Annotated in this window: 110 protein-coding genes, 4 tRNA genes, 1 pseudogene and 1 riboswitch (2 of these 116 only partly in view); of the genes and pseudogenes, 59 read left to right on the forward strand and 56 right to left on the reverse strand. The window is 62.0% G+C overall.

Translation table 11 applies throughout. The features are described from left to right. From U873_RS0103960 to U873_RS0103970, 3 genes are all read right to left on the reverse strand, one after another. On the reverse strand, nt 1-97 hold the 5' end (the start) of the coding sequence (locus tag U873_RS0103960) for a hypothetical protein (RefSeq protein ID WP_025126998.1). The gene continues 341 nt to the left of window position 1, outside the view; only the first 97 of its 438 coding nucleotides appear in the window; it begins with the start codon at nt 95-97; its stop codon lies off the left edge, out of view. Between the two features lie 90 nt (nt 98-187). After that, nucleotides 188-1177, reverse strand: a complete 990-nt coding sequence (locus U873_RS0103965) for a 2-hydroxyacid dehydrogenase (protein ID WP_025126999.1) — start codon at nt 1175-1177, stop codon at nt 188-190. A gap of 63 nt (nt 1178-1240) precedes the next feature. Then, the gene (locus tag U873_RS0103970) at nt 1241-3994 is read right to left on the reverse strand and encodes a response regulator (RefSeq protein ID WP_025127000.1); all 2754 of its coding nucleotides are present in this window, start codon (nt 3992-3994) and stop codon (nt 1241-1243) included. A 219-nt stretch (nt 3995-4213) separates the two neighbouring features. On the opposite strand from U873_RS0103970, the gene U873_RS0103975 reads away from it, so the two are divergent. The 7 genes from U873_RS0103975 to U873_RS0104005 all read left to right on the forward strand — a co-directional run bounded on the left by U873_RS0103975 (nt 4214) and on the right by U873_RS0104005 (nt 12440). After that, nucleotides 4214-4936 (forward strand): response regulator transcription factor, encoded by a 723-nt coding sequence (locus U873_RS0103975; RefSeq protein WP_025127001.1) that lies wholly within the window; start codon nt 4214-4216, stop codon nt 4934-4936. After that, complete coding sequence (locus U873_RS0103980) at nt 4923-6278, forward strand: sensor histidine kinase (protein WP_025127002.1); 1356 nt, start codon at nt 4923-4925, stop codon at nt 6276-6278. Before U873_RS0103975 ends, U873_RS0103980 begins: the two co-directional genes overlap by 14 nt. A gap of 117 nt (nt 6279-6395) precedes the next feature. Beyond that, nucleotides 6396-7298 (forward strand): cysteine synthase CysM, encoded by a 903-nt coding sequence (cysM, locus tag U873_RS0103985; RefSeq protein WP_025127003.1) that lies wholly within the window; start codon nt 6396-6398, stop codon nt 7296-7298. Next, on the forward strand, nt 7298-8650 hold the full coding sequence (rlmD, locus tag U873_RS0103990; protein ID WP_025127004.1) for a 23S rRNA (uracil(1939)-C(5))-methyltransferase RlmD: 1353 nt from the start codon (nt 7298-7300) through the stop codon (nt 8648-8650). The genes cysM and rlmD overlap by 1 nt, the downstream gene beginning before the upstream one ends. 122 nt (nt 8651-8772) lie before the next feature. After that, complete coding sequence (gene relA / locus U873_RS0103995) at nt 8773-11016, forward strand: GTP diphosphokinase (RefSeq protein WP_025127005.1); 2244 nt, start codon at nt 8773-8775, stop codon at nt 11014-11016. 24 nt (nt 11017-11040) lie between these two features. Further along, on the forward strand, nt 11041-11874 hold the full coding sequence (mazG, locus tag U873_RS0104000; protein WP_025127006.1) for a nucleoside triphosphate pyrophosphohydrolase: 834 nt from the start codon (nt 11041-11043) through the stop codon (nt 11872-11874). A 26-nt stretch (nt 11875-11900) separates the two neighbouring features. Further along, nucleotides 11901-12440: a DUF2058 domain-containing protein gene (locus U873_RS0104005; RefSeq protein WP_025127007.1), complete on the forward strand. Its 540-nt coding sequence runs from the start codon at nt 11901-11903 to the stop codon at nt 12438-12440. Nucleotides 12441-12542: 102 nt separating this feature from the next. On the opposite strand, the gene U873_RS0104010 is transcribed toward U873_RS0104005, so the two are convergent. From U873_RS0104010 to purM, 4 genes are all read right to left on the reverse strand, one after another. Continuing rightward, nucleotides 12543-12731, reverse strand: a complete 189-nt coding sequence (locus tag U873_RS0104010; protein ID WP_025127008.1) for a hypothetical protein — start codon at nt 12729-12731, stop codon at nt 12543-12545. A 283-nt stretch (nt 12732-13014) separates the two neighbouring features. Then, a complete protein-coding gene (locus U873_RS0104015) occupies nt 13015-13728 on the reverse strand; it encodes a DUF3108 domain-containing protein (protein WP_025127009.1) in 714 nt (237 codons plus the stop codon). An 8-nt stretch (nt 13729-13736) separates the two neighbouring features. Further along, entirely contained in the window at nt 13737-14387 is a 651-nt protein-coding gene (gene purN / locus U873_RS0104020) for a phosphoribosylglycinamide formyltransferase (protein ID WP_025127010.1), read from the reverse strand. A gap of 11 nt (nt 14388-14398) precedes the next feature. Next, the gene (gene purM / locus U873_RS0104025) at nt 14399-15457 is read right to left on the reverse strand and encodes a phosphoribosylformylglycinamidine cyclo-ligase (protein ID WP_025127011.1); all 1059 of its coding nucleotides are present in this window, start codon (nt 15455-15457) and stop codon (nt 14399-14401) included. 369 nt (nt 15458-15826) lie between these two features. Here purM and U873_RS0104030 point away from each other — a divergent pair, with 369 nt between their 5' ends. The 6 genes from U873_RS0104030 to U873_RS0104055 all read left to right on the forward strand — a co-directional run bounded on the left by U873_RS0104030 (nt 15827) and on the right by U873_RS0104055 (nt 21143). Then, nucleotides 15827-16873: a DUF2066 domain-containing protein gene (locus U873_RS0104030; protein ID WP_025127012.1), complete on the forward strand. Its 1047-nt coding sequence runs from the start codon at nt 15827-15829 to the stop codon at nt 16871-16873. A 37-nt stretch (nt 16874-16910) separates the two neighbouring features. Next, nucleotides 16911-17984, forward strand: coding sequence for an AI-2E family transporter (locus tag U873_RS0104035; RefSeq protein ID WP_025127013.1), 1074 nt, complete (start codon nt 16911-16913; stop codon nt 17982-17984). A 228-nt stretch (nt 17985-18212) separates the two neighbouring features. After that, nucleotides 18213-18917, forward strand: a complete 705-nt coding sequence (hda, locus tag U873_RS0104040; RefSeq protein WP_025127014.1) for a DnaA regulatory inactivator Hda — start codon at nt 18213-18215, stop codon at nt 18915-18917. A gap of 223 nt (nt 18918-19140) precedes the next feature. Beyond that, nucleotides 19141-19761, forward strand: a complete 621-nt coding sequence (locus tag U873_RS0104045) for a C40 family peptidase (protein ID WP_025127015.1) — start codon at nt 19141-19143, stop codon at nt 19759-19761. 164 nt (nt 19762-19925) lie between these two features. Beyond that, on the forward strand, nt 19926-20459 hold the full coding sequence (locus U873_RS0104050; protein ID WP_025127016.1) for a C40 family peptidase: 534 nt from the start codon (nt 19926-19928) through the stop codon (nt 20457-20459). A 21-nt stretch (nt 20460-20480) separates the two neighbouring features. Then, nucleotides 20481-21143 (forward strand): class I SAM-dependent methyltransferase, encoded by a 663-nt coding sequence (locus tag U873_RS0104055; RefSeq protein ID WP_025127017.1) that lies wholly within the window; start codon nt 20481-20483, stop codon nt 21141-21143. Nucleotides 21144-21145: 2 nt separating this feature from the next. On the opposite strand, the gene U873_RS0104060 is transcribed toward U873_RS0104055, so the two are convergent. After that, nucleotides 21146-22465, reverse strand: coding sequence for a sorbosone dehydrogenase family protein (locus tag U873_RS0104060; RefSeq protein WP_025127018.1), 1320 nt, complete (start codon nt 22463-22465; stop codon nt 21146-21148). 70 nt (nt 22466-22535) lie between these two features. Continuing rightward, a complete protein-coding gene (locus U873_RS0104065; RefSeq protein ID WP_025127019.1) occupies nt 22536-23117 on the reverse strand; it encodes a hypothetical protein in 582 nt (193 codons plus the stop codon). Nucleotides 23118-23287: 170 nt separating this feature from the next. Beyond that, nucleotides 23288-23521: riboswitch (cobalamin riboswitch) on the forward strand. 79 nt (nt 23522-23600) lie between these two features. Between U873_RS0104065 and cobO the strand changes: the two genes are divergently transcribed. The 14 genes from cobO to U873_RS0104135 all read left to right on the forward strand — a co-directional run bounded on the left by cobO (nt 23601) and on the right by U873_RS0104135 (nt 34903). Then, the gene (gene cobO, locus U873_RS0104070) at nt 23601-24212 is read left to right on the forward strand and encodes a cob(I)yrinic acid a,c-diamide adenosyltransferase (RefSeq protein ID WP_025127020.1); all 612 of its coding nucleotides are present in this window, start codon (nt 23601-23603) and stop codon (nt 24210-24212) included. A gap of 10 nt (nt 24213-24222) precedes the next feature. Then, nucleotides 24223-25554, forward strand: a complete 1332-nt coding sequence (locus tag U873_RS0104075) for a cobyrinate a,c-diamide synthase (protein ID WP_025127021.1) — start codon at nt 24223-24225, stop codon at nt 25552-25554. Then, complete coding sequence (bluB, locus tag U873_RS0104080) at nt 25547-26197, forward strand: 5,6-dimethylbenzimidazole synthase (protein ID WP_025127022.1); 651 nt, start codon at nt 25547-25549, stop codon at nt 26195-26197. Before U873_RS0104075 ends, bluB begins: the two co-directional genes overlap by 8 nt. Beyond that, nucleotides 26194-27102 (forward strand): adenosylcobinamide-phosphate synthase CbiB, encoded by a 909-nt coding sequence (gene cbiB / locus U873_RS0104085; RefSeq protein ID WP_025127023.1) that lies wholly within the window; start codon nt 26194-26196, stop codon nt 27100-27102. Before bluB ends, cbiB begins: the two co-directional genes overlap by 4 nt. Then, nucleotides 27095-28087: a threonine-phosphate decarboxylase CobD gene (gene cobD, locus U873_RS0104090; protein ID WP_025127024.1), complete on the forward strand. Its 993-nt coding sequence runs from the start codon at nt 27095-27097 to the stop codon at nt 28085-28087. Before cbiB ends, cobD begins: the two co-directional genes overlap by 8 nt. Further along, nucleotides 28084-29535 (forward strand): cobyric acid synthase, encoded by a 1452-nt coding sequence (locus U873_RS0104095; RefSeq protein ID WP_025127025.1) that lies wholly within the window; start codon nt 28084-28086, stop codon nt 29533-29535. The genes cobD and U873_RS0104095 overlap by 4 nt, the downstream gene beginning before the upstream one ends. 34 nt (nt 29536-29569) lie before the next feature. Continuing rightward, entirely contained in the window at nt 29570-30091 is a 522-nt protein-coding gene (gene cobU, locus U873_RS0104100) for a bifunctional adenosylcobinamide kinase/adenosylcobinamide-phosphate guanylyltransferase (RefSeq protein WP_025127026.1), read from the forward strand. Continuing rightward, nucleotides 30088-31143, forward strand: a complete 1056-nt coding sequence (cobT, locus tag U873_RS0104105) for a nicotinate-nucleotide--dimethylbenzimidazole phosphoribosyltransferase (protein ID WP_025127027.1) — start codon at nt 30088-30090, stop codon at nt 31141-31143. The genes cobU and cobT overlap by 4 nt, the downstream gene beginning before the upstream one ends. Further along, entirely contained in the window at nt 31140-31715 is a 576-nt protein-coding gene (gene cobC, locus U873_RS0104110; RefSeq protein ID WP_025127028.1) for an alpha-ribazole phosphatase family protein, read from the forward strand. The genes cobT and cobC overlap by 4 nt, the downstream gene beginning before the upstream one ends. 1 nt (nt 31716) lies before the next feature. Then, nucleotides 31717-32448 carry an adenosylcobinamide-GDP ribazoletransferase gene (locus U873_RS0104115; protein WP_025127029.1) on the forward strand — a complete coding sequence of 244 codons (732 nt, stop codon included), beginning with the start codon at nt 31717-31719 and terminating at the stop codon, nt 32446-32448. 70 nt (nt 32449-32518) lie between these two features. Next, nucleotides 32519-32923, forward strand: coding sequence for a MarR family winged helix-turn-helix transcriptional regulator (locus U873_RS0104120; RefSeq protein WP_025127030.1), 405 nt, complete (start codon nt 32519-32521; stop codon nt 32921-32923). 51 nt (nt 32924-32974) lie between these two features. After that, nucleotides 32975-34177: an MFS transporter gene (locus U873_RS0104125; protein ID WP_025127031.1), complete on the forward strand. Its 1203-nt coding sequence runs from the start codon at nt 32975-32977 to the stop codon at nt 34175-34177. Further along, nucleotides 34174-34296 (forward strand): hypothetical protein, encoded by a 123-nt coding sequence (locus tag U873_RS37140; RefSeq protein ID WP_256244284.1) that lies wholly within the window; start codon nt 34174-34176, stop codon nt 34294-34296. The genes U873_RS0104125 and U873_RS37140 overlap by 4 nt, the downstream gene beginning before the upstream one ends. Before the next feature lie 55 nt (nt 34297-34351). Then, nucleotides 34352-34903, forward strand: a complete 552-nt coding sequence (locus tag U873_RS0104135) for a glutathione peroxidase (protein WP_025127032.1) — start codon at nt 34352-34354, stop codon at nt 34901-34903. 80 nt (nt 34904-34983) lie between these two features. Here U873_RS0104135 and U873_RS0104140 read toward each other — a convergent pair whose 3' ends face one another. The 3 genes from U873_RS0104140 to U873_RS0104150 form a co-directional block, all read right to left on the reverse strand. After that, nucleotides 34984-36264 (reverse strand): OmpP1/FadL family transporter, encoded by a 1281-nt coding sequence (locus tag U873_RS0104140; RefSeq protein WP_025127033.1) that lies wholly within the window; start codon nt 36262-36264, stop codon nt 34984-34986. Nucleotides 36265-36408: 144 nt separating this feature from the next. Continuing rightward, entirely contained in the window at nt 36409-36891 is a 483-nt protein-coding gene (locus U873_RS0104145) for a hypothetical protein (RefSeq protein ID WP_025127034.1), read from the reverse strand. Nucleotides 36892-37163: 272 nt separating this feature from the next. Next, the gene (locus tag U873_RS0104150) at nt 37164-37388 is read right to left on the reverse strand and encodes a hypothetical protein (RefSeq protein ID WP_025127035.1); all 225 of its coding nucleotides are present in this window, start codon (nt 37386-37388) and stop codon (nt 37164-37166) included. Nucleotides 37389-38261: 873 nt separating this feature from the next. Between U873_RS0104150 and U873_RS34980 the strand changes: the two genes are divergently transcribed. Continuing rightward, a complete protein-coding gene (locus tag U873_RS34980) occupies nt 38262-38585 on the forward strand; it encodes a hypothetical protein (RefSeq protein WP_081818603.1) in 324 nt (107 codons plus the stop codon). 175 nt (nt 38586-38760) lie between these two features. Further along, nucleotides 38761-40128, forward strand: a complete 1368-nt coding sequence (gene rmuC, locus U873_RS0104160) for a DNA recombination protein RmuC (protein ID WP_177330236.1) — start codon at nt 38761-38763, stop codon at nt 40126-40128. A gap of 15 nt (nt 40129-40143) precedes the next feature. On the opposite strand, the gene U873_RS0104165 is transcribed toward rmuC, so the two are convergent. After that, complete coding sequence (locus U873_RS0104165; protein ID WP_025127038.1) at nt 40144-43617, reverse strand: PAS domain-containing hybrid sensor histidine kinase/response regulator; 3474 nt, start codon at nt 43615-43617, stop codon at nt 40144-40146. Between the two features lie 124 nt (nt 43618-43741). Beyond that, nucleotides 43742-44293, reverse strand: coding sequence for a TetR/AcrR family transcriptional regulator (locus tag U873_RS0104170; RefSeq protein WP_025127039.1), 552 nt, complete (start codon nt 44291-44293; stop codon nt 43742-43744). Between the two features lie 92 nt (nt 44294-44385). Between U873_RS0104170 and U873_RS0104175 the strand changes: the two genes are divergently transcribed. Next, nucleotides 44386-45594 carry an MFS transporter gene (locus U873_RS0104175; protein WP_025127040.1) on the forward strand — a complete coding sequence of 403 codons (1209 nt, stop codon included), beginning with the start codon at nt 44386-44388 and terminating at the stop codon, nt 45592-45594. Here the strand turns inward: U873_RS0104175 and U873_RS0104180 are convergent. Further along, nucleotides 45523-46575, reverse strand: a complete 1053-nt coding sequence (locus U873_RS0104180) for a GlxA family transcriptional regulator (RefSeq protein ID WP_025127041.1) — start codon at nt 46573-46575, stop codon at nt 45523-45525. The two genes, U873_RS0104175 and U873_RS0104180, sit on opposite strands and share 72 nt — an antisense overlap. A gap of 245 nt (nt 46576-46820) precedes the next feature. Here U873_RS0104180 and U873_RS0104185 point away from each other — a divergent pair, with 245 nt between their 5' ends. The 3 genes from U873_RS0104185 to U873_RS0104195 all read left to right on the forward strand — a co-directional run bounded on the left by U873_RS0104185 (nt 46821) and on the right by U873_RS0104195 (nt 50350). After that, nucleotides 46821-47132 carry a cupin gene (locus tag U873_RS0104185; protein WP_025127042.1) on the forward strand — a complete coding sequence of 104 codons (312 nt, stop codon included), beginning with the start codon at nt 46821-46823 and terminating at the stop codon, nt 47130-47132. A 108-nt stretch (nt 47133-47240) separates the two neighbouring features. Further along, on the forward strand, nt 47241-48392 hold the full coding sequence (locus U873_RS0104190) for a TDT family transporter (RefSeq protein WP_025127043.1): 1152 nt from the start codon (nt 47241-47243) through the stop codon (nt 48390-48392). Between the two features lie 83 nt (nt 48393-48475). Further along, nucleotides 48476-50350, forward strand: a complete 1875-nt coding sequence (locus U873_RS0104195) for an MFS transporter (protein ID WP_025127044.1) — start codon at nt 48476-48478, stop codon at nt 50348-50350. 63 nt (nt 50351-50413) lie between these two features. Here U873_RS0104195 and sugE read toward each other — a convergent pair whose 3' ends face one another. From sugE to rdgC, 3 genes are all read right to left on the reverse strand, one after another. Continuing rightward, on the reverse strand, nt 50414-50731 hold the full coding sequence (gene sugE, locus U873_RS0104200; protein WP_025127045.1) for a quaternary ammonium compound efflux SMR transporter SugE: 318 nt from the start codon (nt 50729-50731) through the stop codon (nt 50414-50416). Between the two features lie 116 nt (nt 50732-50847). Continuing rightward, entirely contained in the window at nt 50848-51813 is a 966-nt protein-coding gene (locus U873_RS0104205; protein ID WP_025127046.1) for a bile acid:sodium symporter family protein, read from the reverse strand. Nucleotides 51814-51928: 115 nt separating this feature from the next. Next, nucleotides 51929-52849, reverse strand: a complete 921-nt coding sequence (gene rdgC / locus U873_RS0104210; protein WP_025127047.1) for a recombination-associated protein RdgC — start codon at nt 52847-52849, stop codon at nt 51929-51931. A 159-nt stretch (nt 52850-53008) separates the two neighbouring features. Between rdgC and U873_RS0104215 the strand changes: the two genes are divergently transcribed. From U873_RS0104215 to U873_RS0104230, 4 genes are all read left to right on the forward strand, one after another. Next, nucleotides 53009-53084 (forward strand) — tRNA-Val (locus U873_RS0104215). A 19-nt stretch (nt 53085-53103) separates the two neighbouring features. Further along, nucleotides 53104-53180: transfer RNA gene (locus U873_RS0104220), tRNA-Asp, on the forward strand. A 187-nt stretch (nt 53181-53367) separates the two neighbouring features. Beyond that, nucleotides 53368-53443 (forward strand) — tRNA-Val (locus tag U873_RS0104225). Nucleotides 53444-53462: 19 nt separating this feature from the next. Continuing rightward, nucleotides 53463-53539 (forward strand) — tRNA-Asp (locus U873_RS0104230). Between the two features lie 142 nt (nt 53540-53681). Here the strand turns inward: U873_RS0104230 and U873_RS0104235 are convergent. Continuing rightward, nucleotides 53682-54818: a catalase family protein gene (locus U873_RS0104235; protein WP_025127048.1), complete on the reverse strand. Its 1137-nt coding sequence runs from the start codon at nt 54816-54818 to the stop codon at nt 53682-53684. A gap of 29 nt (nt 54819-54847) precedes the next feature. After that, nucleotides 54848-56656 (reverse strand): di-heme-cytochrome C peroxidase, encoded by a 1809-nt coding sequence (locus U873_RS0104240; protein WP_025127049.1) that lies wholly within the window; start codon nt 56654-56656, stop codon nt 54848-54850. Between the two features lie 267 nt (nt 56657-56923). On the opposite strand from U873_RS0104240, the gene U873_RS0104245 reads away from it, so the two are divergent. The 5 genes from U873_RS0104245 (at nt 56924) to U873_RS0104260 (ending at nt 59634) form a co-directional block, all read left to right on the forward strand. Further along, nucleotides 56924-57637: an FKBP-type peptidyl-prolyl cis-trans isomerase gene (locus U873_RS0104245; protein WP_025127050.1), complete on the forward strand. Its 714-nt coding sequence runs from the start codon at nt 56924-56926 to the stop codon at nt 57635-57637. 294 nt (nt 57638-57931) lie between these two features. Beyond that, entirely contained in the window at nt 57932-58387 is a 456-nt protein-coding gene (locus U873_RS0104250) for a YkvA family protein (RefSeq protein WP_025127051.1), read from the forward strand. 114 nt (nt 58388-58501) lie between these two features. Continuing rightward, nucleotides 58502-58843 (forward strand): helix-turn-helix transcriptional regulator, encoded by a 342-nt coding sequence (locus U873_RS34985; RefSeq protein WP_081818604.1) that lies wholly within the window; start codon nt 58502-58504, stop codon nt 58841-58843. Beyond that, nucleotides 58840-59211, forward strand: coding sequence for a hypothetical protein (locus tag U873_RS0104255; protein ID WP_007898892.1), 372 nt, complete (start codon nt 58840-58842; stop codon nt 59209-59211). Before U873_RS34985 ends, U873_RS0104255 begins: the two co-directional genes overlap by 4 nt. Next, nucleotides 59212-59634, forward strand: a complete 423-nt coding sequence (locus U873_RS0104260; protein ID WP_025127052.1) for a sel1 repeat family protein — start codon at nt 59212-59214, stop codon at nt 59632-59634. It abuts the gene before it with no gap. Here U873_RS0104260 and U873_RS0104265 read toward each other — a convergent pair. Further along, nucleotides 59579-61411 (reverse strand): bifunctional diguanylate cyclase/phosphodiesterase, encoded by a 1833-nt coding sequence (locus U873_RS0104265; RefSeq protein WP_025127053.1) that lies wholly within the window; start codon nt 61409-61411, stop codon nt 59579-59581. The two genes, U873_RS0104260 and U873_RS0104265, sit on opposite strands and share 56 nt — an antisense overlap. Before the next feature lie 134 nt (nt 61412-61545). Beyond that, nucleotides 61546-63630, reverse strand: a complete 2085-nt coding sequence (locus U873_RS0104270; protein ID WP_177330228.1) for a carboxy terminal-processing peptidase — start codon at nt 63628-63630, stop codon at nt 61546-61548. Nucleotides 63631-63768: 138 nt separating this feature from the next. Between U873_RS0104270 and U873_RS0104275 the strand changes: the two genes are divergently transcribed. Next, complete coding sequence (locus tag U873_RS0104275; protein ID WP_025127055.1) at nt 63769-64731, forward strand: zinc-binding dehydrogenase; 963 nt, start codon at nt 63769-63771, stop codon at nt 64729-64731. A gap of 36 nt (nt 64732-64767) precedes the next feature. Here the strand turns inward: U873_RS0104275 and U873_RS0104280 are convergent, their stop codons facing one another. The 6 genes from U873_RS0104280 to U873_RS0104305 form a co-directional block, all read right to left on the reverse strand. Continuing rightward, nucleotides 64768-65421 (reverse strand): HAD family phosphatase, encoded by a 654-nt coding sequence (locus tag U873_RS0104280; RefSeq protein WP_025127056.1) that lies wholly within the window; start codon nt 65419-65421, stop codon nt 64768-64770. A 40-nt stretch (nt 65422-65461) separates the two neighbouring features. Continuing rightward, entirely contained in the window at nt 65462-66451 is a 990-nt protein-coding gene (locus U873_RS0104285) for an ABC transporter ATP-binding protein (RefSeq protein WP_025127057.1), read from the reverse strand. Next, nucleotides 66448-67248: an ABC transporter permease gene (locus tag U873_RS0104290; protein WP_025127058.1), complete on the reverse strand. Its 801-nt coding sequence runs from the start codon at nt 67246-67248 to the stop codon at nt 66448-66450. Before U873_RS0104290 ends, U873_RS0104285 begins: the two co-directional genes overlap by 4 nt. Further along, nucleotides 67235-68080 (reverse strand): ABC transporter permease subunit, encoded by an 846-nt coding sequence (locus U873_RS0104295; protein ID WP_025127059.1) that lies wholly within the window; start codon nt 68078-68080, stop codon nt 67235-67237. Before U873_RS0104295 ends, U873_RS0104290 begins: the two co-directional genes overlap by 14 nt. Continuing rightward, nucleotides 68077-68883, reverse strand: coding sequence for an alkaline phosphatase family protein (locus U873_RS0104300; protein WP_025127060.1), 807 nt, complete (start codon nt 68881-68883; stop codon nt 68077-68079). The genes U873_RS0104295 and U873_RS0104300 overlap by 4 nt, the downstream gene beginning before the upstream one ends. A 124-nt stretch (nt 68884-69007) precedes the next feature. After that, nucleotides 69008-70075, reverse strand: coding sequence for an ABC transporter substrate-binding protein (locus tag U873_RS0104305; protein WP_025127061.1), 1068 nt, complete (start codon nt 70073-70075; stop codon nt 69008-69010). Between the two features lie 364 nt (nt 70076-70439). Here U873_RS0104305 and U873_RS0104310 point away from each other — a divergent pair, with 364 nt between their 5' ends. After that, complete coding sequence (locus U873_RS0104310; protein WP_025127062.1) at nt 70440-71153, forward strand: UTRA domain-containing protein; 714 nt, start codon at nt 70440-70442, stop codon at nt 71151-71153. Here the strand turns inward: U873_RS0104310 and U873_RS0104315 are convergent. From U873_RS0104315 to minC, 8 genes are all read right to left on the reverse strand, one after another. Continuing rightward, nucleotides 71150-73327: a mechanosensitive ion channel family protein gene (locus tag U873_RS0104315; protein WP_025127063.1), complete on the reverse strand. Its 2178-nt coding sequence runs from the start codon at nt 73325-73327 to the stop codon at nt 71150-71152. The two genes, U873_RS0104310 and U873_RS0104315, sit on opposite strands and share 4 nt — an antisense overlap. 79 nt (nt 73328-73406) lie before the next feature. Then, complete coding sequence (locus U873_RS36570) at nt 73407-73613, reverse strand: hypothetical protein (protein ID WP_157838058.1); 207 nt, start codon at nt 73611-73613, stop codon at nt 73407-73409. 156 nt (nt 73614-73769) lie between these two features. Beyond that, nucleotides 73770-75059 (reverse strand): M18 family aminopeptidase, encoded by a 1290-nt coding sequence (locus tag U873_RS0104325; protein ID WP_025127064.1) that lies wholly within the window; start codon nt 75057-75059, stop codon nt 73770-73772. 98 nt (nt 75060-75157) lie between these two features. Further along, a complete protein-coding gene (locus U873_RS0104330) occupies nt 75158-76279 on the reverse strand; it encodes a hypothetical protein (protein WP_025127065.1) in 1122 nt (373 codons plus the stop codon). Between the two features lie 49 nt (nt 76280-76328). After that, on the reverse strand, nt 76329-76964 hold the full coding sequence (locus U873_RS0104335) for an RluA family pseudouridine synthase (RefSeq protein ID WP_025127066.1): 636 nt from the start codon (nt 76962-76964) through the stop codon (nt 76329-76331). A 91-nt stretch (nt 76965-77055) separates the two neighbouring features. Further along, nucleotides 77056-77310 (reverse strand): cell division topological specificity factor MinE, encoded by a 255-nt coding sequence (minE, locus tag U873_RS0104340; protein WP_007898843.1) that lies wholly within the window; start codon nt 77308-77310, stop codon nt 77056-77058. After that, on the reverse strand, nt 77310-78122 hold the full coding sequence (gene minD, locus U873_RS0104345) for a septum site-determining protein MinD (protein ID WP_011062650.1): 813 nt from the start codon (nt 78120-78122) through the stop codon (nt 77310-77312). Before minD ends, minE begins: the two co-directional genes overlap by 1 nt. Before the next feature lie 200 nt (nt 78123-78322). After that, the gene (gene minC, locus U873_RS0104350) at nt 78323-79060 is read right to left on the reverse strand and encodes a septum site-determining protein MinC (RefSeq protein WP_025127067.1); all 738 of its coding nucleotides are present in this window, start codon (nt 79058-79060) and stop codon (nt 78323-78325) included. 122 nt (nt 79061-79182) lie between these two features. Here minC and U873_RS0104355 point away from each other — a divergent pair, with 122 nt between their 5' ends. Together U873_RS0104355 and U873_RS0104360 are read left to right on the forward strand one after the other, a co-directional pair. Then, nucleotides 79183-80115 carry a lipid A biosynthesis lauroyl acyltransferase gene (locus U873_RS0104355; protein WP_025127068.1) on the forward strand — a complete coding sequence of 311 codons (933 nt, stop codon included), beginning with the start codon at nt 79183-79185 and terminating at the stop codon, nt 80113-80115. 51 nt (nt 80116-80166) lie between these two features. Then, a complete protein-coding gene (locus U873_RS0104360; protein ID WP_025127069.1) occupies nt 80167-81339 on the forward strand; it encodes a patatin-like phospholipase family protein in 1173 nt (390 codons plus the stop codon). 69 nt (nt 81340-81408) lie between these two features. Here the strand turns inward: U873_RS0104360 and U873_RS0104365 are convergent, their stop codons facing one another. The 3 genes from U873_RS0104365 to U873_RS0104375 all read right to left on the reverse strand — a co-directional run bounded on the left by U873_RS0104365 (nt 81409) and on the right by U873_RS0104375 (nt 84710). Then, nucleotides 81409-82263 (reverse strand): pirin family protein, encoded by an 855-nt coding sequence (locus U873_RS0104365; RefSeq protein WP_025127070.1) that lies wholly within the window; start codon nt 82261-82263, stop codon nt 81409-81411. Nucleotides 82264-82408: 145 nt separating this feature from the next. Further along, complete coding sequence (denD, locus tag U873_RS0104370; RefSeq protein WP_025127071.1) at nt 82409-83383, reverse strand: D-erythronate dehydrogenase; 975 nt, start codon at nt 83381-83383, stop codon at nt 82409-82411. 16 nt (nt 83384-83399) lie between these two features. Next, nucleotides 83400-84710 carry an MFS transporter gene (locus U873_RS0104375; protein ID WP_025127072.1) on the reverse strand — a complete coding sequence of 437 codons (1311 nt, stop codon included), beginning with the start codon at nt 84708-84710 and terminating at the stop codon, nt 83400-83402. A gap of 161 nt (nt 84711-84871) precedes the next feature. On the opposite strand from U873_RS0104375, the gene U873_RS0104380 reads away from it, so the two are divergent. After that, nucleotides 84872-85657: a FadR/GntR family transcriptional regulator gene (locus tag U873_RS0104380; protein WP_025127073.1), complete on the forward strand. Its 786-nt coding sequence runs from the start codon at nt 84872-84874 to the stop codon at nt 85655-85657. A 79-nt stretch (nt 85658-85736) separates the two neighbouring features. On the opposite strand, the gene U873_RS0104385 is transcribed toward U873_RS0104380, so the two are convergent. The 7 genes and pseudogenes from U873_RS0104385 to puuE form a co-directional block, all read right to left on the reverse strand. After that, entirely contained in the window at nt 85737-86522 is a 786-nt protein-coding gene (locus tag U873_RS0104385) for an outer membrane protein OmpK (RefSeq protein WP_025127074.1), read from the reverse strand. 628 nt (nt 86523-87150) lie between these two features. After that, nucleotides 87151-88496, reverse strand: a pseudogene (locus U873_RS34200) (nucleobase:cation symporter-2 family protein). Nucleotides 88497-88667: 171 nt separating this feature from the next. Next, nucleotides 88668-89993 (reverse strand): urate hydroxylase PuuD, encoded by a 1326-nt coding sequence (locus tag U873_RS0104395; RefSeq protein WP_025127075.1) that lies wholly within the window; start codon nt 89991-89993, stop codon nt 88668-88670. Between the two features lie 50 nt (nt 89994-90043). Next, a complete protein-coding gene (locus tag U873_RS0104400; RefSeq protein WP_025127076.1) occupies nt 90044-90547 on the reverse strand; it encodes an ureidoglycolate lyase in 504 nt (167 codons plus the stop codon). Nucleotides 90548-90646: 99 nt separating this feature from the next. Further along, nucleotides 90647-90922, reverse strand: a complete 276-nt coding sequence (locus tag U873_RS36575) for a hypothetical protein (RefSeq protein ID WP_157838059.1) — start codon at nt 90920-90922, stop codon at nt 90647-90649. An 87-nt stretch (nt 90923-91009) separates the two neighbouring features. Next, the gene (uraD, locus tag U873_RS0104405; protein ID WP_025127077.1) at nt 91010-91525 is read right to left on the reverse strand and encodes a 2-oxo-4-hydroxy-4-carboxy-5-ureidoimidazoline decarboxylase; all 516 of its coding nucleotides are present in this window, start codon (nt 91523-91525) and stop codon (nt 91010-91012) included. Continuing rightward, the gene (puuE, locus tag U873_RS0104410; RefSeq protein ID WP_025127078.1) at nt 91522-92448 is read right to left on the reverse strand and encodes an allantoinase PuuE; all 927 of its coding nucleotides are present in this window, start codon (nt 92446-92448) and stop codon (nt 91522-91524) included. Before puuE ends, uraD begins: the two co-directional genes overlap by 4 nt. 426 nt (nt 92449-92874) lie before the next feature. Between puuE and uraH the strand changes: the two genes are divergently transcribed. Then, nucleotides 92875-93228 carry a hydroxyisourate hydrolase gene (gene uraH, locus U873_RS0104415; RefSeq protein ID WP_011062635.1) on the forward strand — a complete coding sequence of 118 codons (354 nt, stop codon included), beginning with the start codon at nt 92875-92877 and terminating at the stop codon, nt 93226-93228. A gap of 323 nt (nt 93229-93551) precedes the next feature. Here uraH and U873_RS0104420 read toward each other — a convergent pair whose 3' ends face one another. After that, nucleotides 93552-94901 carry an NCS2 family permease gene (locus U873_RS0104420; RefSeq protein ID WP_025127079.1) on the reverse strand — a complete coding sequence of 450 codons (1350 nt, stop codon included), beginning with the start codon at nt 94899-94901 and terminating at the stop codon, nt 93552-93554. Between the two features lie 291 nt (nt 94902-95192). Then, nucleotides 95193-95636, reverse strand: a complete 444-nt coding sequence (locus U873_RS0104425; protein ID WP_025127080.1) for a MarR family transcriptional regulator — start codon at nt 95634-95636, stop codon at nt 95193-95195. An 82-nt stretch (nt 95637-95718) separates the two neighbouring features. Between U873_RS0104425 and U873_RS0104430 the strand changes: the two genes are divergently transcribed. Next, nucleotides 95719-96885, forward strand: a complete 1167-nt coding sequence (locus tag U873_RS0104430) for a PLP-dependent aminotransferase family protein (protein WP_025127081.1) — start codon at nt 95719-95721, stop codon at nt 96883-96885. A 10-nt stretch (nt 96886-96895) separates the two neighbouring features. Beyond that, on the forward strand, nt 96896-97498 hold the full coding sequence (locus U873_RS0104435) for a glutathione S-transferase family protein (protein ID WP_025127082.1): 603 nt from the start codon (nt 96896-96898) through the stop codon (nt 97496-97498). A gap of 297 nt (nt 97499-97795) precedes the next feature. Here the strand turns inward: U873_RS0104435 and U873_RS0104440 are convergent, their stop codons facing one another. The 5 genes from U873_RS0104440 to U873_RS0104460 form a co-directional block, all read right to left on the reverse strand. Then, nucleotides 97796-98167: a glutathione S-transferase N-terminal domain-containing protein gene (locus tag U873_RS0104440; protein WP_025127083.1), complete on the reverse strand. Its 372-nt coding sequence runs from the start codon at nt 98165-98167 to the stop codon at nt 97796-97798. A 103-nt stretch (nt 98168-98270) separates the two neighbouring features. Continuing rightward, a complete protein-coding gene (gene folE / locus U873_RS0104445; RefSeq protein ID WP_011062625.1) occupies nt 98271-98816 on the reverse strand; it encodes a GTP cyclohydrolase I FolE in 546 nt (181 codons plus the stop codon). A gap of 77 nt (nt 98817-98893) precedes the next feature. After that, nucleotides 98894-99451, reverse strand: coding sequence for a Smr/MutS family protein (locus U873_RS0104450; protein WP_025127084.1), 558 nt, complete (start codon nt 99449-99451; stop codon nt 98894-98896). Nucleotides 99452-99525: 74 nt separating this feature from the next. Further along, nucleotides 99526-99846: a hypothetical protein gene (locus U873_RS0104455; protein ID WP_025127085.1), complete on the reverse strand. Its 321-nt coding sequence runs from the start codon at nt 99844-99846 to the stop codon at nt 99526-99528. Between the two features lie 129 nt (nt 99847-99975). Beyond that, a complete protein-coding gene (locus U873_RS0104460) occupies nt 99976-100566 on the reverse strand; it encodes a cysteine hydrolase family protein (protein WP_025127086.1) in 591 nt (196 codons plus the stop codon). A 240-nt stretch (nt 100567-100806) separates the two neighbouring features. On the opposite strand from U873_RS0104460, the gene prmB reads away from it, so the two are divergent. Further along, entirely contained in the window at nt 100807-101715 is a 909-nt protein-coding gene (prmB, locus tag U873_RS0104465) for a 50S ribosomal protein L3 N(5)-glutamine methyltransferase (RefSeq protein ID WP_025127087.1), read from the forward strand. A 50-nt stretch (nt 101716-101765) separates the two neighbouring features. Here the strand turns inward: prmB and U873_RS0104470 are convergent, their stop codons facing one another. Next, nucleotides 101766-102557 (reverse strand): hypothetical protein, encoded by a 792-nt coding sequence (locus U873_RS0104470; RefSeq protein ID WP_025127088.1) that lies wholly within the window; start codon nt 102555-102557, stop codon nt 101766-101768. 99 nt (nt 102558-102656) lie between these two features. Then, on the reverse strand, nt 102657-103610 hold the full coding sequence (locus tag U873_RS0104475; RefSeq protein ID WP_025127089.1) for an alpha/beta fold hydrolase: 954 nt from the start codon (nt 103608-103610) through the stop codon (nt 102657-102659). Nucleotides 103611-103753: 143 nt separating this feature from the next. On the opposite strand from U873_RS0104475, the gene aroC reads away from it, so the two are divergent. From aroC to U873_RS0104490, 3 genes are all read left to right on the forward strand, one after another. After that, the gene (aroC, locus tag U873_RS0104480; RefSeq protein ID WP_025127090.1) at nt 103754-104845 is read left to right on the forward strand and encodes a chorismate synthase; all 1092 of its coding nucleotides are present in this window, start codon (nt 103754-103756) and stop codon (nt 104843-104845) included. 28 nt (nt 104846-104873) lie between these two features. Then, nucleotides 104874-106028: an MFS transporter gene (locus U873_RS0104485; protein WP_177330229.1), complete on the forward strand. Its 1155-nt coding sequence runs from the start codon at nt 104874-104876 to the stop codon at nt 106026-106028. Between the two features lie 174 nt (nt 106029-106202). Further along, complete coding sequence (locus tag U873_RS0104490) at nt 106203-106748, forward strand: acireductone dioxygenase (RefSeq protein WP_025127092.1); 546 nt, start codon at nt 106203-106205, stop codon at nt 106746-106748. A 136-nt stretch (nt 106749-106884) separates the two neighbouring features. Here the strand turns inward: U873_RS0104490 and U873_RS0104495 are convergent, their stop codons facing one another. Beyond that, nucleotides 106885-107163 carry a DUF3509 domain-containing protein gene (locus U873_RS0104495; protein ID WP_025127093.1) on the reverse strand — a complete coding sequence of 93 codons (279 nt, stop codon included), beginning with the start codon at nt 107161-107163 and terminating at the stop codon, nt 106885-106887. A gap of 682 nt (nt 107164-107845) precedes the next feature. On the opposite strand from U873_RS0104495, the gene U873_RS0104500 reads away from it, so the two are divergent. The 5 genes from U873_RS0104500 to U873_RS0104520 all read left to right on the forward strand — a co-directional run. Continuing rightward, entirely contained in the window at nt 107846-109684 is a 1839-nt protein-coding gene (locus U873_RS0104500; RefSeq protein WP_025127094.1) for a long-chain-acyl-CoA synthetase, read from the forward strand. 97 nt (nt 109685-109781) lie between these two features. Continuing rightward, the gene (locus tag U873_RS0104505) at nt 109782-110300 is read left to right on the forward strand and encodes an ankyrin repeat domain-containing protein (RefSeq protein ID WP_025127095.1); all 519 of its coding nucleotides are present in this window, start codon (nt 109782-109784) and stop codon (nt 110298-110300) included. A gap of 115 nt (nt 110301-110415) precedes the next feature. Next, nucleotides 110416-110946: a hypothetical protein gene (locus U873_RS0104510; RefSeq protein WP_025127096.1), complete on the forward strand. Its 531-nt coding sequence runs from the start codon at nt 110416-110418 to the stop codon at nt 110944-110946. Between the two features lie 79 nt (nt 110947-111025). Next, nucleotides 111026-111217, forward strand: a complete 192-nt coding sequence (locus U873_RS0104515) for a PLDc N-terminal domain-containing protein (RefSeq protein ID WP_025127097.1) — start codon at nt 111026-111028, stop codon at nt 111215-111217. Nucleotides 111218-111685: 468 nt separating this feature from the next. Beyond that, nucleotides 111686-112635, forward strand: partial view of an LTA synthase family protein gene (locus U873_RS0104520; protein WP_025127098.1) — the 5' portion only. Its footprint extends 1138 nt past the window's final position; only the first 950 of its 2088 coding nucleotides appear in the window; it begins with the start codon at nt 111686-111688; the stop codon falls past the right edge of the window.

Consider the following 112635-nt stretch of genomic DNA (forward strand, 5'->3'; position numbering starts at 1 on the left):
TGCCGGTGACCTGATAGCGTCCCGGTACCAGGGCGCGGCATTCGATCAGGGTGTGTTGCGGGCTCATCAGGGTGTAGCGGAAATCGTGTTCGACCATGGGTCCTCCAAATATGCCGCGTATGCTAGCACGGGCCCTGGCCCCGCAGGTTGCAGGCGGGTGACCTTCGATCAGCCCGCGGCGCGGGGTTCAGCCCTGGACCTGATTCTGCGGCTGGCCCGCAGCCCAGCAGGCAATGTTGTGCAAGGTGGTGTCGGCGATGGCTGCCAGGGCTTCATGGGTCAGGAAGGCCTGGTGTGCGGTGACTATCACGTTGGGAAAGGTCAGCAGCCGGGCCAGTACATCATCCTGCAGTGGCAGGTCGGAGCGGTCTTCGAAGAACAGCTGGGCTTCCTCTTCGTAGACGTCCAGGCCCAGGTAACCCAACTGGCCGCTCTTCAGGGCTTCGATCAGCGCCGGTGTATCCACCAGGCCGCCGCGTCCGGTGTTGATCAGCATCGCCCCGGGCTGCATGTGCGCCAGGCTGTCCTGGTTGATCAGGTAGCGGCTGTCTTCGGTCAGTGGGCAGTGCAGGCTGATGATCTGTGCCTGGGCCAGCAGTTGCGGCAGGCTCAGGTAGCGGGCGCCCAAGGCCTCGACGGCGGGATTGGGGTAGGGGTCGTAGGCCAGCAGTTGGCAGCCGAAGCCGGCCATGATCCGGGCGAAGGTGGCACCAATCTGCCCGGTGCCAACGATCCCCACAGTCTTGCCCACCAGGTCGAACCCGGTCAGTCCGTGCAGGGTGAAGTCCCCTTCACGGGTGCGGTTGTAGGCCCGGTGCAGGCGCCGGTTCAACGCCAGGATCAGGGCCACGGCGTGTTCGGCCACTGCATGCGGAGAGTAGGCCGGCACTCGCACCACATCCAGGCCCAGGCGCTTGGCGGCTGGCAGGTCGACATGGTTGTAGCCGGCCGAGCGCAGGGCGATCAGGCGAGTGCCGCCGGCAGCCAGCTGTTCCAGCACCGGGGCACTGAGGTCGTCATTGATGAAGGGGCAGACCACTTCATGGTGTTCGGCCAGAGCGGCAGTGTCCAGGCTCAGCCGGGCGGCCTGGAATTGCAGTTCGATGCCCGCGGGCAGCGAGGTGCCGAGAAAACTCTCGCGGTCATAGTTCTGGCTGCTGAAAAGAATCGTGCGCATGGCTGCATCCTTGTTCGGGGCGCCCAGCATGATGGCTGGACGCCGGGCACGTGTTGCCCTGGGTCAGGCGTTGATCCGCGCCTCGCTGGCCAGGCGGCCAATGGCATGGTCGAGTTCATCCAGGGCGGCAAAGGCCTTGGCATCTTCCTGCTTGAGCAGGGTTTCGCTGCGCTGGCAGGCCGCCCGCAACTGTGGCACCCCGCAATAGCGGGTGGCGCCGTGGAGACGATGGACCCGCTCGATCAGCGCACTGTGATCGTTGGCCGCGCGGGCGGCGTTGATGGCTTCGCGATCGGCTTCCAGGGACGCCAGCAGCATGGCCAGCATGTCTGCCGCCAGATCGGCCTTGCCAGCGGCCAGGCGCAAGCCTTCTTCCTGATCCAGAACCTGCAGTTCCAGACCCAGCTCCGGGCGCTCGCTGGCCCGCTCCGGTCCTTGGTTGCGCAATGCCAGCCCGGTCCATTTCAGCACCACCTGGGCCAGTTGCCGTTCACTGATGGGCTTGGTCAGGTAGTCGTCCATGCCACTTTGCAACAGGGCGCGCTTTTCGTTGGCCATGGCGTGGGCGGTCAGGGCGACTATGGGCAGCGGCGTGCCGTGGCGTTCGCTTTCCCACTGGCGGATTGCCTCGGTACTTTGTCGGCCGTCCATGCCGGGCATCTGCACGTCCATCATCACCAGGTCGAAGGGCTCGTTCTGGATCGCATTCAGCGCCGCGTAACCGTTATCCACCGCCAGCACCTTGGCACCCATGTCCTCGAGCAGGGTCTGGATCAGCAGCAGGTTGGCCGGGTTGTCATCGACACACAGGACTCGCGGTGCACGGCTGGAAAGGCTTTCCTCCGGTTCGCTGCGGGCCCGGCGCGGGGTGACCAGGTCGGACAGGGCACGGCGCAGTTTGCGGGTGCAGGCCGGCTTGGCCTGCAACTGGCTGTGGGGGTTGGGCACTGACAGATGGAACAGCGTCTGCTCGGTGGTGGGGCACAACACCAGGACCTTGCAACCCAGGTGCTCCAAGTCCCAGATATGCTGGCTCAGGCGTTCGGGAGACATGTCGTTGGTGGTGATGCCGAGCACCGCCAGGTCGATCGCCTGATCGCTCTGGTGGACGCCGGTGATGCCATTGGTCAGGGCTTCCAGGGTGTTGAATGGAGTCACTTCCAGGCCACAGTCTTCCAACTGGTGTTGCAGGGCCTGACGCGCCAGTTCGTGATTCTCCAGCACCGCGACCCGTCGCCCCAGCAACGGCGGGCCGGGCAGGTCCTCGGCATCGTCGCGGGTTTTCGGCAGGCTCAGGCTGATCCAGAACTCCGATCCTTCGCCGGGGGTACTGTCGACGCCGATTTCACCGCCCATCTGCTCGATCAGGCGCTTGGAAATCACCAGCCCCAGACCCGTGCCACCAGGCTGGCGGGACAGCGAGTTGTCGGCCTGGCTGAAGGCCTGGAACAGGGCGCGCACGTCCTGGTTCGACAGGCCGATGCCGGTGTCCTGAATGCTGATGCGCAGCTGCACGCTGTCTTCGTGTTCTTCTTCCAGCATGGCCCGGGCGACGATGGTGCCTTCGCGGGTGAACTTGATGGCATTGCTCACCAGGTTGGTGAGGATCTGCTTGAGCCGCAGCGGATCGCCTACCAGGGACAGGGGCGTATCGCGATAGACCAGGCTCACCAGTTCCAGCTGCTTGGCGTGGGCCGCCGGGGCGAGGATGGTCAGGGTGTCCTGCAGCAAGTCCCGCAGGTTGAAGGGAATGCTGTCGAGCACCAGCTTGCCGGCTTCGATTTTCGAGAAGTCGAGGATCTCGTTGATGATTCCCAGCAGGCTGTCGGCGGATTTCTCGATGGTGCCCAGGTAATCCAGCTGGCGCGGCGTCAGCTCGCTTTTTTGCAGCAGATGGGTAAAGCCGAGGATGCCGTTGAGCGGCGTGCGGATTTCATGGCTCATGTTGGCCAGGAACTCCGACTTGATCCGGCTGGCTTCCAGGGCCTCCTTGCGGGCCAGGTCCAGCTCGATGTTCTGGATCTCGATGGTTTCCAGATTCTGGCGCACGTCCTCGGTGGCCTGGTCGATGCTGTGCTGCAGTTCTTCCTGGGCATTCTGCAAGGTACTGGCCATGCGGTTGATGCCCGAGGCCAGCTCGTCCAGCTCCTGGCTGCCCAGAGGCGGCAGGCGGGTTTCCAGGTTGCCGTCCTTGAGTTGTCCCACGGCCTGCTTGATCTGCCCCAGGGGATTGTTGATGGTGCGCCCCATGCGTACGGCCAGCAGAGCGGTGACGGCCAGGCCCGCGGCGATCAGCAGCAGGCTGGCGAACAGGCTGCGGTAGCCGCGCAGCAACATGCCGCTGTGGGACAGCTCCAGTTCCACCCAGCCCAACAGACGGTCGGACTCATCGGGGATCAGGTCGCCGGCGAGGTTGCGATGCCGGCCGAAGACCGGCAACTGATAGCGGGTCGCGTCATTGCCGGTACGCTGCATCATGTGGGTGCTGTTGCCCGAGGGTGCCGGGTTGAGCATGCTCGGCCCGGCGTGGGCCAGGAGAGTGCGGTCGGGGGCGAGCAGGGACACCGCGCGCACGTCCTGTTGTTCCAGGGCCTGGGTGGCGATGCGCTCGAGCATCGGCGCGTTGTGATTGCCCATGGCCGGAGCCACCAGGGAGGCCAGTTGCTCGGCGATCATTTCGCCGCGCTGCAGGAGCTGGGTCTGCAGGTCCGAGAGCTGCATCCAGGTGAAGTAGCCACCCAGCACCAGGGCCATCAGGCTGGTGGGCAACAAGGTCAGCAACAGTACGCGGCCTTTGATTCCCAGTTTCTTGAGCACGCAACTCTCCTGCTTCCACGCTGTTTTGAAAGGTCGACGGGCACGTCCGTGATGCGCCACCTGCGCAGTGTAACGATTTGCCCGGGGCTGATCTCGGCAAATTGTGGCGGGGCAAGCGACGGCCGGGCAGTTGAGCAGGAGGCTGCGACCAAGGCATTGGTTGCCGTGATCCGGGCAATCTTGAATAATCGCCCAACTGAGAATGACTTGCAGAAGCTAATGACTCCCGTAGCTGTTGAGCCGCCCCGCATCCTGACCATTGAAGACGACCCGGTGCTCGGTGCCTATGTGCACGAGCAACTGGGGCGTTGCGGCTTTGCCGTGACCTGGTGCCAGAACGGCCAAGAAGGCCTGGGGATCGCCCGCCGTGAAAGCTTCGATGTGGTGCTGATGGACATCCTGCTGCCGGGGATGGACGGCCTGGCGCTGTTGACCCACTTTCGCCAGAGCCACTCCACGCCGGTGCTGCTGATGTCGGCCCTGGGGGCAGAGGCCGATCGCATCAGCGGCTTTCGCCTGGGCGCCGATGATTACCTGCCCAAGCCGTTCAGCATGGCCGAGTTGCGGGTACGCATCGAAGCCATTCTGCGCCGGGTGGCGCTGGATCGGCGACCGATGCCGCCGGTGCCCAGCAGCTCTGTGCAGAGCCTGCGTTTTGACGATGAACTGTGCGATGTGTTCTTTGCCGAGCAATGGGCCGGCCTGACCCGCAGCGAGTACCGTCTGCTCGAGACCTTGCACCGCAATGGCGATGAGGTGCTGAGCAAGGCCTTCCTTTATCAGCATGTGTTGCAGCGAGGCTATGCGGCCCACGATCGCAGCCTGGACATGCACGTCAGCCAGATTCGCCGCAAGCTCAAGGCACTTGGCTACAGCGAGCGGGAGCTGCGCACGGTGTGGGGCAAGGGTTACGTGCTGGGCGCCTTTGATGAGCTGGCCTGATCTGCCCGGGCGGCACTCGTTGTTCTGGAAGCTGGCCTGCCTGCTGGTCGCCTTCTGCCTGTTGATGATCTGGCTGAGCTGGTCCTGGGGCCGCTATGTGGAGCAGAAGAACCTCTACCTCTCCGATGAGGCACGAGCCACCCTCGGCAATTATGCGCGGGAGGCCGAGCAGGCCTGGAAAAATGGCCAGAATGCCGGCGTCGATGCCTGGATCCAGCAGGTGGCCAGCCGCGAGAGCAGCTGGATCGGGGTCATCGGCAGTGACCTGCAATCGCTGAGCAGCTACCCGCTGACCTCGCGGGAGGCCCAGCACCTGACCTTCCTGCGGGGCGCCGACTGGCCGGTCAGTCGCCATGCCCAGGGTTTGCCGTGGCTGAAGATTGCGTTTCCCGATGATCCGTCCCTCGGCAGCCTGGTCATCGAGTTGCCGCAACGTTTCATGCCCGGGCGCTACCGGGCGTTCTGGCGGGTGATCACCAACGGTGTGATCCCCGGTCTGTTCACCTTGCTGCTGTGCGTCGGTCTGTACCGCTTGCTGGTGGTGCCGCTGAACCAGTTGCGTGAACAGGCCAATGCCTGGCGGGCGGAGCAGTTGAACGCTCGCCTGTCTTCGCAGACCACTCAACGCAAGGATGAACTGGGAGAGCTGGGACGGGCCTTCGACCAGATGTCCGAGCGCCTGCAGAGCACTGTGGCGGTGCAGCAGCAGTTGCTGCGGGACCTGTCCCACGAGTTGCGCACGCCCCTGAGTCGCCTGCGGGTGGCTTGTGACAGTGAACAGGACCTGCCAGCGTTGCGTGACCGCCTGGCCCGGGAGGTCGACGGCATGCAGCGGCTGGTGGAGGACACGCTGCAATTGGCCTGGTTGGACACGGAAAGAGCGCCCTTGCCCGATGAGCAGATCCAGCTCCAGGCACTGTGGGAAATGCTCTGCGAAAACGCCTGTTTCGAAAGCGGCTGGCCCTCCGAACAGCTGCGCTGCGAGCTAGGAGGGGAGTGCTGGGTGCGTGGTCATCTCAATACCCTGGCCCAGGCCCTGGAAAACATCCTGCGCAACGCCATTCGACATTCGCCCCCCGGGGCCCTGGTTACGCTCGATGGGCGGCGCGACGGCGAATACTGGCATCTGTGGCTGGATGATCAAGGCCCGGGTGTGGCCGAAGAAGAGCTGGAACGGATCTTCGATCCTTTCATCCGTCTGGACGGTTCGCGGCCGGGGGATGGGGGGTTCGGCCTGGGCCTGAGCATCGCGCGCAATGCGGTGTGGCGCCAGGGCGGGCAGTTGTGGGCACAGAACACCGGCCGCGGGCTGCGCATTCATCTGCGTCTGTTGGGCGCTTGAGCTCCGGGATTGGTGGCCTTATATCAATAAGCCATAAGCCCCGCACTTTGCGTGATATGGCGCTCGGACGTTTGCCGGTATGATAGGCGCCCCCGCAGTCTGGATTGCGAATACGCCATGACCTTGCAGTACCCAACCATCGCCGATTGCGTCGGCAACACCCCGCTGGTTCGTTTGCAGCGCCTGCCTGGCGTCACCAGCAATACCCTGCTGCTCAAGCTTGAGGGCAATAACCCGGCGGGCTCGGTCAAGGACCGTCCGGCACTGTCGATGATCACCCGCGCCGAGTTGCGCGGGCAGATCCAGGCCGGCGATACGCTGATCGAAGCGACCTCGGGCAACACCGGGATTGCCCTGGCGATGGCGGCGGCGATCAAGGGTTACAAGATGATCCTGATCATGCCCGACAACTCCAGCGCCGAGCGCAAGGCGGCGATGACCGCCTACGGTGCCGAACTGATTCTGGTCAGCCAGGAAGAGGGCATGGAAGGTGCCCGTGACCTGGCGGAGCGGATGCAGGCGGAAGGTCGCGGCAAGGTGCTCGACCAGTTCGCCAATGGCGACAACCCGGAGGCCCACTACACGGGAACCGGTCCGGAAATCTGGCGCCAGACCCAGGGCAGCATCACCCATTTCATCAGCTCGATGGGCACCACCGGCACCATCATGGGCACCTCGCGCTACTTGAAAGAACAGAATCCTGGGGTGCAGATCATCGGCCTGCAGCCCATGGAAGGCTCGGCCATTCCCGGCATCCGCCGCTGGCCCGAGGAGTACCTGCCGAAGATCTACCAGGCCAGTCGGGTCGATCGGATTGTCGACATGGCCCAGAGCGAAGCCGAGGACGTGACCCGGCGCCTGGCCCGTGAAGAGGGCATCTTCTGTGGCGTGTCTTCCGGCGGTGCGGTGGCAGCGATGCTGCGCCTGTCCCGGGAAGTGGAAAACGCGGTCATGGTCGCGATCATCTGTGACCGTGGCGATCGTTACCTGTCGACCGGCATTTTCGATGCGCCCAACTGATGGCTAAGCACGAGAGAGGCCTGCGCTTCCAGCCGGCGGGTGGCAGTCGCGCCCCGCAGGTTCCGGTTGGCAAGAAGCAGCGCCTGAACATTCAGCGCCTGGCCAATGATGGTCGCGGCATTGCCTTCATCGACGGACGCACCTGGTTTGTCAGTGGTGCCCTGGCCGGTGAAGACGTCGAGGCTCGGGTGCTGGGGGCTCACGGCAAGGTCGTGGAGGCCCGTGCCGAGCGCATCTTCAACGCCAGTGACTTGCGCCGTCCGGCGGCCTGCGCCCATGCCGGGCGCTGTGGCGGTTGCAGCGTCCAGCATCTGCCCCATGAAGAACAACTTGCCCTGAAACAGCGCATGCTCGCCGAGCAGTTGTCCAGGGTCGCCGGTGTCGAGCCCGAGGCCTGGGCCGCCCCCTTGAGTGGCCCGGAGTTCGGTTACCGGCGTCGTGCCCGCGTGGCGGTACGCTGGGACATGAAGGGCAAGCAACTGCAAGTGGGCTTTCGCGCCGCGGGCAGCCAGGACATCGTCGCCATCGATGATTGCCCGGTGCTGGTACAAGCCTTGCAACCGATCATGAGCCGCTTGCCGGCGATGCTCCGACGCTTGAGCAAACCCCAGGCGCTGGGGCATGTGGAGTTGTTCAGCGGTTCGTCCCTGGCCGTGCTGCTGCGGCACATGGCGCCGTTGTCTGAAGCCGACCTGGGCATCCTCAAGGATTTCTGCGATTTCCATCAGGCGCAATTGTGGCTGCACGGTGAAGGCGAGCCGCAGCCCTTCGATCCATCGAAGACCCTGGGCTACCGCCTGGAGTCGTGGGATTTGCACCTGGCGTATCGACCGGGGGATTTTGTCCAGGTCAACGCCGGAGTCAACGAGGCGATGGTGGCCCAGGCACTGGAGTGGCTCGCGCCGCAAGCCCATGAACGGGTCCTGGATCTGTTCTGCGGCCTTGGCAACTTTGCCTTGCCCTTGGCCCGGCAAGTGCGCGAAGTGGTGGCGGTGGAAGGCGTGGCAACCATGGTGGCTCGGGCGGCGGAAAATGCTGCCAGCAACAATTTGCATAACACCCGCTTTTTTCAAGCCGATTTATCCCAACCCCTGAGCACTGCCGAGTGGGCCGGTGAAGGCTTTTCTGCGGTACTCTTGGACCCACCCCGCGACGGTGCTTTCGAGGTGGTCCGCACGCTGGCGACCCTGGGTGCCAAACGGTTGGTGTACGTGTCATGCAATCCGGCAACACTGGCGCGTGACACGGTCGAACTGATCAAGCAGGGCTATCGGTTAAAACGTGCCGGGATTCTCGATATGTTTCCTCAGACGGCGCATGTCGAAGCCATGGCGTTATTCGAAGCGAGCTAGGATGGCTTGTCTAATCCGACTGGCCTTTCAGGCATCGCTCGCTGGCCCTGCGAGTCTTGCCTGGGGATTGAAGGTCAGCGATTTGACGCACTGAATGTGCGTCGTAGGGAAGGTAAAGCAAGATGGTACAGGTGAGAGCGCACCAGCCGATCAACACCGACGGCAGTATCAATCTCGAGGCGTGGCTCGATCATACGGTCAGCGTCGACATGGCACTGGACCGTGAAGCCTTGAAGGAAGCCTGCGAGTTCGCTCGCGAGGCAGAGCTGAAACACAGTGCGGCGAAGAGCCTGGGTGCCGAGGACGTGTCGAGTTTCAGCACGGGCCTTGAGATCGCCGAGATCCTCGCCGATCTCAAGCTGGACCAGGATTCCCTGGTCGCCGCCGTGCTCTACCGCGGCGTCCGCGAGGGGCAGATCCAGCTGCCGGCGGTCAGTCAGCGTTTTGGTCCGGTGGTGGCCAAGCTGATCGATGGCGTGCTGCGCATGGCCGCGATCACTGCCAGCCTCAGCCCTCGTCAATCTTTGGTACTGGGTACTCAGGCGCAGGTGGAAAACCTGCGCAAGATGCTGGTGGCCATGGTCGACGACGTGCGGGTGGCACTGATCAAGCTGGCCGAGCGGACCTGCGCCATTCGTGCGGTAAAAAGTGCCGATGAAGAGAAGCGCAACCGGGTCGCCCGGGAAGTCTTCGACATCTACGCGCCCCTGGCTCATCGCCTGGGGATCGGGCATATCAAGTGGGAACTGGAGGACCTGTCCTTCCGTTACCTGGAGCCCGAGCAGTACAAGCAGATCGCCAAGTTGCTGCATGAGCGGCGCCTGGATCGCGAGCGGTTCATTTCCGATGTGATGAACCAGTTGCAGAACGAACTGCAGGCCACCGGGGTCAACGCCGATATCAGCGGGCGGGCCAAGCACATCTATTCGATCTGGCGCAAAATGCAGCGCAAGGGCCTGGAGTTCAGCCAGATCTACGATGTGCGCGCAGTGCGGGTGCTGGTGCCGGAGATGCGCGATTGCTACACCGCGCTGGGCATCGTGCACACCCTGTGGCGGCACATCCCCAAAGAGTTCGATGACTACATCGCCAACCCGAAGGAGAACGGCTACCGCTCGCTGCACACCGCGGTGATCGGCCCCGAGGGCAAGGTGCTGGAAGTGCAGATCCGCACCCACGCCATGCACGAAGAGGCCGAGCTGGGGGTTTGTGCCCACTGGAAGTACAAGGGCACCGACGTCAAGTCCGGCTCCAACCATTACGAAGAGAAAATCTCCTGGTTGCGCCAAGTGCTGGAATGGCACGAGGAGCTGGGGGATATCGGCGGCCTGGCCGAACAGCTGCGGGTGGATATCGAGCCGGACCGGGTGTACATCTTCACCCCGGATGGCCACGCCATCGACCTGCCCAAGGGCGCCACGCCGCTGGACTTCGCCTACCGGGTGCACACCGAGATCGGACACAACTGCCGTGGCGCGAAGATCAACGGGCGCATCGTGCCCCTCAACTACAGCCTGCAGACCGGCGAGCAGGTGGAAATCATCACCAGCAAGCACGGCACGCCGAGCCGCGACTGGCTGAACCCCAACCTGGGCTATGTCACCACGTCCCGCGCGCGGGCGAAGATCGTCCACTGGTTCAAGCTGCAGGCCCGCGACCAGAACGTCGCGGCCGGCAAGACCCTGCTGGAGCGCGAGCTCAACCGTCTGGACCTGCCCCAGGTGGACTTCGACAATCTGGCCGACAAGGCCAACATGAAGACCGCCGAGGACCTGTTCGCCGCCCTGGGCGCAGGCGACCTGCGCCTGGCGCAACTGGTCAACCTGGCCCAGCAGCTGGTGGAGCCGGAACGTGGCAACGAGCAGCTGGAACTGATTCCGCGCAAGGCGACGGGCTACAAGCCGGGCAAGCGTGGCGATATCCAGATCCAGGGCGTAGGCAACCTGATGACCCAGATGGCCGGCTGCTGCCAGCCACTGCCTGGGGATGCGATCGTTGGCTACATCACCCAGGGGCGGGGCGTTAGCATTCACCGCCAGGATTGCGCTTCGGTGCTGCAATTGGCCGGTCGTGAGCCAGAGCGGATCATCCAGGTCAGCTGGGGCCCGGTGCCGGTGCTGACCTACCCGGTGGACATCATCATTCGCGCCTACGACCGTTCCGGTCTGCTGCGTGACGTGTCCCAGGTCCTGCTCAACGAGCGGATCAACGTGCTGGCGGTCAACACTCGCTCGAACAAGGAGGACAACACCGCGCTGATGTCCCTGACCATCGAGATTCCGGGGTTGGACGCATTGGGGCGGCTGCTGGGGCGGATTTCCCAGTTGCCGAACATCATCGAGACCCGGCGCAATCGCACCCCGTGATGCCGGTATGAAATGGATGAACTGATGTACAGCCTTGAAGACCTGCTCCACCTGATGGCGCGCCTGCGGGACCCGCAATACGGTTGCCCCTGGGACATCAAGCAGAACTACGCCAGCATCGTCCCCCACACCCTGGAAGAAGCTTATGAAGTAGCCGACGCCATCGAGCGCGGCGACTTCGACCACTTGCAGGGCGAGCTGGGGGACCTGCTGTTCCAGGTGGTGTACTACAGCCAGCTGGCCCGGGAAGAGGGACGTTTCGAGTTCGACGGGGTGGTGGACAGCATCACGCGCAAGCTGATCCGCCGCCATCCCCACGTGTTTCCCACCGGGGACCTGTATGCGCCGCTGGACATCCCGCGGCTGGATGAAGAGCAGGTCAAGGAGCGCTGGGAGCAGATCAAGGCCGAGGAGCGTGCGGAGAAGTCCGACGCCCCCCAGCAGTTGTCCCTGCTCGACGATGTGCCGGCGGCATTGCCGGCCTTGTCCCGTGCGGCCAAGTTGCAGAAGCGTGCGGCCCAGGTCGGTTTTGACTGGCCCGAAGCCCTGCCGGTGGTGGACAAGGTCCGTGAAGAGCTGGATGAAGTGCTGGAAGCCATGGCAGATAACGACGCGGCAGCGATCACTGATGAAATCGGTGACCTGCTGTTCGTGGTGGTCAACCTGGCCAGGCACCTCAAGGTCGACCCGGAAACCGCGTTGCGCGGTGCCAATGCCAAGTTTGACCGGCGCTTTCGATTTATCGAGCAGGCATTGCGCGACACTCGCCGTCCCATGGAAGATTGCACCCTCGAAGAGTTGGACGCCCTGTGGGGCGAAGCCAAACGCCAGGAAAAGAATTTGCCCAGCTGCGGCTGAGGCCGTTGCCTAAGTGAGTAAGCACCATGAGCCTTTCCCTTCGCGACCAGTTGCTCAAAGCAGGGCTGGTCAACCAAAAGCAGGCCAAGCAGGTCAGCAAAGACAAGCAGAAGCAGCAGCGTCTGGCCCACAAGGGCCAGATCGAGCTCGATGACTCTCAGCAGCGTGCCGCCCAGGAGGCCATGGCCGAAAAGGTCAAGCGCGACCAGGAGCTCAACCGCCAGCAACAGGAGAAGGCTGAGCAGAAGGCCCGCGCCGCGCAGGTCAAGCAGTTGATCGAAGTCTCGCGCCTGCCGAAGCTGACCACCGAGGACTACTACAACTTCGTCGACGACAAGAAGGTCAAGCGTCTGTCGGTGAACACCCTGATGCGCAACAAGCTGAGCAGCGGCTCCCTGGCCATCGTCCATCACGGCGGTGGTTATGAGGTGATCCCTCGCGAGGCGGCGCTGAAGATCCAGGAGCGTGATCCGCGCCGGATCGTGCAGCTCAATACCCCCACCGAAGCGCCGGACGAGGATGATCCGTACGCGGCCTACCAGATCCCTGACGATCTGATGTGGTAAGCCTGCACTGACGACAAACCCCGCTCATGGCGGGGTTTGTCGTTTATGGGGGGAGGCCGGTGATCCGCGTTGAGATCCCGGTGCTCCGGCGCTGGCCTGGAGTCAGGAACTCTGGGGGGCGCGGTTCTGTTCGAGGATTTCCAGTTCGGCCTTGTAGCTGTGGGCGTCGCTTTCGGAGTGGAACATGCCCACCAGCATGTCTTGTTGATGTACATCCCAGATCCGTACACCCGCGGCTACGCCTTCATGGGACATGTGTGAATCGTCGCGTTCAGTTACTTTTACAGTCATCTGCTAGCTCCAATCTCTGTTGATCTGCAGCAAGGCGTGTGCAGGACTCTTTTATATATTTTGTTAGCTTGCTAAGTAAATTGCCTGAGTCTGCAACAGACCTTTGCAGGATTGAAGACAATCCTGCAGCCCGCGAAAACCGTGACATTTCGCCGCAGGGCGGGATGTTTCATGACAAAAGTTTCATCTTCGCGGCCTTGCACTGGCCGTTGCAAAGAGACCGGGTGCATGAATTGCGAGCCAAAAAAAGCCCCGCATTGCGGGGCTTCGTTCGGCTGCTGGCTTAGCTGCCTTTGACCGTCTTGCCGGCGACGGTGCCGTTGAGGAGCATGATGTTGTACTCCTTGCCGTCGGTTTCCACCTGTTGCAGGCGGACCAGCAGGTAGTCCCAGTCCTTGGCGAACCACATCACCGTGGTGCGCTTGCTTTGTGTCGGGTCGCGCACGCGCTCGACCTTGATCGCATCGATCTGGCCGGCCTTGGTGTCGACTTTTTCGGCGCCCAGCACGCGGAAGTCGTAGGTGTCGACTTCACCGCCATCGACCACCTGGTAGCTCATGGTTTTCTTGCCGGCGGCCACGTCATGCTGCAAGGCGAGCTGGTAGGTGGATTTGTCCACCATGCCGGTGTTCAGCTGCAGCTTGACCGCATCACCACGGTCGGTGCCGGTGACCATCTTGGCGGACCAGTCGAAATCCAGGTCGGCTTTCTTGGCCTTGCCCAGACCGCCACGCTCGAAGTGATAGGACTGGGGCACCAGGGTGTCCTTGTCCAGGGTCAGGGTGCTTTCTTCCGTCAGGCTGGCAATCATCATCGAGGCCTTGAAGCTGAGCTTCCAGGCACCATTGGCGGTTTTTTCCAGGCTGCGTTCAGCAGTGCCGCTCATGGGCAGCTGCTTCCAATCGGCGGTGTAGCTGGCGGAGAACGGTTGAAGGTCTGCCGCCTGCACAGCCGGCAGGGCGAACAGAGCACAAGCGAAGAGCAGGGCGCGACGCATAAAATCTCCTAGGTTCGAATCAAATAGCCGCTGGCGGCCAGCAATTGACCATCCAGTAAAGCACCCTGGTCGCCAAGCGTCAGTCGATCTTCGGCAAACCAGCGTACGGCCATGGGGTAAATCCGGTGTTCCTGAACGTGCACTCGCTGCGCAAGGCTTTGCGGCGAGTCGTGCAACTCTACCGGGATCACAGCCTGTACGACCAGAGGCCCGCCATCGAGTTCCTCGGTGACGAAGTGCACACTGCAGCCGTGTTCCGTATCTCCGGCCTCCAGCGCCCGCTGATGAGTGTGTAACCCTTTGTATTTGGGCAGCAGCGACGGGTGGATATTCAGCAGGCGACCCTGATAGTGGCGGACGAAGCCGCCGCTGAGGATGCGCATGAACCCCGCCAGGACTACCAGTTTGGGCTGGAAGGTATCGATCAGCTCGATCAGCCCGCGGTCGAAGGCCTCGCGGCCCTCGAAGGTGGTGTGATCGAGGAAGCGGGTGGGGATTCCCGCGTCCTTGGCGCGCTGCAGGCCGTAGGCATCAGCACGGTTGGAAATCACGGCAGCGATGCGGACCGGGCTGTCGCCGGTCTGCACGCTGTCGATCAGGGCTTGCAGGTTACTGCCGGTGCCGGACAGCAGCACCACAACATCACAGGTCGGCGACATCCGCTCTTGCATCAGTGAGCCTTGAGGTTCTTCAGCTCGACCTGGGCTGCGCCTTCGGCAGCGGTGGCGATCTGGCCAATGACCCATGGCTGTTCGCCAGCGGCGCGCAGGGCATTCAGGGCGGTTTCAACCTGATCCTGAGCCACGCAGATGACCATGCCCACGCCGCAGTTCAGGACGCGGTGCATTTCGTGCTCGTCGACGTTGCCTTTCTCCTGCAGCCAGTCGAATACCGCCGGGCGCTGCCAGCTCGCCACGTCGACCACTGCCTGGGCGCCTTTTGGCAGCACGCGCGGGATGTTGTCCAGCAGGCCGCCGCCGGTGATGTGGGCCATGGCCTTGACCGCGCCGGTGTCCTTGATCAGCTTGAGCAGCGGCTTGACATAGATGCGGGTCGGGGCCATCAGCAGGTCGGTCAGGGGTTTGCCGTCCAGCTGGATGTTCTCGATATCGGCGCCCGAAACTTCGATGATCTTGCGGATCAGCGAGTAGCCGTTGGAGTGCGGGCCGGAAGAGGGCAGGGCCAGCAGGGCGTCGCCGGCAGCCACTTTCGAGCCGTCGATGATTTCCGATTTCTCCACCACGCCAACGCAGAAGCCGGCCAGGTCGTAGTCTTCGCCTTCGTACATGCCGGGCATTTCAGCGGTCTCGCCACCCACCAGGGAGCAGCCGGACAGTTCGCAGCCCGCACCGATGCCGGTCACGACCTGGGCCGCGGTATCGACGTTGAGCTTGCCGGTGGCGTAGTAGTCGAGGAAGAACAGTGGCTCGGCACCGCAGACCACCAGGTCGTTGACGCACATGGCCACCAGGTCGATGCCGATGCTGTCGTGCTTGTTCAGGTTCAGGGCCAGGCGCAGCTTGGTGCCGACGCCGTCGGTGCCGGAAACCAGAACAGGTTGCTTGTAGCCGGCCGGGATTTCGCAGAGGGCGCCGAAACCGCCCAGGCCGCCCATGACTTCCGGGCGCGCAGTGCGCTTGGCGACGCTCTTGATGCGTTCGACCAATGCTTCACCGGCGTCGATGTCTACACCGGCGTCTTTGTAGCTCAGGGAGGGTTGCTTGCTCATGATCCAGGCCTTTAGGGGGGATTCAGGGGTATCGACCGATCCAGTGAGACTGCCCAGGCACTGTGAAAGTGTTTCAGGGTGCCCAGCTGATGCCGGTCTGCGAAGGCGCGCGATTTTATCAGGCTTGAGGGGCAGCGGCCATCCTCGGGCCGACGGGTAGAGGCATATCCGCTTAAAAAAACCGCCATTGGCCGTGTTGGTGGTCCTGCTCATGTCTGTATAAGGTATAGCGTTCAAGTGGCTATCGTTATGACAGTGCGAAAACAATCGGGCGCGAGGTGAATGTTTTGCCGGGGCTTGTGGTCACAGCCTTGCTCGCCGTGATGGATGCGTGCTGTTTCAATCTTTTTTTGTCGTCGGGAATCTTCCATGCGTCTGGGTAAATTTCTGTTTGTGGGCTGTCTGTCATTGATCAGCCTGGCGAGTCATGCCGAAACCCTCAATGGCCTCTATCAAGTACGTGAACCGGTCAGCAGCCAGTCGCCTGAAGAGCGCGACCAGGCGACCCAGCGCGCGCTGGAAATCCTGGTGCTGCGTCTCACCGGTGACGCCAAGGCTGCTCAAGGTCCCGGGCTGGCGGCGATCCGCAAGGACCCGCAGCAGATCATCAGCCAGTACGGCTATGACGCCGGCCCGCCGGAAAGCCTGCAAGTGGACTTCGATCCGGTCAGTACCGATCGCGCCTTGCGCCAGGCGGGATTGTCGCTGTGGGGCAACAACCGGCCTTCGATCCTGAGCTGGTGGCTGAACGACTCCACCGAAGGCTCGAGCCTGGTGGGAGATGGCCAAGCCAGTGCGGCTCCGCTGCGGCGTGCGGCCCAGCACCGTGGGCTGCCCTTGCGTTTGCCCCTGGGGGACCTGAATGAGCAGATCGTCGCTACGGCGCCGAATCTTGAGGGCTCCGACCCGGCGCCGCTGCGCGAGGCTTCGGAGCGCTATGGCGCTGACGCGCTGCTGGCGGTGCATGCCCGGGAGGAGGGTGGCCAGTGGCAGGCCAAGTGGCGGCTGTGGCTCGGCGATCAGAAAGAGCAGGGTTCGGTTCAGGGCGCGGACACCGCAGCCTTGGCCGATGCCGTGCTGTTGGCGGTGAGCCAGCGCCTGGCGCCGCGCTTCGCCACCCGTCCAGGCACCTCCAGCGAGCAGTTGCTGGAAGTCCAGGGCATGAATCTTGAGCACTATGCGGCGCTGGGGCATCTGCTGGAGCCGTTCGGTGCGCAGTTGCAGAGTGTCGAAGGGGATCGGATCGTTTATCGGGTCAACGGCAGTGCCGAGCAGTTGCGGGCGCAGTTGTCCCTGGCCAGGTTGCAGGAGATTCCTGCCGGTGAGGCGCAGGCGCCGGTGCAGGCGCCGGTGCAGGCTGGCGAAGGTGCGGTTCCGGCAGTGGCGCCGGCAGCGCAGCTGCGTTTTCGTTGGTAGCAGGTTGTTTCCTTCTATATAGAAGCTGGAGTGGTGTATGGCTGACACGCGTCGTTGGGTCTGGTTGGGTGGGGTCTTGCTGGCCTGTGGGTTTGTCTACCTGCTGCACCCGATCCTCAGTCCGTTCCTGGTGGCGCTGTTGCTGGCCTACCTGTTCGATCCGCTGGTGGATCGCCTGGAGAAGTGGGGCTTGTCGCGAACCTGGGGGGTGGTCACGGTGTTCGCACTGTTCACCCTGATCGTGATGACGCTGTTGCTGGTACTGGTGCCGATGCTGGCCAAACAATTGGTCAGGCTCTATGAGCTGGCGCCGCAGATGCTCGACTGGGTGCAGCACACCGCCATGCCCTGGGTGCAGTCCCGCCTGGGGCTGGCAGACGGATTCTGGAAGTTCGACAAGGTCAAGGCGGCCATCAGCGAGCATATGGGCCAGACCACCGATATCGTCGGCGTGGTGCTGAGCCAGGCCACTGCCTCGGGTTTGGCGCTGATCGGCTGGCTGGCCAACCTGGTGTTGATCCCGGTGGTGAGCTTCTACCTGCTGCGGGACTGGGACCTGATGATGGCCAAGATCCGCAGCCTGCTGCCGCGCAACCGCGAAGAGCGGGTAGTGGCGCTGGCGGGTGAGTGTCATGAGGTGCTGGGAGCGTTCGTGCGCGGGCAGTTGCTGGTGATGCTGGCCCTTGGCGTGATCTATGCGGCAGGCCTGATGCTGGTGGGGCTCGAGCTGGGGCTGTTGATCGGCTTGATAGCGGGGCTGGCGGCGATAGTGCCGTACATGGGCTTCGTCATCGGCATCGGTGCGGCATTGGTTGCCGGGCTGTTCCAGTTCGGTGGTGATCTGTACCCCATGATTGGCATCGTCGCAGTGTTCATGGTCGGGCAGGCGCTTGAGGGAATGGTGCTGACGCCATTGTTGGTGGGGGATCGCATCGGCCTGCACCCGGTGGCGGTGATTTTCGCGATTCTTGCCGGCGGCGAGCTGTTTGGTTTCACTGGGGTTCTGCTGGCGTTGCCGGTCGCCGCGGTGATCATGGTGCTGGTGCGTCATGTGCATGACCTGTACAAGGACTCGGATCTTTACAGCGGTGCTGAAGACCCCGATCTGTAAGGGCGGCGCAGGGGGCGAGGCGCCATGCACTCTGAGTGGATGTTCAGTCGTGAGCTTTGGCCTTCGCTCCCCCAGGCTGTCAAAGATCCCCCCTGGCTGGCTCTCGGCTGACGCAAACCTTTGATTTTGCTTGTGGTCTGCTGCATTGTGCGCTCGGCGTCACGGGTATAAACTTTGCAAACTTTACACAGAGGCCACTAACGGTTCCTTTGGAACTGTTCAGTCAGCATGAAACCGATTCAGCTGCCCCTAGGTGTGCGTCTGCGTGATGACGCCACCTTCATCAACTACTACCCAGGCGCCAACGCCGCTGCACTCGGCTATGTCGAGCGCCTATGCGAAGCCGACGCCGGCTGGACCGAGAGCCTGATCTATCTCTGGGGCAAGGATGGTGTGGGGCGCACGCACTTGCTGCAGGCGGCCTGCCTGCGTTTCGAGCAGATGGGCGAGCCGGCGGTGTACCTGCCTCTGGCGGAGTTGCTGGATCGCGGGATCGAGATTCTCGACAACCTGGAGCAGTACGAACTGGTTTGCCTGGATGATCTGCAGGCGGTGGCCGGCAAGGCCGACTGGGAAGAGGCGCTGTTCCACCTGTTCAATCGCTTGCGTGACAGTGGCCGGCGCCTGCTGATTGCGGCGTCGACGTCGCCCCGTGAATTGCCGGTGAAGCTGGCGGACCTGAAATCGCGCCTGACCCTGGCGCTGATCTTCCAGATGCGCCCGCTGTCCGATGAGGACAAGCTGCGTGCCCTGCAGTTGCGTGCATCCCGTCGCGGGTTGCACCTGACCGACGAAGTTGGACATTTTATTCTGACCCGCGGTACGCGCAGCATGAGTGCCTTGTTCGATCTCCTTGAGCAGCTCGATCAGGCGTCACTGCAAGCCCAGCGCAAGCTGACCATCCCGTTCCTGAAAGAAACCCTGGGTTGGTAAAATCAAGGCCTGCAGGGCTTTTGCGAGCGGCTCTCGGCATATTTCAGGCGCCAGAAATCGTACCTTTGGAAGGCTTTCCAGAGGCAGGTGGACTTAAAATGGGCTTAAAGCCTTAGATGTACTCAAGAAACTCATAAGTCACATTCTGATCGATTGAATTTGCAAATGAGGGCGATAGAAGGCATAGTCGCGTCTTCTTTTATTTCAAGCCACGGTCGTGCCCATGCTAAATCGCTTCGCACCCCTCGTGCCTCTCGCACTCGTCACCCTGTTGTTTGGTTGCGCTTCACACACTCCGGTGTCCCAGCAGCAGCCCGTGCAACAGACTCAAGTCTCGGTAAAAAACCAATCTTCCGCTGTTGATCAGGAAGAGCTGGCAACTGAAAAGGAACTGGCAGAGTTTTCTGACAGCAAGCCTTACCAGTTGCCAGTTCTGGCCGACAGCATCCTCGAGCGCGGCATGTCCCTGATCGGTACCCGTTACCGTTTCGGCGGTACCTCGGAAGCCGGCTTCGATTGCAGTGGTTTCATCGGTTACCTGTTTCGTGAAGAGGCGGGCATGAACCTGCCACGCTCCACTCGCGAAATGATCAACGTCAAGGCCCCTCTGGTGGCGCGTAACAACCTCAAGCCGGGTGATCTGCTGTTCTTCAGCACCAACGGCCGCGGGCGCGTCAGCCACGCTGGGATCTACCTGGGGGATGATCAGTTCATCCATTCCAGCAGCCGTCGCAGTGGCGGTGTGCGGGTCGATAGCCTGGGCGACAGCTACTGGAGCAAGACCTTCATTGAGGCCAAGCGTGCACTCGCCATGGCTCCAACCGTGGTCACCGCGCGCAAATAAGCGGACTATTTGTAGGGCGAAGTTAAAGTCTTACTTGAAGTTTGGCGTGTAGACGCTAGAATCCTGATCTATTGTTGAAACTAACCGCGTGAGCCCTGCTTACGCGGTTTTGTTTTCAGTGTCACGGCAGAGAAAGCCGCATCCCGATCAGGATTGTTCAGCTTATGTCGACCTCAGCCCGCATCATCCTCATTGCCTTCGCAGCGCTGCTCAGCGCTTGTGCCAGCCGTACCCCGCCACCTGCGCCTGTGGTACGTGCTCCGGTATTCAACGCCCCTCAAGCCTTTTCTCCGGTTGCCGAAGACGTGCTGTTTCGTGCATTGGGTCTGGTGGGAACGCCTTATCGCTGGGGTGGCAATACCCCGGATTCAGGGTTCGATTGCAGCGGCCTGATCGGTTATGTCTACCGTGATGCGGCAGGCATCTCGCTACCGCGTTCGACCCGGGAAATGATCGGTATGCAGGCGCCTGACGTGGGCAAGGGCTCACTGCAGACCGGCGACCTGATCTTCTTTGCCACCAATGGCGGCTCCCAGGTCAGCCATGCCGGGATCTACGTCGGTGAAGGGCGTTTCGTGCATGCGCCGGCCACCGGTGGCACGGTGAAGCTCGATAGCCTGTCCAAGGCCTATTGGCAAAAAGCCTACCTGAGCGCCAAGCGCGTGCTGCAGCCGGAACACCTGGCGCACAATCCGTAAGCCAACCTGATCGAGGTGCCCGTGACAGCCCGTACGCTCAACCTCGATGACACCCTTTACCAATACCTGCTGGACGTCTCCCTGCGCGAGACGCCCTTGCTGCGCCGTCTTCGGGATGAAACCCAGGCCTTGCCCACCGCTCGCTGGCAGGTGGCGCCCGAGCAGGGGCAGTTTTTGGCGTTGCTGGTCAAGCTGATCGGGGCTCGTCGTGTGCTCGAAGTGGGGACGTTCACGGGCTACAGCGCCTTGTGCATGGCCCAGGCACTGCCTGAGGATGGTTCGCTGACCTGCTGTGATCTTCCTGGCGATTACAACGCGACGGCCCGTCGTTACTGGCAGGAGGCCGGTCTCGATCAGCGTATAGAGCTGCGCTTGGCGCCTGCGCTGGAGACGCTCGTCAAGCTGGAGCGAGCGGGGCAGGGCGAGAGCTTCGACTTGATCTTTATCGACGCCGACAAGGCCAATTACCCGGTCTATCTGGAGTACGCATTGCGCTTGCTGCGGGTCGGAGGGTTGGCAGTGTTCGATAACACCTTGTGGAGCGGTCGAGTGCTGGAGGTCGATGCGCAAAGCGAAGACACCCGAGCCATCCAGGCGCTCAATCGCGCCTTGAAGGATGACTCGCGCATCGACCTGTCGTTGCTGCCTTTGGGGGACGGCTTGAGCCTGTGCCGCAAGCGCTGAATCTATTGTGTCTTGGCAGCGGAAACTCGCCAGATCTTGTTGCCGACGTCATCGGCGACCAATAGATCGCCTTGCTGATCGATCACCACACCCACCGGGCGGCCCATGGCGTTCTCGTCGCTGTCGAGGAAGCCGCTGAGCACGTCGATCGGCTGTCCCTGGGGTTTGCCTGCACTGAAGGGGACGAAAATCACTTTGTAGCCGCTGTGGGGCTTGCGGTTCCAGGAGCCGTGCTGGCCGATGAAGACGCCCTCGGTGAACGGTGCTGGCAGCTTGCTGCCTTCGGCGAAGGCCAGCCCCAGCGACGCCGTGTGCGGGCCGACGGCGTAGTCCGGAGCGATCGCCTTGGCCACCAGGTCGAGGTTCTGGGGTTTGACCCGCACATCCACATGTTGCCCGTAGTAACTGAAGGGCCAGCCATAGAAGGCGCCGTCCTTGACCGAGGTGATGTAGTCCGGCACCAGGTCACTGCCGATCTCGTCCCGCTCGTTGACTGCGGTCCACAGTGCGCCGCTGGTGGGTTCCCAGGCCAGGCCGTTGGGGTTGCGCAGGCCGGTGGCAAACAGGCGGTGCTTGCCGCTGGCGCGATCCAGTTCCCAGATCGCCGCCCGACCCTGTTCCTTGTCCAGACCATTTTCGCCGACGTTGCTGTTGGAGCCCACGGTGACGTACAGCTTGCTCCCGTCCTTGCTGGCGATGACGTTCTTGGTCCAGTGATGGTTGAGGGGGCCGCCGGGCAGTTCGGCCACTGTGCTGGCAGCTGCGCTGATCCGGGTGTCGCCGCTCTGGTAGGGGAAGCGCAGCAGCTTGTCGGTATCCGCTATGTACAGGTCATTGCCCACCAGGGTCATGCCAAAGGGCGAGTTGAGGTTCTCCAGGAGTACCGTGCGGGTTTCCGCCACGCCATCGTGGTCCTGATCCCGCAGCAGGGTAATGCGGTTGGCGCTGGGTACTGCGGCGCCGGCCCGGCCCATCACCTTGCCGGCGATCCAGCCGCGAATACCCTGGCTGTCATCCGGCTTGGGCGGCGCATTGGTTTCTGCCACCAGTACGTCGCCATTGGGCAGCACATAGAGCCAGCGCGGATGGTCAAGGTTTTCGGCGAAGGCATTGACCTGGGTGCCGGGCGCGGCCACGGGTTTCGCCCCCTGAGGCCATCCAACGGCCGGGGCAATGTTGACCGTCGGAATCAGCGTCGGATTGGGCTCCGGCAGTTTGGGGGTCGGTCCGGTGCCGTCCGAAACCTGCAGGCTGGAGGTTTCGCCGCAGGCCGTGAGGCTGGCGGCAATGGCGATAAGCAAGGCGTGGCGAGCGTTGAGCATGCGAATTTCCCTATGAGTGCACGGGCGTCGTAGTCATAGAGGAGCATAGCCAGTGGATGGTTCCGCCCGATCAGCGTGCTTCCTTGAACAGTACGGCGACCCCGGGGTGATAGTTGCCGGCGTCGTTGCGCAGCTTGCGATAGGCGTAGGGGAAGTACCAGGCCACTGCGCAGCAGTGTTCCTTCTGCAATTCATCCAGCATGTCCTGGAGTTCTTCGGGAGTGGCGCTGTGCTGGGCCTTTTGTGGGGCCACGAACAGGCAGCCGAGCTTCAAGTCGCTGGCGTAGCTGATCTTTTTCGCGTCGCTGGCGATGTCCAGCAGTGCTTGGGTCAGGTGCAGGCTGTTGACCCGTGGCCAGCGTTGGGTGACCTGGAGATAGGCGCGCTCCTCCTTGGTGGCCAGGTACAGGTCGGTGCGGGCATTGCGAGCGCCTTCTTCCTGCTGCTTTTTGCTCGGGCTGTGTTCCAGGCTGACCATCTCGGCCATCCAGGCTGCTGCGGAGAGCAGTCCCAGGTTGGCCTGTTCGTCGAACCAGTACGGGGTTTCGTTATCACCGCGAATCGCGTTGTAGCGGTCAATGCAATCGAACCAGCGTTCCAGCATCGGGCGCATAAATTCCAGTTTTGGATTGCTGATGATCATGCCTTGCATCGAACTCACCCCTTATTGTTGTGTGGCTGGACTTCATGTCCGGGAATGTGGCTATTTGATATCACCGCTCTGAGTGTGGCACAAGATTGGCGTCAGTTTGTTGATGCAGTGCAGTTTTGTGCGGTGAGCGACAGCCGGCTTTAATTGACGCTCCACCCCCAACCCTCTAACCTTCGCGACTTGTTTCAGGTGCTCTGTGGCCGGTGGCCGACAGAGTGAAACAGGGAAGCCGGTCAGGGCCTGTTCCAGCGATGGAATGGGCGACGATTCCGGCGCTGCCCCCGCAACGGTAGATGAGTCAAGACTGCGTTGGATGCCACTGTGTCGATCACACGGGAAGGCGCGCAGTCCGGCAGCCATGCCCCTCATGAGCCCGGAGACCGGCCTGATCCATCCAACGGCATCACGGTGGGCGATGCCAGGCTGACGCCATCTGTTTGTTTTCCTGCCCGCCGTTCCCCAGCCCCAACGGAGAGCTGCCCCATGAGTGAATCCCCCGATCGTGACGAGCGCCATCTGGCGCGCATGTTGCGCAAAAAAGCCGTGATCGATGAGCGCATTGCCAACGCGCCGAATGAATGCGGGCTACTGCTGGTGCTGACCGGCAATGGCAAAGGCAAGAGCAGTTCGGCCTTCGGCATGCTGGCGCGTTCCATGGGGCATGGCATGCAGTGCGGCGTGGTGCAGTTCATCAAGGGCCGCAACAGCACGGGCGAGGAGTTGTTCTTCCGCCGTTTTCCAGAGCAGGTGCGGTTTCATGTGATGGGCGAAGGCTTTACCTGGGAAACCCAGGATCGCCAGCGGGATATCGCTGCTGCCGAGGCCGCCTGGGCGGTTTCCAGGGAGCTGTTGAGCGACCCGGCCATTGGTCTGGTGGTGCTCGATGAGCTGAACATCGCCCTCAAGCACGGCTATCTGGACCTGGATCAGGTGCTCAGTGACCTGCAAGCCCGTCCGCCCATGCAGCACGTGGTGGTAACCGGGCGCGGCGCCAAGCCGGAAATGATCGAGCTGGCCGATACGGTCACCGAAATGGGGGTGGTCAAGCACGCCTTCCAGGCTGGCATCAAGGCGCAGAAAGGTGTCGAGCTGTGAGTGTGAATTCATGACCGACATTCGTCATTGCCCCGCGGTATTGATTGCCGCACCGGCCTCCGGCCAGGGCAAGACCACGGTGACCGCAGCCCTGGCTCGCTTGCACCGTAATCAGGGGCGCAAGGTGCGGGTGTTCAAGTGCGGCCCGGACTTTCTCGATCCGATGATCCTAGAGCGCGCCAGCGGCGCTGCGGTGTACCAGCTGGACATGTGGATGGTTGGCGAGCAGGAAAGCCGGCGCCTGCTCTGGGAGGCTGCAGGCGAGGCCGACCTGATCCTGATCGAAGGCGTCATGGGACTGTTCGACGGCAGCCCCTCCAGCGCCGACCTGGCACGGCATTTCGGCGTGCCGGTGCTGGGGGTGATCGACGGCACGGCCATGGCCCAGACCTTTGGCGCCTTGGCCCTGGGATTGGCGCGCTACCAGCCGGACTTGCCGTTCGCCGGAGTGCTGGCCAATCGGGTCGGCACCTTGCGCCACGCACAGTTGCTTGAGGGCAGTCTCACCGAAGGCTTGCGTTGGTACGGCGCCTTGTCCCGGGAAACCGGGATCGAGCTGCCGAGTCGTCACCTGGGGCTGGTGCAGGCCAGTGAGCTGAATGACCTGGACCTGCGCCTGGATGCTGCCGCCGAGGCCCTGGCTGGCAGCTGCGAAGTGGCGCTGCCGCCGGCGGTGGCGTTTGCCCCGCCGCAGCCTGCAGCCTGCGAGCCGTTGCTTGAAGGCGTGCGCATCGCTGTGGCGCGGGATGAGGCGTTTGCCTTTACCTACGGCGCGAGCCTGGACCTGTTGCGGGCCATGGGCGCGCAATTGAGCTTTTTCTCGCCGATCCACGATCGGCAATTGCCCGAGGCAGACAGTTTGTACCTGCCGGGTGGCTACCCCGAGCTGCACCATCTGGCGCTGGCGCAGAACACTCCGATGCTGGAGGCCATCCGCGCTCACCATGGCGCTGGCAAGCCATTGCTCGCCGAGTGTGGCGGCATGCTGTACCTGCTGGATGGCCTGACCGACGTCGAGGGCCAGCGTGCGCAGTTGCTCGGCTTGCTGCCCGGTGAGGCGGTGATGCAGAAGCGCCTGGCTGCCCTGGCCCTGCAGGCAGTGGAGCTGCCGGAGGGTAGCTTGCGTGGTCACACCTATCACCATTCACTGACCAGTACCGAGCTTGAGCCCATAGCCCGGGGCCTGAGCCCCAACGGTGGCCGCGGCGCGGAAGCGGTGTACCGCAACGGGCGGATGACCGCCTCTTATGTGCACTTCTACTTCCCGTCCAATCCGGCGGCGGTGGCGGCGCTGTTCCTGCCCGACGGGGCTGTCGGTGCTGAGGGTGTCGCGGGTGACTGATCAGGCTTTTTCTGCGGCCGAGCGCGACGCGGTCTACCGCGCCATTGCCGAGCGGCGCGACATGCGTCACTTCGCCGGCGGCAGTGTCGAGCCGGCGCTGTTGCAGCGCCTGCTGGAAGCGGCGCACCAGGCACCGAGTGTTGGCCTGATGCAGCCCTGGCGCTTTATCCGTATCACTGACCCTGAGCTGCGAGGGCGGATCCAGCGGCTGGTGGAGGAGGAGCGGGTGCGCACCGCCGAGGCGCTGGGCGAGCGTTCCGACGAGTTCATGAAGCTCAAGGTCGAGGGCATCAATGACTGCGCCGAGGTCCTGGTAGCGGCATTGATGGACGGGCGTGAACGGCATGTGTTCGGCCGCCGGACCCTGCCGGAAATGGATCTGGCCTCATTGTCCTGCGCCATTCAGAACCTCTGGCTGGCTGCGCGCAGCGAAGGCCTAGGCATGGGCTGGGTGTCGCTGTTCGAGCCCCAGGCCCTGGCCGAGCTGCTGGGGTTGCCGGCCGGTGCCAAGCCTGTGGCGGTATTGTGCCTGGGGCCGGTCACCGAGTTTTACCCGGCACCGATGCTGGCGCTGCAAGGCTGGGCGCAGCCACGGCCGTTGACTGAGTTGTTGTATGAGAATTACTGGGGAGTGAGTCAATGAGTGTGGCGTTGCTGAGTGTCGCCGGGGTGGCGCTGGATGCGCTGCTGGGCGAACCCAAGCGCTGGCATCCGCTGGTGGCGTTCGGCCGAGTGGCGGATCGTATCGAGCAACGTTTCAACGCTGCCGGCCGTGGCTGGCGCAGCCACGGAGTGACCGCCTGGGTCCTCGCGGTGCTGCCCTTGACCCTGCTGGCGACGGCACTCTCCTGGCTGCCCTACATCGGTTGGCTGGTCGAGGTCCTGGCGCTGTACTGCGCCCTGGGATTGCGCAGTCTCGGCGAGCACGTCGAGCCTGTGGCCCAGGCCTTGCGCAGTGACGATCTGGATGAGGCTCGGCGGCGAGTGGGGTTTCTGGTGAGCCGCCAGACCAGTGAACTGGACAGCACTGAGGTGGCCCGTGCGGCCACCGAGTCGGTGCTGGAAAACGGCAGCGACGCTGTGTTTGCCGCCTTGTTCTGGTTTGCCGTGGCCGGTGCGCCAGGAGTGGTGCTCTATCGTCTGAGCAACACCCTGGATGCGATGTGGGGCTATCGCAACGAGCGTTTCGAGCGCTTCGGCTGGGCGGCGGCGAAGATCGACGACCTGCTCAACTTCATTCCGGCGCGCCTGGTGGCCCTGACCTACGCCCTGCTGGGCAAGACCCGCCTGGCATTCAAGTGCTGGCGCCGCCAGGGGCCGACCTGGGACAGCCCGAATGCCGGTCCGGTGATGGCCGCCGGCGCGGGCGCCCTGGGCGTGGAACTGGGTGGCGCGGCGATCTATCACGGTGAGCTGCATCAGCGTCCGCCCTTGGGCGAAGGCGAGCCGGCAAGTGCCGGTTCCATCGATCGCGGTTGGCAATTGGTGCAACGGGGTGTGTGGCTGTGGCTGCTGATTCTTTGCCTGGGGGCTGAGCTTTATGCTTGAACACGGTGGAAGGTTGCGCAAGGCGGCCCGGGAGTACGGGATCGCCGAAGAGGCCTGGCTGGACCTGTCCAGCGGACTGGCGCCCTGGCCCTTTCCGCTGCCGGCCATTCCCTTGCGTGCCTGGGCGCGCCTGCCGGAAACCGATGACGGGCTCGAGCAGGCGGCTTGTGCCTATTACGGTGCCAGCGAAGTCTTGCCGGTGGCCGGTTCCCAGGCGGCCATCCAATTGCTGCCGCGCCTGCGGCGCACGGGCAAGGTCGGGGTGCTGTCGCCCTGTTACGCCGAGCATGCCGAGGCCTGGCGCCGCAGCGGTTATCGGGTGCGCGAAGTACTGGAACAGGAAGTGGACTTCTTTCTCGACAGCCTCGATGTGCTGGTGGTGGTCAACCCCAACAATCCCACGGGCCTGAGCCTGACGCCGGAACGCCTGCTGGACTGGCATGCCCGGCTGGCCCAGCGCGGTGGCTGGCTGGTGGTGGATGAAGCCTTTATGGACAACACGCGGGACCTGAGCCTGGCCCGGCACGCCCATCAGGTGGGGCTGATCGTGCTGCGCTCGTTCGGCAAGTTCTTTGGCCTGGCCGGTGTGCGCCTGGGGTTTGTCCTGGCTGAGCGTCGACTGCTCAAGTTGCTGGCCGAGCAGGTCGGGCCCTGGGCGGTCAGCGGGCCCACCCGGGTGGTGGGACAGGCCTGCCTGCGGGACGTCGAAGGGCATGCCCGGCAACGGCTGCGCAGCGAGGCGGCGAGTCAGCGGCTGGTGGAAGTCCTCGACCGTCATGGGTTCAAGCCCCAGGGCGGTTGCGCACTGTTCCAATGGCTGATCACGGCCGAGGCCGAAGGCCTATACCAATTCATGGCGCGGCGCGGCATTCTCCTGCGGCTGTTCCCCCACAACAGCAGCCTGCGTTTCGGCCTGCCCGCCGACGAGGCTGACTGGGCGCGCCTGGAGCAGGCATTGCAGGCCTATCGCAAGGACCACCCATGACTACGCTGATGGTGCAGGGCACCACTTCGGATGCGGGCAAGAGCACGCTGGTCACCGCGCTGTGTCGCTGGCTGCTGCGCCAGGGCGTAAGAGTGGTGCCGTTCAAGCCGCAGAACATGGCGCTCAACAGCGCCGTGACGGCAGATGGCGGCGAGATCGGCCGGGCCCAGGCGGTCCAGGCCCAGGCGGCCAACCTGGCCCCGCACACCGATATGAACCCGGTGCTGCTCAAGCCCAATAGCGACACCGGTTCCCAGGTCATCATCCATGGACGTGCGGTTACCAGCATGAACGCGGTGGCCTATCACGACTACAAAGCCATTGCCATGCAGGCCGTGCTGGCCTCCCACGAGCGCTTGCGGGACGCTTATCAGGTGGTGATGGTGGAAGGCGCCGGTTCGCCGGCGGAGATCAATCTGCGGGCCGGTGATATCGCCAACATGGGCTTTGCCGAGGCGGTGGATTGCCCGGTACTGCTGATCGCCGATATCAATCGCGGTGGCGTGTTCGCCCATCTGGTGGGCACCCTGGAACTGCTGTCCGCCAGTGAGCAGGCTCGGGTCAAGGGCTTCATCATCAACCGCTTTCGTGGCGACCTGGCCCTGCTGCAACCGGGGCTGGACTGGCTGGAAGCGCGCACCGGCAAGCCGGTGATCGGTGTGCTGCCCTATGTCATGGACTTGCACCTGGAGGCCGAGGACGGCATCGACCAGCGCCAGGCCGACAAGGTCGAGCAACTGCTCAAGGTGGTGGTGCCAGTGCTGCCGCGGATCAGCAACCACACGGACTTCGACCCACTGCGCCTGCATCCCCAGGTCGACCTGCAGTTCATCGGTCCCGGGCAGCCAATCCCCTCTGCGGACCTGATCATTCTGCCCGGTTCGAAAAGCGTGCGTGCCGACCTCGACTACCTGCGGGCCAACGGCTGGGACCGGGCGATTGCCCGGCACTTGCGCTATGGCGGCAAGCTGTTGGGGATCTGTGGTGGCCTGCAGATGCTCGGTGAGCAATTGCACGATCCTTTGGGGTTGGAAGGTGCCGCTGGCTCCAGCCCCGGCCTGGGCTTGCTGGCTTTCGAAACCGTGCTCGAAGAACAGAAGCAACTGCGCAATGTCAGTGGGCGCCTGAGCTTGGAGAATGCCGCGATCAGCGGTTATGAAATCCATGCCGGTGTGACCCGGGGGGCGGCCCTGGAACGGGCCGCCGTGCAGTTGGACGATGGTCGCAGCGACGGCGCCTGCAGTCTCGATGGGCAGATTCTCGGCACCTACCTGCACGGTCTGTTCGAGACGCCGGCCGCCTGTGGCGCGCTGTTGCGCTGGGCTGGTCTGCAGCAGGTGCAGGAAGTGGATTACCACGCCTTGCGTGAACGTGACATCGAACGGCTGGCGGACCTGGTGGAGCGTCACCTGGACACCGGCGCGCTGCGTCAGCTCTGCGGCCTGTAGGTCCGGTCGACCATTTTTTCAAAGGTGCCCAAGCATGTTGCAACTGATTCTCGGCGGTGCCCGTTCCGGGAAAAGCCGCCTGGCTGAAAAGCTCGCCGGCGACAGTGCTCTGGCGGTGACCTACATCGCCACTAGCCAGCCGCTGGATGGCGAGATGAATCAACGTATCGTTCATCACCGTGAGCGTCGCCCGGCACACTGGGGGTTGATCGAAGAACCGTTGGAACTGGCCCGGGTGCTGCAGCAGGCGGCCAGCGTCGAACGTTGCCTGCTGGTGGATTGCCTGACCCTGTGGCTGACCAACCTGCTGATGCTCGAAGACGAAGCTCGTCTGGCGGCGGAACGCCAAGCCTTGTTGCAGTGCCTGGAAACCTTGCCGGGCGAGATCATTTTTGTCAGCAATGAAACCGGAATGGGCGTTGTGCCCCTGGGCGAATTGACTCGCCGCTATGTGGATGAAGCCGGCTGGCTGCATCAAGCCCTGGCCGAGCGCTGTCAGCGAGTGGTGCTGACGGTGGCGGGCCTGCCCCTGACTTTGAAAGGAACCGCGTTATGAGTAACTCCTGGTGGCTGAACCCGTGCAAGGCGATCGACACCCAGGTGGTCGAGCAGGCGCTGGCCCGGCAGCAGCAATTGACCAAGCCGGCCGGTTCCCTGGGGCGACTGGAGCCACTGGCGGTGCAACTGGCGGGCTTGCAAGGGCGACTCAAGCCCAGTCTCGATTCCGTGTGGATCGGGATTTTTGCCGGTGATCATGGCGTGGTGGCCGAAGGTGTTTCCGCCTACCCGCAAGAAGTGACCGGGCAGATGCTGCTGAACTTTGTCAGTGGCGGTGCGGCGATCAGCGTGTTGGCCCGGCAATTGGGGGCAGCGTTGGAGGTGGTGGACCTGGGAACGGTGACGCCTGGGTTGAGCTTGCCCGGTGTGCGGCACTTGGACCTGGGAGCCGGCACGCAGAATTTTGTCCAGGGTCCGGCCATGACCCGGGCCCAGGGAGAGCTGGCATTGCAGGCCGGTCGCGACAGCGTGCTACGGGCTCGCGCGCAGGGGGCACAATTGTTTATCGGCGGTGAAATGGGCATCGGCAACACCACGGCTGCCAGTGCCATCGCCTGTGCCTTGCTGGATATCCCCGTGGTGCAACTGGCCGGGCCCGGCACCGGGTTGAATGCCGAAGGGGTCAGTCGCAAGGCCCAGGTGATCGAGCGCGCCCTGGCAGTGCATGCCGCTTCCCGTGGCGATGCCTTGCAGACCCTGTTCAGCCTCGGCGGTTTTGAAGTGGCCGCATTGGCGGGGGCTTATCTGGCCTGCGCCCAGGAGGGGATCGCGGTACTGGTGGATGGTTTTATCTGCAGCGTCGCGGCGCTGGTGGCGGTACGCCTGAATCCGGCCTGTCGTCCATGGCTGCTGTTCGCCCACCAAGGCGCCGAGCCCGGGCATCGGCATGTGCTGCAGACGCTGCAAGCCGAGCCGCTGCTGGATCTCGGCCTGCGCCTGGGCGAAGGCAGTGGCGCCGCGTTGGCGGTGCCGTTGCTGCGGCTGGCCTGTGACCTGCACGGGCAGATGGCAACCTTTGCCGAGGCGGCCGTGGCTGATCGCCCGGCATGACCTTGCACCTGGACCTTTTGCGCCACGGTGAAACCGAGTTGGGCGGTGGTCTGCGTGGGAGCCTGGACGACAGGCTGACCGAGTTGGGTTGGCAGCAGATGCACGAAGGCGTTCGCGAGCGCGGGCCTTGGGATCTTGTGGTCAGTTCGCCGTTGCAGCGTTGTGCGCGTTTTGCCGAGGTGCTGGCGGCGCAGCTTCAGCTGCCCCTGGCCCTGGAGCGCAATCTGCAAGAGCTGCATTTTGGTGCCTGGGAAGGGCAAAGCGCGGCGGCCTTGATGGAAACCGATGCCGAGGGGCTGGGGCGTTTCTGGTCCGACCCCTATGGGTTCACGCCGCCTGAAGGTGAGCCGGTGGCCGCGTTTTCCCAGCGGGTGCTGGCGGCGATTGACGGGTTGCTGCAGGCCCATGTCGGTCGGCGTGTGCTGCTGATCAGCCATGGAGGGGTGATGCGCCTGCTGCTCGCCCGGGCTCGCGGCTTGCCCAGGGAGCAGTTGCTGAATGTCGAGGTCAGGCATGGCGCCTTGTTCAGCCTGAGCGTGGCCGCCGATGGTCAATTGAGCGAAGAGGGCTGAGATGCTGCCGTTCTGGATTGCCCTGCAATTTCTCAGCAGCCTGCCGATCCGCCTGCCGGGGATGCCGCAGCCTGAAGAGCTGGGGCGCTCGCTGTTGTTCTATCCGCTGGTGGGGCTGTTGTTCGGCCTGCTGCTGTGGGGCTGCCATGCGCTGCTCGGTGGTACGCCTTTGCTGGTGCACGCGGCGCTGTTGCTGACGGTCTGGGTTCTACTCAGTGGCGGCCTGCACCTGGATGGGCTGGCGGACAGCGCCGATGCCTGGCTGGGCGGCTTCGGCGATCGGGAGCGGACCTTGAGCATCATGAAGGACCCCCGTAGCGGACCGATCGCCGTAGTGACCCTGGTGCTGCTGTTGCTGCTCAAGTTCACCGCCCTGGTGGCAGTGATCCAGCAGCAGCAAGGCTGGGCCTTGCTGTTGCCACCGTTGATCGGGCGAGCAGCCTTGCTGGGGCTGTTCCTCTGCACGCCGTATGTGCGTGCCGGAGGGTTGGGGCAGGCCTTGGCCGATCATCTACCCCGGCTTGCGGGGCGCCAGGTGCTGGGTTTGAGTGTGCTGGCCTGTTTGCTCTTGGGTGGCTACAGCGGGCTGTGGGCGGTGCTCCTGGCAGTGGTGGTGTTCTTCTGGTTGCGGCACTTGATGATGAAGCGTTTGGGCGGCACTACTGGAGACACCGCGGGCGCCTTGCTGGAGTTGTTGGAGACCGTCGTCTTGTTGGGGCTGGTGGTGTTTTGAGCAGTGTCTGGGTTTGGCGAATTTTCTGAAAAATCTTGCCTTGGGTTAATCACGGGTATATACACGCATCATGCTTCCCTCTCAGTGTTTGTGCACCAACCTGCGACGCGCCGCCCGCGGCGTCAGCCGCTACTACGACGGCGCCCTCGACGGCTTCGGAATCAACGTCGCCCAGTATTCCTTGCTGAACAACCTGCTGCGTCTTGATCAGCCGAGCATTTCCAGCCTGGCTGAAGCCATGGGCCTGGACCGCAGTACGCTGGGGCGCAATGTACGGGTGCTGGAGGGCGCTGGGCTGGTCAGGCTGATGGAAGGTGATGATCAGCGTAATCGTCTGGTGCAGTTGACCGAGGCCGGACACGAGCGGCTGGTTGCGGCCTTGCCGGCCTGGGAAGCGGCCCAGCAGCGGTTGATCGATCGCCTGGGTGTGGAAAAGCGTGAAACCTTGTTGGCCTTGCTGAACGAACTGGCTTGAAGCCATTTCGTTCGACTATAAGCGGGTATATACCCGTAGCTGGAGAATAAAATGTCATCGATGTGGCGTACCAGCGGCTGGGTACTTCTGGGCAGTGCACTGATTCTGGCGTTGTCATTGGGCATCAGGCACGGTTTCGGACTGTTCCTGCCGCCCATGAGCGCTCAGTTTGGCTGGGGGCGTGAAGTTTTCGCTTTCGCTATCGGCCTGCAGAACCTGATCTGGGGCCTGGCCCAGCCGTTCACGGGGGCTTTGGCCGACCGCTTCGGTGCTGCCAAGGTGGTGCTGGTTGGTGCAGTGCTGTACGCCGTCGGGCTGGTGTTCATGGGGCTGTCGGATTCGGCCTTGTCACTGTCCCTGAGTGCCGGCTTGCTGATCGGAATCGGTTTGTCCGGTACTTCGTTCTCGGTGATTCTCGGCGTCGTTGGCCGGGCGCTGCCACCAGAGAAACGCAGCATGGGCATGGGGCTTGCGAGCGCTGCGGGCTCTTTTGGTCAATTCGCCATGCTCCCTGGGACCCTGGGGCTGATCGGCTGGCTGGGCTGGTCGACGGCGTTGCTGGTGCTGGGGCTGTTGGTGGCGCTGATCGTGCCGCTGGTGAGCATGCTCAAGGACAAGCCGTTGCCGGTATTGGGCCATGAGCAGAGCCTGTCGCAGGCACTGCACGAGGCTTGTTCTCACTCCGGATTCTGGTTGCTGGCGTTCGGCTTCTTCGTCTGTGGCTTCCAAGTGGTGTTCATCGGCGTGCACCTGCCGGCTTACCTGGTGGATCAGCATCTGCCCGCCACTGTCGGGACCACGGTGCTGGCACTGATCGGCCTGTTCAATATCTTCGGTACCTACACGGCCGGATGGCTGGGGGGGCGGATGTCCAAGCCGCGCCTGCTGACCGGTCTGTACCTGTTGCGGGCGGTGGTGATCGCGCTGTTCCTGTGGCTGCCCGTGACCCAGACCAGTGCCTATCTGTTCGGCATGGCCATGGGCTTCTTGTGGCTGTCCACAGTCCCTTTGACCAACGGCACAGTGGCGACCTTGTTCGGAGTAAGAAACCTCTCCATGCTCGGCGGGATTGTCTTCCTGTTCCACCAGCTGGGATCTTTCCTTGGTGGCTGGCTCGGGGGCGTGGTGTATGACCGTACCGGGAGTTACGACTTGATCTGGCAAGTGGCGATTCTTCTCAGCCTGTTGGCTGCGGCCCTCAACTGGCCGGTACGCGAGCGCCCGGTGGCGCGCTTGCAGGCGAGTGCGGCGTGAAGCCATTGATCGGTTGGGCAGCCGGCCTGAGTGTCGGCATCCTGTTGTTGCTGTTGGCCTGGTGGGGCTGGCACCGCGGTGGGCTGGCCCTGATGCAACTGGGCATGGGTGCTTGCTAGGGCGGGGTGCAGACGAGTAACGTCGGTGCCTGACGACTTTTCAAGGACGCTGGGCATGGTTATGCGCTGGTTTGCTGTTCCTGCTTTACTCGTGGCGTTTACAGGTTCTGTCTGGGCGGCGGACTGTCCATCACTGCTGCAGGGCTCGCTGCCAAAGCTGCACGCCAAGGAATCCATCGACCTGTGCCAGCGTTTTGCCGGCAAGCCGCTGGTGGTGGTCAACACGGCCAGCTTCTGCGGCTTCGCTCCTCAATTCAAAGGCCTCGAGGAGTTGTACCAGCGCTACAAGGACCAAGAGCTGGAGGTGCTGGGTGTGCCGTCCAATGACTTCAAGCAGGAGTCCAAGGATGCTGCACAAACCGCCAAGGTCTGCTACGTCAATTACGGTGTGACCTTCACCATGATCGAGCCGCAGAAGGTTAGGGGAGCGGATGCGGTGCATCTGTTCAGGGTGCTGGCCGAGCAGAGCAGTGCGCCGAAGTGGAACTTCTACAAGTATGTGGTGGATCGCCAAGGCAATGTGATTGCCAACTTTTCCAGCCTGACCAAGCCGGATAATCCGGAGTTCATTGAAGCGGTGGAGAAGGCGTTGGCGTCGAAGCCCTGACTCGGTTCATTCAATGGCCAATAAAAAAACCCGCATGTGCGGGTTTTTTATTGGCTTGAAACTGCGCGATCTACCGTTCGTTAGAACTTGTAGGTAGCGCCCAGGCCATAGCCCCATGCGCTGTTCTGGTAGGTAGCGCTGTAGGCGTTGCCTTTGCCGGTTCTGTTGACGTTGACGTCTTCTTCCTTCAGGTAGGAAACCGCCAGGTCCAGGGTCAGGTCATCAGTCGGGCTGTAGCCGGCACCGAAGCTGATTGCCTTACGGTCACCGGTAGGGATACGTACGGAACGGTCGGTGTTGTTGGTTGGCGCCTGGTCAACCGAGAGGCCGCTGCGCAGAACCCACTCTTTGTTGACCTTGTAGGAGACACCTACAGCCGAGGCCCAGGTATCGTGCCAGTTCTGTGGCTCGGTGATGGTACCGACCGGGCCCCTGGAGCCGCCGAGCAGCGCAGGAACGCCTTCGTTGTTCACGGTGATGTCTTTCAGGCGGCTCCAGCGAGTCCAGGTGCTACCTGCGTAGACGGTCCACTGGTCATCCAGCTTCTGGGTGACCGAGAAGTCGACGACTTCCGGGGTGGTGATGTCCAGCGAAGCATCGTAACGGCCGCCGTTGAACGGACCAAAGCCCGGGCCGGCAATGTTGGTGTGGCCTTCGAGCTTGTACTTGACCTTCGAGTGGTAAGTCAGACCCAGACGAGTGGTCTCGGTAGGCTGCACGATAATACCGACGTTGTAGCCGATGGCGGTATCGTCACCCTTGATCTTCACGCTGCCGTCATTGCGGCCGAAGAGCGCAGGGTTTGGAAATGGGGTAGCAGAAGTCAGTTCACCGCTCAGGCGGTTGATGGTCGGACCAAAGCCGATCGACACCATGTCATTGAAGGCATAGCTGACAGTCGGTTGCAGAGTGACAACCTTGACTACGCTCTTGTCGCCGTAATAACGGCTGGCAGAGCTGGACTCATAGTTGGTAACCAGACCGAAGGGTGCATAGGCCCCCAGACCCAATGCCCAGCCGTTACCCAGTTGCTTGACGAAGAAGCCCATTGGAACCGTGGTGAACGGGACCATGTCGCCATCGCTGGTGCCGCCGGGTGGGCCGCCCTTGACGTTTTTCAGGTTGGTCTTGGCATCGATTGCTGCCACGCCGACAGTTACCTGGTCGCGTTTGAGCAGGGACATACCGGCAGGGTTGCCGTATACAGTGCTGGCATCTTCGGCAGAAGAAGAACGACCCGCGAAGCCGGTACCCATGCCGCTGATGCTTTGTTCGTTAAGAGCAAAGCCGCTGGCGAAAAGTTGGGTGGAAGCAAGTGCAACCGCGAGACTTATGGTGGATTTGAGCATTACTTTTTTCATTATTAGAACTCCTGATGATCACCGAGGCGAAAATTACCAACATTTCGGTCTCGGCGCTATAGGCTGCAACAGTTGATTTAGAGCGGTTTTGTAGGACAATCCGACCAGAATCGGCTTCTTTCTCCGATTTTGTAAAAGTCGTGGTCAGCAGGCGACCTGGCTTAACGGGGCAATACAGGTTTGCCAGGCGCAGGCGAAATCTCTTAAACGTCCTTGTGGTTGAAAGGTCTTCCTCCAGATACGGGCCATGCCGAGCAGATCGTCGGCAGCAGGGAGCGGGGTGTGTTGTTCTTCCACCAGCAACCAGGCGATTGCGGTGGCGTAGCGCAGATTGACGGTCAGTTCCAGGTGTGGACCGCTGAGGAAGGCGTGCTGGCTGGCCAGCCCGCGAACCAGGCTGGCCCGTTCGGGATCCAGTGCCAGGTATTGATCCCAGAGGGCTTGGTGTCGTATTTCGGTGATGCGATACAGGCCGTGACCGCGGCGATCGTGCAGGGCCGAGCCCAGCCCGGACTGGCTGGCGGCAATGCCCAGTAACAAGGCTTCAGCGGTTTTGCTATGGCTGCCCAGGTACATCAATGTCGGGCGGATGACATAGCGGCACAACTCGCTGGCGGCGATACCCATAAAGCCCTCGAGGATTGAAATGGCCGGCGAAACCTGAAGGGAGCTTGGCAGCGAGGAGAGGATCAGGTTTGCCGGAAGCGGCTCAGGCCGCTTGAGTTGAAGTGTAGTGTCATATCTGTGCTGTAAAGGATTGTTTTTAAAATATTTCTGTTCCCTTGTTATAAGCCTTATACCGATTGGTACTTTGGCCCGGGTGGCCGGCTGGCAAATAACGGGCAATAAAAAGCCCCGCGATCAAGCGAGGCTTTTGAGGTTTTCAACGCTTTGGCGTATCAGGCCACCAGGGCCTGGCGCGTGCGCTCGATCACCGCCTGCAGCGGTTCAGCGCTGGAGTACTGGTCGGGGTACAGGCGTTCGCTGTGACGAGCGATGCCGTGTTCGTTGACCAGGGTGAAGCTGAAGCAGCCTTTGCGAGTGGCCATGATCAGGCAGTTCAACGGAGCAAAGGCGTGGGTTAGGGTGCGAATGGCATCCTGAGTCTGGATTTGAGTAGACATAATTATTAGGTGTTCCTACAAATGACACGGTTAAGAACCGTGCAACGTTAAAACGTTCCAGTAACGTCGACCACCATTGGTCAAACGAAGAACCCGACTGGAACAAAGCAGCCAGTTGCAGCGCTTTAATTAGGTTGCGCTAGGGCTGGCAGGTAGGTACTTAGGAGGGCAGGCAGCACAGCAAGGGCAAAGGTTCTGGGCCCAGGGTGGAGATCCTGATCAATTTGCAGGTTGGTTCGGTCAGAGTAAGTCATCACACTGCCTTTGAATTCGTTTCAAGGGCGGGATTGCGTTGAGTTTTACCTGGAAACCATCGAGGTGGTCGGTCCTTTAGGTTCGGCGTTATTCTCGATTCGAGTAACTGCCGATGGGACTTTTTCGACCAGAATTGACTTTCAGCTTGGTACTAACGGCGAGGATTCTATTGAGTTGAACGGAAGAATGCAAGTGTGCTAGGAAAAAATTGTCAGAGGGAGGAACCCGCTCGTGTCGAGTATGTAACCTGCACTGCTGTAGCGTGTACGAAAACGGTGCGTTACCGACGTTTGTTTCCGCGTGTTTGTGCACACTTGTTGCGCAGCGTGTCACCGCCTTGTCACCTTCCTTCCTGCAGTCCCTCTAGCCTGTCTCGAGAATTTAAGTCAATGATAAACATCGCTTTTTTTACTGGTGAAAAAATCGTCAGTTTGACTGAAAGGCCCGTCTCATGGGCCTTTGGGAGGGTTGTGGAGGGGTTGTCCACTGAGTTATCCACAGCTTCTGTGGATTGTCCCAAGCGCTTGCTCTAGGACGGGCGTGCTGGCTCTTTTGGGCTTTACCCGTGCGAAAAAAGGAGTAGAGTGGCGCGCCTTCCGATCTGCCCCACAGTGCTTTATGAAGTTTCGCTCAGTATCACCTTCTGTTACCGCTCCCCCTGCCAGTGTTACCGAACCCAAGCGCTTTTCCCTGCGAGTCGCCCTGTGGCTGCTGGACAGTCCGCGTCTCGGAGATAACCCCAACGTCAAGCACTTTGCCGGACGCTTGCTCAAGCAGCCGGCCCGGGAAGGCGTGGTCGCGGCGCAAAGTCGCCTGGGCCAGTTGATGTGCCGTGAGTGTGGCAACGCCCGGGACCGGCGCATCGGCCATGATCTGCTGCGCCAGGCCGCCCGTGCCGGCGATCGTCGCGCTCAGCAGGAGCTGGGCCGGATCGAAGACTGAGCTGTCCAACACTCGGTGGCTTGGTTAACCTTCATTTCTTCTTTCGATGACAGGAATCGCTATGGCTATGGACTTGACCAGCATGCTGCTTGGCCTGGCGGGAGCGGCATTGCCGCTACTGGTACTGGCCTGGCAACTGCAGCGTCGTGCCAATTCCTACCAGAATGAACTGTCTTTGCTGGAAGAGCGCCTGGCCACGGCTCAACTGGCCCAGGAAGGGCTGGCAGCGCAATTGGACGCCAGTCGCGATGAAGTCAGCGACCTGAGCCAGGCCAATGCCCTCAAGCAAGCGGACCTGGCGGCCTTGGGCCGGGAAGTCGAGTTGCTGCAGGTCGAGCGGGACAATGCTCGCGATGCCGCCCATGCCTGGAACCTGGAACGCGCGGCCAAAGAAAACGAGTTGCGCCGCCTGGATGCCCTGGCTGCTTCACTGCATGCCGAACTGCGCGAACAGCAGGAAAGCCACCAGCAGCGCCTGGCGGATTTGCAGGGTTCCCGGGATGAATTGCGTGCGCAGTTCGCCGAGTTGGCGGGCAAGATCTTCGATGAACGCGAGCAGCGCTTCGCCGAAACCAGCCAGCAGCGCCTCGGGCAGTTGCTCGACCCGCTCAAGGAACGCATCCAGTCCTTCGAGAAACGTGTCGAGGAAAGCTATCAGGCCGAGGCTCGGGAGCGTTTTTCCCTGGCCAAGGAACTGGAGCGCCTACAGCAGTTGAACCTGCGCCTGAGCGATGAGGCCACCAACCTGACCCGCGCCCTCAAGGGGCAGAAGACCCAGGGCAACTGGGGGGAACTGATTCTCGAGCGGGTGCTGGAACATGCGGGCCTGGAGAAGGGCCGCGAATACCAGACCCAGGTCAGCCTCAAGGGGCCGGATGGCGAGCGCTTCCAGCCCGATGTGCTGATCATGCTGCCCGGCGACAAGCAGGTGGTGGTGGACTCCAAGGTCAGCCTCACGGCCTATCAGCAATATGTCGGCAGCGACGATCCGCAAATCGCCCAGGCGGCCTTGAAACAGCATGTGCTGTCCCTGCGCAATCACGTCAAGGGCCTGTCCGATAAGGACTACAAGCGCCTCGAAGGTTTGCACAGTCTCGACTTCGTCCTGCTGTTCGTGCCGATCGAGGCCGCGTTCTCTTGCGCCCTGCAGGCTGAGCCCAACCTGTTCCAGGAAGCCTTTGATCGGCATATCGTGATTGTCAGCCCCACTACCTTGCTTGCGACCCTGCGGGTGATCGACAGCCTGTGGAAGCAGGAGCGGCAGAGCCAGAATGCCCGGGAAATCGCCGAGCGTGCGGGCTGGCTCTATGACAAGTTCGTGCTGTTCATCCAGGACCTGGATGAAGTCGGCAACCGCTTGCAGCAACTGGACAAGGCCTATTGCGCGGCACGCAATAAACTGACCGACGGACGCGGCAACCTGGTCAGCCGCAGCGAGCAGCTGCGGTTGCTCGGTGCGCGTGCCAGCAAGAGCTTGCCGGCGGACTTGCTGGAACGTGCCATGACCGATGCTGAAGGGCGGGAGCTGGAGCTGCCGGAGTAGGCGGTTGCCTGGCCATCATCCCAAAGGCAAGTGCCGACTGAGCAGGGCGCGCAACGCCGCGGGCTTCACCGGCTTGGCCAGGTAGTCCAGGCCCGCGGCATGTACCTGGGCCACCATCTCGGGACGCCCATCGGCGCTGATCACCACCCCGGGCACCGGTTCGCCCAGCTGTGTGCGTAACCAGGCCATGACCTGGGTGCCGGTTTCACCGTCATCCAGGTGATAGTCCACCAGCGCCAGCTGCGGACGGATGCCTTCCTTGAGCAGCGCGGCACATTCCTCGCGGTTGCGCGCGGTCCATACCTGGCAGCCCCAGCGGGTGAGCAGGCTGTTCATGCCGATCAGAATGCTGTCTTCATTGTCCACGCAGAGCACTTGCCCACCGTTGAGCGACTGGCCGTTGGCTTCGGCGCTCTTGCCGGGAGCGACCACGCTGGTACGGGCGAGAGGAATGCTGACGCTGAACACGCTGCCTTTACCGGGCCAGGAGCGCACCTGCAGGGGGTGGCCGAGCACGCGACAGAGGCCATCGGCGATCGCCAGGCCCAGCCCCAGGCCTTTTTCGGCGCGGGTCTGGTGGCTGTCCAGGCGCTTGAACTCTTCGAATATCACCTGCTGCTTGTCCAGGGGAATGCCCGGGCCTCGATCCCAGACCTCCAGGCTCAACGAGTCGCCTCGACGGCGCACCCCCAGCAGCACCGGGCCTTTGGCGTAGCGGAAAGCGTTGGTCAGGAAGTTCTGCAAGACCCGTCGCAGCAGCTTGCTGTCGCTGTCCACGCGCAGGCGGCTGCCCCGTACGCGAAATTGCAGGCCCTGCTCCTGGGCCAGGGCCTTGAATTCGGCGCCCAAGGTGTCGAACAGCTCATTGAGGGCAAAGGGCTTGCGGTCAGGGGTGATCTTGCCGTTTTCCAGGCGCGAAATGTCCAGCAGGTCGCTGATCAGGTCTTCCGCTGAGCGCAGCGAACTGTCCAGGTGCTGCACCAGTTGCTGGGCTTCGGCGGACAGGCCGTCGTCCTGGTGGGACAGGGCAGCGGAGAACAGGCGTGCGGCGTTCAAGGGCTGCATCAGGTCGTGGCTGACCGCGGCCAGAAAGCGCGTCTTCGACTGGTTGGCGGCTTCCGCCGTACCCTTGGCTTCGGTCAACGCCGCGTTGAGTTGGGACAGCTCGTGGGTGCGTTCTGCCACCCGTTGTTCCAGGCCTTCATTGGCCTCGGTGAGGGCTTGTTCGGCTTCGCGGAATGGGGTGATGTCGGTGAAGCTCATGACGAAGCCGCCACCGGGCATCGGGTTGCCGATGAGTTCGATGACCCGGCCGTTGGGGAACAGTCGCTCAGAGGTGTGGGCGCGGCCCTGGCGCATCCAGTGCAGGCGCCGGGCTACATGGACTTCGGCCTCGCCGGGACCGCACAGGCCGCGTTCGGCATTGTGGCGGATGATGTCGGCTATCGGCCGGCCGACGCTGATCAGGCCTTCGGGGTAGTTGAACAGTTCCAGGTAGCGTCGGTTCCAGGCCACCAGTTTCAGCGACTGGTCGACCACGCTGATGCCCTGGGTGATGTTTTCGATCGCCCCTTGCAGCAGGGCACGGTTGAACTGCAGCACTTCGGAAGCTTCATCGGCGATGCGCACCACGTCTTCGAGCTGCATTTCCCGGCCTTCGATGGCCGCCTTGACTACTGCGCGGGTCGAAGAGGCGCCGAGGACGCCGGCCAGCAAGCGTTCGGTGTGGGCGATCCATTCGCCGTCGGCGTTCTGGTTCGGGTTGAAGCCTTTGCCCTGGCGGTAGGCGAAGCGGATGAAGCTCTGGCGCGCGCGTTCTTCACCGACAAAGCGCGCGGCGAGCTTCAGCAGGTCGTCGATCTGCACCGAGAGCATCGAGCGGGAGCTAAGGCGGCTGCTGATTTCCTGGCCGATAAAGCGTCCGGCCTGCCAGTGTTCCGAGACCCGGGTGCGTGACAGCACCGAGACCCAGGCAAACAGGGTGAAGTTGCCGGCCAGGGACAACACCACGCCTTGGGTCAATGGGGTGATCGGCAGGCCCAATGGGTTGCCGTGCAGCCAGGCCAGGCCCGGGAAACTGCTCAGGGACCAACCCAGGCTGTGGGCCGCGATCGGCAGGACCAGGGTGTAGAACCAGATGAATGTGCCGGCCGCGAGTCCGGCGAATACACCACGGCGGTTGGCCTGTTTCCAGTACAGCGCGCCGAGCATGGCGGGGGCTAGCTGGGTCACGGCAGCGAAGGCGATCTGGCCAATCGTGGCCAGGCTTGCGGTAGAGCCCAGCAGGCGATAACTGACATAGGCCAGCAGCAAAATGACCACGATGCTGACCCGGCGCACCGAGAGCATCCAGTGGCGGAACACTTCGAAGGGCCGCTCGGCATTCTTGTGCCGCAACAGCCACGGCAGCAGCATGTCGTTGGAGACCATGGTCGACAGCGCCACGCTGGCGACGATCACCATGCCAGTGGCGGCCGAAGCGCCGCCGATGAAGGCCAGCAGGGCCAGGGCCGGATGGGACTGGGCCAGGGGCAGGCTGATGACGAAGGAGTCCGGCAGTACGCTGCTGGGCAGGAGCATCTGCCCGGCCAGGGCAATAGGCACGACGAACAGTGCGGCCAGGGCCAGGTAGGCGGGAAACACCCATTTGGCCAGGCGCAGGTCCTGGGGTTCGATGTTCTCCACCACGGTGACGTGGAACTGCCGGGGCAGGCAGATGATCGCCATCATGGCCACGCCGGTCTGGACCACCATCGACGGCCAATTGATGGTTTCCTTCCAGTACTGCTCCAGACGGGGAGCGAGCATGGCCTGGTTGAACAGGTCGTCGAAACCGTCGTACAGGCCAAAGGTCACGAAGGCGCCGACGGCGAGGAAGGCAAACAGCTTGACCAGGGATTCGAAGGCGATTGCCAGCACCATGCCCCGGTGGTGTTCGGTGGCATCGAGGTTGCGGGTGCCGAAGACGATGGTGAACAGCGCCAGGATCAGTGACACGATCAGTGCAGTGTCCTGGGCCCGCGTACCCATGGCGTCGGCGCCGGCGCCGATCAGCAGGTTGACCCCGAGCACGATGCCCTTGAGCTGCAGGGCTATATAGGGCAGTACCCCCACCAGGCAGATCAAGGCCACCACTACGGCCAGGGACTGGGACTTGCCATAGCGGGCAGCAATGAAGTCGGCGATGGAGGTGATGTTCTCCTGCTTGCTGATCATCACCATTTTCTGCAGCACCCAGGGGGCGAGTACCAGCAGGAGGATGGGGCCGAGGTAGATCGGCAGGAAGGCCCAGAGTTGTTCGGCGGCCTGGCCGACCGCGCCAAAGAAGGTCCAGCTGGTGCAATAGACCGCCAGCGACAGGCTGTATACCCAGGCACGCACTCGTGGCGGCAGTGGCGTGCTGCGACGGTCGCCGTAGAAGGCGATGGCGAACATGATGGCCATATAGGCTAGGGCAACGGCGGCAATCAGCCCGCTGGACAACGACATGGCAACTCCGAAACAAAGACACCGGGCACCTCAGCCCGGCCAGACAGTCTGGCACGATGTCGAGTTGGCGTCAGTGTCGACCAAGGTATCAGCGCGGCCTGATGTCGCAGGTCGAGGCGTGGCCTCAGGGTGATGGCTGCAGGGCCAGTTCGATCAACTCATGTAGCTCTTGCACCGGAAGGGGCGTGGCGGCAAACAGGATCCGGAACACGGAAGGGGCCACCAGCAGGTTGAGCAGGCGGTCGATACTCGGTAGTGCGGTTTCGGTGCCCTGATACCGCTCAACAATGACCTGGAGCTGTTCGCTGAGAATGCTCACGCAATAACCCGGTGTGGCACTGCACTGCACATCACGCATCATGTTGCGCCCAGGCTCCGAGCTCATCTCGTCCAGGTATTGCTCGGCCCAGGCCTGCAGGTCGCCGCGCAGGCTGCCGGTGTTGAGCGGCTCGCTGTCGGGGCGCATGCGCGCCAGGGCAACATCGGCCAACAGCGCCGACAGATCACCCCAGCGACGATAGATGGTGGAGGGCGTGACGCCGGCCCGGGCAGCAATCTGCGGCACCGTCAGGGTCGAGCGATCCTGCTCTTCGAGGAGCTCGCGGATTGCCGAGTGAATGGATTCCTGGACCCGGGCGCTGCGGCCGCCTGGGCGTAAACCTTCTTTAATAGCCATGGGATCGAACCTTAACACAAAGAATTTGCTTTAAGCGCTTGGCGGTAGCACACTCCGCAAAAGCAAAATATTAGCTTTAGCGGAGCGTGCTTATGCCTGGTGCCATCGACACTTGCGTGTCCAAACGTCGCAGTCTGGTGTTTCTGGCCGTGACCCTGCTCAGTTTTCTGGCCGCCTCCAGCGTGCCGACTCCCTTGTATCACCTGTATCAGGAGTCCCTGCATTTCTCTGCGGCGGTCCTGACCCTGGTATTCGGAGTCTATGCCCTGAGCCTGCTGGCAGCCTTGCTGACGGTGGGGTCGCTGTCGGACCACCTGGGGCGGCGTCCGGTGATCTTCGTTGCCTTGGTGCTCAACATTCTGGCGATGTTGCTGTTTATCAATGAAAGTGGCGTGCAGTGGCTGTTGGCGGCGCGGGTGATGCAGGGGTTTGCCACGGGCATGGCCACCAGCGTGCTCGGTGCTGCGTTGCTGGACACCGATCGTCAGCAAGGGCCGCTGGTCAACAGTGTTGCGCCGCTGCTGGGCATGGCATGCGGTGCCATGGGAGCGAGCCTGCTGGTGGAGTTTGCACCGCTGCCGCTGCAACTGAGTTACTGGCTGCTGCTGGGGGTGTTTGTGGTCCAGGCCCTGTATGTCTGGCGCCTGCCCGAGAGCGTGAGCCGGCAACCCGGTGCCTGGACGTCGTTGCGGCCCACGCTGCATGTGCCGCCGCAAGCACGGCGAGCCTTGTGGTTGGCCTTGCCGGTGGATGTGGCGGTCTGGGCGGTGGGTGGTTTCTACCTGTCCCTGGCACCTTCCCTGGTGCGCGCGGCCACCGGCTCCACGTCGAACCTGATCGGGGGAGGGCTAGTGGCCGTGCTGACGCTTAGTGGCGCACTGATGATCTTCACCTTGCGCCAGCGTCCAGCGGACAAGGTCTTGCGCCTGGGGGCCGGACTGCTGGCCTTGGGGGTGATGTTGATTCTCGGTGCGGTGCACAGTGCCAGCCTGACGCTGTTCTTTTTCGGCACTCTGGTCCTGGGCAGCGGTTTTGGTGGCGGTTTTCTCGGTGCGTTGCGCAGCGTGGTGCCCCTGGCCTTGCCCCACGAGCGTGCGGGCTTGATGTCGGCATTTTATGTGTTGAGTTACCTGGCTTTTTGCCTGCCGGCGTTGTTGGCAGGCAGCCTGACCCGCAGTTTCGGCCTTATTGCCACGACTGATGGTTATGGGGTGGTGCTGATCCTGTTGTCATTGGGGGCTCTGCTGGTCCTGATGCGTCGGCGTCCGGCTGCGGCCTGTGGCGCAGCGCCGGGGCTCTGAGCCAGGGCACTGGAGAGGGGGGAATTGTGCTCGATAGGCCGAAGGGGAGAGGCGCAGTGTGGCGTTGAAACACTGGCGCATGGACAGGGCACTGGCAAAGCCTGATTCCGCGGCAATGGTTTCGATGCTCAGTGGGCTGGTTTCCAGCAGTCGCTGGGCCTGGCTCAAGCGCCGGTCCTGTAGCCACTGGCCGACGGTGGTGCCGGTCAGTTGGCGAAAGTGGCGGGTGAAGGAGCGCCGGCTCATGGTCACGCGTTCCGCGAGCGCATCCAGTGAGTGATCGCGGGTGAAGTTCTGTCCCAGCCATTGCAGGAGCTGCCCCATGCGATCCTGTTCGCCCGCTTGGGGCATGGGGCGTTCGATGAACTGTGCTTGACCGCCGCTACGGTGGGGAGCGATGACCAGGCGGCGAGCCAGCTTGTGGGTGCTTTGGGCGCCGCACAGTTGTTGCAGCAGGTAGAGGCAGCAGTCGAGCCCGGCGACTGTGCCGGCGGACGTCAGCAAGGTCCCCGCTTCGGCATACAGCACTGTGGCATCCAGGGCTACCCGCGGGTATTTCTCGGTAAATGCCTGGGCCCAGTGCCAGTGAGTGGTGGCCTTGTGGTCGTCCAGCAGCCCGGTCTCGGCCAGGACAAACGCCCCCAGGCACAGTCCCACCAGACGAGCGCCCCGTTGATGGGCATTGCACAGTTCGTCGAGCAGCGCCTGGGGCGGGCGCTCCAGGCTGTCGCGCCAGGAGGGCATGATGATCACGTCGGCGTCGCGCAGCTCACTCAAGTCGTGATGCACAGTGATATCGAAGCCGGCGGAGGTTCGTAGCGGGGGCTGCTCGAATGCGCAGACTCGCACCTGAAAGGATGGCAAGCCGAGATCCTGGCGTTGTTCATCGAATACCAGCAACGGCACCGACAGATGAAAGGGGCTGATGCCATCGAAGGCGATCACCGCAATGCGCAAGGGCGGATCGGCTGGGTTGTGCATGGCTGTATCTGCTTGAGGATCTGGCCCGATTTTATCGAAACATGGCTATCGGGCCACTTATTAAAATCACCGACTCTGTCCACCATGCGGGCTCATTCTCGGTGCTCAAGGAGCCTTCCATGTCCTCGCTATTTCATCGCCTTCTGATCGGCCTTGGCCTGTGCCAGAGGGAGGGACATTCTGCCCCGTTACGGGATTGTCAGTCCGGTGCTTGTGTCGAGCGGCCAGACATTACGGAGTCAGGCATTGAGGTGGTTCGCAGTGCAGATTTTGTCGCTGAGCGAGCCTGGGCGGCTCTGGATATCGCCAGCATGAACGGTATCACTACGCGCCTGCACTGGACCGACCAGCCCTATCAATGGCACATCAACGACGGCCAGGAAGTGTTCGTGGTGCTCAGTGGCCAAGTGCGGATGGGCTATCGCCACGCGGGGCGGGAGCAGGCAGTGTTGCTGGAGGCTGGAGATATTTTCCATGCCGGCATCGGCGCCGAGCATATGGCCTGTCCTCTCGGCGTCGCCAGGGTGTTGGTGATCGAGTCCGAGGGCAGTGTGTAACTTTAATATTGGTGAAATAGATAACAGATAGAGAAATTACCCGTTATATAGATATTCGATCAGCTTCTATCATGGGCTCTACCTCAACAGAGGACAGGAGACACGACCATGACATGCCCCAACAGCGTTAAAACCGGCTATCGGCCCTTGAGTCATTTGCAGCATCCGCGCGAGGCCATTCGCCAATTCACTCCCAACTGGTTTGCCGCCACCATGGGCACCGGGGTCTTGGCCCTGGCCCTGGCCCAGTGGCCGGCCGAGGTGCCTGGCCTGCGCCTGGTGGCCGAAGGGTTCTGGTGGCTGACCATCGTCCTGTTCCTGCTGTTCACCGCGATGTATGCCGCACGCTGGGTGCTGTTCTTCGACGAGGCGCGGCGGATCTTCGGCCACTCCACGGTCTCGATGTTCTTTGGCACCATTCCCATGGGCCTGGCGACCCTCATCAATGGCCTGTTGCTGTTTGGCATTCCTCACTGGGGCGACGCAGCGGTGCAGGTTGCGCAGGTGCTGTGGTGGCTGGACGTGGCCATGTCCCTGGCGTGTGGGGTCCTGATTCCCTACATGATGTTCACCCGTCAGGAGCACAGCATCGATCAGATGACGGCCGTCTGGCTGCTGCCGGTGGTGGCGGCCGAGGTGGCCGCGGCCAGCGGCGGCTTGCTGGCGCCTCATCTGCAAGACGCACATGGGCAACTGGTGATGCTCAGCACCAGCTACGTGCTGTGGGCCTTTTCGTTGCCGGTGGCCTTCAGCATCCTGACCATCCTCCTGTTGCGCATGGCGCTGCACAAACTGCCCCATGAAAGCATGGCCGCCTCGAGCTGGCTGGCCCTTGGGCCCATTGGCACTGGCGCCCTGGGCATGCTGGTACTGGGCGCCGATGCGCCGGCGATCTTCGCTGCCAACGGCCTGCCGGGCATGGGTGAAATCGCGGCCGGCCTGGGCCTGGTGGCCGGGCTCACGCTCTGGGGCTTCGGTTTGTGGTGGATGCTGATGGCGGTGCTGATCACCCTGCGCTACCTGCGCGAAGGCATTCCATTCAACCTCGGCTGGTGGGGCTTTACCTTTCCCTTGGGCGTCTATTCCCTGGCCACCCTGAAATTGGGCAGCATCCTGCACTTGGGCTTCTTCAGTGTGTTCGGTGCGGTGCTGGTCGCGGCACTGGCGGTGCTCTGGCTGATCGTGGCCAAGCGCACGGTACAGGGCGCTTATAAAGGTGAGCTGTTTGTTTCGCCGTGCATTGCGGGCTTAGGGAAATAATCGCTAAAGATAGGTAAGGTTGTGGCCTGGATCGATATTCGACATTCCAATAACAGTATCCACGCCACTCAGGGACATGGACGATGAGTCATCCTTCGCAGTTCACCTTGCTTCGCAAGCGGCGGTTTCTGCCGTTTTTCATCACGCAGTCCCTCGGTGCCTTCAACGACAACATCTTCAAGCAGTCGCTGATCCTGGCCATCCTCTACAAGTTGAGCATCGAGGGCGACCGTTCGATCTGGGTCAATCTTTGTGCCTTGCTGTTCATCCTGCCGTTCTTCCTGTTTTCGGCCCTGGCCGGGCAGTTTGGCGAGAAGTTCGCCAAGGACTCGCTGATCCGGCTGATCAAGCTGGGGGAGATCGTGATCATGGTCGTGGGGGCGGTGGGGTTCGCCTTCGATCACCTGTCGCTGATGCTGGTGGCGTTGTTCGCCATGGGCACCCACTCGGCCCTGTTCGGTCCGGTGAAGTATTCGATCCTGCCCCAGGCCCTGCATGAAGAAGAGTTGGTGGGAGGCAACGGCCTGGTGGAAATGGGTACCTTCCTGGCGATCCTGGCGGGCACCATTGGTGCCGGGATCATGATGTCCTCGGCGCATTACGCACCTATCGTCTCGACCGCCATCATTGGTGTCGCGGTACTGGGCTATCTGGCCAGTCGGGCGATCCCCCGGGCTGCCGCGGCGACTCCGCAAATGCGCCTGAACTGGAACATCTTCAGTCAGTCCTGGGCCACCTTGCGCCTGGGCCTGGGGCAGACTCCGGCAGTGTCGCGCTCGATTGTCGGCAACTCCTGGTTCTGGTTTGTCGGAGCGATCTACCTGACCCAGATTCCGGCCTATGCCAAGGAGTGGATGCACGGCGACGAGACGGTGGTGACCCTGATCCTCACGGTGTTCTCGGTGGGGATCGCGCTGGGCTCGATGCTGTGCGAGAAGCTTTCGGGGCGCAAGGTGGAGATCGGTCTGGTGCCGTTCGGTTCCTTTGGCTTGACGGTGTTCGGCTTGCTGTTGTGGTGGCATTCCGGCGGTATTCCAGAGAGTGCCACGGGACACGGCTGGCTGCAGGTGCTGGGTTTTGCACATGCCTGGTGGGTGCTGTTTGATGTGCTGGGTTTGGGAGTCTTCGGTGGCTTCTATATCGTGCCGCTGTACGCCCTGATCCAGTCCCGCACTCCGGAAAACGAACGGGCTCGGGTCATTGCTGCCAACAACATCCTCAATGCGCTGTTCATGGTGGTGTCGGCGATCGTCTCCATCGTGATGCTGAGCATGGTCGAGTTGACCATTCCCCATCTGTTCCTGGTGGTGTCGCTGCTCAATATCGCGGTCAACGTCTACATCTTCAAGGTGGTGCCCGAGTTCAGCATGCGCTTCATGATCTGGCTGCTGAGCCATTCCATGTACCGCGTCGAGCATCGCAATCTGCAACTGATCCCTGACGAGGGGGCAGCCTTGCTGGTGTGCAACCATGTGTCTTTCGTCGACGCCTTGCTGATCGGTGGCGCGGTGCGTCGGCCCATTCGCTTCGTGATGTACTACAAGATCTACAACCTGCCGGTATTGAACTTCATCTTTCGCACCGCTGGGACCATTCCCATTGCCGGCCGGCATGAAGACCTGGAAATCTACGAAAGGGCGTTCAAGAAAATTGCCGAGTACCTGCGAGATGGCGAACTGGTATGCATCTTTCCAGAGGGCAAGCTGACTGCCGATGGCGAGATCAACGAATTCAAGGGCGGCCTGACGCGGATTCTGGAAGAAACCCCGGTGCCGGTGATTCCCTTGGCCTTGCAGGGGTTGTGGGGCAGTTTCTTCAGTCGCGATCCGAGCAAGGGCTTCTTCCATCGCATCTGGTCGCGGGTGACGCTGGTGGCTGGGCCGTCGATCGCTGTGGAGGCGGCGCAACCCGGACATTTGCAGGCTGTAGTGAGTCAGTTGCGAGGAGATGCTCGCTGACTCCGAGTGCAAATGAAAACGCCCGCAATGCTGCGGGCGTTTTTGTTTTTGCCAGGAAGTGGTTCAGCTGGCACTGACCTTCAGGCCCACAAGGCCGGCAATGATCAGTGCCACGCTGGCCAGGCGCACCAATGCCATGGATTCGCCGAACAGAATGATGCCGGCAATCACGGTGCCGATTGCGCCAACCCCGGTCCAGATCGCGTAGGCGGTGCCCAGGGGCAGCTCCTTCATCGCCAGGCCCAGCAGGCCGAGACTGATGGCCATGGCGATGACCGTCAGGGCGGTGGGTAGCGGGCGGCTGAAGCCATCGGTGTATTTCAGGCCGACGGCCCAACCCACTTCGAACAAACCGGCAAAAAACAAAATGATCCAGGACATGCTGACCTCATCGGTTGATGGGGTCGTCCCCAGGATTGGTCACTCTAATGAGTGCGAGGTCGTCCTCGCATTGCGCAGTATACTGCCCAAAATATCCGGTGCACGGGATTTTTTGTTCAGTGATGCGGGGGCAATGTTTCCAGTTTTTGCTCGGGCTGATCCTGCATGCGCCGGAAATAAGTCGAGAGCAGGGCTCCGGAAATATTGTGCCAGACGCTGAACAAGGCGCTTGGCACCGCCGCCAACGGCGAGAAGTGGGCGCTGGCCAGGGCGGCGCCCAAGCCGGAGTTCTGCATGCCGACTTCCAGGGCCAGGGATTTGCGCTGGGCCAGGGGCAGCTTGAACAGGCGGCCGGTGAAATAGCCCAGCAGGTAGCCGAAGCTGTTGTGCAGCATCACCACGGCCATGATCAGCAAGCCGGACTCGGCGATTTTTACCTGGCTGGCGGCCACCACGGCCGTCACGATAATGACGATGCTTACTACTGATACCAGCGGCAGTACATCCACCGCATGGTGTACTCGTTCGCCCAGCAGGCGCTGGGCAACCACTCCCAGCACGATCGGCAGCAGCACCACCTGCAGGATCGACCAGAACAGCTCCATGAAGGACACCGGCAGCCAGGCCGAAGCCAGCAACCAGATCAGTGCCGGGGTCAGCAGGGGGGCGAGCAGGGTAGTCACCGCGGCAATGGCCACTGACAGCGCCAGGTCACCCTTGGCCAGCCAGGTCATCACATTGGACGAAGTCCCGCTGGGGCAGCAGCCGACCAGGATTACCCCGACGGCGATTTCCGGCGGCAGCTGGAAGGCTTGGCACAGCACCCAGGCCACGCCGGGCATGATCACGAAGTGGGCAACCACACCCAGGGCCACGCGCCAGGGGTGGCGGGCGACTGCGGCGAAGTCCTCGAGCTTGAGGGTCAGGCCCATGCCGAACATTACCAGGCCCAGCAACGGCACGATGGCGCCCTTGAGCCCGACGAACCAGGCGGGCTGGAAGAATGCCAGCACGGCAAAGATCAATACCCAGTAAGCGAAGGTGTTACCGACGAAACGACTCAGTGCAGCCAGTGCGCGCATGATCTGTTCCCGATTATGTGAAAACGCCACCTGTTGCGGTGGCGTCTAGTTGCAGGAGGCGGCCCGCCGGCGGTGATTGTGCGGGGCCCTGCAGGTACTCTCTGGAGCGGGTGGATCAGATCCCCTGGGGGATTTCCTCGCCGCCCAGGGCTTCGAACAGCGCCGGCAGGAAATCGCCGAAGGTCAGCATCATCAGAGTGAAGCTGGCGTCGAGCTGGCCCAGGGCCTCATCCCCACCGTCCTGTTCGGCCTGATCCTGCAGCAGGTCTTCGAACTTCAGGCGCTTGACCGTCATCTTGTCGTCGAGCATGAAAGACAGTTTGTCCTGCCAGGCCAGGGACAGTTGGGTGACCACTTTGCCGGTGCTCAGGTGCAGCTGGATTTCTTCACTGGTCAGGTCCTGGCGCTTGCAGCGCACGATACCGCCGTCTTCGTGGGTATCGCGCAGTTCGCATTCGTCGAGGACAAAGAAGTCGTCGGCGGCTTTCTGGGTCTTGACCCAGTCGGTCATGATCGCGGTCGGTGCGATCTTCACGGTCAGCGGGCGTACTGGCAGGGTGCCGAGGACTTCGCGCAGGGTGGAGAGCAGGTCTTCGGCGCGTTTTGGGCTGGCCGAGTTGACCAGGATCAGGCCCTGTTTCGGGGCGATGGCGGCGAAGGTCGAGGAGCGGCGGATAAAGGCTCGGGGCAGGAACGCCTGGATGATTTCATCCTTGATCTGATCGCGTTCCTTTTTATAGACCTTGCGCATTTGCTCGGCCTCGATCTCTTCGACCTTTTCCTTGACCGCGTCGCGTACCACGCTACCGGGTAGGATACGTTCTTCTTTGCGCGCGGCCACCAGCAGGAAGTCCTGGCTGACGTGGACCAATGGCGCGTCTTCACCTTTGCCGAAAGGGGCGACGAAGCCGTAAGTGGTCAACTCCTGGCTTGCACAGGGGCGCGCCAGTTTGGTCGCCAGTGCAGTTTCCAGCGCCTCAGCATCAAAAGGCAGATCTTGGGTCAGGCGATAGATCAGCAGGTTTTTGAACCACATGGGGTGAATCTCTCCTTTATACAAAGGAGAGCATTATTCTCCGCGCAGCTGCTCAGGCCAACCCTTCCTAAGCCTTTGGAAGGCCTGAAAAAATTATTATAAAAAGTGCTTGCCAGAGTAGAGACTGCTCCGTAGAATGCGCGCCACACCGAACGTGAAGGGTGATTAGCTCAGCTGGGAGAGCGTCTGCCTTACAAGCAGAATGTCGGCGGTTCGATCCCGTCATCACCCACCATTCGCATTCAGTGTTACGCGCAGCGGTAGTTCAGTCGGTTAGAATACCGGCCTGTCACGCCGGGGGTCGCGGGTTCGAGTCCCGTCCGCTGCGCCATATTCGGTAACCTGGAACACTGAACGCCAGGTCACCACGGAAAGCCCGCTAACGCGGGCTTTTTGCTGTAAAGAGTTACGTGGGTTGTGTTGATGTTCATGGAAATTTGGTTTTTTTAATAAAATTATTAATTAAATCAACACTTTAAGAATTTCTGTGGCATAATGCGCCCCGCAACGAAGGTAAAGGGTGATTAGCTCAGCTGGGAGAGCGTCTGCCTTACAAGCAGAATGTCGGCGGTTCGATCCCGTCATCACCCACCACTTACTTTCAACGCTACGCGCAGCGGTAGTTCAGTCGGTTAGAATACCGGCCTGTCACGCCGGGGGTCGCGGGTTCGAGTCCCGTCCGCTGCGCCATATTCGGTAACCTGGAACACTGAACGCCAGGTCACCACAAAAAGCCCGCTAACGCGGGCTTTTTGCTGTCCGGGGTTTGGTACTGTCCATACCTTGCACCCAAAGAGAAAGCGGCCATCAGGCCGCTTTTTTCGTTTCTGGATTACTGTTCGGCGTTACGGCTGTGCCGGTAGTCGCTGACCGCTTCGTACACCGCCTTGCGCAGGCGGTTGATGCCGCCGATGGGGCGGTGTGCTTCCAGGCCGAACCAGGGATTGAAGGACTGGTTGTCGCAGGCCAGGTTCTGTGCCGGCGTGTCGAAGTCCTGGGCGGGAATGGTCATGCGGGCGACGGTCTCGAAGGGCGCGTCGCTTTCTTTCCATTCGATGCTGGTGTCTTCGATCGGCATGAACCGGCTTGGGTCCTGACGCTGGATCTGCAGCACAAAGCAGGCCGCTATCCGGTCGGTGGACAGCTGCTGGGTCAAGGCGCTGCGCAGGAAGTTGGGCAGGTCCCGGTTCTGCGTCGGCAGGTTGTAGGACGGGCAGCTGTCCGGGTCCGGCATGACGCGGAACTTGGCGTTGGCGTTGCCGAATTTGTAGGGTGAGACCGAGAAGTAGGTGGTCTGGGTCGGGCTGGCCGGTGCCGGGGACAAGGTCGCCAGGGCAATGAACAGGTGCCGCACTTGCCAGCTGCGTGGATCCCAGCCGGGGAAGAAGGCAGTGACTTTCTTGCCGTCGGCCTGGGCCGCGATGTTCTGCTGATACTCGGCTACATCACTGACGAAGAAGTTCGGATGATTGAACATCACGAAGTCCTGTTCCTGCCGTGCTGATTCGGATGGCAGCAGTTGCTGCCCGGGAACATCCAGCAGCTTGATCGCCATGCCCCGGGCATCGCGAATGCTGTCGAACTGCGGGTAGGCATTGCCGTTGGACAGGCGCACGGTCGCCTGCCAGGTCTGGCCGGGGCTGGCGAACACTCCCTGGCGCAGTTCCGGGCTCAAGTCCTTCAATACCTGAACTTGCGCCTTCACGCAGCCGTGAGCCTTGGCGTGGGCATCGCGCAGGTAGCGAGTGCCCTCGCGGTGCTGATCGACAATGCGCACTGCGGTCTGAATGATGTCCTGGGTGCGTTCGGCTTCACCGGCGGGGATCTGCTCCTGCACGGCCACCGGGCCGCGGTGTTGCCAGGCGAACCAGGCGCTGGCCAGGGCCCAGCCCACCAGGCCGAGTAACAGCAGCACCAACAGAGTATTGCCCAGCAACGCGCCGAGGCGCAGCCAGAGTCTGCCCAGCAGGGACGGTCGTTTTCTTGCGAGATCGAGTTTCATGGCAGTTGCGACTCCAGCGGTCCGCCCAGCACTTTCAAGTATTCCAGCAACGCCCAGCGCTCTTCAGGTTGCAGCAGCGGACCGATGACGCCGTTGCCACGCTGGCCGGCGCGGAATTCGTGGCCACTGTTGTGGTTGCCGCTGATGCGAGTGTCGAATTCGAAGCCGTTCTTGAAGGCTTCCGGTCGATAACCCAGGTGCTTGGGGTCGTACTCGAAGGTGCCGCGATAAAAGGTGATGGCACGTTCTGATTGCGGGGACAGCAGTTGATACAGGTTGGGTACCGAGCCGTTGTGCAGGTAGGGCGGGGTCGCCCAGACGCCGGCCAGGGGACGGGCTTTGTAGGCCCGCAGTTCACGTACGCCGATCGGTAGCCCGTAGCCGTCCAGGCGCGGTTGCTCTTCGGGGGTGACCTTGGCGTCGCGGTAGGCACGCTCCTCGACGAAGGCCGTGATGTAGGCAAGACCCTTGGCGGCCGAGAGTTGGCGCAGATCCAGCGGCTCGGTGGGCGTTGGGTGCAATTCCACATTGGACTTGGCGAGTTCCGCGGTGTCCCACTGCAGGGGGCTCAGGTCGTAGCGCAGGTCGGCGATATTGTTCGCCGAGTTCGGGTCGGTGCCAATCACCGAGACCGGCAGCATCTTCAGTTGCTGCACCGGCCGGCCGTTGCTTTCGCTCACGGTAGGGACGTGGCAACCGGCGCAATGTTCGGTGAACAGCGTGCGTCCCTTGGCGGCGAGGGGTTTGTCGATGCTGCCCAAGAGTGTTTCCGGCCAGGTCGGCGGCTTGAGCCGCTGCAGGGTTTCCTCGATGTGATTGAGGTCGCGAACCCGAACGCTGGAAGGGTAGCGGGCGTCGCCGGTCAGTGGCTGGCCGTTGGCGTCGAACAGGTTCAGGGTGGCGCCAACTCCCAGGGCTTCGCCGATATTGCGCGCCATGGGTTGCTGCGCCGAGCCGTTCCACTGCACCCAGTCGAAGGTCCAGATGTCCCACAGCTGCGGATAGTCCACCGGAGCGTTGGCGATGCGGTAGTTGTCCGGGGAAATGGCGTCGCCGAAACTGGCGTTGGCAATGCGCCCGAAGGCATCGGTGCGCCCTGGGCCTTCCAGAGTGGGGTAGAGACCACGGTGAGTGTCGTTCCAGGCCACCTGCAGGAAGGTGTCCAGCGAGGCCTTGAAGTCCTTGCGTAGCTGTTCATGTTGCGCGTCGTAGTCCGCTCCCAGCACCTTGCGGGCGAAGCGCTCGAATTTCCACGGGTTGTAATAGGTTGCAGCCAGGCTGGCCACCAGGGCCTGGCCAAAGCTGCCGCCGCGCAAGGTCGGCACGCTGGAGGGCAGCACGTGTTGTGCAGAGCCACCGTCGATGCGCAGCGCCTGATGGTTGAAGCGCAGTTCCCCGGTGTGACAGGCGGCGCAGGTGATGTCCAGGTACTGCTCGGAGCTGCCAGGGTTCTGATGGCGGGCGAATCCGACCGGCAGGTTGCCGGGGTTCTGGGTAGTGGCCTTTTGTCCGGGTTCTACCAGGAAGCCGAAGCGTGCCAGGTATTCGGGCGCGGCGAAGGGCTGCTCGGAGAAGGGCAGTTCCAGAGCGCCGAACCATTCATAGCGCAGGCCTTTGACCTGGGTCCCCTGGGGGGTGAAATAGTAGGTCTGGCGGTCGGCGGCGTCCCACTGATCCAGGTAGTGCACCTGCTCGGCAGGTACATAGTCGGGAAGTTTCGGGTTGGCGATGTAGTACAGGACCACGGCCAGGACAATGCCGATCAACACGGCAATCAACAGCAATACACGGTAGATGAGGCGCAAGATGTACTTCCTTGTCGAATTTCGCTTCCTTATGCCTGAGCCCATCTGGCGCGGCAAGTAGCCATTACTTGCGCTATGGTTATTTGCGCTCTTTCAAGCGCCTCGGCCATTTGCCTGAACGGGGCGTATCCCAGACACAAAATGCGTTTAAAGACGTGAACTTATCAGCGGTTTACTGCTCTTATGCCGGTAGCCATTGGTCGTGGCCGCCTGATAAGCTCGCGACTTTATTCGATTGCCCTTTAGGCGCATGAACAAGGAAATAGCATGAAACAGCATCGGTTGGCGGCGGCGGTGGCCCTGGTTAGCCTGGTACTTGCGGGTTGTGACTCGCAGACCAGCGTAGAGCTGAAAACCCCGGCGCAAAAAGCTTCCTACGGTATCGGCCTGAACATGGGCAAGAGTCTTGCTCAGGAAGGCATGGATGACCTGGATTCCAAAGCGGTAGCCCAGGGCATCGAAGATGCCGTCGGCAAGAAAGAACAGAAGCTGAAGGATGACGAATTGGTCGAAGCCTTTGCCGCGCTGCAAAAGCGTGCTGAAGAGCGCATGGCCAAGATGAGCGAAGAGTCGGCTGCGGCCGGCAAGAAGTTCCTCGAGGAAAACGGCAAGAAAGCCGGTGTAACCACCACTGCTTCCGGCCTGCAGTATGAAGTGGAGAAGAAGGCCGACGGCCCTCAGCCCAAGCCGACTGATGTGGTCACCGTTCACTACACCGGTACTTTGACCAACGGCACCGTATTCGACAGCTCGGTTGAGCGTGGCAGCCCGATTGACCTGCCGGTCAGCGGCGTGATCCCGGGCTGGGTTGAAGGCCTGCAGTTGATGCATGTGGGTGAGAAGTACAAGCTGTTCATTCCTAGCGATCTGGCCTACGGCGCCCAAAGCCCAAGCCCGTCGATTCCAGCCAACTCGGTGCTGGTATTCGAACTGGAACTGCTGGGTATCAAGGATCCAGCCAAGCAGGACGCCGCCAAGTAACCTGCGTCAGCGCCTGAAGCGACAACGCCCCGTTCTTACGGGGCGTTGTCGTTTCTGCAGGGTAGGGCGGGTAAAAAATCCGAACTGACGGCACCGTAGGCAGTCTGAACAGAGTATCGGTGGTAGGTAGTCGTTGAAGGCTGCCAAGTCAATGAAATTATGGGTTTTTTTATGTGAGTAAAAAACGCCCGATCTGAGCTCAGCCCTTATGAAACGGGGCTTTCAGCCGTGAAAAATAGCTCTGTTCACAAGGTTATCCACAATTTGTGTGGATAACATTTCAGTGGGGTGATGATGAAAGCACCGTGGAACTTTGCCCGCTTCCTGCCCCTGGCGGGGCGGTTGCTGAGTCGAGGTCGCTTGCCGACGCTGCTGTTCGCGGTGGCCAGCAAGGGCGCCAGCCAGGGCGGCCGCCTGGGCCAGGTCAAAGACGACCTGCGCCTGCTGCAGGCGTTGTGCCTGGCCTATTGGCGAGGAGAGTACCGGGCCATTAGTCCCAAGGCGCTGCTATCGGTGGTGGCGGGCTTGATGTATTTTCTCAGCCCGGTGGATGCGATCCCCGATTTCATCCCGCTGTTCGGCATGCTCGACGACATTGCCGTGTTGGCCTGGTTGATGAAAGTCCTGGATGACGAACTCAGTGCATTTCGCGCCTGGCGCGACCGCCAGGTGCCGGAAAAGCTCGCGGTGGTCGAACGCCTGCCCGAGACCGCGGAGCAACTGCAATTGGAAGCTCCCCGGAAAAACTGAGGTGATTCACCGTCTGCCTTAACAATCATGCTCCCCGCGACCGTTGCCGCTGTTAGGATTACACTTCAAGGGAAAAGTCCGACTCGCTAAGTGTCGTTGTCCTACGGGGTAGTAATGGATATTCAGATTATTGAACGCAATGGCGAACCCGAATATGCGGTTCTGCCGTGGGCTCAGTATCAAGCTTTATTGTCAGCCGCAGGCCTCACCGATCAATCACCGCAAGCTGCCGCAACGCCTCAGGCAGCTACACCGGCCCAGAATCTTCCAGGGCTGGATCAATTACGCAATCTGCGCGAAGGGAAGGGCATCGCCATCGAGGCGCTGGCTCGCAAAGTAGGTATCAGTCCGTCTTACCTGGCCCTGATTGAAAGTGGCGAGCGTCAACCCGACGCTGCAATTCGCCGCAGCCTGGCCTGGGAATTGACGGTGCCGGGGTGGAGGGAACAATCGTGAGTGTACGGATCAGTCGTCAGCACTGGGATGGGCTGTTGGGTGAGCTGGATCAGGCCCGTCGTCAACGTCATCTTTTAACCTATCGGGCGCTGCTTGAGCGATTGCAGCTGCCCACGCCGGCCATGCAGACCCTGACCGCCGCGCTGGAGCATCTGGCGGCCCTGGATGCACGGGCCGAGCAGCCGTTGCGCAGCTCCCTGGTGATCAGCCAGGGAGCCAGTCGCCTGCCGCGCACTGGCTTCTTTGAATGCGTGGAGCGCCTGGGGCGTTTCTCCGGGCCTTCCGATGGTGTGGCGGCGGCTTCATGGCACGCCTCGGAAGTGGTGCGTGTGTTCGAATACGAGTACCCCGAATCAGCGGAGGCTTGAATGTTCCTGCGACTCAAGGCAAGGGTCAGTTACTGGCTGGCGCGACGGTTGTTTCATTGGCCGTGGTTTGTCCGCGAACCCCGCAGCTGGCGCTGGATGGAAGGGCAGTTCGCGCGAATGGCCAACCTGGGCGATGTCGACGCGCAAAGTTTCTACGGGCACATCCTGACCTTTCGCGGCCAGGGGCTCGGCGCGCGGGAAGAAGGTATTCGCCTGCTGCGCCTGGCCGCGTTGGCGGGAGATGGCAAGGCCGCCTATCAACTGGGGGTGATCAGCCTTGCAGGCTCTGCCAGCAAGGCTCCAGACGTCGCTGAAGCGGCTCGTTGGTGGACGCTTTCGGCCAAGGCCGGGCATCCTCTGGCGGACCTCAAGCTGACGCAGTTAAATCAGTCGGCGGATCCCGATCCCGCACCGGTTCATTGAGGGGGGCGTCCCCCAGGCGGGCTGCCGCTTCCAGGCTGTCGATCACATGGATGCTGTAGCCCTGCACATTCTTGGCGTGGTGCTTGGCTTGAGAGGCCAACTCCGCCAACTGGCTGGAGTCCAGTTGCCCACAGGCCTGTGGATGTAAATGCACCACACCGATGGACAACGACAGCAGGGGGAATTCCTGGCGCTGGCCTTGTCGGTTGAGTGCGATGAAACACCCCGCCTCCAGGTGTTCGCTGCGATAGAAGCGTCGGCACTGGCTATGGAAGTCATCCAATAGTTGATTCAGGCGCTTGCGCCAGTCGTGCGGCCCGAGCACCAGCAGAAAATCATCACCGCCGATATGCCCGACGAAGTCGCGGCTCGGGTCCACCCGATCGTTCAGGCATTGCGCCAGACACAGCAGTACTTCGTCGCCACGGCCATAACCGTAGATATCGTTGAAGGGCTTGAAGCTGTCGATGTCCACGTAGCAGATCACCGATTCCCGTCCTTGCTGCAGCAGGCGGGTCAGGCACTGCTGGATGGGCACGTTGCCCGGTAGCAGGGTCAGCGGGTTGGCGTAGCGGGCCTGCTGGATCTTCAGCTCGGTAATCAGCTTGAGCACGTCGATTACCCGGCCCAGCCCCAGGTAATGGCCGTCGAGGGTGATGATGAAGTCTTCCTCGATGCGCTGCCGGGCGCGGCTGGTGATCAGGCGACTGACCTGCTGCAGGGATTGGCTGAGTTCGACGGCGAGAAAATCATCGTTCATCAGGCGGCTGATGGGCTTGCGGGCGAACAGGTCGGTGGCGAAAGGCTTGAGCAGGGCATCGGAAAGTGAATGCCGATGAACGATCCCGCAGGGCTGGCCCCGCTCGTCGAGGACCGCCAGGGAATTGAGGTTGGCCTGTCGACGGAAGGCTTCCAATACATTGGCCGTCGGCGTGTTGCGGGCCACGGCCGGCTGCTCGTTGAGCAATGCGCTGAGGTCGCTGCCCTCATCGTTGAGTACCACGCAAGTGCTGTCATGTTTGGGCATCATCGCCCGGGCATCCCGGGGCGGTTGTTCCTGGGGGCGGCACAGCAGGTAGCCCTGCATCAGATCGACCCCCATCTCGGTGAGTACCGCCAGTTCCTCGACCCTCTCGATTCCTTCGGCGATCACCTGGGCGCGGGAGGCCTTGGCGATCTGCAGGATCGAGCCGACGAACTCGCGCTTGAGCGCGTCCTGGTGGATGCCGTCGATAAAGTGCCGGTCGATCTTCACATAGTCCGGGCGCAGCTCGGACCACAGGCGCAGGCTGGAATAGCCGGCGCCCAGATCATCCAGAGCGATGGAGAAGCCCATGTCGCGGTAGTGATGCAAGGCATTCTGCAGCAGTTGGAAATCATCGATCGGTGTCTGCTCGGTGAGTTCGATCACTACCTGGCTGGGCGGAATACCGAAGTCTTGAAGCAGTTGCAGGGTGCGTCCGGGCTGGTGAGTCGCCTCCAGCAGCGACTCTGGAGAGACGTTGAGGAAGAGCTTGCCGGGCAGTTGCTGCTCATTGAAGCGTTTGCAGGCGCTATGGCGGCAGGCAATCTCCAGCTCGCTCAGGCGACCGGCCTGGCGGGCCACGGCGAACAGCGCCACGGGTGAGTGCAGCGGGCTGTTGGAGGGGCCCCGGCTCAAGGCCTCGTACCCCAGGATGCGCCGCTCGGAGACAGAGATGATGGGCTGGAACAGGCTGTGCAAACCGCTTTGAGCCAGGATTGAACTCAATGCACTCAGCTGTTCGGTCGTGGTCATGGCAATCTCTGTCGATAAAAAAAGGACCGGGCGCGGCTCTGGTGAGAGAGCGGCGCCCGGTCCTTTATTTCACGACAGAATGATGACTGTTTAATGACGATCCGAGGAGCGATCGAATTAAATTGCCATCATCTTCAGTGCTTGGCCACCGAGGTGTTGAGCTTCAGATAGTCCAGCAGGATACGCCCGGTTTCGCTCAGGTAGGCGTCGTCTTCCGGCTTGGTCTTGTCCGGTTCGGCAGCGGCCAGTGCATCCTCGTCTTCTTTCTTCAGCTCTTTGAGCGGCTCTTCGCCCTTGGCCTTGCGACGGGCGTTTTCCAGGGCCAGTTGCTTGGCTTCGATATCGGCATGCTGGGCACGGCGGTCGGCTTCGTTGAGGCTGACGGTTTTTTCCGCCATCAGCTTCTGCGCCAGGGCCAGCTTGTCGCGGATGAACACGAACTCCGGATCTTTCGCCGAGCGGCTTTCATGTTCGGCCTTGAGCTGGGCCAGGAACGGCTTGAACGGATCCACCGCCGGCTTGATGGCCGGGCGGATGGTGTCCCAGGGCATGGCTTCAGGCAGCGCGCTTTCGCCGATTTCCTTGGTGTCGATGATCGACGGGTAGCCGATATCCGGCAGCACGCCCTGATGCTGGGTGCTCTGCCCGGAAACCCGGTAGAACTTGGCCAGGGTCAGTTTCAGCTCGCCATGATTGAGCGGTTGAATGGTCTGCACGGTGCCTTTGCCGAAGGTCTGGCCGCCGATGATCAGCGCACGATGGTAGTCCTGCATGGCGCCTGCGAAGATTTCCGAGGCTGAAGCCGAGAGACGATTGACCAGGAGGGCCATCGGGCCCTTGTAGAAGGCGCCGGGGTTTTCGTCTTCCAGCACGTCCACGCGACCGTCGGCGTTGCGCACCAGCACGGTGGGGCCCTTGTCGATGAACAGGCTGGTCAGCTCGGTGGCTTCCTGGAGGGAACCGCCGCCGTTGTTGCGCAGGTCGATGACCACGCCGTCGACCTTGTCTTTCTGCAGCTCGGTCAGCAGCTTCTTCACATCGCGAGTGGTGCTCTTGTAGTCCGGGTCACCGGCACGGAAGGCCTTGAAGTCCAGGTAGAAGGCCGGGATCTCGATCACCCCGAGCTTGTAGTCCTTGCCGTCCTGCTTGAGGTTGAGGATCGACTTCTTCACCGCCTGATCTTCAAGCTTCACCGCTTCGCGGGTGATCGGCACGATCTTGCTGGTCTGGTCGTTCGGCGCATTGCTGGCCGGAATCACTTCCAGGCGCACCAGGGTGCCTTTCGGACCGCGGATCAGCTTGACCACTTCGTCCAGGCGCCAGCCCACCACGTCGACCATTTCCTTGTTGCCCTGGGCAACACCGATGATCTTGTCTGCCGGGGCCACTTGCTTGGTCTTGTCCGCCGGGCCTGCCGGCACCAGGCGCACGACCTTGACCTGGTCGTTGTCGCTCTGCAACACGGCGCCAATGCCTTCCAGCGACAGGCTCATGTTGATGTCGAAGTTTTCCGCGTTATCCGGTGACAGATAATTGGTGTGCGGGTCGTAGGACATGGCGAAGGTGTTGATGTAGGCCTGGAAGATGTCTTCGGCACGGGTCTGGTCCAGGCGCGCCAGCTGGTTCTTGTAGCGCTTGGTCAGGGTTTCCTGGATCTGCTTGGGATCCTTGCCGGCGATCTTCATCCGCAGCACTTCGTCCTTGACGCGCTTGCGCCACAGGTCGTCGAGTTCAGCGGTGGTCTTGAGCCAAGGTGCGTCCTTGCGATCGATCAGCAAGGTTTCCTTGGTGGTGAAGTCGATCTTGTCGACACCCTTGTTGAGCTCGGCCAGGGCGAAATCCAGGCGGGATTTGACCCGGTCCAGATAACGTTTGTAGATGGTGAAGCCGGCGTTCAGGTCGCCGCTTTTCAGGAAGTCGTCAAACTGGGTTTTCCATTTGTCGAACTCCGCGATATCGCTGGCCATGAAGTAGCTGCGCGATGGATCCAGCAGCTTCAGGTAGCTGTCGTAGATGATCACCGAGCGTGCATCATCCAGCGGCGGCTTGCTGTAATGGTGACGTTTGAGCAGTTCAACAACATTGAGGCTGGCAATTACCTCATCGCGATCGGGCTGAAGATTGTCCCAGCTATTGGCTGCGAACGTATTGGTCGACATCGGCAGGAGGCCGAGACCAATGAAAAGAGCGAGGGCGGTGCTGGGGAACAAATGCTTCATGCTGATTCGACGCGGGGGCAATTGATAACGCATATTAGGCCGTCTTTGAAGTCGCCGGTTCCATAAGGACCGGTCGCATAATGCAAAAAGCCCGGTGCTACCGCTCCGGGCTCAGTCCAGACTCACTATGGAGGCACTGTGAAAGCATTGCAAGGCGTTGAAGGTCATGTGGAGTGGGTTGAAGAGCCAAGTCCTGCCTGTGATGTAGGGCAGGTTCGTATCCGCGTGGCGGCTGCGGGCCTCAATCGGGCCGATCTGTTGCAACGCGCAGGGCTCTATCCTCCACCTCCGGGAGCCAGCCAGGTACTGGGCCTGGAATGCTCGGGGGTGATCAGCGAAGTGGGCCCGGGTTCGTCCTGGCAAGTCGGTGACCGGGTCTGCGCGTTGCTGGCTGGTGGCGGCATGGCCGAAGAAGTGGTGGTGGATGCGCGTCATGTGCTGCCGGTGCCCGAGGGGCTGTCCCTGGCGCAGGCGGCGGCATTGCCTGAGGTCTACGCCACGGCCTGGCTGAACCTGTTCCAGCTGGCGGCGCTCAAGCCAGGGGAAAAGGTGTTGCTGCATGCCGGGGCCAGTGGTGTCGGTTCCGCCGCCATCCAACTGTGCAAGGCCTTTGGCAACCCGTGTTGGGTCAGCGTTGGTTCGGCCGAGCGGCTGGCCTATTGTGAAAGTCTCGGCGCGCAGGGCGGCGTGATTCGCGGCGATGGCCTGGAGGCCCTGCGGGACTTCGGTCCTTTTGATGTGATTCTCGATCCGGTGGGAGCCAGCTACGCCGCCGATAACCTGAAGGTGTCGGCCCTGGACGGGCGTTGGGTGCTGATTGGCCTGATGGGCGGGCGTACCGCACAACTGGATCTCGCGCAGGTGCTGGCCAAGCGCATCCAGTTGCTGGGCTCGACCTTGCGCAGCCGCAACGAGCAGTTCAAGGCCGACCTGCTCAGCGACCTTGGACAGAATGTCTGGCCGCTGTTCAGTGAAGGGCGCTTGAGCCCGCAACTGGCCAAGACCTTCCCGATCCTGGAGGCCGAAGCGGCTTTTGCAGAACTGGCGACCAATCAGGTCTCGGGCAAGCTGGTTCTGGTGATCGACGCCAGTCTGGCGTAACCCCTGGCGGAGCCGGCATGCCGGCTCCTGCCGTGCTCATTTCCAGTGATGGATCGGCCAGCCGGCCTTTTGCGCGTGCTCGCGCAGGACCGGGTCCGGGTTTACCACCTGGGGGTGATCCACCCGCAACAGCAGCGGCAAGTCATTGCGCGAATCGGAATAGAAGGTTGCGCCCTCCAGGTTCTCTTCCTCGGCATCCAGCCACTCCAGCAGGCGGGTGATCTTGCCTTCGCGATAGGTCAGGGTGCCCAGGGTCTGGCCGGTGTAGACCCCGTGCCGGACTTCCAGCTCGATCCCCAGCACTTCGTCGATGCCCAGGCGCGCGGCAATCGGCTTGACCAAATGGGTGCCCGAGGCAGAGATCACCAGGATCCGGTCGCCGGCCTGGCGATGGGCGGCGATGGCTTTGCAGGCGTCGCTGAAGATGATCGGCTCGATCACGTCCTCGACCCAGGGCTCCACCAGGTGCGCGACTTCCTCCGGGGTGCGGCCGGCCATGGGTTCCAGGCTGAAGGCCATGAACTCTTCCATGGCCAGCTTGCCGTGGCTATAGGCGTCCATCAGTTCGTGGTTGCGGCGCATGAACGACTCGCGGTCGACCCAGCCCAGGCGGCCCATCTGCTCGCTCCAGAGGGTGGCGCAGTCGCCGTGGATCAGGGTCTCGTCCAGATCAAAGATTGCCAGGGCCATCAGTGCAACTCTCTCTTCAAGTTCAATCGTGTCAAAGGCATCAGGCTACCTCACACAGGGCCGTCGGATCGATGGAAAGTGCCAGGCGTTGACCGTCGGCGTGCAGATCGCCGGCGGAGCGGTTCAGCACATCGACCACCAGTTCCACGCCGCGGGCCTCGACCCGGTAGCGAATCACGTTGCCCAGCAGGCTGTGGCTGCGGACAAGGGCGTCGAGCTGGCCTTCCTTGCTCAGTTCGATGGCTTCCGGGCGAATGGCGATTCGACCGCTGACCGGTCGCTGCAGCAGCTTGCTGGCGCTCTCGGCATCGAGCAGGTTGTAGTTGCCGATAAAGCCTGCGGCAAACACATCCACCGGTGCGGTGTAGAGGGTCTCGGCGTCGCCGCTCTGGACGATCTTGCCCTGGTTCATCAGGAAGATCCGGTCGGACATGGTCAGGGCCTCTTCCTGATCATGGGTAACGAAAATGGTGGTCAGCCCCAGCTCCCGCTGGATATTGCGGATCTGCTCGCGCAGGTGCTTGCGGATTCGCGCATCCAGGGCCGACAGCGGTTCGTCCAGCAACAACAGGCGTGGCCGGGTCACCAGGGAGCGGGCCAGGGCTACCCGCTGACATTGGCCACCGGACAGTTGGTGCGGGTAGCGGCTGGCGAAGTCATTGAGCTCCACCAACTGCAGGGCTTCCAGCACTCGTTTGTGGCTGTCGTCGGTGTTGACCTTCTGCATGCGCAGGCCAAAGGCGACGTTCTGCTCCACGGTCATGTTGGGGAACAGTGCATAGCTCTGGAACACCATGCCGATCCCGCGTTTCTGCGGGCTCAGGGGCACGATGTCCTGGCCATCGAGGAGGATCTTGCCGGCATCCACCGGGGTCAGCCCGGCGATGCAGCGCAGCAGGGTCGACTTGCCGCAGCCGGAAGGGCCGAGCAGGGTAACGAACTCGCCCTTGTGGATCTCGCAGTTGATGTCGCTGAACACCGCAGTGCCCGCGTAGTGCTTTTGCAAGTGTTGGACGCTGACGAAGCTCATTGGCTTTTGTCCTTGTTCAAGATGTTGGCGGCCCAGGTCAGTAGCAGCACGAAGAAGAAGTAGGAAATCACCAGGGCGCTGGTGAAATGGCCGCTGCTGTTGCGCATGTTGTTCAGGTAGACCTGCAGGGTTTCATAGCGGGTGCCCACCAGGATGTTGGCGAACACGAACTCGCCGAACAGGAACGAGAAGGACAGCAGCAAAGCCACCATCAGGCCCTTGCGCAGGTTCGGCAGAACCACCAGGAACGCCGCCTGCCAGGTGCTGGCGCCCAGCAGCTGGGCGGCGTCCATCAGGTCCCGCAGGTTGATCGCCTGCAGGTTGTTGGTGATGGCCCGGTACATGAAGGGCAATGCCACGGTGAAGTAGCAGCCGATGAGGATCCATGGCGTGCCGACCATGGCGAAGGGCCCCGAACCATAGAGCTGCAGCAGGCCCACCGAGGACACCACCGGCGGCACTGCGAAGGGCAGCAGGATCAGGATGTTCATCAGCGCATCGAGCTTGGGGAAGTGGTAGTGCACCACGAACAGCAGCGGCAGGATCAGCACCACCGAGAGCACCAGCGCACCCACGCAGACCAGCAGCGACTGGCCGAAGGCATTGAGAAAGCGCGGGTCGCTCCACAGCTGCAGGTACCACTTGAAGGTGAAGCCGCTGGGCAGGATGGTCGCCGACCAGCTGCTGGCGATGGAGTAGACGAAGGTCCCCAGCAGGGGCAGCAACAGAATGGCAAACAGCAGGTAGACCACCACCCGGTGGTAGAGCACGGCGGAGCCTTGTTCAGCGCGAGACATGGTAGCTCCTCTTCAACAGCAACTGATGGACGATGGTCACCAGGGTCATCAGTGCCACCAGCACCACAGCCAGGGCGCTGGCCATGTTCGGATCCAGGGAAATATCCCCGGAAACCATGGCGGCGATGCGGATCGGCAGCACGTTGAAGTTGCCGGTGGTCAGGGCATACACCGTGGCATAGGCGCCCAGGGCGTTGGCCAGCAGGATGACGAAGGTGCCGAGCAGCGCCGGGGTCAGCACCGGCAGGCCGATATGCCGCCAGAACTGCCAGCCGCTGGCCCCCAGCAGTGCGGCGGATTCGCGCCAGTCTTCGCGCAGTGCATCGAAGGCCGGGTAAAGCAACAGCACCCCCAGGGGGATCTGGAAGTAGGTGTAGAGAATGATCAGCCCGGTCTTGGAGTACAGGTTGAAGTCCTGAATGATCCCCGACTGCTTGAGCATGATGGTGATGGTGCCGTTGAAGCCCAGCAGGATGATGAAGGCAAAGGCCAGGGGCACCCCGGCGAAGTTGCTGGTCATGTTGGCGAAGGCATTGACGAAGTTGCGCAGGCGCGAATCCACCCGGCGCAGGGAATAGCTGCCCAACACCGCGATGATGATGCCGAACACGCTGGACCAGAAACTGATCTCCAGGCTGTACTGGATGGCCTGCAGGTAGAACTTCGAACTGAAGATCTTGGTGAAGTTGGCCAGGCCCCAGCCGAACTCTTCCGATTGCAGGCTGTTGATCAGTACCCACACCAGCGGGGCGATCTGGAACACGATGAAGAACAGGGCAAAGGGCACCAGGCACAAGGCCGCCAGCCATTTGCCGCGGGTGACTGAATTCACTTCAACAGCTCCCGGCAGAAAGGTTTGTCATGGGCCGCGCCCAGCAGTTGGCAGACGGTGCCGCACAGTTCGGTCTGTTTCGGCGCGGCAGCGGGATCGAGGCTGAAGGCGTTGCCGAACACGAACAGCGGGACTTCCCGCTCCTCGGCCAGCAGGCCGTTGTGTGAGCGGTCGTTGTTCATGCCGTGGTCGGCCGTCACCAGCACCTGGTAGCCGGCATCCAGCCAGCCTTGCAGGTAGTCGGCGAGGATGATGTCCGCCGAGCGCGCGCTGTTGCGATATTGCGAACTGTCCAGGCCATGCTTGTGTCCGGCGTCGTCGATGTTCATCGGGTGCACCAGCAGCAGGTTGGGCTGATGGCGCAGGCGCAGGTCTTCGGCGTCGGCGAACAGGTGGGAATCGGGGTAGTGATCGCTCCAGTAGAAATGGCCGTACTGGATCGGCAATTCAGGGTTGGCAGTGTGCCGGTCTTGCGCGGCATTGAAGGGCGAGCGATTGTACAGCTCGCTGACCCAGTGGTAGGCCGCGGCAGCAGTGGTCAGGCCGGCATCGCGGGCGTAGTGGAAGAGGCTGCGCTGGTTGGACAGGCGCGAGACCTGGTTGTGCACGATGCCGCTGTCGATCGGACGCACGCCCGTGAGGATGCATTCGTACAGCGGGCGCGAGAGCGCGGGTAGTTCGCATTGCAGCTTGTATAACGCAGCACGGCCGGCGCCGACGTGGGCCTGCAAGTGCCCCATGGCGTGTCGGGCGACTTCGTGGTTGAGGCCATCGAGCACCACAAGGATGACGTTGTGCTTCATGAGGTGGAGGGCTCCGGGATCGGGTGTGTAGGCGCCAGCTTGCCGGCGAGTGGCTTGTGTGCGCTTGTCTGGGCAGCGCTTTTGAGCCATTCGCCGGCAAGCCGGCTCCTACAGGGATGCAGCATTACTGCATGTTGATGATCACTTCTTCCTGCCACTTCTGCGGCAGGGCCTTGGAGGTTTTCTCCCAGGCATCGGCATCCTTGATCGGCGTTACGTGCTTGTACTGCTCGTTGGGCAGCAGGTTGGCCTGGACTTCGGCCGGCAGGGTCAGGTGCTCGGCGCGGATCGGCCGCGCGTTGCCGCGAGCCAGGTTGGTCTGGCCGGCGTCGCTGAAGATGTATTCACGGGTCAGCTTGGCGGCGTTGGGGTGCTTGGCGTACTTGTTGATGATGGTGGTGTAGCCGGAGATCACCGAGCCGTCCGATGGGATCAGCACGATGTAGTCGTCCTTGTTGACCATCTTGTTGCGGTAGCTCAGGCCGTTGAAGTCCCAGACCACGCCGACTTCCACTTCACCCTTTTCCATGGTGGCGATGGTCGGGTTGGCCAGGGACAGGCGGCCCTGCTTGGCGATCTCGGCGAACATCAGCAGCGCCGGCTGGATGTTCTTCTCGTCACCGCCCTTGGCGATGGCTGCAGCCAGTACGCCGTTGGCGGCCTGGGCGGCGGTGCTGACGTCACCGATGGAGACCTTGTACTTGCCTTTTTCCAGGTCGGCCCAGCTTTTCGGTGCATCGGAGCCGTGCAGCAGCTTCTTGTTGATGATGAAGGCGATGGTGCCGGTGTAGGCCAGGGCCCAGTTGCCGTCCTTGTCCTTGGCCCAGTCCGGGACCTGGGCCCAGGTGCTTGGCTTGTAGGGTTGGGCCACGCCCTGCTTGACCGCGATCGGGCCGAAGGCGGCGCCAACGTCGCCGATATCGGCGCTGGCGTTGTCTTTTTCGGCGGCAAACTTGGCGATTTCCTGGGCCGAACTCATGTCAGTGTCGATGTGCTTGAGACCGTAGGTCTTGGCCAGGTCCTCCCAGGTGCCTTTCCAGTTGGCCCAGTCATCGGGCATGCCGACGCTGTTGACCGCACCTTCCGCCTTGGCGGCGGCTTCCAGGGTTTTCAAATCGTTGTCAGCGGCCATGGCGGCGGTGCACATGGCGATGGTCGAACCTAACAGTGAGGCCAGGAAAAGCTGTTTCATCCGAAGCTCCTTTGGGCGTGTGTTCAACGCAGCGTTGTTATCGATGGTCTTGCGATGAGTTGGTCTAGGTCAGCAATACCTGAGCCAATCTAGGCCCCTTGGATGACACTTTGATGTCGGTGTCGGCGCCGAAGGCAGCAAACGGGCTGCCGATTGGCCGTCGCGGGGTAAGCGTAGTTCATCGCCAAACACCCGTAATGCAAGGGGCTGGCGGGTAATTTGCAGGTGTCGAGGGCTGCCGTTCGGCAGCGCTGTCATCGGACAGTCACACGCATTGCCTAGGCTTTTGCTGATCGGCAGGGGGCTATCGAAGGCCTTCGGATGCCCTGAAACAGTGCTGGTCTAGTCCAGATAGGTAACGTTGATGCGTATTGAGGCAACCAAAGCGGTGACAGCCATCGGCCAGGTCCTGCAGGAACAGATCGCCCATGGCCTGCTGTCACCCGGGAGCAAGCTGCCTGCCGAACGCAAGCTCAGCGAGTTGTTCGACACCACCCGGATCACCGTGCGCGAGGCACTGCTGCAACTGGAGGCCCAGGGCCAGATCTACCGCGAGGAGCGTCGTGGCTGGTTCATCTCGCCGCCACGGCTGGCCTACAACCTGATGCAGCGCAGCCACTTCCACGCCATGGTCAGCGCCCAGGGGCGAGTGCCTTCCACCGAGGTTATATCGGCGCGGCTGTTGCCGGCGTCAGCGGCGGTGTGTGCGTGGCTGCAGCTGCCGGCGCTGTCCAGCGTGATCCAGATCTGTCGGGCACGGCGCATCGATGATCGACTGGTGCTGTACGTCGAGCATTACCTGAATCCGCAGTATTTCCCGAAGATCCTCGAACTGGACCTGAACCAGTCGATCACCGAGCTCTACGCGCGGCACTACGACCTGCATTACGGTCGGGTGCGCTTTGAAATAGTGCCCACCTCATTGCAGCCTGAAGCGGCCGCGGCCTTGAAGGTGTCGGTGGGCAGCCCGGGGTTGCGCATCGCTCGGGTCAACTACGATCAGCACGAGCGGCTGATCGACTGTGACCTGGAGTTCTGGCGCCATGATGCGATCCATGTCGGCGTCGACGTGGCCTAGGAACCGGTTGCCGGCTCCTGGGCCGTCTGTGCACCGCCGCCGGCGGTGATCACCTGGATGCTCATGCGCGGTGTGGCCAGGTCCAGCCCGGCCTCGTCGAGATGGCGCTTGAGGGACAGGTTGAAGGCCCGGGACACTTCCCACTGCTTGATCGGCGCGGTCTTGAACCGGGCCCGCAGGATGGCGCTGCCGGACTCGAAGCTCTCCACGCCCTGGATCTCCAGCGGCGACCAGATATTGCGCCGCTGCAAGGGGTCGGTGCGCATCTTCTGGCCGACATCGCGCATCAGCTTGATCGCGTCGTCGATCTCCATGTTGTAGGGGATCGCCACCCGGAAGATCGCGTAGCCGAATTCCCGCGAGTAGTTCTTGATGCTCTTGATCTCGCTGAAGGGAATGGTATGGACGATGCCGTCGATGTCCCGCAGGCGCACGGTGCGGATGGTCAGGCCCTCGACGGTGCCGAGGTGGCCGCCGACGTCGACGTAGTCGTCGATGGCCAGGGAGTCTTCGATGATGATGAACAGACCGGTGATCAGGTCTGCCACCAGGGACTGGGCGCCAAAACCGATGGCCAGGCCGATGACACCGGCACCGGCCAGCAGCGGCGTGACGTTCATGCCCATGTTGGCCAGGGCGACGATGGTGGCAATGATGAAGATCGCCACGAACAGCACGTTGCGGATCAACGGCATCATGGTCTGTGCGCGAGCGTTGGCCAGGCCCTTGCGCGAGCGGGTCAGGGCATGGTGCACCGCGGTGTCGCTGAGGATCCAGATCAGCCAGGCAAAGATCAGCGTGCCACCGAGGCTGAACAGCTTGACGCTGACTTCATGGCCATCGCCTTCGGTGAAGCGGATCAGCGACAGGCCCCAGACCCGCAGGCCGAGTTCGATGAACGCCAGCCAGACCATCAGGTGGGCCAAGGTATAGAAGAAGCTTTTCAGCCGCTCGGAATACAGCGCGTGGCGTTTGTGCCCGCGCTGGGGCTTGAGCGCATGGCGGCGCACCAGGCCGTTGATCACCATGCACAGCACCAGCAGCACCGTGCACAGCAGCGACTGGCGCAGGGCGGTGCTGGTGTCGCCGGCAGAAACGAAGGTGGCGAACAGCGAAATCCCCACCAGCACCAGGGCCGGCAGGTACCAGAAGGTGCCGATGATCTCGATGGTGTCGCTCAAGGCCCGGCGGGTCAGGCGCCGTGACAGCGGCTGGTTGCGGATCAGGTGGGCGATGGGACGGCGGAAACGCAGGATGAACACCCCGGTGGACAGCGCCGCCATGACATTGGCGAAGGTCGCCGCGGTATGGGCCAGGTGCTGGCCCAGGCTGGCCACCATGCGCGGGTCGCTCAGGGCCTCGCCAAAGGCGGCGAAACTGCCGATCCACCACAGCGGACGGAAGGCCTGGCGTCGCAGGATGTACAGCGCACGATGGCGGTGCGGGCCGTCGAGCACGGAGAAGGCCACCACGCAGATCGCCGAGAAGCAGGTGCCGACCACCAGGGCGTAGGCCAGGACCATGGCCAGGTCCTTGCCCAGGGACGAAGGCAGGGAGTAGGTCATGTAGACCGTGATCAACAGAGCGATCAGCCAGGGGCCAAGCTTGCGCAGGGCAAAGCGCAGCAGGTCCCAGGTCTTGGGATGCTGAGGCAGGTCTTCGGTGAGGCCGAAGCGCAGGCGTACCCGGTGGCTGAGCCAGATCAGCGCCGCCGCCAGCAGGCTCCAGACCATGAGAATCAAGGCGAAGGCAAAGATGATCGGCAGCCATTGGCTGGCCGGCAGCATCAGTGCCGAGAGTTCTTCCTGGGCCAGGTCGAACTCGTCGGACCAGCGGGTGACCGGGCTGTCAGCACCGGAAAATTGTTTTTCCAGGTTCGACAGGGTGCCGCCAATCAGGCCGAGCACGCCTTCTTCGGGAGTGGGCTGGGCTTTTTTCGTCGCGTCGCGCAGCTTCTTCAGGTCCGCCAGCAGCTTGGCCCGTTGCTGGTCGTTCTCCAGGGACTTGATCACTTCGTCCAGGGATTGTCCCAGGGGTTCCTCGGCCTGGGGCTGCGCCTTGGTCTGGTTGCCCAGTAAACCAGGCAGGCCCACTGCCTGAGCGCTGCCTAGGGGCAGCAGGGTCAGCAGGCAGACAAGCACATAGCAGGGCAGGGCAAAAAGACGAGCGAACACTGGGCGGTCAACCTCGGGGGAAAATGGATCGACCGAGTGTACGAGGCCGCCAAATTCAATGCGAGGGTGAGTGCTGCATTTATTCCGCGAGCTTGGCGAGGATCTTGTAAACCACGGTGCCGAGAATCAGCAGCATGCCGATCCACATGCTGAACACGCCGAGGTTCTTGTCCCGGAAGTTGAAGCCGATGGCCAGGAGGATCATGCCCGTGAGGATCGGGATGAGCATGGAGTGGAACGAAGACATCGAGATCATGGCGACAGCCTTGTCAGGAGGAGTACTCATAAGTCTAGGTCGCTTTGTCGCAACCCGGGTTGATGTGCATCAGAAACCGGCGGTGGTTGGCCGCCGGAGTCCTTGCCGCCGCTGCCGCGCTCAGGAATCGCCACCCTGGCAATGTCAGCGTGGCTGATAATCCCCCGCGCAGTGGCGGCAGGTGGATCAGGGCAGCTCGTGGCTGGCGTAGAAAGCGCTCAGCACTTTCACCAGGTGGGCCAGGTCATGGCTGCCGCAGAGCTCACGGATCGAATGCATGGCGAAGGTCGGCAGGCCGATGTCCACGGTGCGCACCCCCAGGTGGCTGGCGGTGATCGGGCCGATGGTCGAGCCGCAGCCCATGTCGCTGCGCACCACGAAACTCTGCACCGGGACCTCCTCGGCCATGCACAGGTGGCGGAAGAAACCGGCAGTTTCGCTGTTGGTGGCGTAGCGCTGGTTGCTGTTGACCTTGATCACCGGGCCGGCGTTGAGCTTGGGCCCGTGGTTGGCGTCGTGTTTGTCGGCGTAGTTGGGGTGCACGCCATGGGCGTTGTCCGCGGAAATCAACAGGGATTTCTGGATGGTACGCACGAATTCGTCGCCTTCGGGCAGCAGGCGGCGCAGGGTCTGTTCGAGCATCGGGCCATCGGCGCCGCAGGCCGAGCAGGAACCGACTTCTTCGTGGTCGTTGCACACCAGCACGCAGGTTTCTTCGCTGTCGGCCGTCAGCAGGGCTTGCAACCCGGCGTAGCAGGACAGCAGGTTGTCCAGGCGCGCACCGGCGATGAAGTCGCCGTGCAGGCCGATCACCGCGGCGCTCTGGGTGTCGTAGAAGCTCAGTTCGTAGTCCAGCACCACGTCGGCATTCAGGCCGTGTTCGCGGGCCAGTTGGTCTGTCAGCACGGCGCGAAAATCCACCCGCTCGTCACCGGCAAACTGGGCCAGGATCGGCGGCAGTTCGTTCTGCGCGTTGATCGCCCAGCCCTGGTTGGCCTCACGGTTGAGGTGGATGGCCAGGTTGGGAATGATCGCGATCGGTGCCTTGAAGTCGATCAGCTGGCTTTCCACCTTGCCGTCGCGGCGGAAGGTCACGCGGCCGGCCAGGGACAGGTCGCGGTCGAACCACGGGGCCAGCAGGGCGCCGCCATAGACTTCCACACCCAATTGCCAGAAACCCTGGCGCTGCAGTTCCGGCTGCGGCTTGACCCGCAGGCAGGGGCTGTCGGTATGGGCACCCACCAGGCGGATACCGCCCTGCAGCGGCGAATGGCGGCCGAGCTTGAACGCCACGATCGAGGAGTCGTTGCGGGTGACGTAGTAGCGACCGTTGGCTTCGGTGGTCCAGGTCTCGCGTTCGTCAAGGCGTTGATAGCCGGCCGCTTCCAGGCGTTGAACAAGGCTGGCGGTGGCATGGAAAGGGGTAGGGGAGGCCTTGAGGAAATCGATCAGGCCTTGGTTCAACTCTTCGCGCATAAGTAGCTCCAGACAGCAATGGCGCGAGTTTAACGTATTGGCTCAAGGCAATGGGCAAGAGCATGCGCTGCTCTTTGCCCGATGCCTCAGGAGCCGGTTCAATCGATTAGTGGCGCCAGGTTGCTGCGCAGGTAGGCCAGGATGGCCTGTTGGTCCTCTGGCTTGCTGGGCTTGGGCAGGGCCTCGGGCCAGGCGCCATGATCCTGGCTCAGAAGCTTGAGCAGATCCTGCTGCTGTTGCCGGTCCCAGCGGCCAATTTCACGGGAGGCATTCTCCCACCATTCGTGTCGGCAAGCCGAGTGGTAGGGACTGTCGGAGAGTTCACTGCCGTAGAGGAGGTCGCGGCCAATCTTTTTGAACCCTCCCTTGAGCTTGCGCAGGCGCCATTTGATTTGAAGTCGCTGCCAGCGCTGGGGAAGTGGTCTGCGTCTTGGCATCTCCTGGCACAGGGCGAGAAGTTCGCCCCGATAATCTTCTCCGTGTTGGTTGAAGAAGTGCGCCTGCATCGCATGGAAGAAGCGTTTTTCGCCGAAGTAGTGATAAACGTGCTTCTTTGTCTCCTGCACCGTCTTGTCACGCATGGCGAAGGACAGGGCGATCTGCTCGATGGTGTGGATATCGAACGAGCTCTCGGTCCATTTGTCGATGAAACCTATGGAGGCTTCCAGCAGGGGTGGGTCACTGTCGGTCAGGCCGCACAGGCCGCTGTTGTAGAGCTTGAAGTCGCTATCAGGCTTCACGCCATGGGGGCGCAGGCAGTCGCCGAGCCTGAGGTAGGTCTGGCGCGTGCTGACGTCCCGCCAGTGGTATTCGAAGCTGTCCATCAGGTAGTGCTGAGGGCGGATCTTCTTCAACAACAGGTTTGGGCAGGCCAGAAACAGCGTGTCGGTGTCCGCGAAGAGGGTCTTCTGTGCCAGAGTCAGCCCATAGGCCATGGCACAAGCCTTGCGGCGATGGTGGTAGCCATTCTCGCCCTGCCATTGCTGCAAGGTCATTTCACACAGTGGCACGGTGTCTACTGGCCAGCCTGCGTAGTCTTCAGGTCGGTCGGTCATGATCCTGATGCACAGCGGCTCATCGCTCTTCAGTTGGCTGAGAGCGGTGAGAATGCTGAATTTCACTTCGCGTCGATAGACATCGTTGTTGCCATACACCAGGTAGAGCAACTGCTGCGGTGTTTTCTCCAGGGCATGAGGGGCAGGTACTGCTATGCACGTCATTGGGGTTGAGTGTCCTTACTGAGGGAAGCGCTGGTGGAGCTGATGAGGGTCAAAAAGGGGCGGTGCACTCGAAGCGCAGGCGTTCGCCGGTCTGCGGATGGGTGAAACTGAGCATGCTGGCGTGCAGGCACAGGCGTGGCCAGGCTGCCAGGGCTTGTGGATGGGCGTAGAGACCATCTCCCAGCAGCGGGTGGCCGATGGACAGCATGTGCACCCGCAACTGATGGGAGCGGCCGGTGATCGGCGTCAGTTCGACCCGGCACCAGTCGCCGCAACGCTCCAGCACACGCCAGAAGGTCAGGGCATGTTTGCCGAATTCGTGGTCCACCACGTGTCGGGGTTTGGTGGGCGGGTCGTAGCGCAGGGGCAGATCGATGCTGCCGCTGTCCAGTTCCGGCTGGCCCCAGCACAGTGCGGTGTAGGCCTTTTCGGTTTCCCGGTCATGAAACTGCCGAGACAGCTCGCGATGGCTATCGGCATCACGGGCAAGGAGGATGATCCCGGAGGTTTCCCAGTCCAGGCGGTGGACGATGCGGGCTTCCGGATAGCCGTTTTCCTGCAGGCGGGTGATCAGGCAATCCTTGTTGTCATCGGCACGACCGGGGACGGAGAGCAGCAGGGTGGGTTTGTTCACCACCAGGACGGCGGCGTCCTGATGCAGGATGTGGATATTCGACAACGGCATTAAAACAGCCTCGTAACAAACGCCAACGGCGGCTCGCCGACCTCGATGCAAGCATGAGGTCCGCGAGCCGCCGTGGCTCCCACCGGATCAATCAGCGATCAGGCAGGGTGATATTGAGTTCCAGGATCGAGCAGCTGCCCTGGTTTTCCAGAGCGACGTGCACGTCGTCGGACCCGATATTGACGTACTTGCGGATCACTTCCACCAGTTCCTTCTGCAAGGCGGGCAAGTAATCGGGGGTGCTGCGCTGGCCGCGTTCATGCGCCACGATGATCTGTAGACGCTCTTTCGCTACCGACGCGGTGCTGACCTTTTTGCTGGCACGAAAGAAGTCAAAAAGATTCATTATCTACCTCCAAACAGGCGCTCGAAGAATCCCTTCTTCTCGACATCAAGGAACCGATGTTCCACGGTTTTGCCCAGCAAGCGGTCGACCGCATCGCTGTAGGCCTGGCCAGCATCACTCTGGTCGTCGAGAATTACCGGCACGCCCTGGTTGGAGGCCTTGAGCACTGCCTGGGATTCCGGGATGACGCCCAGCAAAGTCACAGCGAGAATTTCCTTGACGTCCTCGACGCCGAGCATTTCGCCGTTGCTGACGCGTTCCGGGTTGTAGCGGGTGAGCAGCAAGTGCTCCTTGATCGCATCTTCGCCTTTTTCGGCGCGACGGGACTTGCTGGCCAGCAGGCCGAGCATGCGGTCGGAGTCACGCACCGACGATACTTCAGGGTTGGTCACGACGATCGCCTCATCGGCGAAGTACATGGCCAGGTGAGCGCCTTTCTCGATACCGGCAGGGGAATCGCAGACCACGAACTCGAAGGTTTCCTTGAGTTCCATCAGGACCTTTTCCACGCCTTCAAGCGTCAGCGCGTCTTTGTCGCGGGTCTGGCTGGCGGCCAGGACGTAGAGGTTTTCCAGGCGCTTGTCTTTGATCAGGGCTTGCTGCAGGTTGGCTTCGCCGTTCACCACATTGACGAAGTCATACACCACGCGACGCTCGCAGCCCATGATCAGGTCGAGGTTACGCAGGCCGACGTCGAAGTCGACGATAACTGTTTTGTGACCACGCAGAGCGAGGCCGGTACCGATAGCGGCGCTGGTGGTGGTTTTACCCACACCACCCTTGCCGGATGTAACCACGAGAATCTTGGCCAAGGTGTTTCACCCCTAAGGAAAAAGGACTTTTAGCCCCTGAAAAACATCTCTTGAAAACTACTGCAGTCGGACAGCCTTGGCTGGAGCTCGGTCAGCGGCAGGGTTTATGTTCGATAAACGCTGCTGATTGCCAATTTCCTACTTCGTTTGAGCCGTTTTCGCTACGTTTTAGAGATGCTTGGAAAATGCGGCAGTATCCGTTAAAGACGTGTGATGTTCAACACGTCACCCGACAGGCTGACCTGGACTCCCGAGCCCCACAACGGGTCGCGTCGCAGGTCTTCGGAGACCTTGTACTGGCCGGCGATGGAGATCAGCTCGGCGCTCAATTGCTGGCAGAAAATTCGGGCCTTGGTGTCGCCCTTGACGCCCGCCAGGGCCCGGCCACGCATGGGGCCGTATACATGGATATTGCCATCGGCGAGAAGTTCCGCACCCGGGCTGACCGAGGACACCACTACCAGATCGCCACCCTGGGCATAGATCTGCTGTCCGCCGCGTACTGGCGAAGTGATGATTCGGGTCGGCTTGACCGTGGGCTCCGGTGGTTTCTCCGGGGCTTTCTTGACCTCGCTTTCCGGCGGGTCGAGCGGCCGTTCCCGGGCACCGGACGGTGGCAGCACCGGCAGGTCGACGGCAATTGCCGCGGCAATGTCTTCAATGCGGCTGGCGCGAATGGCCAGGGTGCGCAGGCCGTGCTGGCGGCAGACACGCATCAGTCCGGGCAGATCCACCGAGCCTTCGCTCGCCGGCAGCTTGTCCAGCGCCAGCACCAAGGGGGCGTTGCTGAAGAAGTTCGGCGCCTGGGCGACCTTCGCGGCCAGTTGGCGATCGAGGCCTTCGAGGTCGTTGCGGGCCAGTTCCAGCACCGTGATGGCGAGCATGCTGCCCTTTAACTGGAACACAGGATCTTGGTCTAGCGATTCGGTTTGGCTCATGGTCTGCAGAAGGCGGCTTGTCACTAAAAGTGCCGAGACTTATAACGAGATCGCCCGCGGGCCGCAAGCCAGGTCGAACCGATGTAGAATGCGCGACCTTGTTGTCTGTCCCGGAATCTGTAATGGATCGCCCGCGTTTTCGAGCTGCATTCTTGTCTCCACGTTTCTGGCCGCTGTGGCTGGGGCTTGGGGTGTTATGGCTGATCGTCCAGCTGCCTTATCCCGTACTCCTGAAAATCGGCCGTGCCCTGGGGGCCGTGATGTACCGGGTCGCCGGCGAGCGGCGGCGGATTGCCAAGCGCAATCTGGAATTGTGTTTCCCGGAAAAAACCCCTGCGCAGCGCAAGCGCCTGCTCAAGGAGAACTTCGCTTCCACCGGGATTGCCTTCTTCGAGATGGCGATGAGCTGGTGGTGGTCCAAGCCGCGCCTGGCGCGCCTGGCCCACATCGAGGGGTTGGAATACCTCAAGCAGGCCCAGCGCGAAGGGCATGGGGTGATTCTCATGGCCCTGCATTTCACGACCCTGGAGATCGGCGCGGCGTTGCTGGGGCAGCAGCACACCATCGATGGCATGTACCGCGAGCACAAGAATCCGTTGTTCGACTTCATTCAGCGCCAGGGGCGCGAGCGGCACAACCTGGATTCCCTGGCCGTGGAGCGCGAGGACGTGCGGGGCATGCTCAAGCTGTTGCGCTCCGGACGGGCGATCTGGTACGCACCAGACCAGGACTACGGCGCCAAGCAGAGCCTGTTCGTTCCGCTGTTCGGCATCCAGGCCGCGACGGTCACCGCCACCAGCAAGTTTGCTCGTCTGGGCAAGGCGCTGGTGGTGCCCTTTACCCAGGAGCGGCTGGCCGATGGCAGCGGGTACCGGCTGGTGATCCATGCTCCCTTGAAGGATTTTCCAGGGGCCACTGAAGAGCAGGACTGCCTGCGGATCAACCAATGGGTGGAAAGTGCGCTGCGTGAGTGTCCCGAGCAGTACCTCTGGACCCATCGGCGCTTCAAGAGCCGGCCTCCGGGCGAGCCCAAGCTCTACAAGAAGCGCGGCTGACCCCCAGGCATCGACGACCGGCCCCTAGTGCGCCACGGATGGAGTGATGTGATGAGTGCGAAGCAACCCGTCACGGGTTTGATACTTTCCGGTGGTGGGGCCCGGGCGGCCTATCAGGTGGGCGTGCTGGCGGCCATTGCCGAGCTGTTGGGGCCAGGGGCACGCAACCCGTTTCCGGTGATCGTCGGCACCTCGGCCGGGGCTATCAATGCCGTCAGCCTGGCCAGCGGTGCCACCGATTTTTCGGCGGCGATCCAGCGCCTCACCGCATTCTGGCGGAGCTTTCGCAGTGACCAGGTGATGCGCAGCGACTGGCCCGGGGTGATTCGTCAGGCCAGCCGCTTTGTCGGTCACAGCTTGCTGGGCCTGGGAGGCCAGGTGCCGGTGGCACTGATCAACAATTCGCCGTTGCGTGAGTTGCTCAACCAGCACATGCACCTCTCGGGCATCAACGAGGCCATCTCCCAGGGGCAGTTGCACGCCGTGGCGGTAACGGCCTTTGGCTATGAGTCGGGCCAGGCGGTGACCTTCTATCAGGGGGGCGGGGTGATCGAGCCCTGGTTGCGTCATCGACGGATCGGCATTCCCACGCACCTGACGGTCGACCACTTGCTGGCCAGCGCGGCGATCCCGCTGCTGTTCGCGCCGGTGAAGCTCGATCAGGAGTACTTTGGCGACGGCGCGGTGCGCCAGTCCGCGCCCATCAGCCCGGCCTTGCACCTGGGGGCCAGCCGGGTGCTGGTGGTGGGGGTCAGTGGCAACCCACGGGGCACCGATCCGGACAATGCGATGCTGCGGGCTTATACCGGGCAGGAACCGACCCTGGCGCAGATCGGTGGGCACATGCTCAACAGTACTTTCATCGACAGCCTGGAAAGCGATATCGAGTTGCTGGAGCGCCTCAATCATTTCAGCCGGCTGTTGCCCGACAGCGCGGCGGATCGACGTCTGGGGATCGCCCCGGTGGAGGTGCTGGTGATTGCTCCGAGCCAGCCGATTGACGAGATCGCGGCCCGCCATCGCCAGGAACTGCCGGCGGCCTTGCGGCTGTTCCTGCGAGGGCCGGGTGCAACCCGTACCAGCGGTGCCGGAGTCTTGAGTTATTTGCTCTTTGAAGCTGCGTACTGCAGTGAGCTGATCGAACTGGGGCGCAGTGATGCCCTGGCCAAGAGCGAGGAACTGGCCCTGTTCCTGGGGTTGCGCGAGCGTCTGGAGCCGGCCTGACAGGTTTCCCGGGCCGATCCGCACCGATCTGCAGGTGCGAATCGCCCCAGGAAGGCTGGCGACCGTTGCTCACGCGGTCAGCTTGTCATCCCGAAAGTCGCGCAGTGCCTGTTCGATCTCTTCCCGGGTGTTCATCACGAAGGGCCCGTATTGCACCACCGGCTCGGCCAATGGCTTGCCCGCGATCAACAGGACCCGGGCACCGTCCTGGCTGCTCAACCGGATCTCGCCCTCATCGGACAAGCGCACCAGCCGGCTGCTGGCCACGCTCTGTGGATGACCGGGCAGCTCGACGGCGCCTTCGTAGACGTACAGCAGGACCCGGTGTCCTGTTGGCAGGCGTGGGCTGATGGCAGTACCGGCGGGCAGGTGCAGGTCGAAATACTGCGGTTCAGTGTCGGGGCGCTGTACGGCGCCGCTCTGCTGGTGCTGGCCATCATCGAAATGCCCGGCGATCACCACCACCTCGATGCCAGCGGCCGTAGTCAGGCGCGGGATGTCCTGGGGCTGGATGTCCCGGTAGCTGGCAGGGTCGAGCTTGTGCTTGGCCGGCAGGTTCAACCACAGCTGGAAGCCACGCATGACGCCTTCCTCCTGCTCCGGCATCTCGCTGTGGATGATGCCTTTGGCGGCCGTCATCCACTGCACGCCGCCGCCCTGCAGCAGGCCGACGTTGCCCAGGTGGTCTTCATGGCGCATGCGCCCTTCGAGCATGTAGGTCACGGTCTCGAAGCCACGGTGTGGGTGGGGCGGGAAGCCGGCGATGTAGTCGTCGGGGTTCTGCGAGCCGAACTCGTCGAGCATCAGAAAAGGATCGAAACGTTCGACGCCCTGGCCGCCGAAGACCCGGGTCAATTTCACCCCGGCACCGTCGGAGGCAGGTTGGCCGCTATGGACACTGAGCACTTTGCGTAGTTGAGTCATGGAGTAACGCCTGATCAAGTGGGAATGAGCGCCATGCTATGCCGGCGAGCTTGATCGATGGGTGCAAAATATTCAGGGTTCCTATCGAATTTCAAGATGATTCGTACGGGCCCGTGGGGTGGGCCCGACGGTCTCGAGGGCTGGCTCAGCGTGGCGGATAGTCCTGGATGAACTGCCGGATCACGCTGACAAATTCCTTGTCGGCGGTAAAACCCAAGGCCTGGGCGTATGGCGCACTGAAGGACCCTGGCCAGGAACCGACGATGCGCTCGATGGCTGGGTCCGGGCGCATCTGGATACGTTGTGCCACCTCGTCGCCAGCCACTTCTCGCAGGGCGTCGATCATCTGCTCGACCGTCAGCGACAGGCCGGGCAAGTTGATCACTCGGCCCTTGCCCAGGCGTTCCCCGGCCAGCTCATGGCCATGGATCAGGTTGGCAATGGCCTGGGCGGGGGACATCAGCCACAGCCGGGTGTCCAGGGCTACCGGGCAGACGCTGGCCTGGCCATTGAGCGGCTCGCGGATGATGCCGCTGGCAAAGCTGGAGGCCGCCAGGTTCGGCTTGCCCGGGCGCACCACGATGGTCGGCATGCGCAGGCTGCGCCCGTCGACGAAGCCACGACGGCTGTAGTCGGCGAGCAGCAGGTCGTTCATGGCTTTCTGGGTGCCGTAGGAGCTCTGTGGCGCCCAGACCTGATCATCGTCGACGGTGTCCGGTAGTGCGCCGCCGAACACGGCAACGGAGCTGGTCATCACCCATTTTGGGCAAGTGCCCAGCAGGCGAACCTGTTCCAGCAGGCGTTGGGTCGCACTGAAGTTGACGCGCATGCCCAGTTCAAAATCGCCTTCTGCCTGGCTGGAGACCACTGCGGCCAGGTGAAAGATGCTGTCGGTGTCGGCATCGATCAGGCTGGCCAGCACCTGATCGTCGGTGATGTCTCCGCCCTTGACCTGAACCCTGGGGTCATCCATGCCCTGCAATGGTTCCCGATCGAATGCAATGATCCGGCTGATGGGGCGCAATTGGCCATGACGATCGGTCAGGGAGCCGAGTTGCAGCAGGGCTTCGATCAAGCGCCGTCCGAGAAAGCCGGCCGCGCCGGTGACAAGAATATTCATGAGTGACTCCAGCTATTCAGCGATTGACGAGTTTTCCGGGAATCTTGAAGACCAGCAGGGCGCCGATGAACAGCGCGCTGGCCATGACGTACATACCGATGGTGGTGCTCTGGGTCAGGTCTTTGAGAAAACCCATCAGGTACGGCGAAACGAAACCGGCGAGGTTGCCCCAGGAATTGATCAGGGCGATGCCGGCCGCCGCTGCCGTGCCGCCGAGGAAGGCCGTTGGCAGGCTCCAGAACAGGGGCAGGGTGCTGAAGGCGCCCATGGCGCCGAGGGTCAGACCGATCATCGACACGGTGAAATTGTCGCTCCAGGTGGCCGATACCATCAGGCCGATGCCGCCAAGCACCGCGGTCAGTGCCAGGTGCCAGCGACGTTCGCGCAGGCGGTCGGCGCTGCGGGATATCAGCACCATGGTCAAGGCCGCGGCAGCATAGGGAATGGCGGTGAGCATGCCGACTTCGAAGACGTCGCTGACCCCCGCCTGACGAATCAGTGACGGCAGCCAGAAACCGACGGTGTAGAAGCCGGCGATCATGCAGAAGTAGATCGCGGTCAGCAGCCAGATCCTTGGCTGTCCAAACACCTGGCGGATGCCATGCACCTGGTGGCTGTCGGCCTCGGCATCGATCCGGGTCTGCAGCAGGCTCCTCTCATCGGGGGTCAGCCAGCGGGCATCGGCGATGCGGTCGCTGAGGCAATAGATCACCAGGCCGCCGACCAGAACCGATGGCAAGCCTTCGAGGAAGAACATCCACTGCCAGCCGGCGAACCCATGGTGGCCGTTGAGGGCGCTCATGATCCAGCCGGACAGGGGCGCGCCGATCAACCCCGAGAGCGGTACCGCCGTGGCGAACAGGGCGTACATCTTGCCGCGGCGGTGGGAGGGGAACCAGTAGGACAGGTAGAGAATCACCCCCGGGTAGAACCCGGCTTCGGCGATGCCCAGCAAGAACCGCATGACATAGAACGACGTGGGGGTGCTGACGAAGGCCATGCACGAGGAAATGATGCCCCAGCTGATCATGATGCGGGCGATCCACAGGCGGGCGCCGACCCGATGCAGCATCAGGTTGCTGGGGATCTCCACCAGGAAGTAGGCAATGAAGAAGATCCCGGCGCCCAGGCCATAGACCGCCTCGGAAAACTGCAGGTCCTCGGACATCTGCAATTTGGCGAAGCCGACGTTTACCCGGTCCAGGTAGGCCACCAGGTAGCACAGCAGCAACAGCGGCAGGATTCGCCAGGCGACTTTGCGGTAGGCCTGATCCTCGAACGAGGCAGCGGTACTAGGGGCAGCAGTTTGCGACAGTGATTCAGACATGCCTTTACCCATCCTTGTTTCTTGTATTTGGGTGGTTTTGTTTTTATCGGACTCGCTGAGGTGTCTTAGATATCATAATACATCATACGAATTCAATGGCCGGACGGTGAACGGGACGGCGTGCCTGAAATACAGTACCGTTAGCCGATTTGAATACAGGGATACCCATGTCCAAGCCAGATAACACTTCCCGCGCCGTTGATTCGCTGACGTCGCTCAAGGATTCGGCCAAGGGCACGCTGGCGGATCAGGTGACGGCGGCACTCAAGGCCCACATCGCCAGCGGCGAAGCCCTGCCGGGTTCACGGCTGCCTACCGAACCTGTGCTGTCCGAGCGTTTTGGGGTCAGCCGCACGGTTATCCGCGAGGCGGTATCGCGCCTGAAATCCGCCGGTCTGGTGGAAGTGCGCCAGGGCAGCGGCACCGTGGTCTGCGAGGGCGCGCATATCAAGGCGTTCACCATCGACCTGGACGTGCGCGGATCGATCGAGGCGGTGCTCAGGGTGACCGAACTGCGCCGCGGTATTGAAGGCGAGGCGGCGGCGCTGGCAGCTCAGCGGCATACCGCGGAGCAGTTGCAGGCGATCCACCAGGCGTTGCAGGCCATCGAGGTGGCCGAGCAGGCGGGCCAGGATGGCGTGGAGCAGGACCTGGCTTTTCACTTGTCGATATCCCAGGCCACGGGCAACCCTTTGTACCCGTCCCTGCATGAGTTCATTGCGCAATTCATCAAGGAGGCGATCCGCATCACCCGCTCCAATGAAGAGCGTCGACGGGACCTGACGCGTTTGGTGCACGACGAGCATTTCGCGGTCTATACGGCGATTGCGGCGCGGGATGTCGAGGGCGCACGGCAGGCGGCACTGAGCCATATCCACAATGCGGTGGAGCGGCTCAAAAGTGCTGATCCAGCGTTCTGGCGGGATCCGAGCGTGCGTCTTGGCTGATGGATGGCGGTTGCCACATCCGCTTGAGAAGCCAGCCTGCTCCCATCAAGGGATGGGAGCAGGTTGAGTCACGCCGCTATCAGAAGTGGTACTTGACCAGCAGGCTCGCGGTGTCCTGGTTGGTCTCGAAGTTGCGGGAGTCCTGGATGCCGTACTTGTTCTTCCAGTAGTCGTATTCGAAACCGACATACAACTGCTTGGCGCCCCAGTTCAGTGCCTTGCCCAGGTCGTATTTGACTTGCGGGTTGAAGTGCAGGTTGGCGTGGTAGGTGCCCTTGGCGTTCTGGTCGTTGTCCACGACCCAGTCCATGTAGCCGTCGATGAGAATGTCCGAGCGGCCCACGGGAATGGTGTAGGACCAGACCGGGGTGATCTGCCAGACGTTGTCGCCCGGGCGGCTGCCTTCGGTGTGGCGCTGGTAGAAGTTCAACTGGAAGTAGTCGAACCCGGGAATGGCCAGGTCGAAGCCCGGGCCGATCAGGTAGGACTCGTTGTCGCCTTCGCCGAACTCATAGGTCATGGCCAGGAGCACGTCCTTGATCGGACCGAACTCGAGCTTCTGATCGAGGATCTTGCCCAGGGACAGGCGCGGAGTGAACTCGCCGTAGTAGGTATCGGGTCCGACGTTGCCGTCTTCCTTGCCGTTGTAGAAGATCCGGTCGAGGAAGAAGAAGTTGTCGCCGTACTTCCAGGCGTCGGCATGTTCGAAGGTGACCGTCTGCTGGATCTGCGGGTTAACTTCGAAGTTCTTGCCGTACAGGTAAGTCAGGCTGTTGTTCTGCCATAGCAGCAGGTCACCTGCCACGGCCTGCCCCCCGGCGAGCAGGGTGGTGGCCAGCATCAGGCTTTTGCACATCGGTTTCATTCGGTTGCTCCCAAAATTGGTGTTTCCACGTTGTTTTTTGGCTCGGCGCTCTGGTTTGGCGCCTTTTTCATTGCTGTAAAAACCATCCGATCGGTCAGCTTTGTTGCTGTTAGCAAGAGCTGAGCCAAGGCGGAAAAAAGCAAAAAACTCCCGTTCGGCTGTGTTGATACAGTCGAACGAGAGTTTTTCAGCCGTAATTTCGTGCGCCTTGATAGCTGCCTGAGCCGGGATAAGTTGGCTTTCAGGTCAGGTTTTTCATCCGGGCTTTTTTTTAGACCAGATTTACGCGGCCGCGGAGAATACTGGCTCCCACGGCGGGGCTCAAGTGCTCTGCAATAGAGCACGTGAAGCAACTTTGGGGCAGGAGGGGCGAACATCTCAGCCTGGCATCCGCAGAGGGCAGTCAGGCGTGCGCAGCGACTGCAGAGCGTCGTCGCGCAAGGAATCGACAGGCACCGCTGGGGCACCCGTGGGTAAGCAAGCCTGGGTTGGCTGCATGGTTGTTGCTCCCTGTTTATTTTTATTTTCAAGGCGCAGCGTGTAGCCGTCGGCCCCGGTCATGGGGACGCGACCTGATGTCAGTGGTACGGCACTGACCCGGGCGTCGCAGCGGCGCCCGGGTCAGGCTTCAATGCTGATGCGCGTGGCGTGCGTTGTTGGAGGCGCGCTCGGCACCGCCGAGAATGTTGAACAGCAGGTTCAGCAGCAGGGCACTGAGGGTCGCCATGGCGATGCCGCTATGGGTGATCGGGCTCATCCACAGTGGCAGGTGGGCGAAGAACTCGGGGCGTACCACCGGGATCAGGCCCATGCCGATGCTGACGGCTACCAGCAACTGGTTGCGACGGTCGGCAATGTCGGCTTCCTGGAGGATCTTGATGCCGGTGGCGGCGACCATGCCGAACATCGCGATCGCTGCGCCGCCGAGCACGGCGGCCGGGATCGAGGCAACCAGGAACGCGGCCTTGGGCAGCAGGCTGAGGACGATCAGCAGGCCACCGGCCACCATGGTCACCGAACGGCAGCGTACGCCGGTCATCTGCACCAGGCCGATGTTCTGGGCGAAGGAGGAGTGGGTGAAGGTGTTGAAGAAACCGGCCACGAACGAGGCGCCGGCATCACACAACAGGCCACGCCGCAGCATCCGTGGGGTGACCTCCTGGCCGGTGATCTTGCCCAGGGCAAGGAACATCCCGGTGGACTCGACAAAGATGATCACCACCACCAGGCACATGGAAAGAATCGGCGCCAGGTGAAACTCCGGCATGCCGAAATGCAGCGGCGTGACGATCTGCAGCCAGGGCGCCTCAGATCGACCATGCCGATCAGGCCGCACAGCAGGTAGCCCAGGCCCATGCCGATCAACACCGAGATATTGACCCAGAAGCCGCGCATGAAGCGGTGGATCAACAGAATGGTGCCCAGTACCAGAGCGGCGATGCTCAGGTAGATGGGGGAGCCGAACTGAGCGACGTTGCTGCCGCCGCCGGCCCAGTTCACGGCTACGGGAAACAGTGACAGCCCGATCGAGGTGATCACCGTGCCGGTGACCAGGGGCGGGAAGAAACGCACCACCTTGGACATGAATGGCGCGATCACCATGCCGAAGAAGCCGGCAGCGATGGTGGCGCCGAAGATCCCGGGCATGCCGATGCCGGGCATGCCAGCCATGGCGACCATGCTGCCGACCGCCGCGAAACTGGCGCCCATCATCACTGGCATGCGAATGCCCATGGGGCCGATGCCCATCGACTGGACGATGGTGGCGACACCGGCTACCAGCAGGTCGGCATTGATCAGGAAGGCGATTTCCTCACGACTCAGGCCTGCGGCCTGTCCGATGATCAGCGGTACCGCAATTGCACCGCCATACATCAGCAGAACGTGTTGCAGACCGACCAGGATCAGTTGCAATAGGGGCAAGCGCTGAATGGCTGGCGCATCGGGGACGCACTGTTCGGATGACTCGGACATGCAACACCTCGGATCTTTTTTATTCTTGTGATTTAACAGCCGTATGGCTGCCTGCAGCTTCTACATCGGGCGAATCTTCGGGGCTGATGGCGAGCAAGCCCGCTTCTACAGTGCCCATGCAGTCCTGTAGAAGCGAGCTTGCTCGCAAGGCAGCCGGTCAGCGGCCAGTGGTCAGTTGACCTGGGCTCCCTGGGCAATCCAGGCACCGATCAGGTCACGTTCCTGCTGGGTCATCTGGGTGATGTTGCCCAGCGGCATGATCTGGCTGGCGACAGCCTGGGCCTGGATGCGAGCAGCCTGCAGACGGATCTGCTCGGGCGTATCGAACATCACCCCGGCCGGTGCCGCGCTGAACAGCGAGCTGGTGGGTTTGGCCGAGTGGCAAACCGCGCAGCGTTCCTGGATCACGCTGTGCACCTTGTCGAAGGACGCGCCGGCGGTGGATGCCTGTGCCGGTGCGCTTGCCGGTGCCGCAGGGGCTGCCGGTGCAGCCGGTGCAGCCGGTGCCTGCGAGGATGCCGGCTTGCCGCCCAGGGCCGTTTCCGGCTGGGGCTGGTACTCGATCTGAGCGGGAGCCTTGGCCACTTCCGGGGTGCTCGGGGTGGGCGTCGGACCGGTGACGTAGGCCAGGCAGATCATGCCCAGTGCCGCGACGGGCAGGGTCCAGGCGAACTTGTGGCTGTCATGACGGGTGTTGAAGTAATGACGGACCAACACCGCCAGCACCGCGATCCCGGCCAGGATCAACCAGTTGTACTGGCTGCCGTAGGTGCTCGGGAAGTGGTTGCTGATCATGATGAACAGCACCGGCAGGGTGAAGTAGTTGTTGTGACGCGAACGCAGCAGGCCCTTGGCCGGCAGGGTCGGGTCCGGGGTGCGGTTTTCCGCGATGGCCGCCACCAGCGCACGTTGCGCCGGCATGATGATGCGGAACACGTTGCCCACCATGATGGTGCCGATGATGGCGCCGACGTGCAGGTAGGCCCCACGACCACTGAACACCTTGCTGAAGCCATAGGCCGCAGCGATCAGCAGGACGAACAGGATGAAACCCAGCAGGGCGGGTTTCTTGCCCAGCGGCGAGTCGCAGAGGAAGTCGTAGACGAACCAGCCGGCGATCAGCGCACCGATGCCGATGGCTACCGCTTCAGGGCCGCTCAGGCCGCTGCCGGGAGCAACCAGGTAGAGCATCGGGTTGAAGTAGAACACCAGGCACAGCAGGGCAATCCCCGACATCCAGGTGAAGTAGGCTTCCCACTTGAACCAGTGCAGGTTCTCCGGCATGGAAGGGGGGGCCAGCTTGTATTTCTCCAGGTGGTAGATACCACCGCCGTGAATCGCCCAGAGGTCGCCGGACAGGCCGTCCTTGGGATTGACGCGGTTGAGGTTGTTCTCCAGCCAGACGAAGTAGAACGACGCGCCGATCCAGGCCACGCCAGTGATCATGTGTATCCAACGCACGCTCAGATTGAGCCATTCCAACAGATGTGCTTCCACAGTCTTTACCTCTCGCCTGTCACTCTGTCGTCGAGTGATCAGACCTTCTCTTATTGGTGGGGGGCGAGGATCAAACACTCATCCTCTTTGAAGAAATGCTCATCGCAGTTATTGCCAGTGCCACTGCGATCAACCACCAGGAAGTCATCCCGCTTTTCGATCGTCAGCACCGGGTGGTGCCAGACGCCGCGATGGTAATTGATGCCCTGCCTGCCATTACTGACAAAGGCGCGGACCAAGCCTGATACAGGTGCATCGCCAATGGGCGCGACCACGATCAGAAAGGGGTGGCCGAGCAGCGGGATGAAAGCCTGGCTGCCCAGCGGATGGCGTTCCAGCATGCGGACGGTCAGCGGCATGTCCTGCGCGTCGGCGCGGAAGATGCTGATGATCGCCTTGTCTTCTGGCGTGGCGGTTTCCACCGTCGCCAGTTTGTGAAAGCGCATGGTCGAACCGTTGTTGATCATGAAGTGGTCGCTGCCGTCGGTTTCGATCACGTCACCGAAAGGGGCGAAGGCTTCTTTGGTCAGGGGCTCAATCACTAATGTGCGCATGCTGTTCTTCTTAAATTCTCAGGTTCGTCATTGATCCCGCACGTCACGGCGCGCAGGAGTGTGCAGGAACCCGGCGGGCCGGGGCCTGGATGTTCGATATCACGGGGAAGCGTGGCCGTTAGTCAACGGGTGACTGCCAGCATTCTGCTGACGACCGGACGCCGGCGCGCGTTGCAGAGTGCCTTGGGGCCTGGCCGATGACAGAAGGGATTTGCAGAGGAACCAGCGGTCGCTACCCGCACGTCTGATCGAGCGCGGCGCATCCAGGCGGCAAGCGTCGGTAACGATTTCAGCGACGGCCGAGACGCTGCAGTGGTCCGGGCGGACTTCGGCCATGTTGACGAAGTGCTGGGGGGCGGCGGCGTAAGTTCTCATTATTCTTATCTGCCTTGCTCAGTGGCTGGGTGTGCTTACAAGGCCCTGGGAACTCCGGCTCTCACCGGGGTTCTCGGGCCAGGCTCGCTACAGAGTCTGCAAGCGAAACAGGGCGATCTTGTTGATTTCCGCCAGCGCGCACTTGAACTCGGTGTCTACCGAGTTGTGGATGCGGGTTTCGAAGGCGGCCAGGATCTGATGTCGATTGCTGCCCTTCACCGCCATGATGAAGGGAAACTTGAACTTGGCCTTGTAGGCATCGTTCAGTTCGGTGAAGCGCTGGAACTCTTCGGCGGTGCATTGATGAATGCCGGCACCGGCCTGTTCGTTGGTACTGGCCTCGGTCAGTTCGCCCTGGACGGCAGCTTTGCCGGCCAGGTCCGGGTGAGCGTTGATCAAGGCCAACTGGCTGGCGTGATCGGCGCTGAGCAGGATATCGCTCATGCGCTGGTGCAGGGTTTCGATCTGGTCGACGGAGGCATCCAGGCCCAAGTCGTAGGCCTTTTCAGCCACCCAGGGCGAATGCTCGTAGATGTCGGCGAAGGCTTTGACAAAGGCGTCGCGGCTCAGGGTCGAGGGCTTGAGGCTCTGGAATGCAGTCATTTGGCTGCTCCCTGGTACGGATGGGTGTGTTGCCAGTGGCGGGCGATATCGACCCGACGGGTGAACCAGACCTGCTCGTGACCCTTGACGTACTCGATGAAGCGCTTGAGTGCAGCCAGGCGGGCCGGGCGGCCGATCAAGCGGCAGTGCAGGCCGATGGAAAGCATTTTCGGTGCCTCGGCGCCTTCGGCGTAGAGCACATCGAAGGCATCCTTGAGGTACTGGAAGAAGTCGTCGCCCTTGTTGAAACCCTGCACCTGGGTGAAGCGCATGTCGTTGGTGTCCAGGGTGTAGGGGATCACCAGGTGCGCCTTGCCGGTGGGGTTGTTGGGTTCCCAGTAGGGCAGGTCGTCGTCGTAGGTGTCGCAGTCATAGAGGAAGCCGCCTTCCTCCATCACCAGGCGCCGGGTGTTCGGGCCAGTGCGGCCGGTGTACCAGCCCAGGGGGCGTTCGCCGGTGATTTCGGTGAGGATGCGGATCGCTTCGAGCATGTGCTCGCGCTCCTGGGCCTCGTCCATGTACTGGTAGTCGATCCAGCGGTAGCCGTGGCTGCAGATTTCGTGGCCCGCCTCGACCATGGCGCGGATCACGTCCGGATGGCGTTGGGCTGCCATGGCCACGGCGAAGATGGTCAGCGGAATGTCGAATTCCTTGAACAGCTTGAGGATTCGCCAGACACCGGCACGGCTGCCATATTCGTACAGCGATTCCATGCTCATGTTGCGCTCGCCCTGCAGTGGCTGCGCCGAGACCATTTCCGACAGGAAGGCTTCCGATTCCTTGTCGCCGTGAAGGATGTTGCGCTCGCCGCCTTCTTCGTAATTGAGCACGAAGGACAGTGCGACGCGGGCATTGCCAGGCCAGTGAGGGTGAGGAGGGTTGGAGCCGTAACCGATCAGGTCACGAGGGTAGTCAGCGCTCACTGCAGTCTTCCTTCTTATTCGTGATAACGGTGGCGTGGCGGGACCTGGAAGCTGGAGCGCCAGGTGAGCGTCACTGCGATGGAATGATTGTATACAACTTTATATTCACTTTGTAAGCCCGTTTTTTTGCATTTTTCTCCTTTTGTCACTATGTGTCGCACCTGCAAGAAACTTGCCCGGATGGTCAGCTAATGAATGGCAAGTCGTCTGGTGCCATGGGGTTGGGCTCAATTCGCCGATGGATGGGGAGCCCTGAAGTCGGCAGAATAATTGTGATTATTATTGTGTACAATTTTTTTGAAAAGTGTCTTAATCGTGCTCTTGACGCAGCCTTTCATCCATCGAATCGCTGCATCGCCCTATCAATCACTGACTCCGGGAGGCGCGAGGCCTGAACGCTTGAGTCGCGACAGGTCCGCGGAATCAATGGGACGTTTGACTACACACGTGTTGGATGCCGCACATGGCTGCCCTGGCAGCGCTATCAAGGTCGAGCTGTATCGGGTCGAGGGAGCACAGCTGGAACTGGTCGCCAGTACCCTGACCAACAGCGATGGCCGTTGCGATGCGCCGCTGCTGCAGGGCGATGACTATCGTTCCGGTGTGTACCAGCTGCATTTCCATGCCGGTGACTACTACCGTGCCCGTGGCGTGCAGCTGCCGCAGCCGGCCTTCCTCGATGTGGTGGTGCTGCGTTTCGGCATCAGCGCCGAGCAGGATCATTACCACGTGCCGCTGTTGATTTCTCCTTACAGCTATTCGACCTACAGAGGAAGCTAGGACGTTCCCCCAAGAATCCTGCGCAAATAGCTTCTTTGGTCTTTGCCCGCTCACACTGCGGGCTTTTTTATGCCTGGAGAAAAGCCCGCCACCTGGCACCGACTGTCCCTGGCGGCGCGAGCCTGGGCTGCGACAGTGGCTCGAGTGTTGAGGGGTATGCACCCGGGCAGTGCGGGCCGGGGCGTTATCGGTGCGGCTTGAGTGGGGGGAGGGTGAGTGGCTGGAGCCAGGCTACTCAAGAAGGAAGACGCGGCCGGGGCTATCTGCAGCGTTGCAGTAAAAAGCCCCATCCGCGAGGGATGGGGCGATTGCTGCGAGGAGGCTTACAGGAAGATGAACTTGGCGATGAAGATCGCGCACAGCACATACAGGCTGATGGAGATTTCCTTGTACTTGCCCGTACCGGCCTTGAGCACCACGTAGGTGATGAAGCCCAGGGCAATGCCGTCGGCAACGGAAAAGGTCAGCGGCATCATGATTGCCGTGACGATGGCCGGAATGCTGTCGGTGGCTTCGTCCCAGTTGATATGGGCCATGCCGCCCATCATCAGCATGGCCACGTAGATCAGTGCGCCGGCGGTGGCATAGGCGGGAATCATGCCAGCCAGCGGGGCGAAGAACATCGCGGCAATGAACAGCACGCCCACGGTGACGGCGGTCAGCCCGGTGCGACCACCTGCGGCGACGCCCGCGGCGCTTTCCACGTAGCTGGTCACCGGTGGCACGCCCACCACTGCGCCGAACACGCTGGAGGCACTGTCGGCCTTGAGCGCCCGTGACAGGTTCTCGATCTTGCCGTCGGCGTTGACCAGGCCGGCGCGCTGGGCCACGCCCATCAGGGTGCCGGCCGTGTCGAACATGTGCACGAAGAGGAAGGCCAGCACCACGCTGATCATGCTGACGTTGAACACTCCGGCAAGGTCCATGGCCATCCAGGTCGGCGCCAGGCTCGGCGGCGTCGACAGGATGCCGTTGTAATGCACCAGGTCCAGGCCCCAGCCGGCCAGGGTCACGGCAATGATGCTGATCAGGATTGCGCCGAACACCCGGTGGTAGCTGAGCACGGCAATCATCAGAAAACAGATCGCCGCCAGCAGCGGGCCGGGTTCACGCAGGGAACCGAGCTTGATCAGGGTGGCCGGGCTGTCGACGACGATGCCGGCGGTTTTCAGGCCGATCAGGCCGAGAAACAGCCCGACCCCGGCCCCCATGGCGAAACGCAGGCTTACCGGGATGCTGTTGAGCAGCCATTCCCGCACCCGCGACAGAGTCAGGAACATGAACAGCACGCCGGAGACGAACACCGCGCCGAGGGCGGTTTCCCAGCTGTAGCCCATGGTGCCGACCACGGTGTAGGTGAAGAACGCGTTGAGCCCCATGCCCGGCGCCAGCCCCACCGGCCAGTTGGCATACAGGCCCATCAGCAGGCAACCCAAGGCGGCGGCGATGCATGTGGCGACAAAGGCTGCGCCATGGTCGATACCGGCATCAGCCATGATGTTGGGATTGACGAAGATGATGTAGGCCATGGTGATGAATGTGGTCAGACCGGCAATCAATTCGGTTTTCACCGTGGTGCCATGCAACCTGAGTTTGAAGATGCGCTCCAGCCAGCCGCTGTTCAGCGAGGGCGAGAGGTCCAGCGACGAGGCTTCGGATTTTCGGCTTTCCACAGCGAGTACTCCTCAAGAGTTTTATTGTTTTTTCCAGAACCGGACACGCGAGGGTGGGCAGCGGCTCTTTGAGGCAGGTAAGGCTTGCGGGTTTGTTGACCTATAGGTCAAGAAATCACACGGGGCGATTATGCTTTTGTATACAAAGAAAGCAAATAATGTTTTTAGTGCTGTGTGCGAAAAATCCGCTGGCGTGGCTATATCGGCGTTCGCGCTGAGGTCAGGCGTGCCATAGGGAGGGAGCAAAGGAGGGGGTGACGGATCAGGGCACCGAATTGCAGCTGCCACACGCTACTGGTCGGCGTTTTTCCCCGCGAGGGCTTGATTCACCGCGAGCCAGCCATTGACCGCGTCCTCACCTGCGTCGGCGAAGGCCCGTTGCAGCAGCTTGACCTGCTCCCGGCGCAGGGACTGTTCGAAGCGCACGCCATCGGCCGTCAGTTCCAGCAGGCGTTTGCGCTTGTCACTCTCTGGCGCGAGGCTTTCCACCAGGTGCATCTCCAGCAACTGGCGCAAGGGTGTGTTCAGCGCCTGCTTGCTCACCCCCAGCAGGTTCAGCAGCTCCTTGACGCTGAGCCCGGGATAGCGGGCGATGAAAAACACGATGCGCTGATGCACTCGGCTCAAGCCGCGGCGCTCGAGCATCTCGTCGGCCTTGGCGGTAAACGCCTGGTAGCCGAAGAAGAAGGCTTCCATGGCGGCTTGTTGCGAGTTCTGGTTTTTAAGGTCAAGCATATTGACGTATCTGCTCGGGGCGGCGTAATTTCGGTCAAGTAGTTTGACGTATTTCCCTCAGCCTTCGCTAGCGGTGGTCCCCATGGCTTTCTCCGAACTTGTATCGCGCCTTAAAAGCTCCCTGATCCGTGAAATTCTCGCCGCGGCCCAGCGCCCGGAAGTGATGTCGTTCGCCGGGGGGCTGCCTGCCGAAGTGATGCTGCCTCCGGTGCAGTGGCAGGACATGCCCCTGTCCATGGGGCAGTACGGCATGAGCGAAGGAGAGCCGCAACTGCGTGAAGCCCTGGCAGAACAGGCTCGCCAGCTGGGTGTGCCCTGCAGCGCCAGCCAGGTGCTGGTGGTCAGCGGCTCGCAGCAGACCCTGGATCTGGCGGCCAAGCTGTTCATCGACCCCGGTACCGAGGTGCTGCTGGAGGCACCGACCTATCTGGCCGCCCTGCAGATCTTCCAGTTGTTCGGCGCCGCCTGCCTGAGCGTGCCGCTGGAGGCCGACGGTCCGGACCTGACCCGGCTGCGTGCACGCCTGGAGCAGCATCGGCCGGCCTTCATCTACCTGATCCCGACCTTTCAGAATCCCTCGGCAGTGCGCTACAGCGAAGCCAGGCGTGATGCCGTGGCGTCCTTGCTGGACGAGTTCGGCGTGACCCTGATCGAAGATGAGCCGTACCGCGAACTGTCCTTCGATGGCGGCAGCGCCACGCCTATCGTCAGTCGTCTGCAGAAGGCCAGTTGGATCTACACCGGCACCGTGTCGAAAACCCTGCTACCCGGACTGCGGGTTGGCTACCTGATCGCCAGCCAGGACCTGTTCCCGCATCTGCTGCGACTGAAACAGTCCGCGGACCTGCACACCAACCGCGTCGGCCAGTGGCAGGCCATGCAGTGGATCGGCACCACGCAATACCAGCAGCATCTGCATGAGCTGCGCGGCTTCTATCGCCAGCGCCGCGATGCCTTCCAGGCGGCCCTGGAAACCCATTTCAGTGATCTGGCGCAATGGCAGGTGCCCCAGGGCGGGCTGTTTTTCTGGTTGAGCTTGAAACAACCGCTGGACACCCGCACCTTGCTTGATTCAGCGTTGGCACAGGACGTGACGTTCATGCCCGGTGAGCCCTTCTTTAGCGAGCCTGAGCGCAACCTCGGCCATTTGCGGCTGAATTTCAGCCATATCGATCCAGCCCGGTTGGACGAAGGCCTCAAGCGGCTGGCCACCGTGATACGTCAAGCACAGGCTGCACAGGCAGCCTGAGGGGAAGGCCATGTATAAGGTTTACGGTGATTACCGTTCGGGCAATTGCTACAAGATCAAACTGATGCTCAATCTTCTGGGGCTGCCCTACCAATGGCAGGCGGTGGATATTCTCGGGGGCGATACCCAGACCGAAGCCTTCCTGGCGAAGAACCCCAACGGCAAGATCCCGGTGCTGGAGCTTGAGGACGGTACATGCCTGTGGGAGTCCAATGCGATTCTCAACTTCCTTGCCGATGGCTGCGAGTTCCTGCCCAGCGAGCCGCGCCTGCGCACCCAGGTCTTGCAATGGCAGTTCTTCGAGCAGTACAGCCATGAGCCCTATATTGCCGTGGCGCGCTTCATCCAGCAGTACGAGGGCTTGCCCGAGGAGCGTCGCGAGGAATACCTGAAGTTGCACAAGCGCGGCTACAAGGCATTGGAGGTGATGGAAAAGCAACTGAGCCGCACGCCTTACCTGGTGGGCGAGCACTATTCCATTGCTGACATCGCACTGTTTGCCTACACCCATGTGGCCCATGAAGGTGGTTTTGACCTGGCCCGTTACCCGGGCATCCAGGCGTGGATTCAGCGGGTCCAAAGCCATCCGCGGCATGTGGCGATGTTTGACTGAGCAAGGTGGTTGATGCTCGCTGAACCGGCTTTGTGCCGGTTCAGTGCTTTTGCGCATCGTTGCCTGCTGGACGGGGTGTCGACTCTCTTCGGCAGCTGTTCAAGGGGGATACCTGCAGCTTTGCCTGGGAGCCGGGCGCTGATGGGGCATGACGCAGCGGTCAATGCTCGGGCCTTGAATGGGGCCTGGCCGGGGTGTCCTGCATGACGACCTGACCCGCTCACGGGTGCTGGGTGCCCAGGCCCCGTGCCTCGGGGGCCTGCAACTGATCCGCGGCCGCCCGTCCGATGGGGGGCTTCAGGCCGCCGAGAACCGCTGGTTCAGGTAGTCGATGATCACCTTGGATTCGTACATCCAGGTGGTCTGGCCATTTTCTTCGATGCGCAGGCACGGCACCTTGATCTTGCCGCCCTGCTCCAGCAGGGTCTGGCGGTCCTGCTCGTTGTTCTTGGCATCACGCAGGGCTACCGGCACGTTCAGGCGATGCAGGGCGCGGCGGGTCTTCACGCAGAAAGGACAGGCGTGGAACTGGTACAGGGTCAGGGACTTGGCGTCCTGCTCGACCTGGGCCTGAGCGGCAGTGGGGCGCTTCTGTTTGCCCGGGCGGGTGATGAAGTCGATGAAAACGATGAGTTGGCCCAGGCCGACTCGCAGTGCTTTGACGATCACGGTATTGCCTCTTGCCCATGAATGAAGGGGCGGCAGCTTACCTGATTTTTGCCGGACGAAAAAAAACCGGCGATCAACGCCGGTTTTTTTCAGGTGCAGCCCGTTACTTGATCAGGCTGAGGAACTCGCTGCGGGTCGCGGCGTTCTCGCGGAACTCACCGAGCATCACCGAAGTGATCATCGACGAGTTCTGCTTCTCCACACCGCGCATCATCATGCACATGTGCTTGGCCTCGATCACCACAGCCACGCCGAGGGCGCCGGTCACTTGCTGGACCGCATCGGCGATCTGCCGACTGAGATTTTCCTGGATCTGCAGGCGGCGGGCATACATGTCGACGATGCGCGCGACTTTCGACAACCCCAGGACCTTGCCGCTGGGAATGTAGGCGACATGGGCCTTGCCGATAAATGGCAGCAGGTGGTGTTCGCACAGCGAGTAGAGCTCGATGTCCTTGACCAGCACCATTTCGCTGTTGTCAGAGCTGAACAAGGCACCGTTGGTGACTTCTTCCAGGGTTTGGGCATAACCGCGGCAAAGGTACTGCATGGCTTTGGCGGCGCGCTTGGGCGTGTCGAGCAGGCCCTCGCGGGAGACGTCCTCGCCCAATTGGCCGAGGATCGCGGTGTAATTCTGTTCCAGGGACATGAAACTACCTGTGGGATTTTACGCAAAGGGCAAGGGTACGGTGGCGGACACGGCGCTGCAAGCGTGATGCTGCGGCTTTATTCGTCGCGCCCTTCCATCATGGTGCGTTTGAGCATCACGTACAGCGCCCCGGTGCCGCCATGCCTGGCCTGGCAGGAGGTGAAGCCCAGGACCTGGGGATGCTGGCGCAGCCAGGTGTTGACATGGCTCTTGATCATGGGGCGCTTGCCGTCCAGGCGTACTGCCTTGCCGTGGGTGACACGCACGCAGCGGATCTCGAACCGGGTGGCCTCGGCGAGGAACGCCCAGAGGGTTTCCCGGGCCTTCTCCACGGTCATGCCGTGCAGGTCGAGGCTGCCCTCGAAGGGGATCTGTCCGACCTTGAGCTTGCGCATCTGGCTTTCCTGGACCCCGTCGCGGGCCCACATCAGATCGTCTTCGGGCCCCACGTCGATGACGAACTGGTCGGACAGTCCATCCACGGTGGTGGTTTCAGTGCGCACAGTGGCGACCTGGCGCAGTTTGGCGATCTGCGCCCGGTCGGTCTTGGGTTTGCCTGTCTCGGCGCGATCGTGCTTGATCGGCTTGACGCCGCGGATCTCGTTCTTGAACAGGGAAAAATCGTCGTCTTGCATGTCAGCCTCCGCGAAGGGCGGCTAGTTTACCGAACTCGGAAGGGCTTCAGGCGCGCAAATCGCGCCGGTGGCGATCAGTCGTGCTTTTTCATCAGGTGCGGGGCCATGTTCAGAGCCAGGGGTTCACGCATGCGCCGCCGACAGCGACGCCACAGGCGCACCCCGACATACAGCAGGACCAGGCCAATCAGCAGGATCACCGCTGAGCCTGGGGCACTGGCGTTGATTTCTCCCAGCGCTGGGGCTCGCCCCAACAGGCTCGCGGCCCCGGCCATTGCCAGCAGCACACCGAAGGCCGCGAGCAGTGCGGAAAATGCCGCCCCCAGGCGCAACCGCCAGTTTCGCGGGCTTTTGGGCCGCAATCGGCGTGCGTCAAAACCATCGGATATCTTCATTCCGACCTTCCTCAATGGGTATCGGCCCTTCGACCGGAAGTTGACCGGGTGGTTCCTGAGGCTAAGGCAATTGCTGTACAGGCGAGGGGTTTATGGATGAGCGGCCCGCCAGCCGCTCACCTGGGCTGATCAGATCAGGCTTGCGGTCTGGGCGAGGGTGGCGAAGTTGTCGGCCATGATCGCCATTTCGGTTTGCTGGACATGCTCGGCGCTGAGAATGCCGCCCTTGTAGGGCAGGTCGCGGGTGGCGCAGGCGTCTTCCACCAGGGTGCAGCGAAAGCCCAGGTTCTTCGCGGCGCGAACGGTGGTGCTGACACTGGAGTGGCTCATGAAACCGGCCACGATCAGGTCCAGGGAACCCAGGTCCTGCAGGCGTTTTTCCAGCTCGGTGCCGTGGAAGGCGCTGGGCAGCAACTTGCCAATGATGGTTTCGTCACCCTGGGGCTCGACCCCGGGGATGAACTCACCGCGTTCGCCCTGGGGGTCGAACAGGCCGCCGACGGTGCCGAGGTGGCGCACATGCACGATGGGCCGCCCGGCTGCCCGGGCCGCGGCCAGCAGGCGCTGGATGTTGGCCACTGCCGCGTCCATGCCGGACAGGGCCAGTGGACCGCTGAGGTACTCTTTCTGGGCGTCGATGATCACAAGGGTCGCGTGGCTCAAATTGGCCGCTGCGTAACCACGACCGCTGAGTTGAAACATCGTCTTTGGAACGGACATTCTGGGGCTCCTGTGAGTGGGGCTTTTGCGACATTGTCCTCTGGCCGAGCGGTTCTGTGAATCGCTACTAACGTAAGGTGCGCCGTTATTGGCCTACAGGCTTGTCAAGTGGGGCAAGGTAGGGGAGTTGAAAGCTAAAAGCCAGTCAGCAGGACGATTGCGTGGTGCGGGGGTTTCATTCGTCGTCGGCAGGCGTTTTGGCTGTTAGAATTGCCGGTCGTTTTGTCAGGAGTCTGTCCCGTGATCACTTCCCGCCTTCGCACCTTGCGTGACCATATCCGCTGGGCCGTCAGCCGCTTTCATGGGGAGGATCTGTTCTTCGGCCATGGTACCGACAATGCCTGGGACGAGGCCCGCCAACTGGTGCTCGGTGCCCTGCACCTGCCTTGGGAAATTGCCGACAGCTATCTGGATTGCGCGTTGGAAGACGACGAGCTGGTCCATCTGCAGCATCTGCTCAAGCGTCGCATCAAGGAGCGTGTGCCCACCGCCTACCTGTTGGGCGAGGCGTGGTTCTGCGGTATGTCGTTCATTGTCGATGAGCGTGTGCTGATTCCCCGTTCGCCGATTGGCGAGCTGATCGAGAAACGCTTCGAACCGTGGTTGGCCAACGAACCGGCGCGGATTCTTGATCTGTGCACCGGCTCCGGCTGCATCGGCATTGCCTGTGCCTATGAGTTCCGCGATGCCGAAGTGGTGCTGGCGGACCTGTCCTTCGAGGCCCTGGAAGTGGCCAACCAGAACATCGAGCGCCACGGGGTCGATGAGCGAGTGTTCACCGTGCAGGGTGACGGCTTCGAAGGTTTGCCAGGGCAACGCTTCGACTTGATCGTGTCCAATCCGCCCTATGTCGATGCCGAAGATTTTGCCGACATGCCGGACGAATACCAGCACGAGCCGGAGCTGGGCCTGGCCTGTGGCGACGATGGCCTGAACCTGGTGCGGCGGATGCTGGCCGAAGCTGCCGATCACCTGACCGAGAAGGGCTTGATGATTGTCGAAGTGGGCAACAGCCAGGTGCATGTCGAGGCCCTGTACCCGGAAGTCGACTTTGCCTGGCTGGATTTCGAGCGTGGCGGCCACGGAGTGTTCATGCTGACCGCAGAGCAGTGCCGCGAGCATCAGGCGTTGTTCGCCTCGCGCGTCTGAAGAGCTACGGGCCCGCGCAATGCGGGCCTTGAACCGCCAGGGCGCATGCCTTAGCGGTGAGTGGCAATCCAGATCAGCAGCCCGGCCTGGAACACGGCAAAGGCCACCAGGCAGGTGATGGTGAAGCGCAAGCCGGTGTCTTCACGCTTGTACTTGGTTACTTTTTCTTCCTGCTTGCGCAGTTTGACTTCCAGTTCTTCGAGGTTCTGTTCGGCCTGCTGGAGCATCTGCGCTGCTTCCAGTATCTCCACGAACTGCAGCTTCTCGGTGTTCCACTGGCTCAGCAGGTCGCCTACCTGGACCTCCTTGACACTGCCTTTGAGGTGCTGTGCGTCGGCGTAGACAACGTCAAAACCCTGGGTGCGCAGCACGTGATCACGGCGCAGGCGGGTGTCTTCGTTGAGGGCATCCTTGTTGGCGAGCTCGAAGCCGTCCACCCGGTAGTGGGGCCATTTTCTTTGCGCCCACTGTGCGCCCTGGGCCAGCAGGAAACGGCCGATGCCACGGTTCAGGGGTTCGACCTGCAGGCCGCTTTCGGGAGTGAAATGCACCCGGCGAGTGTCGTGCTCGACCCACACATCCAGGTGGTTCTGCTCTTTGCGTACCCGCTGGCCGGGCAGGCTGATGGTCAGGCGCAGCAGGCTGTGCTCCTTGCTGCTGCGTTCGGCATAGCCGAATTCGACAAAGCGCAGGGGGCGTCCGCCGGTGGCGCGATCAGTCTGCAGGGGCGCCAGGCGGAGCATCTTGTGGTGTTCGGCCTGGACGTCCGCCCAAGGCAGTACGGCCGCTTCCGGGGTGGCGGCGTCCTGCTCTGTAGCGGGTGAATTCGGGGTATCAGTCATAACGGCGAGATCCTGTCCAATCGCTGCGCGCCGACAGCAATCGAACGGCCGGCAAAGGCTTATCGGCCGTTTTTTTCAGGACTGGAGGGTGAAAACAGCCTAACGGGTGTGAAGTCCGTCAATAAAACTGATGATTGCGCTGCCCAGTTCCGCCGCCAGGGGCAATTGCGGGTCCTTGTAGGACGCCAGTTGGCGCTTGAGGTCGTTGGGCACGATGCGCATCACATGGTTCATGCCGTCGATCAGGGTCAGCCGGGCGTCCGGCTTGGCGGCCTTGAGCACTTTGGCGTCGTCCACGCTGACCTGGATGTCATTGCTGCCCTGGATGATCAGCGCGGGCATTTTCAAGCGGGCAAAGGCTGCCGCCGGGTCTTCACGGAACAGGGTGATCAGGTAGGGCTGCACGCTGGGGCGGAAGATCACCTGCAGCGCCGGCGGCACGTCGGTATCGACCTGGCCGGCCTTCAGGCTGTCCAGCAGCTCGTTGCTGCGCACCATCAGCGCTGGAGGCAGGCGGTAACTCAGTTGCTGGCGCAGCACCTGGTCCACCGGGCGGGCGGTGCCGGAGATGGAGATCACCCCGGCGGCATCCAGTTGCGGTGCGGCGAGGCTGGCGATCAGCGCGCCCTCACTGTGACCCAGTACGATCAACCGGCCCAGGCGCGGGTCGTCCTTGAGCTTTTTGCCCCAGGCCACCGCGTCGGCGACATAGGCGTCCAGGGTCAGGTTGCGTTCATCCGGGGTTGCCGCGAGGCTGGCCGCCACGCCGCGCTTGTCATAGCGCACGCTGGCGATATTGTGCCTGGCCAGCACCCAGGCCAGGCGCTTGAGGCTGTCATTGCGCCCGCCGTCGGGATTGTTGCCGTCGCGATCGGTGGGGCCGGAACCGGAAATGATCAGTACCACCGGCACGGGCTGCTCGGATTTGGGCAGCAGCATCGAGCCGTACAGTTCACCGTGGCCGGTATCCAGGCTCACGGGACGTTGCAGGACGGTCGCATGGACCAGGCCGGTGAACAGGGAAAGGCTCAAGAGAAGAACTCGCAGCATCATCACGCCATCATGAATAAAAGGTGCCGGTTGGACTCAGGCAGGGGCAGAAGGTTCGAGGATGAACTAGTTGGGTAGCCTGCGTATACTGGCGCACGCGTTAATCCAGATAGAGTTATTTCGGCTGATTTCACGGAGCACCCTGCATGTCCGGCAATACCTACGGCAAGCTGTTCACTGTCACCACCGCGGGCGAAAGCCATGGGCCGGCGTTGGTCGCCATTGTCGACGGCTGCCCGCCGGGCCTCGAGCTGTCCCTGGAAGACCTGCAGCGTGACCTGGACCGGCGCAAGCCCGGCACCAGCCGTCACACCACCCAGCGCCAGGAGCCCGATGAAGTCGAGATCCTTTCCGGGGTGTTCGAAGGCAAGACCACGGGCTGCTCCATCGGCCTGCTGATTCGCAATACCGACCAGAAGTCCAAGGACTACTCGGCGATCAAGGACCTGTTTCGCCCGGCCCACGCCGATTACACCTACCACCACAAGTACGGCATTCGTGATTACCGCGGTGGCGGTCGCAGCTCGGCGCGGGAGACTGCCATGCGCGTGGCGGCCGGGGCCATCGCCAAGAAATACCTGGCCAGCCAAGGCATCGTGGTTCGTGGCTACATGAGCCAGCTGGGGCCGATCGAGATTCCCTTCAAGACCTGGGACTCGGTGGAAGACAACGCCTTCTTCAGCCCTGATCCGGACAAGGTGCCGGAGCTGGAAGCCTACATGGACCAGTTGCGCCGGGATCAGGATTCGGTGGGCGCGAAGATCACCGTGGTTGCCGAAGGCGTGATGCCAGGCCTGGGCGAGCCGATCTTCGACCGCCTGGATGCCGAGCTGGCCCATGCATTGATGAGTATCAACGCGGTCAAGGGCGTGGAGATCGGCGCCGGTTTCGCCAGTGTCGCTCAGCGCGGCACCGAGCACCGTGACGAGCTGACCCCGCAAGGTTTCCTCAGCAACAATGCCGGCGGCATCCTGGGTGGCATTTCCTCGGGGCAGCCGATTGTCGCCCACCTGGCACTCAAACCGACCTCCAGCATCACCACCCCGGGTCGCTCCATCGACATCGACGGCAACCCGGTGGACGTGATCACCAAGGGCCGCCACGACCCGTGCGTGGGCATTCGTGCCACCCCGATCGCCGAAGCCATGATGGCCATTGTGCTGATGGATCACCTGCTGCGTCATCGCGGCCAGAACGCCGACGTGCGCGTCAGCACGCCGGTGCTGGGCCAGTTGTAATGGCGGTCCTGCCAGTCGCCACGGTCTGATGGCCGTGGCGGCGCTTCCTTATTGGCGGCTCTCGAGTTTCTATCTGTTCTATTTCGCGCTGCTGGGGTCGACCGCGCCGTTTCTGGCGCTGTATTTCGATCACCTGGGGTTTTCCAGCGCGCGGATTGGCGAGCTGGTGGCGATTCCCATGCTCATGCGGTGCGTGGCGCCCAACCTCTGGGGCTGGCTCGGTGACTACAGCGGCCGGCGTCTGGCCATCGTGCGCTTTGGCGCGGTCTGCACGCTGCTCTGCTTCTCCCTGATCTTTGTCAGCAAGAGCTACGCCTGGCTGGCCATGGTCATGGCCCTGCATGCGTTTTTCTGGCACGCGGTGCTGCCGCAGTTCGAGGTCATCACCCTGGCACACTTGCAGGGGCAAACCTCGCGCTACAGTCAGATCCGTCTCTGGGGATCCATCGGCTTCATTCTGACGGTGGTGGCCCTGGGGCGCCTGTTCGAATGGCTGAGCCTGGATATCTATCCGGTGGCGCTGGTGGTGATCATGGGCGGCATCGTGGTCAGCAGCCTGTGGGTGCCCAATGCCCAGCCTTCGACCCAGGGCGTGCGACTGTCCGCAGAGGGATTCCTCGAACAGTTGCGTGCGCCCGGCGTACTGGCGTTCTACCTGTGCGTGGCGCTGATGCAGATGAGCCACGGTCCGTATTACACCTTCCTGACCCTGCACCTGGAACGCCTGGGTTATACCCGCGGCCTGATCGGCATGCTCTGGGCCCTGGGGGTGGTGGCCGAGGTGCTGATGTTCCTGGCCATGAGCCGGATCCTCGCGCGGTTTTCCGTGCGCCGGGTGTTGCTGGCGAGTTTCCTGCTGGCGGCGTTGCGCTGGTTGCTGCTGGGCAGCCTGGCGGAGTTGCTCTGGGTGTTGCTGCTGGCCCAGGTGCTGCACGCGGCAACCTTTGGCAGTTTTCACGCTGCCGCCATTCATTTCGTACAGCGCAGCTTTGGCGCTCGCCAGCAGGGCCAGGGCCAGGCGCTGTATGCGGCCCTGGCCGGTACCGGCGGCGCCTTGGGGGCGTTGTACGCCGGTTACAGCTGGAATGCCCTGGGCGCCACATTGACCTTTAGTATTGCCAGCGTCGCAGCGCTGGCAGCAGCCGTTATCATTGCCACGCGCATGGGGGAGACGAGGCCATGAGTCAGGGCATCAACCGCTTGCCGCGCCGCTCAGCGTCGCTGCGCCTGGTACGGCCTGGCGTCCCCCCAACCATTTTCACGGCTTGCTTCGCTTGAAGCAGCCATTGCCTGATGCCCGGTATTGCCTGAGGGGGCCAAAAACCCCGGGGCGACGCTGAACCGAGGAGTTGCCGTCATGAGCAGCCTGTCTGTCTACCACGTATCCAGCCCCGACCTGCCAAACAAGGTCTTGACCCATTTCGAGGATATTGCCGCGACCCTGGCTGAACAGGGCATCCACTTTGATCGCTGGCAAGCCACAACCCGGGTCGAGCCCGGCGCCAGTGAGCAAGAGGTGATCGGCGCCTATCAGGAGCAGATCGACCGGCTGATGACCGAGCGCGGCTATGTCTCGGTCGACGTGGTCAGCCTTGATGGCAACCATCCGGACAAGGATGAGCTGCGCGCCCGGTTTCTCGATGAACACCGCCACGCGCAGGACGAGGTACGGCTCTTCGTCGCCGGTCGTGGCCTGTTCTCCCTGCATATCGATGATTACGTGTACGCAGTGCTGTGTGAGAGAAATGACCTGATTTCCCTGCCTGCAGGCACCGCTCACTGGTTCGACAGCGGAGAGAACCCGTATCTGGTCGCCATCCGCCTGTTCAATAATCCCCAGGGCTGGGTCGCCAGCCCCACCGGCGACGATATTGCCAGCCAGTTTCCACGACTGGATGACTGAGCAAGCGCCGACCGCCTGAGGGCTGGCGCTAGGGGCGATGAGTGCGGGGGCTTGGCGGGAATTCAGCGGTCCCTAACGCAGTCGGGCCGGACCAACGCAAGGTTGGTCCGGCCCGGACAGCTGACCTCGGAGCGCCTTATGCGCTGTGATAGGTCGGCAGGGCAAAGCGGTTCTGGCTTTGCAGCATGGAGATCTGGGGCAATTCGCTGGCCTGTTCCGCCAGGTCACGACGAATTGCGCTGATGACCCAGGACAACTGGTCTGCAGCATGCAGTTGGGCGTAGGAAATCGAACGCTTGAACTGTTTGCCCTCGCTGTTGCGCAGCGTGAGCAGGATGCCGCCATCGGGACGGGCTTGGGTGATCACTTCGAAGTTGGAGAACAGGGATGAAAATTTTTCTTGGATCAGGCTCATGTCTATCAGCTCCGTTAGCTCTTGAAGGGCAAGCGTGGAGAGACAGTTGCAGCGATTGTGCCAGTATTGTTTTTTTATAAAATCGTTATAAATCAATAAGTTATAAAATAATCAAAATCACTGCTTCGTGCAAAATGCATGAATGGCCATCGTGCATCCTGCATTTTGCAGGTTGCTGGGGGCGAGTTTGGCGGGGGGGATGCTGTTCTGACCGCGGGTGCAGGGGGAAAATTCAATCACTGTTAGCGCAGTGAAGGCGCTCTTCAAGGCAGCGGGCAGGAGATACAAAAGTTTGCAAAAACTCCGTGTACAGCCCAGTAACGGCTGACGTATTTTCCAGCCAGTCACACCGTACCAACCCGGCCCGGGCAGCCTTGTTCGGAGCGCTTGAAGCGGTGTCTCGGCGACATGGAATGTGTTGTGGCGTGATCTTGCGATCCTGCCCGACGGATAATAAGAACATAGGACGCCCTCCATGAACGATCCCTGCGCACTACAGCCGCTGCTCTCAGCAGTGTTGCGTCTTTCCTGCCGTTGCTCCGTCCTGGGGCGTCGTCGCCATCCTTGTCCTGCCGGTGCCGAACCCAGGGTCGCCACTCCCGGTTGAGCCTTGTGCCATCTGTTGCCAATGCCCGGCCAGCCTGGCCCGGGCAAAGACCCTCGTCTTTACACCGGAGCAACCATGAACAAGCACAAGAGCGACATGATCACCTGGGGCATGATGCTGCGTAAGGTGCCCTCCATCGCCAAGGCATTGCCGCGGGTGGTGCGGGGCATGAAAGCCGGGAACATCGACAAGCCGGACCAGCCTTGCGGGCTTGGCTGGAGCTTCGAGCAGGCGACCCTGCGCAATCCCGACGGACCAGCCCTGCTCTATGGCGATCGGACACTGAGCTATGCCCAGGTCAACCAGTGGGCCAACCGCATCGCCGCCTACCTGCAGCAACAGGGCATCGGCAAGGGCGACGTGGTGGCGATCTTCATCGAGAATCGTCCGGAGCTGCTGGTCACGGTATTGGCGGTGGCCAAGCTTGGCGGGATCTGCGCGATGCTCAACACCGCGCAGACCCAGGGCGTGCTGGTGCATAGCCTGGAGTTGGTCAAGCCGGTGGCGATCATGGTTGGTGGAGAATTGCTGGCAGCCTATTCGGCGGTGCGCGATCAGGCGGGCATCGACCCCGGGCGTACCTGGTTCGTCGCCGACCAGGACACTTATATCGACCCCGGAGCGACCCCGGATGGGTGGCTCAACCTGATGGCCGAGAGCGCCGGTTACCCGGGGCACAACCTGGCGCAGACCCAGCGAATCTTCCTGGATGATCCCTGCTTCTACATCTATACCTCCGGCACCACGGGCTTGCCCAAGGCCGGAATCTTCAAGCACGGGCGCTGGATGCGAACCAGCGCAGGCTTCGGCACCATCGCCCTGGATATGCAGCCCGAGGACGTGGTGTATTGCACCTTGCCGCTGTATCACGCGACCGGCCTGTGCGTGTGCTGGGGCTCGGCCATTACCGGCGCCTCGGGGTTCGCCATTCGCCGCAAGTTCAGCGCCAGTCAGTTCTGGGATGACGCACGGAAGTTCAAGGCGACCACCATGGGGTATGTCGGCGAGCTGTGCCGCTACCTGATCGATCAGCCTGCCAGTTCCCTGGACACCGAGCATGGTGTCAGCAAGATGATTGGCAACGGCTTGCGGCCGGGTGTCTGGAGCGAGTTCAAGCAGCGTTTCGGTGTCGCTCATGTCTGTGAACTGTATGCGGCCAGCGACGGCAATATCGGCTTCAGCAATATCCTCAACTTCGACAACACCGTGGGCTTCTCGCTGATTCCCTGGGCGTTGGTGGAGTACGCCCACGACAGCGGTGCACCGCTGCGCAACAGCCAGGGCTTCATGCAGAAAGTGGCCAAGGGCGGACAAGGCCTGTTGCTGGCGAAGATCGATGAGAAGGCGCCGCTGGATGGCTACACCGACCCGGAAAAGAACCTCAAGGTGATCCTCAAGGACGTGTTCGAGAAGGGCGACTGCTACTTCAATACCGGGGATTTGCTGCGCGACATCGGTTTTGGCCACGCGCAGTTCGTGGATCGTCTGGGCGATACCTATCGCTGGAAGGGCGAGAACGTTTCCACCACCGAGGTGGAGAACATTCTCCTGGGCCATCCACAGATTGCCGAGGTGGTGGCCTATGGGGTGGAAATCCACAACACCAATGGCCGGGCGGGGATGGTGGCCATTACCCCGGCCGAATCCCTGGCGACCCTGGATTTCAGCGAGCTGTTGCAGTTTGCCCGTCAGCAATTGCCGGCCTATGCGGTGCCGCTGTTCCTGCGGATCAAGGTGAAGATGGACACCACCGGGACGTTCAAATATCAGAAGAGCCGCCTCAAGGAGCAGGCATTCGACCTTGGGCTGATGGGTGACGACCCGGTCTACGCCTGGCTTCCCGGGGCTGATACCTATGTGCAACTGACCCCGCAGATTCTCGCGCAGATCCAGGCCGGGCAACTGCGTTATTGATTCTGCCTATGGTGGCTCTTGGGAAAAAAGGGATGACAGCCCGCCGTCGGCTTGGGGACACTAGCGGCTTTCCGATTTGCCGAACCTGGAGTTTCCGATGACCGACAAAAGCCGCCAGATGACCGAAGACGAGGCCGCCCAGTTTGTCGAACAGGTGTTCAACGTGGCCCGCCAGGGCGACGCTCAGATGCTCGACAAGCTGGCGGGCAGTGGCCTGCCGATCAACCTGCGCAACCACAAGGGCGATACCCTGCTGATGCTGGCCGCCTATCACGGGCATGTGGACGCCGTGCAGGTGCTGCTCAAGCACAAGGCCGACCCCGAGATCCGCAACGACAATGGCCAGAGCCCGATTGCCGGTGCTGCCTTCAAGGGCGATCTGGCGGTGGTCAAGGCGCTGGTGGAGGGCGGCGCGCAGGTGGAGGGTTCATCCTTTGACGGGCGCACGGCGCTGATGATGGCGGCGATGTTCAACCGTACTGAAATCGTCACGTACCTGATCAGCCAGGGGGCCGATCCGAAGGCCCTCGACGCCAATGGTGTCAGCGCCTTGGACGCAGCCAAGACCATGGGCGCGATGGACACCACCGCGCAGCTGGAAAAACTCCTGGCCTGAAGCGCCAAGATCCGAGCGGGCGAGGGCCAGGCCCCTCGTCACGGCAATAGGTTCGGGCATGGACTTTAGGCTATCCTTCGCGCCCTCGAAATTTCCTCGCCTTCAGGATGCGCCCATGAAAAACGCCCTTATCGAACTCATCAGCAAAATCAGCTCCGGGTGCATGGGCGAAACCGAGATCCAGCAGATCGCCGATGAGGCATCCCAGGCTTATGCCGATCCCCAGGCATTCCTCGCGGCCAATCCGGACATCAACTACGACGACAGCTTCCCCATTACCCTGGGTGAGTGGGTGGTGGTTGGCAGCCTGCCGGAGACCGTGCTGTTTCAGGCCGACACCTACGTCGACCTGTTTGCGCAGATCGTTGCCTCCTTTGGCAAGGACGTAGCCTTCAACTTCAAGCCCAAGCAGTTGGCCAAGATCGAGGCTCTGACCGCGCTCAATCGCATCCAGATCCAGATGGGCAGCATGAACCCGGAAAACGGCGGTTATGTGCTGATGAATTTCAGCCAGTTGCTCGATGACGAACTGCAGATGGTGCTGGTCTATGGCAACGATGTACCACGGGTGCTGGAGCTGTGTGCCGAAGTCGGCATTGCCGCAGCACCGGCCCTGGAGGCGCTGAAGATCGCGGTGCATGTCTGAGGCTTGCGTTGCAATAAAGCGGAACCCTGGTGCAGCGCGACTATCCTAAAGAGGCACGCCATCATTTGGGAGCGACATCATGGGTTCCACTTTCAATGGCCTGGTTGGCCTGATCATTCTTGCCCTGGATATCTGGGCCATCATCAATGTGCTGAAAAGCGGCGCCGAAACCGGGATGAAGATCCTCTGGGTGCTGCTGATCATCTTCCTGCCTGTACTGGGGCTGATCATCTGGGCCATCGCCGGCCCTCGCGGCAATGTGCGGCTCTGAACGCTCTGGGGGCGAAGCTCGCCTGAGTAGTTCTGGCCAGTAGTGATCGGGGCGCATTGCCCGGTACTGCCCGGTACTGCCCGGGTTTGGAGCCGGGCAGGCGCCAGGCGGCTCAGGGTTCACTCCGGTGTCGGGTGAATATCCCGCCGGGCAGTGATTGACCCACGCACGATGAACGAGGACCTCAAGGTCCTTTTTTGTGTGACTAAACATGCGTTGAACGAAATTTTCACAAAGTCTCTAAGACAATTCGCCGGCGCTTTTCTCCTCGGTGTAAATCCCTGCAATCTCTTGGTCCAGAGCCGTCGGTGGTGGGTTTGACAACACAACCTACTAATCAATGGCAATGCCTCCAGTGATCGTGCAACATTTGCGCACCGCGTATTCCCCAGCCGCCCTGGTGGCAACAAGAGGGCAGAACGCAGCTGTATCTTTGCAACTTAAACTTCCAATGGGTCCTAAAACGACATGGCAAACTCGGATGCCCTGAGTCAGCAGCGATCCTCGAATCGCCTGCTGCAACCGACCGTTAAATCCCATCTGGCCTACACGCTGCTATGCGCGCTGGTCATGATGGTGATGCTCTCCCTGTTGCGCGTCGCGCTGCTGATCTACAACCGCGAGATGATCCTCGACACCCCGGCCTCGACCTTCCTCGAGGCATTTGCCAACGGGCTGCGGTTTGACCTGCGGCTGGTGGTCTATCTCAGCGTACCCCTGTTGCTGGCGCTGTTCAGCGCCCGGGCCATGGCGGCTCGCGGGCTGCTGCGCTTCTGGCTGACGGTGACGTCCAGCATTGCGCTGTTCCTTGGCCTGATGGAAATGGACTTCTACCGCGAGTTCCACCAGCGCCTCAACGGCCTGGTCTTCCAGTATGTAAAGGAAGACCCGAAAACCGTGATGAGCATGCTCTGGTACGGTTTCCCGGTGGTCCGCTACCTGCTGGCCTGGGCCGTGGGCACCTGGATTCTCAGCCTGGCGTTCAAGGGCGCCGATCGTGCGACCCGGCCCCGTGGCCCGTTCAGCGGTGGCAACGTCGGGACCCGGCAGATTGCTCCCTGGTATGCGCGCATCGCGGTATTCGTGGTCTGCCTGCTGATCTGCGTAGTGGCCGCTCGCGGCACCCTGCGTCAGGGCCCGCCGATGCGTTGGGGTGACGTCTACACCACCGAATCGAACTTCGCCAACCAGTTGGGCCTCAATGGCACCCTGCAATTGATCGCGGCCGCCAAGGATCGCCTGTCCGAAGATCGCACCAATATCTGGAAGGCGACCTTGCCCCAGCCCCTGGCGCAGCAGACCGTACGCGACATGCTGCTGGTGCCGAGCGACAAACTGGTGGATGCGGACATTGCAGCAGTGCGTCGCAACTACACGCCGGATGCGGACAAGACCCTGCCGATCAAGAACGTCGTGGT

Source organism: Pseudomonas sp. PH1b (genome assembly GCF_000633395.1).
Lineage (GTDB): Bacteria > Pseudomonadota > Gammaproteobacteria > Pseudomonadales > Pseudomonadaceae > Aquipseudomonas.

Excerpts from the sequence above, each read along its gene's own strand:
- U873_RS0103965 (WP_025126999.1), bottom strand. The coding sequence starts at position 1,177 with ATGCGCACGATTCTTTTCAGCAGCCAGAACTATGACCGCGAGAGTTTT.
- U873_RS0103975 (WP_025127001.1), top strand. The coding sequence starts at position 4,214 with ATGACTCCCGTAGCTGTTGAGCCGCCCCGCATCCTGACCATTGAAGAC.
- U873_RS0103980 (WP_025127002.1), top strand. The coding sequence starts at position 4,923 with ATGAGCTGGCCTGATCTGCCCGGGCGGCACTCGTTGTTCTGGAAGCTG.
- cysM (WP_025127003.1), top strand. The coding sequence starts at position 6,396 with ATGACCTTGCAGTACCCAACCATCGCCGATTGCGTCGGCAACACCCCG.
- rlmD (WP_025127004.1), top strand. The coding sequence starts at position 7,298 with ATGGCTAAGCACGAGAGAGGCCTGCGCTTCCAGCCGGCGGGTGGCAGT.
- relA (WP_025127005.1), top strand. The coding sequence starts at position 8,773 with ATGGTACAGGTGAGAGCGCACCAGCCGATCAACACCGACGGCAGTATC.
- mazG (WP_025127006.1), top strand. The coding sequence starts at position 11,041 with ATGTACAGCCTTGAAGACCTGCTCCACCTGATGGCGCGCCTGCGGGAC.
- U873_RS0104005 (WP_025127007.1), top strand. The coding sequence starts at position 11,901 with ATGAGCCTTTCCCTTCGCGACCAGTTGCTCAAAGCAGGGCTGGTCAAC.
- U873_RS0104010 (WP_025127008.1), bottom strand. The coding sequence starts at position 12,731 with ATGACTGTAAAAGTAACTGAACGCGACGATTCACACATGTCCCATGAA.
- U873_RS0104015 (WP_025127009.1), bottom strand. The coding sequence starts at position 13,728 with ATGCGTCGCGCCCTGCTCTTCGCTTGTGCTCTGTTCGCCCTGCCGGCT.
- purN (WP_025127010.1), bottom strand. The coding sequence starts at position 14,387 with ATGTCGCCGACCTGTGATGTTGTGGTGCTGCTGTCCGGCACCGGCAGT.
- purM (WP_025127011.1), bottom strand. The coding sequence starts at position 15,457 with ATGAGCAAGCAACCCTCCCTGAGCTACAAAGACGCCGGTGTAGACATC.
- U873_RS0104030 (WP_025127012.1), top strand. The coding sequence starts at position 15,827 with ATGCGTCTGGGTAAATTTCTGTTTGTGGGCTGTCTGTCATTGATCAGC.
- U873_RS0104035 (WP_025127013.1), top strand. The coding sequence starts at position 16,911 with ATGGCTGACACGCGTCGTTGGGTCTGGTTGGGTGGGGTCTTGCTGGCC.
- hda (WP_025127014.1), top strand. The coding sequence starts at position 18,213 with ATGAAACCGATTCAGCTGCCCCTAGGTGTGCGTCTGCGTGATGACGCC.
- U873_RS0104045 (WP_025127015.1), top strand. The coding sequence starts at position 19,141 with ATGCTAAATCGCTTCGCACCCCTCGTGCCTCTCGCACTCGTCACCCTG.
- U873_RS0104050 (WP_025127016.1), top strand. The coding sequence starts at position 19,926 with ATGTCGACCTCAGCCCGCATCATCCTCATTGCCTTCGCAGCGCTGCTC.
- U873_RS0104060 (WP_025127018.1), bottom strand. The coding sequence starts at position 22,465 with ATGCTCAACGCTCGCCACGCCTTGCTTATCGCCATTGCCGCCAGCCTC.
- U873_RS0104065 (WP_025127019.1), bottom strand. The coding sequence starts at position 23,117 with ATGCAAGGCATGATCATCAGCAATCCAAAACTGGAATTTATGCGCCCG.
- cobO (WP_025127020.1), top strand. The coding sequence starts at position 23,601 with ATGAGTGAATCCCCCGATCGTGACGAGCGCCATCTGGCGCGCATGTTG.
- U873_RS0104075 (WP_025127021.1), top strand. The coding sequence starts at position 24,223 with ATGACCGACATTCGTCATTGCCCCGCGGTATTGATTGCCGCACCGGCC.
- cbiB (WP_025127023.1), top strand. The coding sequence starts at position 26,194 with ATGAGTGTGGCGTTGCTGAGTGTCGCCGGGGTGGCGCTGGATGCGCTG.
- cobD (WP_025127024.1), top strand. The coding sequence starts at position 27,095 with ATGCTTGAACACGGTGGAAGGTTGCGCAAGGCGGCCCGGGAGTACGGG.
- U873_RS0104095 (WP_025127025.1), top strand. The coding sequence starts at position 28,084 with ATGACTACGCTGATGGTGCAGGGCACCACTTCGGATGCGGGCAAGAGC.
- cobU (WP_025127026.1), top strand. The coding sequence starts at position 29,570 with ATGTTGCAACTGATTCTCGGCGGTGCCCGTTCCGGGAAAAGCCGCCTG.
- cobT (WP_025127027.1), top strand. The coding sequence starts at position 30,088 with ATGAGTAACTCCTGGTGGCTGAACCCGTGCAAGGCGATCGACACCCAG.
- cobC (WP_025127028.1), top strand. The coding sequence starts at position 31,140 with ATGACCTTGCACCTGGACCTTTTGCGCCACGGTGAAACCGAGTTGGGC.
- U873_RS0104115 (WP_025127029.1), top strand. The coding sequence starts at position 31,717 with ATGCTGCCGTTCTGGATTGCCCTGCAATTTCTCAGCAGCCTGCCGATC.
- U873_RS0104120 (WP_025127030.1), top strand. The coding sequence starts at position 32,519 with ATGCTTCCCTCTCAGTGTTTGTGCACCAACCTGCGACGCGCCGCCCGC.
- U873_RS0104125 (WP_025127031.1), top strand. The coding sequence starts at position 32,975 with ATGTCATCGATGTGGCGTACCAGCGGCTGGGTACTTCTGGGCAGTGCA.
- U873_RS0104135 (WP_025127032.1), top strand. The coding sequence starts at position 34,352 with ATGGTTATGCGCTGGTTTGCTGTTCCTGCTTTACTCGTGGCGTTTACA.
- U873_RS0104140 (WP_025127033.1), bottom strand. The coding sequence starts at position 36,264 with ATGAAAAAAGTAATGCTCAAATCCACCATAAGTCTCGCGGTTGCACTT.
- U873_RS0104145 (WP_025127034.1), bottom strand. The coding sequence starts at position 36,891 with ATGGGTATCGCCGCCAGCGAGTTGTGCCGCTATGTCATCCGCCCGACA.
- U873_RS0104150 (WP_025127035.1), bottom strand. The coding sequence starts at position 37,388 with ATGTCTACTCAAATCCAGACTCAGGATGCCATTCGCACCCTAACCCAC.
- U873_RS34980 (WP_081818603.1), top strand. The coding sequence starts at position 38,262 with ATGAAGTTTCGCTCAGTATCACCTTCTGTTACCGCTCCCCCTGCCAGT.
- U873_RS0104165 (WP_025127038.1), bottom strand. The coding sequence starts at position 43,617 with ATGTCGTTGTCCAGCGGGCTGATTGCCGCCGTTGCCCTAGCCTATATG.
- U873_RS0104170 (WP_025127039.1), bottom strand. The coding sequence starts at position 44,293 with ATGGCTATTAAAGAAGGTTTACGCCCAGGCGGCCGCAGCGCCCGGGTC.
- U873_RS0104175 (WP_025127040.1), top strand. The coding sequence starts at position 44,386 with ATGCCTGGTGCCATCGACACTTGCGTGTCCAAACGTCGCAGTCTGGTG.
- U873_RS0104180 (WP_025127041.1), bottom strand. The coding sequence starts at position 46,575 with ATGCACAACCCAGCCGATCCGCCCTTGCGCATTGCGGTGATCGCCTTC.
- U873_RS0104190 (WP_025127043.1), top strand. The coding sequence starts at position 47,241 with ATGACATGCCCCAACAGCGTTAAAACCGGCTATCGGCCCTTGAGTCAT.
- U873_RS0104195 (WP_025127044.1), top strand. The coding sequence starts at position 48,476 with ATGAGTCATCCTTCGCAGTTCACCTTGCTTCGCAAGCGGCGGTTTCTG.
- sugE (WP_025127045.1), bottom strand. The coding sequence starts at position 50,731 with ATGTCCTGGATCATTTTGTTTTTTGCCGGTTTGTTCGAAGTGGGTTGG.
- U873_RS0104205 (WP_025127046.1), bottom strand. The coding sequence starts at position 51,813 with ATGCGCGCACTGGCTGCACTGAGTCGTTTCGTCGGTAACACCTTCGCT.
- rdgC (WP_025127047.1), bottom strand. The coding sequence starts at position 52,849 with ATGTGGTTCAAAAACCTGCTGATCTATCGCCTGACCCAAGATCTGCCT.
- U873_RS0104245 (WP_025127050.1), top strand. The coding sequence starts at position 56,924 with ATGAAACAGCATCGGTTGGCGGCGGCGGTGGCCCTGGTTAGCCTGGTA.
- U873_RS0104250 (WP_025127051.1), top strand. The coding sequence starts at position 57,932 with ATGAAAGCACCGTGGAACTTTGCCCGCTTCCTGCCCCTGGCGGGGCGG.
- U873_RS34985 (WP_081818604.1), top strand. The coding sequence starts at position 58,502 with ATGGATATTCAGATTATTGAACGCAATGGCGAACCCGAATATGCGGTT.
- U873_RS0104260 (WP_025127052.1), top strand. The coding sequence starts at position 59,212 with ATGTTCCTGCGACTCAAGGCAAGGGTCAGTTACTGGCTGGCGCGACGG.
- U873_RS0104265 (WP_025127053.1), bottom strand. The coding sequence starts at position 61,411 with ATGACCACGACCGAACAGCTGAGTGCATTGAGTTCAATCCTGGCTCAA.
- U873_RS0104270 (WP_177330228.1), bottom strand. The coding sequence starts at position 63,630 with ATGAAGCATTTGTTCCCCAGCACCGCCCTCGCTCTTTTCATTGGTCTC.
- U873_RS0104280 (WP_025127056.1), bottom strand. The coding sequence starts at position 65,421 with ATGGCCCTGGCAATCTTTGATCTGGACGAGACCCTGATCCACGGCGAC.
- U873_RS0104285 (WP_025127057.1), bottom strand. The coding sequence starts at position 66,451 with ATGAGCTTCGTCAGCGTCCAACACTTGCAAAAGCACTACGCGGGCACT.
- U873_RS0104290 (WP_025127058.1), bottom strand. The coding sequence starts at position 67,248 with ATGTCTCGCGCTGAACAAGGCTCCGCCGTGCTCTACCACCGGGTGGTG.
- U873_RS0104300 (WP_025127060.1), bottom strand. The coding sequence starts at position 68,883 with ATGAAGCACAACGTCATCCTTGTGGTGCTCGATGGCCTCAACCACGAA.
- U873_RS0104305 (WP_025127061.1), bottom strand. The coding sequence starts at position 70,075 with ATGAAACAGCTTTTCCTGGCCTCACTGTTAGGTTCGACCATCGCCATG.
- U873_RS0104310 (WP_025127062.1), top strand. The coding sequence starts at position 70,440 with ATGCGTATTGAGGCAACCAAAGCGGTGACAGCCATCGGCCAGGTCCTG.
- U873_RS36570 (WP_157838058.1), bottom strand. The coding sequence starts at position 73,613 with ATGAGTACTCCTCCTGACAAGGCTGTCGCCATGATCTCGATGTCTTCG.
- U873_RS0104325 (WP_025127064.1), bottom strand. The coding sequence starts at position 75,059 with ATGCGCGAAGAGTTGAACCAAGGCCTGATCGATTTCCTCAAGGCCTCC.
- U873_RS0104330 (WP_025127065.1), bottom strand. The coding sequence starts at position 76,279 with ATGACGTGCATAGCAGTACCTGCCCCTCATGCCCTGGAGAAAACACCG.
- U873_RS0104335 (WP_025127066.1), bottom strand. The coding sequence starts at position 76,964 with ATGCCGTTGTCGAATATCCACATCCTGCATCAGGACGCCGCCGTCCTG.
- minE (WP_007898843.1), bottom strand. The coding sequence starts at position 77,310 with ATGAATCTTTTTGACTTCTTTCGTGCCAGCAAAAAGGTCAGCACCGCG.
- minC (WP_025127067.1), bottom strand. The coding sequence starts at position 79,060 with ATGAGCCAAACCGAATCGCTAGACCAAGATCCTGTGTTCCAGTTAAAG.
- U873_RS0104355 (WP_025127068.1), top strand. The coding sequence starts at position 79,183 with ATGGATCGCCCGCGTTTTCGAGCTGCATTCTTGTCTCCACGTTTCTGG.
- U873_RS0104360 (WP_025127069.1), top strand. The coding sequence starts at position 80,167 with ATGAGTGCGAAGCAACCCGTCACGGGTTTGATACTTTCCGGTGGTGGG.
- U873_RS0104365 (WP_025127070.1), bottom strand. The coding sequence starts at position 82,263 with ATGACTCAACTACGCAAAGTGCTCAGTGTCCATAGCGGCCAACCTGCC.
- denD (WP_025127071.1), bottom strand. The coding sequence starts at position 83,383 with ATGAATATTCTTGTCACCGGCGCGGCCGGCTTTCTCGGACGGCGCTTG.
- U873_RS0104375 (WP_025127072.1), bottom strand. The coding sequence starts at position 84,710 with ATGTCTGAATCACTGTCGCAAACTGCTGCCCCTAGTACCGCTGCCTCG.
- U873_RS0104385 (WP_025127074.1), bottom strand. The coding sequence starts at position 86,522 with ATGAAACCGATGTGCAAAAGCCTGATGCTGGCCACCACCCTGCTCGCC.
- U873_RS0104400 (WP_025127076.1), bottom strand. The coding sequence starts at position 90,547 with ATGCGCACATTAGTGATTGAGCCCCTGACCAAAGAAGCCTTCGCCCCT.
- U873_RS36575 (WP_157838059.1), bottom strand. The coding sequence starts at position 90,922 with ATGAGAACTTACGCCGCCGCCCCCCAGCACTTCGTCAACATGGCCGAA.
- uraD (WP_025127077.1), bottom strand. The coding sequence starts at position 91,525 with ATGACTGCATTCCAGAGCCTCAAGCCCTCGACCCTGAGCCGCGACGCC.
- uraH (WP_011062635.1), top strand. The coding sequence starts at position 92,875 with ATGGGACGTTTGACTACACACGTGTTGGATGCCGCACATGGCTGCCCT.
- U873_RS0104425 (WP_025127080.1), bottom strand. The coding sequence starts at position 95,636 with ATGCTTGACCTTAAAAACCAGAACTCGCAACAAGCCGCCATGGAAGCC.
- U873_RS0104430 (WP_025127081.1), top strand. The coding sequence starts at position 95,719 with ATGGCTTTCTCCGAACTTGTATCGCGCCTTAAAAGCTCCCTGATCCGT.
- U873_RS0104435 (WP_025127082.1), top strand. The coding sequence starts at position 96,896 with ATGTATAAGGTTTACGGTGATTACCGTTCGGGCAATTGCTACAAGATC.
- folE (WP_011062625.1), bottom strand. The coding sequence starts at position 98,816 with ATGTCCCTGGAACAGAATTACACCGCGATCCTCGGCCAATTGGGCGAG.
- U873_RS0104450 (WP_025127084.1), bottom strand. The coding sequence starts at position 99,451 with ATGCAAGACGACGATTTTTCCCTGTTCAAGAACGAGATCCGCGGCGTC.
- U873_RS0104455 (WP_025127085.1), bottom strand. The coding sequence starts at position 99,846 with ATGAAGATATCCGATGGTTTTGACGCACGCCGATTGCGGCCCAAAAGC.
- U873_RS0104460 (WP_025127086.1), bottom strand. The coding sequence starts at position 100,566 with ATGTCCGTTCCAAAGACGATGTTTCAACTCAGCGGTCGTGGTTACGCA.
- U873_RS0104470 (WP_025127088.1), bottom strand. The coding sequence starts at position 102,557 with ATGACTGATACCCCGAATTCACCCGCTACAGAGCAGGACGCCGCCACC.
- U873_RS0104475 (WP_025127089.1), bottom strand. The coding sequence starts at position 103,610 with ATGATGCTGCGAGTTCTTCTCTTGAGCCTTTCCCTGTTCACCGGCCTG.
- aroC (WP_025127090.1), top strand. The coding sequence starts at position 103,754 with ATGTCCGGCAATACCTACGGCAAGCTGTTCACTGTCACCACCGCGGGC.
- U873_RS0104485 (WP_177330229.1), top strand. The coding sequence starts at position 104,874 with ATGGCCGTGGCGGCGCTTCCTTATTGGCGGCTCTCGAGTTTCTATCTG.
- U873_RS0104490 (WP_025127092.1), top strand. The coding sequence starts at position 106,203 with ATGAGCAGCCTGTCTGTCTACCACGTATCCAGCCCCGACCTGCCAAAC.
- U873_RS0104495 (WP_025127093.1), bottom strand. The coding sequence starts at position 107,163 with ATGAGCCTGATCCAAGAAAAATTTTCATCCCTGTTCTCCAACTTCGAA.
- U873_RS0104500 (WP_025127094.1), top strand. The coding sequence starts at position 107,846 with ATGAACAAGCACAAGAGCGACATGATCACCTGGGGCATGATGCTGCGT.
- U873_RS0104505 (WP_025127095.1), top strand. The coding sequence starts at position 109,782 with ATGACCGACAAAAGCCGCCAGATGACCGAAGACGAGGCCGCCCAGTTT.
- U873_RS0104510 (WP_025127096.1), top strand. The coding sequence starts at position 110,416 with ATGAAAAACGCCCTTATCGAACTCATCAGCAAAATCAGCTCCGGGTGC.
- U873_RS0104515 (WP_025127097.1), top strand. The coding sequence starts at position 111,026 with ATGGGTTCCACTTTCAATGGCCTGGTTGGCCTGATCATTCTTGCCCTG.